We start from the raw sequence: 114679 nt of genomic DNA on the forward strand, positions 1-114679 counted from the left end.
TGGTCGCGCGCTTCCTCCTCGATATTGCTCTCTATGCTGACCGAGGCAAAACCCACCAGCAAGACCAGCGCCATGACACCGATGATGAGCATGCTCAGGGTCTCGTCGGACACCACTTGTGGCGGAACCCGGTAGGTCGGGTTCAGATCAATCTCGATGGCGCTCATGCCGGTGAAGTGCATCGCGCAGATGGCCAGCACCATGAGCAGCGTACCTCCAAGCCAGCAATACGATGTGACCGGGAACGCCATTCGGTGATAGGCGGCCGCACCCAAGGTCGCGCCAAGCAGCACAGAGACTGCGACAGTCGTCTGGTCCCACATGATTGTGCCCGGGAGCAGGTAGGCGGACATGCCGATGTAGTGCATCGCCGAGACCGTGAGACCGAAAATGGAACCGGCAACCAGCGTGTAGATGCCCTTGGGCGCAAAGCTGAGAATCGCGTTGGCCGCCAGCAAACCGACGACGGCCACAACGAGCGATACCCCTGTCGCGATCGGTTCATACCCATGTTTGATGCCCGGGTCGTAGGCGAGCATTGCAATGAAGTGGGTCGACCAGATCGTGGCGCCAGCGATCAGGCTGGTCAGCGCCAGTTGGATGAGCCGACGGGCACCGGAAGATGCCAGCAACCGTCGGCTGAGCAGCACGGACAGGCAGCTCCCGATCAGGCAGATCGTCGCGGCAAGCGCGACCAGCCAGTGGTTATGGTCTTGCGTGATGCACTCGATAAGGCGGTTCATATGGGTTCGGCAACTCAACAACGTAGACGGCGCAGGGGTCACATGAAACCGGTAAATATATTGATAGGTTAGCGCAGAATAAGGCGCTGCATTTATTTCAGATTTTGCCTATCTCACGTCGTGCTGTGCACACCGTGGCGCGCGTTGCTGTCGGCGGGCGCCTCGGTGCGGTCAAACATACCGTAGTCACGGATGACGCTGGCGATCCGCAGACGGTAGTCTGAAAACACGCCAGCCCGGCCTGCACTTTGAGCCGAGCGGTGCGCGCTCAGGGTCCGCCAGCGCTGGATCGCGTCTTCGTCTTCGAAGAAGGACAGCGACAGAATCTTTTTCGGGTCGGTCAAGCTCTGAAACCGCTCGACCGAGATGAACCCCTCGACCTCTTCGACCATTGGCCGCATCTCCGCTGCGATATCCAAATACTCATCCTTGCGGCCATCGGCGGGTTCGACTTCGAAAATAACTGCAATCACAGGGCGTCTCCATGCGGCGCGGAGGCCAGTTTCAAAAAGGTCCGATCCTCGCGCAGCAGGAACTTCTCCGATTGCGCGAAGGCATAGTTTTCCTGGCCCAGCGGGTCCTCGGCGAGCCGGGTGCGATAGTCTTCATAGGCGGCCAAGCTGGGGATGTTGTAGATCCCGTAGGCGAGCGTTGATGATCCTTCATGTGGTGCGAAATAGCCAATCAAATCCGCGCCACATCGCGGGATCGCCTGGCCCCAATTGCGGGCGTAGTGTTCGAATTGCGCTTTCTTGGTTGGGTCAATCTGGTAGCGAATGATACAGGTCAGCATAGGGCACTCCTTTGTGTTTTGCCCTTTCTAGCTGATTGATCGCCGCGAATGGTTCGATTATGGTCGAGGTATGAAAGAAGGTCCGGATATTGCACGCGTGGCCGCGCTGATCGGCGATCCCGCGCGCGCCAACATGTTGACGGCGCTGATGAGTGGCAAGGCCCTGACCGCGACAGAGTTGGCCACGGAAGCAGGTGTGACGGGGCAAACCGCGAGCTCTCATCTGGCGAAGCTTGATGCGGGCGGTCTGCTGCGCGTTCGAAAACAGGGGCGCCACAAATATGTCTCGCTGGCAAACGCCGAGGTGGCGACCGTGCTCGAAGCGCTCATGGGCTTGGCGGCGAAGGGAGGCCACTTGCGCACGCGCACGGGGCCAAAAGATGCATCGCTGCGCAAAGCCCGCGTGTGTTACAACCATCTGGCGGGCGATATGGGAACACAGCTTTTCGACAGCCTGACGCGGCGGGAGGTCCTGAGCATATCGGCGGACAAAATTGCGCTGACGGATTACGGGCGTGGGGTCATGCAGGCGTTCGGGATCGATCTGGAGGCGCTGGAGCGGGGCAGGGCACCGATGTGCAAGGAGTGCCTGGACTGGAGCGCGCGTCGGTCGCATCTTGCAGGCAGCCTCGGACGTGCGCTTTTGTCCCGTCTGGAAGAGCTGCGCTGGGTGCGTCGCGCGCCAGACAGCCGTGCCATTGTCTTTTCCCGCACCGGTGAGCAGGCCTTTCGTGCGCAGTTCGGTCTGGGGGACGGCGCCGCGCTCGGTTAGCCGGCTTGGTCGCTTCGCGCCGGGTGAGCTGAAGCAACTGTCGTTTTCGCGACCGCTGAGCCAGGCCTTCACCACGAACGGCCTTCTGCTTTTGCTGATGCGTCAGCAGGTCAGCGGCAGATGCCGCGCCCTTCAAACCCGGCGGCCTCGCGCATGGCGTAGTTGAGCGCCGCGCGATCCAATCGGTCCGCCTGGACGTAAAAGCCGCCCGTAGCGTCAGCAACGCATTGCAGATCAACGCTGCGCCCCATATCTATGATGCTGATCTTCACCCCAGGGCGCGATTGATGAAGCCGCCGCGCTTCGGCGCAGGGGTCACCGCCGCAGGAATCCAGACCATCGGATATCAGCAACATATTCGCGGGATCATCGATCGTCGCCCCCGCTTGCAGCTTGCCTCCAGCCAGCCGGATCGCGTCTGCCAGGGGGGTCCGCCCATCGGGCCGTTGTCGCGCCAATTGCTGCAAGAGCCCGCCACGCTCATTTGGCTGGAAGGTGCCGAGGTCCTGAACCGCATTGCAGTTTGGAAAGACGACCATTCCAATCGGCATGTTGCCCGGTGCGCTGGTGATAACGGTTTCCAGCAGGTTCTGAGCCACGCTCATGCGGTTCGGACCGGGAACCTCGCGCACCTCCCATTCGAGCGATTGCAGCATGTTGTTCAGACGTCGCGCGTCCGGCGAATTCTGTGCCCCGCGCCGGACCAGCGCATTATACTGCTCGTGGGTGCCATAGTACCGCTGGGACAGGGGTTCGGGCAGGGACGCGGCGATTTCCATACTGCCCGACCCATCGAGCAGGACGACCAGTTCTTCGGTCGGAATGGCCTGGAGCCCCGGGGCGCATTGCGCGACCTGTGGTGCAGGCGGCGCGGGGATGGGCGTCACCGGCTCCGGTGGCACGATTTCGGCCTTTTCAAAGGCCGGCTGACAGACGCGATCGGCGATGGCGATCTGCCGCTCGAGAAGGGCCACGCGATCGCGCAGTACCTGGGTATAGGCGAGGGCAGGCTCAGTCTGCGCCAATGTCTGCGGGGCGGGGCAGAATGCCGGGGTGAAGCCCAGATTGAGCGCACAGGCGCGCAGCATGAGCGCGATGATGGCCGCAGAGATCAGCAACAATAGCAGCCATCCCAACCCGATCAGCCATGGCCAGAATGCAACGCTCCCCGCAGCGCCCGCTGCAACCGGCGCAGCTGTTCTCGCCAAAGCCTCTTCCGGCCGGGCGAGCGATGCATCGTCGGCGGGCGAAGATGTCGGAACGACGCTTGGGCTGGGGCCGTGGGACGGCCCCTTCAGGACACCCCGCACTGGCATCTGAACGTCTGCGACCCGGGCCCAGTTGACGATGAGCGGCGCCCAGCCGTCCCCGGACCGGCGCGCAAAAACAGCTGTCTCATCCGGAACTTCCACAGCGTTGACCAGGGCCTCACCAAGCCGCTGCTCGTCCGCCTCGGCGCTGTCGACAAGCGCGCGTCCGGTCTCACGAATGTCCTCGACCAGCGCGCCGAGGCGTGCGCGCACGGCCTCAGCCTCCTCCTCGTCGAGATCTGCAAGAGCCCGGATATCACCCAGATCCGAGGCATACCAGTCGATCTGGTCGCCGAACGTCGAGCTGATGGGCTCGCCAAAAATTGCGGCGTGGTCCGCGCCAAAGCGGGCTTCGACCTCGGACCGGATCAGCTCGAAAGACCGCTGGGCTTGCGAGCCGAGCGGCTTGAGCCCTTCGGCGGTCGTGGTTGTGATCAGTTCACCGCTCATCCGTTATCCCTCTTTTCTCGCCACAGCACCGCATCTTCAATTCGCCAACACCAGCGAAAGGAGCCGGTCCACGTCCATATCCGGCTCGGCCCGATAGACCTCCAGCAGCCCCCAGGCTGTCGCGACCTGGGCGATCACCGCGGTTTGGGCCGAGGCATCCAGATCGGACGTCAGACCCTCGTAGGCCGACATCAGTGCCGTCTCGCCAACGTCGTTAGACAGCGTTTCCAGGGCCGCGCGCAGGATCAGGATGTAGGAGTCCAGTACCGTCTCTTCGGCGCCGAATTTTTCGGCGGTCTGTCGCATGCTGTCCTTGACCGCATCTCGTTCCGCGCCGCGTCGCCGCTGGTACTCCCGCGCCAGATCGTTCATCAGCCCCCGGAGACGCACCAGCTCCAGCTCGCCGGTTTTCATCGCTTCAATAAAGGCACCGGCGCTCAGAAGGGTCGATTTGGCCATTTCCTGTTGCGCCAGTTCGGCCTCTTCGCGGGCCCGTCTGAATTGCAGCTGAACCCCGCTCAGCGCGGCCTGTCGGCGCGGATCAATCTCTGACTTCAGAATGTCATCCAGCTCGGCCAGGGCGTCGCCTGACGTGCCATCTGTGACCTCCGTCAAGCGGTCCCAATTCGACCGGATCGCCTCGAAGCGGTCATCGGAGACGACATTTGTCGACAAGACGAGCCGAACGCCAAAGTAGTCGCCCGCAAGCGCCTGTCCGTTGACCGCACTGTAAAACGGGTACTCGGTGCGCTGCGCGGAATAGATCTGAACCGCCTGCGCATCAATCGCGCCCCCGCGCGTCACCAATCCGCCCGCCTGACCGTGGGCGCGCCCCACGACGTTCATCCGGAAGGGCTCGAGCATGAGCTCTTCAGCGTTTCCATAGACATCGAAGAGACCCAGCGGGTTCGGTTTGCGAATGCCGATGGGGCCCGGGGTCTTGCGGCGGCCATCGCCGTAAAGGGCGTAGTCTTCCAGAACACCCTCTTCGAAGAAAAGCCGACCGGGATAGCTGGCAGGGTTGATCTTGGCACCGCCGCGCGTCGCATATTCCCATTCGACTTCCGTGGGCAGACGCACGAAGGCCTGTCGGTCGCCGTCTGCGGGCAGGCTGTCCGGTGCATTCAGCACGAGCCACTCGCTCATCTTGCGAGCCAACTCAACCGCCTCGAACCAGGAGAGGCCCCCTTGGGCGAGGCGGTCCGCGGGCGTGGGGTCGGTGCAGTCTCCGCGCAGCGCGCGTGCCTGGCCTGTAGTCATCTCATAGCGCCCGATGAAATAGAGCGACCCGTCACTCTCCGGATCGGAGAAGGCTCCGCGCAGAAAGGCGGAAAAGAGGTAATCCGAATAGCCCGTGTCTGCGTTTGACTGGCCCAAGCGGACCCGTTGGTCTTCCAGCGGGTTTTCAAATTCGACGGGAACCAGAACCTTCTGGAAGGCCATGGCAGCCCCGCAGGGCAACGGCAGAACCAGGTCTGCGGGACCATCCGGTGAGATGGCTGCGGGATCCCAGAATTCTTGCGGCCAGGACACCTCCTGTGCCGCCAGAAATCCGGCCGACATCATCCAGACCAGGGCTGACGTGAGGAACTTCATTCGCCATCCCTCAAAACCGTTGCCGGGTCCACGCGCAGAGCGGCACGCGCGGCGAAGAGGGAGGCCACAAGCACAAAGCCGAGCACGGCGAGGACGATGGTCATCGCCTGTTGGACGGTCAGCAGCACGAGGCTCTCATCGCTCTGCAGCCCGCCACCGAACATGCTGCTGGCCACGGAACCGGCGAGCCAGAACATTGCAAAGGAGATGACCAGAGCCAGGCCCGCGGAGACCCCGGCCTGGACGATGGGAAAAAGGATCAGCCGTTCACCGGCGATGCCGATCAGGGCTAGGGTCGCCATCACGCGCATCTTGCGCATGACCTCGCCCCAGAAGCCGAACACAAGAGCCGCCGCCAAGCCAATACTGGCCACCGCGGCGGTCAATGCCAGTGCGAGGTTGAGGTTCGTGCCCAAGGCCAGCGTGGCTGCCACCGTGCGCGTGTTGGCTTCTGTCGAAATCCCGAACCGGCTCTCCAGTTTGGATTGCAAAGGAGCGAGATCTTCCAGCCGTCGTGCAAACGCCCTGATCCCTTCGAAATCGGCAACTCTCTGATCCAGCGGTTTGCCGTCGGCGATGCCGTGCTCCGGCAGGGCAAACCCATCGTAGAACGCCTCGATCTGATCGAGGGTGTCGATACCGGCCAGCACCGAGCGCCCGCTCAGCCGCTCGGATGGCACGAGCGCTGCAACCCTGTATTCGAACACGAGCTGCCGGGCGCGCTCGGACTGCGTCACGATATGGATGGACTCGCCGGAGGCTACATTGAGCTGAGTGGCCAGCTGGGCGCTCAAGGCCACCTCATCGGCTGCCAGGGCCAGTTGATCGGGAAGATAGGGATCGCCGGTGCCGCTCGGCACCACCACCGCATCGCGCATCGGACCGCCCGAGACGGCGCGCACATTCACGAAGTCAAACATGCTTCGGGTCTTCAGGGTTACAAATGCGGCTTCCGGCCACCCGGCTACTTCTTCTGCGTCTGCTGGTGAGAAGCTGGCATTTCCGCTGGTGTCGATCTGTAGATTGGCCGGGTTGCTCAGCAGCCTGCCGATCAGCGCGTCATAGACGCCGTTCTTGACCCCGAACAGCACCATCAATGGCACCAGAACACCCGTGATCACCGCCACGTTGCAGACCAGCTGGATGCGGTCTCGCATCAGGTCGCGCAGCGCTAGGAGAAAAACCAGCTTCATGCCACTGCGTCCCATGGGTCCTGAAGACGGCTCACAACAGGTCCAGCGCCATCAGATGCGGTAACACCCAGGGCCAGCCTTTTCAGCGGAAAACGGTCCAGAAGGGCGATGTCATGGGATGAAATGATCAGGCTTGTGACCTGGCCTTGTGCTGCACCCACGAGCAGCTGCATGGCCTCGAGCGCTGTTTCAGGGTCAAGTGCGGCGGTGGGTTCATCCGCGATCAGGAACGGGGGGCGGTGGGCCAGGGCGCGGGCGATGGCCACACGCTGGCGCTGACCTATGGACAGAGCCGACGGATAGAGCTCTTCAAGCCCGTCAAGGCCAAGCCGCGCGATCAGATCGGCTTGCCAGGTCGGATCGTCACGCCCACTGATGCTCTGACTGATAGCAATGTTTTCGGCAACAGTGAGAAAGGGCAGGAGCCCGCCTGTCTGCGGCACAAATCCAAAGAGCCGCCCGCGCAATGCGGTCAGCGTCTGGCGCGTGGATGAAGCCTGCCAGAGCGCAGCGATATCGTTTCGCGCGCCATCGCCAACAATGTCATAGGCGCCGCCACCGTCCGGGGCGCGCAAGAGACCAAGCAACTCGAGCAGCAGGGTTTTCCCGGTCCCGCTTGGACCGGTCAGCCCAACAGCATCGCCGCTTTGCAAACAGAGGCTCTCGACCTCCAACCGAAACGACCGATCTGCAGACTGTAGCGTGACGCTGAGCTGGGATATGTTCAGGCTGGCGCGCATCGCAAAGGTCGGTCCTGCTGCTAGGGGAGCACTTTGAAAGGCATGGCAAACACGTGCTCGCCATCCGGTGAGCCCTCGTAGAGCGAGGTCCAGACAGAAGGATCGACAAGCCACTTCTGATACTGGGCGACCTTCTGGCGGAAGGTGTCAGTGATCTGCCGGCGCAGCGGCGCGCTTTGTGTGAAGCGTTCCGGTGTCATCGACATTAGCTGGCTCTGATAGGGCAGGTCTTCCAGAAATTCGAGCGCGCCGCCCAAGTCATTGGCGCCCGCATCGATGACAATTTTGGGGTCGGCGGCCATCTGGGTGACGATCTCCCGAGCGCTGTCGAAAAAGCCCAAGGCCTCGTCGCGACTGGTGATCTTGTCCGCCTCATCCGCCAACCGCTTCACGAATTGCGCCATCGTGGCCATCTCGTTCTTGGTCATCAGCAGCCGCGGTTCAATCACCGTCTTGCGCGGGTCTTCGACGGCCTTGTCGGTGACCCACCCGCGGATCACATCGGGTGCCTGCGTGCCCTGTTTGGCGCCGAGGTAGGCGAGCTGCATCGCACGGCCCAGTTCGACGAGGTCTTCACCTGCCTCTTCGGGCGCCAAGGTCGTCGCCTCGCCAAGCGCCACGCGCACATGGTCTGTCAGTGCGGTCACCAGACGTGTCGTTACGTCTTCGAACACATCCTCGGAGCCACCGGCGATTGGAAAGTAGAAAACGGAATCGCCAAACTTGGACAGATCGCGATACTTCTCTGCCGCATAGGCGTGGTTGGCCGGGCCTCCCACCTCGGTCTCGAGGTGAAGGGTCATGACCACGATCTGGCGGCCTTCCGCATCCACCTGCAACTCGGCCGGGCCGATTTGCGAGCGGGCATTGGGATCACGGGGGTCCTTCGGCCCCGCATCCGTCACCAGGATCACATAGCGGGCGTTGATCGGGTCGCCGCCCTGATCCCAATCCGAGAGGTTGATCGCATCTTCGACACCGGCGATGCTGTCTTCGTTAAAGCCGGGAGAGCTGACCTGCGAGACCGCGGCAGAGCCGATGGCATCCAGCACGGGCGCCTGATCGCTACGCCGGGCCAGCGGGATCAGCTCCTTGGTCCGATACTCCAACCCCTCAACCGCCGTGTTGTCATCGCGAAACGCCCAGGCGCCGAAGTTGACCAATTCGCCAACCTCCGTGCCCTGTATCTGTGCGACGACGCCGGACAGGGCCTTTTGCGTGCGCGCGATATAGGGCTCCATGGACTGCGTGGTGTCGAGCACAAAGACAATGCCCACGTCAAATTCATCAGTGCTCGTTGTTGTCTGAACCGGCTGCGCCTTCTCTTCGCGCAGAGGCACCGAAGCCACTTCCATGAGCAGCACGGTGTCGTAGTTGATCGGGCTGAAATCCTGCTCGAAATCGAGGATGGGCATGATGTAGAGATCATTGCGGATATTCACGAACTCTTCGGGCTCCGCCGCGACAACACCCTTACTGCCGTCGCTGATACCCGCTGCGATTTCGGCGAGCAATTGGTCCTGAACCTGCGCCAGGGCTTCATGACCCATCAGCCAGCGCAACCGATCTTCGTTCTCGAACAGCATCTGGCGCTTGCGGCCCGCGCTGTTGCTGAAGGCGCCGACGATGTTCTGTTTCCAGGTCACCACTTCCGGTGCGCTGAGCCAGCCTTCGGGCGCGCGGCTGGCCGACGGTCCGACCTGGATCCAGTCGTCTTGCCGCGCGAACACGTAGAGCGGCTGGAACGCCGGATACTGCCGATCAACCCGGCCATCGGGCTCCGCCCGCAACGCGGCGCCCGGCTTGGTCAGGACGCGCTGGAAGGTGGTTTGCTTGCCCTCGACCAACAGTGGCTTTTGTGGCTGAGCCGCCAGTTGGCTGCCTCCAAACACAAGGCAGAACATCAGGATAAGTACACGCGTCAAGACAATCAAGCTCCTGATATTATTCACAATAGCTCTCCCGTGCCGTCTGGGCGAGTGTCTCGGTTGACTGGGACAGCCGCGCGCAGGTTTCGGACAGGAGGGGTGCCGCTGCCTCGGCGCCAGCTGAGGCCGCGCGGGCGTAGTATTCGGCCGCAAGAGTATCATCACCCTTAAAGGTCAGGCCAATACGGCTCTCGATCAGATCATCGGTCTGCGACCCGTCGTACATCTTGCCAAAGAGCAGGAGCGCGGCGGCTGTGTCCTGGCGGACCGCGCTGTCCAGTATGGTGAAGGCATCATCTGCGGAAACTGCGCTCCCGCAGGTCGATATGTCTTCCATGACGGTGTCAAAGGAGACTGCGGCGGCAGTTTGCAGGGCTTCCAGCGAGCAGGCTGATGGTTCCACCGCAGGTGCGGGCGGCGGTGGTGCGGGGGCAGGCTCGGGGTCGGTCTCGCGCAGGGCAAAGAACCAGACAGCCGCAGCGATGGCAGCGAGAAGGAGCACGCCAAGGCCAATCATCAGTGGTGTCTTACTGGATGTGTCCTCACCTTCTGTGCCGGGTGTCGGATCGATAAGAGTGTCCTGATCCGCATCGTCTTCAGGACTTCCGGTGTCGGGCCCGTCTGAGGTGTCCGGCTCGGGCGGGGTCTGTGGCGCTTTCAAAACGGGGGCCTGATCCGTTTCTGTCTCCGCCTTGACGGTCGCCAAGCCACCCAGAGCCGCTGCTTCGGGCGATGCAACGACATCGTCTGGCCAACTGGTCTGCGCCTGCACTGGCCCGACAGTGATGTCGAGGGTGGTGTACTCTTCGATCTGGTTGACGATTTCCGGACCAACGATGAGACGCGACCCACCCGCATCACTAACGACCGCGTAAGGCCCGAAGGCGAAGGTGGTCGGCTGCCAGCCGTCTGGGCCGAGGAATTGGCCAGAGAAGGCATTCTTTATCGTGACGGTCTCGGAAGCCGCGTCTATGAGGTCGTGCAGGTGCAAGACGGCGAAGCCGCCCTGGGCATTGTCCGGATCTGGGCGAATATCCAACGCCATGTCACGCAGCCTTCTGGCGCAGGCTCGTCAGGACCCGGCCAATACGGTTGTTCTGTTCGAGGTTCACGTTACTGCCCCCGGCGTCCATCGCATTTGCAACAAACATCGCCTCGAGCGCGAAGACCCAGTCCACCCATGTTTCTTCCGCCGCAGGACGCGGATGTACGGGCAGGTTGTCGGCTGACTCGTGGATCGGCCGTGCGCTGAAGACGGGCCGAGGTCCGGCCTCATGCTCGGCGGTGGGGCGATCCTTCTCGTCCATCGACAGGTACCCCAGCCCAACCACGAAGTTGTTGATCTGCTCGGCGCAGACGATGGCGGCGGGTGGTGCCTGCTTGTCCGCGGTGAGGCCAAAGTTGATTTCGACCAGCTGTTTCTTCATCAGCTCTGGCACGTTGCAGCGCCGCAACCCGTGCACGAGCTCTGCCACCAGATCCGAGGCCGAGCTCGATGTGAGACTGAAGTTGCTCAGCAGCTCTTCATGCTCCCGGAAGTCGCGCAGCTTTTCGACCCAGACATCGATTGCCTTCTCGGTCTGGAAGGATTCAACCGACATGGTTCTGATCCCGGACCGGTCCGGTGTGGCCGCGGCATCGGCCTGTGGCTCCGCCTCGACGTTGACAGCCGCCGCCGGAGCGCCGGGCCGTCGCGGGCGGCGGCTTGCCATGCCGCCGGGGCGGGGCAGGGAGGTCGCACCCGGTTGCGCCCCGATGTTGGCCGAGGCCGCTGACACCGCGGTTGAGATACGAATGTCCGGCGGGACCCGCAGAATACGGTCTTGCACCAGGTCCGGGTCGACCTCCAACTCGCGCAGGAAGGCCCCGAATCGGTGGTTCTGCAGCGCCAACTCCAGACCGTCGATGATGTCGGCCGCGGCCATGCGCTTTTCTTCGAGCCGCTTCTCCAGATCGTCGGAAACATGGTATGGGCTGAGCGTCGCCTCCATCTCGCTGGCGACCTTCTCGATCTGGGTCGTGAGCTGCCGCACCTTGCTGTCGATGGTGCAAACCTCGGTCAACGCGCCAGTGAGATAGCCGACACCACCGTCGTTCATTGTGAGCGCCGCATCCCATGCGGCGGCCGGGTCAGAGAAGTGTTTCTGCACAGGCGCAGCCGAGATGCAGCCCGTGCGCAGCTCCTCCACGCGGGATTGCTTCTCGGGCCGGATTTGCACCTCACGGTCACCGTCGTAATCAATCAGGCCGTCCACGAAGAAGTTCGGGTTGCGCAGCCAGAAGCAGTTTTGAAAAGGCTTGTCAGGCGTCCACCGGTCCACCCAGGGGTCGCGCCCCCGTCCGAATTTTTCGACCAGCGAGAACTTCATGCGGCGCTCAAACCGCAGCGCCTCTTCGCCGCCTGACGCGCTGTCGCCCAGATGCTTGTCGAACTTCGTCAGAACGAAAAAGAGGATGCAGTTGTTGGTCGCGCGTTCTTCTGGCGTGCCGCCATGTGTCTGGACGATCCAGTTTTCCACGAGGCCGGGCAGGTCGAGCGTCTCCATATTGCTATCCGGCACACAGAGCAGCATCGACGTGATTTCCTGATTTTCAACATATCGATCAAAGAGATAGGCAACCTTTCCGCGCAGAAGCAGACCGGAAATTGTGTCTTCGGGCGATGCCAGCGTCTTTGAGAGCGGCTGGTCGAAACGGTTGCGCGCGCCGGGGAAGTCAAGCAGGTCAGTCTCGCCAAACACATCCGAAGGCTGGGTTTCCATTGGAAAGACCAACTCTGCGGCCAGCGCACAGAGGATGGCACGCGGCAGGTCCACCGCTTTGCCGGCCTGCGTTTGCACTTTCAGCGTGTCGGTGCTGTTGTCGTCGAGCAGAGCATGCAGCGTGCCGACATCGATGATCGAGGTCTCGCGGGGCGTCAGCGCGGCCAGAGGGGCAAAAACGACTGATGCATTGTCGATCTTGGCAGAGGCGGCAGACAGGCGCAGGTAGAGATCGGTGAAGGCCTGATGTTCGCCCCAGAGCAGCGACAGGAACCCGGCCCGGTCTGCCAGCGACAGCTTCGGCACGAGTGCTGCGGCCTCGTCCCAGAGCGGCTTCAAAGCCGCCGCATAGGCGGTGCGCCCAAAGGCGTTGTCGATGTACTCACCGATCTCGTAAACATCGTCTTCGCTCAATGCACCGTCCGGCTGGGCCGCCTTGGCGCGGTAGGCGTTCAGCCGGTCCGACAAATCCTCTGGCTCGGGCGCGGGTTCCGACTGGTCCCCGTCCATGAAGAAGCTGTTGATGATCGTGCGCGCTATGTCGGCTTCCGATAGCAGGACGAGTTTGATCGGGAAGCCGTCGGGCGTGGGGTCCTTGCTCATCGTGAAACGTGTGACGAGGCCAGTCGATTCACCATCACCCACCGGGTTGATCTCGCTGATGTAGTCGAGCTTGCCAGCGGGATCGTTGAAATCAGCCACCAGACGGCCTTCTTCCGGGCGAGCCAGAACAGAGACGAGAAAGGATTTGCCGGCCTGGCTGGGTCCAAACACGCTCACGCTCATCCGGGTCCGGGCCGATTGGGCCAGCTTGGTCGAGCGGCGCTTGCTGCGGCGCAGGGATTTGACCAAGCCCTTCACTTCGGGACCGACAAGCTCGGCGTTCTCCGGATCCGAGATCCAGTTCAGGGCCTCCTCGGCCATCTGTCCCACTTCCACACAGCGCTCGGCCAGTTTTTCTTGTGCGCTCATCTTTTCTTACCCGTCACAGTCGAAATATTCCCGAATCCATCCAGTATTCGTCGTCAAAGCCCAGCGTGTGCAGGCGCATGACCAGATCGGACGGCTTCATGCCAACCTGCTCGCCATCTTCCGCCTCGGTGACCTCAAAGGCCTCACGCACCGCTTCGCGCCGCAGCAGCTCGACAGAATCAACCTTATCGGTGTCATCATCGAACTCCGTCTTCTCCAGCATCACCCGGATCGGGGCGGGGCGGCGTTGGGCCGAGGCGTTTGCGAAGTCGAGCCGATAGAGCGGGGTCGTCGTCCAGCGTTCGAGCGCCAGTTGGCGGCTGCCGATATGCACGGGCGAGAACATGCGGATCTCGGCGGTTTGGCCCGCGCCACGGTTGCCCTGATCAAGATCCAGTTCCGAAAACAGAATCCGGTCATCGACAATCTGGCCGTTGCTGTCCATCTCACCGATAAACCGCGCGGTGGATTTCATCTGGAAGGCCGAGGTCGTGACCTTGAAATTGGGAATGCGGTTTTCGCTGAGCGCGATCAGCATGCCGCCCACCGCAACTGTGCTCTTGGGATCGCCGATCCGTTGAGTCACCGGGTCGCGGAACGGATACCAACGCCCGCATTTGTAGGTGTGCATCGAGATGAGCCGATGTGGCGGGACCACATGCAATTCTTCGATGATGGAGCGCACAGCCGGCAGCCGCGACGGACGACCGGTCAGCAGGACAATGTCTGCCCCGAGGTGGTCAATCACCTCGCACATATTGCCGAGCACCTTCTGGAACGTCTCGCGCGAGATCGCATCGACGTCCTGCCGCGAGGTGGACAGGATGACGTCAGCCAGTCGCCAGTTTTGCGCTCCGAGGTCCTTGGCCTGTGCTTCCAGATAGCCGAGTGTCTCTTCGCTGACGATGCCTTGTTCGTCCTCCGGTTCGGTCGTGTTCTGCGCCGGTGCGTCAGGGGTCTCGCCGCCTTCATCGCCTGTCGGCGTTGGTTTGAGGCCCAAAACATCGGCCACGATGATATCGAACCGGTCGTATTCATCCGCCGTTTCGCTGTGTGCTATGATCGCCTCGGCAATGGGAACCAGCGTTTTGAGCGAGAAGATCCGCCGCGCCTGGATCGCTTGCTGGTCCTGCCCGCCGATGTCTCCGCCAAAAAGCTCGCGCAGGCGTTCGCCGATAAACCGCCCACCTGCCGCCTCGATGGAATCCTGCAGAAGGGGTAGAATGATCGAGGCGATCACCCGCTGGACAAGATCATCACCGGCCACTCGGAACCCTTCGCGGAAATTCTGCGTGGGGTGCAATACCTTGTTGGCTTCGCCGGAGTAGGTGCTGATCATCAGATCGGTCGTACCTCCCCCGATGTCGATACAGGCGAGCCGCAGCGTGGGTTCGGGCGGCGCACCCGCTTCGGGCGGCCGCGGTGTGCCTTTGAGTTTCAGGAAGGTATCAATCCGGCCATCGAACTTATGGGTGAGCTCGGTATAGAGATAGACCAGCTGCGTGCAGCTCGCCTCGTCGAATTCGACCAGAAGCTCGGGCCGCTGCGAGATGCTGGTATCAGTTTCCTTCACACCCATGGTTTGCCAGATCAGCCGCAGCGCGCCCGCCGCGCGGGACCGCATGATGGCCTGTTCCTGGATCGAGGTCGCCGTCGGCAGGCTGAGGATGATCCGGTTCAATCGGCGCGGAAGCTCGGATTGCGCCCGCCGTGATCGCGATTCCGGATCGTTGATCTGAACAAGCGCGTGGGCGATGAACTCGGCCAACATGAAGGAAAACATCGACGACCGCGAAAAGCGGGGCCGGATCGCCTGATTGACCGGTGTCCGGCCAGGTCGACGCAGGCGCTGTTTCTCCTCATAGCGGACCTGTTCGATCACATCGCCCGCCTCATTGAGATGGCGCATCGCCGCACGGACCGATTTGGGTAGGTTGTTGGGGTCGAAGTGATTGTGAAAGCGCCAGTCCTGTTGGGTTGCGGTCTCATCCCACAAGTATCGTTTGGGCGAGGAAAGGCCGGAGGCGGTTTCGGTGCCTTCTTCTCTCTGGACGAGGGCGACAGCTTCAGGCCCTACGCGCACGAAGGATGGCCACAGAAACGCGTTGCGGCGGCCTGAGCGGCTGGCATGCCGGTCATCCCCCATGCGGTGATCCACGAATTCCACCCGGCTTTCAAAGAGACCAGTATAGACGAATTCCGGCCGCGCAAGATCGCGGATTTCCAGCGGGAAGGAGCGTGCCAGATCGACCTGGCTTTGCCCCGGAAACCGCTCGATCAGGATGCCGCAGGTCCGGCTGTTGCCCACGTCAAGTACGAGATCCACGTCGACCGGTGTCACGGCGTCGCGTTCGGAGACAGTATTAGCCAGGCGCAGCTTTGGCGGTTTGCAGGCCGCCGTGATCAGGCGCAGGTACGCCAGATACCGCGCCCAATGCTCGAACTGATGCGGCAGCGAGTCTTCGGATATCTTGCGACCGGGCCGTTCCGCACGTTTGAACGCGAGAAACTCATCCTTCAGCAGGGCCGAGACCCAGAGTTGGAGGTCCACCAGGTTGCCCTGCGCATCGGGTTCGAGCCGCCGCAGGAACCAGTCCATCTTGATGGGATCGCTGACCAGCCGGAACTCCCGCGGCTTTTCTGCGTCCGACAACTCCGGCGCCACATAGGCTGCACCCGTGTTCTGGGGGATCAGCGACGTGTCGATGGCCAGCTGCACGCGGTGGGTGTGACCTGTGTCAGCGTCCGGCTCCGCAAGCTCGACCGTGCGCAGCCGCGCCCAACTGGTCGGGCCAGGGTCGTAGCTTTCGGCCCCATCTGCGCCCCGCTCCGGTTTCAGACGGAGTACAGGCACCGGCACCCATTTCTCAAGGAATGGCTCCATCGCCGCCACCGGGCGGATCGAGTATGGATCATCCTCGGGTGTTGCATCAGCTTCGATGCGGCCATCGAGCTCCTCATCGCCGGTGAAAGGAATGAGCATCCGTTCATCTTCGGTCGCCCCGTCCGCACCGGCGCCACGCTCCACGAATTTCATCGGCTTGAGATCGACAGTCTGGATCGAAAACCCGAAATCGATGATCTGGATGCCGGAAAACGGCACAAGGGTCGTCTCGTCGCGCCACGCCGCAAGCTTCTTGAGATGTGTCTGTGGATTGCTCATTCGGATAAACTCTTAAACTATTTGGTCGCTTTGCTGCGGCGCTAGGGCTGGCTAGGTTGAAGGCGAGGCAGGATCGGGAGCGCGTTGCCGGTGGCGGGTGCTCCCGGAGCAGGCGCGGCTTGCGTATTCTGAACCGTGCGCACGGACGGGCGGGCAATCTCGGCCTCGCAGCTTGATGCGACGACCGATGGAAGGGCGGGCGTCCCATCGAGGAAGGCCAGTAGGTCCTTGGTCGAAAGGGCGAAGTTGGCTGACCCCATCGCGCCTTTGAGAACGAATGTATTCACCCCGACCAAGCGGCCACAGGCATCAACGAGCGGGCCACCGGAGTTGCCCTGCGAGATTGGCGCGGAGTGGACATAGACGTCAGAGTTTGCAGCACCCACCGTGTCTTCGGCATACATCGTGCCATCGGTGATCGTCAGGGCGGGCACCGCGTCAGTGGCTCCCTGGCGCAGGGCGGTGAAGTTGGCGTCATCGATCAGTGCTTCGCCTGGGTAACCGGCGGCATAGACGCTTGTCATCCGCAGCGACGCATCGGTTTCCAGCAAGGTGAAGGAGGGCAGCTCAAGACCGGTGACCTGCAGGAGCGACAGATCCCGCCCGGTTTCGTGGAACGGGCCCGCAGATTTGATCGGCTCCGCCGACAGAACGCCGCCGGTTCCGCTGCTGACCACCGAGATGCTGTCTGCCGGTGCGGTCTCGACCACGTGGAAATTGGTTACGACCAACCCGGGGCCGACGACGAACCCGCTGCCCGTTGTGATCCCCGCGGGTGTATTTGCGACCACCATGACCGTGCTGGCCTCGATGCGTTCGGACAGGCTCATATCCTGATTGTTCGGTCCCTGAACGATCAGCCGGGCCGGGTCGGGCTGCAAGGCTGTCTGTGACTGCGAGGCCACGCGTTTGCTCTGTGCTTCCATCGGTGTTTCGGGGCGGGGCGGCAACATGCCTTCGATCATCACACCATCTGGCATCAAGAGGGTCCCGTCCGCTTCGCAAACCGCGCCGGCCAGGCCCTTTTCGAGCTCTCGAATACGCTCTTCCAAGGCGGCGTTGGTCTGCTCGGCCAATCGGACAGCCTCTGCGTCGTTCACGGCGTAGACCACGGGTTGCGCCGCGAAAATGCGGTTGCCGGGCAAGAGCAGCCATATCAGGACGCCGGAGGCAAGAAGCAGCAGAACCAGCAACGGGACCCAGGCATAGAGCGGAACACGGTCAACCGTCTGCGGGGTCGCGGTGGTCTCTGCAGTGGGTATTGGCGTGTCGGCGGTTGAGGCGGCAGCACCCGTCGCCGCGGCCCCGGCTGCTGCGGAGGTCGCTGCCACCGTCGCGGCGCCTGGAAGCCCCTTGGTGAAGCCCGGTGCATCCTCGGCCGACAAGGGCGGGGGCTGATCCAGTTTGAGGAACCGGCCCAGCGTTGCATTGTAGTGCCGCGTGCGGGACCGGGGATCTGAAATCGCATCCGGTGGCGCCATACCCCAGTTCAGAATGAGGGGGCGGCCACCGACGGCCCAGACACTATCGGCATCAAGCGTGTAAAGCGCTGCGGCGAGCAGCAAGCCCTCGTCACTGTCGTCAATCAATTCGGTCAGGCCGGCCAGCCTGCGCTCCAGAATTTCGGTCAGATCGGCGCGAGCGTCTTCGTCCAGCTGCGAGATCGGCACACCGGCGCCTGGGAAATCAGAGTACCACGCAACCGTCGAAGAGGCGACGTCATTGCCCCGGCTGACGAGGGGTTCGGCAAAGAGGCTCGACGCGGTGCGCCCCGCGCGCTGTTCAAGGAAAGCATGCAGCTTCTCGAAGGCGTCAATCGCCAGCACACCGTTCACTGACAAGCAGTTGCCCAGGTCCACCGTACTCTTCGTCACGAAATGCTCTGCCATTCTAGGGCCTTTCCGCTGTCCGGCGCAGCGCAACCTGATCGCTCCCGCCGGTGCTGGGTTGAACAAGGGCGCAGCTTGCGCGCCCTGCGCTGTCAATGTTGCAACTGGCGAGCGTTTTGAAGATTTTCAGCCCGTTGCTGCACACCAGATCGCCGGGCTTGTCGATGTCGAAATTCCCTGATGTGCTGTACGCACCGGTCAGGATGCCTTCGCAGGTGGTGCCATCGGTGGCCGTCAGCACCTCGGTACCGGAGCCACCAGAATCGAGGCAGACGCGCCATTCGTTAAAGGTGAAGATCTCGCCGGTCGCCTGCTGGGTGACATCGAATTCGGTCAGCAACTGCCAACATCCCTGAAACGCCGCCACGTCCCGGCGATTGAAGGCGGCCGGGTCCACCTGTCGGGTCTGCACAGGCGTTGCGTCTTCGGGTGCGACCGCTTCACATTGGCGACCGGCCAGCGCGGCCTCCATCTGGAAAATGGTGTTTTCGAGGTCTCGCTGGTCTGCGTAAAGCACCGCGAGCCTCTCGGCCGAGGCATGATCGGGCGCGCCTAGACAAAATGAAATGGGCTGCGACGAAAAGGGCAGGCGCACCCCGCAAGACATCAGAACGAGATAGGCGGACGCGGTGAGAAGGCAGAAGAACAATATGGGAAGAAAAGCTGTAAAAACAATCGACTTCATCTCGAGAAACACCCCCGAAAATCAGCTAACAGGACGTGCGTGACGCGGTCAACACTTTTGGCCGGAAAGTGGATGATAACTCCTGTCATCGCCGCTAGGCTCGCCTGAAGACGCGTCACGCGATGGATGACACGCGGTGTTATTTCCTTCCGGGGGGCGAGTTTGGTTAAACTGGTCGACAGATGAAATTGATTGACGCGTGGCGACGCACGAGAGTTGGAAGATTTAGATGAGAGCCGTTTCCTATGTTCATTCCGGTGCCGCAGGCGCCGGACCCCGCATCGAGATGCTGAAGAGGCATCACTTTCGGGTCACAGACATCTCGACCGACGCTTCACCGACGATGGCCGACGCCATCCTCATCGACACCGCGGGTATGGAGGCAGATCAGATCGCAGCGAATGTCTCACGATGGGCAGAGACTGGATCACCTGTGTTGGTGCGCTTCGAGCTGCAGCGCGGCAGCGCCTTCAGAGATCAAAGAGCGGGTCTGCTGGCGGCGGGTGCGGTGGATGTGGTCCGAGCCGACGCAAGCGACAACGAGGTGCTCACCCGCCTGCGCGCGATCCTTCTTCAGCGCCGTGCCCCCCGCATTCTCGTGATCGAAGATGACGAAGACATTGGTCTCTGGGTCGCCGACGAGCTGCGTCGGGCAGGCATGGAGACGGTGCATGTGGCGACACTGTCTGAGGGTCGCAGGGCGTTTGAAGAGGGTCCGCTAGATGCCTTGATCGTTGACCGTCAATTGCCAGATGGCGACGGGCTGACCTTCGTGGCCGAGTTGCATGGGGCGGGTATTCGGACGCCCGCGCTGATCTACTCGGCTCTCGATACGATATCTGATCGCATCGAGGGGCTCGAACACGCGGGTGCGGTGGATTATCTCTGCAAACCCATTCACGCCGATGAGTTGATCGTCCGGGTCCGGATCGCCCTGCGTCCGATCAACAGCGAGGAAACGCTGGTGTTTGGCCCGCTGGAAATCCTCCGCAAGGATAAGATTGTGCGCTGGCGCGGCGACCGGATCGACCTGCGGCCCAAGGAAGCGGCGATGCTGATCTATCTGGCGGAACGCCAGGGGCTGCCGATTTCTCAGCGGATGCTGTATTTCGACATCTGGGAGAAGATCTACATGGAGGAAGGGTCGAACCCGGTCTCCGCGGCCAAACACCGTCTGGTTGGCAATCTGAAGGCGTTCTTCAAGGCGCGACAGGAGCCACTCCCCGAGTTTTTGGCCGCGCAGGATGACTCCTACCTGTTCGATGTCGAACCGCTGCTGAAATTGCAGCCCAAGGCGCTGCAGGTGTGATGGCCAAGGCCGCGACAGAAGGGGCTATCCCCGGTCTTGAGAAGGTCTCGAGCCAGGGTCTGATCCGGTTGCTGATTGCTGTGCTGCTGCTGCTGATGCTTTCGGCCTCCACCATCCTGTTGATAAGTGCGCGCGCGCAGGATGGCGCACTGCTCGATGAAATCGAACAGCGGCTCTTGCTGGTCCTTGAGAAAGGCGGGCTTTCGGGGCTTGCTGTCTCAACCGCAACCTATGACCGCGCGCTTTTGCCGCCTAGCGATGTGGTGGAGTTCGCGATCTGGCGCCGCGTGGGTGACAACCGCATCCTGCTTGCAGAAACCGTACCCGGTCTATCGGACGCCTTGCCGGACAACACCGTCACGGGCATCGATCTGGCGGGACAGGCCTATGTGATCCGATGGCCTGATGTGGCGGCGGCCTCGCGCGATTGGGACGTAAGCTACAGCGACGTCGACCTCGGCATCGCCTTGCGCGCGCCGACGTCCCAGATGAAGATGGCCCGCCGGATGATCGGCGCGATATGCGGTATGGGCCTGCTCTTTCTGCTTGGTATGGTGCTGATCAACCTGAACCACCAGCGCCGCTATGCGCGGGGTCTGGTGGCGATCAACGAAACCCTGGATGCCTTCGCGCGCGGCCAGACCGACATGCGCGTCAGCGAAACGCCGGTCGCACCCGAGATCGACCGGCTGGCGGGGTTGCTCAACGGGGCCTTGTCTCGGATTGATCAACTGACCAATGGGTTGCGGTACATGTCAGCGCATCTTGCGCATGAGATCAACACGCCCCTCCAGAAGATCAGGGCCGTCACATCGCGCCTTGCTGCCCAGTCAGATCGTGACGATCGCACCGAGAGCGCGGCCGAGATTGATCGCATTCTCGAAACAGCCGGTGCCCGACAGCAAAACCTGATGCAGTTGTTCCGCTTGGAAGCCGGTGAGGTCACCAAACTGGATGATCGCATCAATCTTGGTGCCGTGCTTGAAGAGATCTACGAGGACTTCGAAGACGTCCTGAAACACAAGGAGCGGCAGGTCACGCTGGACCTGGCGGCTTATGTCGAAATCGTAGGCAACCGGCCTCTTCTCGAACTGCTCCTCACCAATCTGCTGACGAATGCCGGCAAGTATGCGGTCACGGGCAGCCATATCCGTATTGTACTGAGCAAAACAACGGAGCAGTTTTGCCTCAAGGTGTCCAACGATGGCAGCGTTTTTCCGGACGCCGTGCGCGCGGCGGCGTTTCGTCGGTTCGTACGTGCGGACGATGGCGGAGGGCCTGGTGGCGCGGGATTGGGCCTGAACCTCGTTTTTGCGATATGTCAGGCGCATGGCTTCGGCGTCGCCTTGCCAAGCGATCCGGACAAAGCCATCATAGAAGTGACAGGAAACCTCAGCCCACCGTCGGGAGCCGCCCCTTGATGCGCCGATACTCTGCTATCGCAGCTTTTCTGTGCGTGTCAGGCACCGCAACAGCTGAACCGATTAGCGATCTGAAAGCGTTCCACGCCGCATGGCTTGTCGCTCAGCTTGGCCAGGAGTTGGGTGATGCCGCAATGATCGTGGGTGGGCTGGACGTGTTGTCCCGCATCGCGCCCTCGGCTTCCGACGGCGGATCAGGAGACACTGTCGTCGCGACGGCCTGGGACCAGCAGATCGCCTCGCTTGCGGCAGAGGCCGTGTTCCTGAGCCGTGACGCCCCGTTGACATTGCCCGACGGCCGTCCGGACCGATTTCTGCCGGCGGTCATCCATACCGTGCCGCCTGGCGCGGAAGTAAGGCTCAATGCGCCCGGCGAGGGCAATCGGGCGGTGCTGGTATTGTCGGGTGCCGAAGTTCAGACAACGCTCACCGATGGCGGGGGGAAAGACATCTGTGCGACGATGGGTCCGGCACTGTTCTGCGTTGTGCCGCACGTCGGCTCCGTCACCGCGACCTTGTTCAATCGAGGGGAGGCAGGCGCGCAAGTCCTTCTGATGGGTGAGATGAATTGATCGCGACGTGTCGGATGCTCGTGCTGGTTCTGGCATTTCATCTTTTGGCTGCGGCAGCGGCCGCGGATGAGCGTCGCGCTATCCTGATTGGGGTTCAGAGCTACGACCCTTCTGTCTCTCGCGTCTTTCCGGATTTGCAGGGCCCCGAGAACGATCTTCTTCTGATGCGCGACACCTTGGATGAGATTTATGGTGGTGACATCGAGATTGTCAGCTTGGGTGGCGCCGACGATCCCGCACCAACCAGAAAGGCGATCCTGAGCCAGCTTGACGACCTCGCGGCCAGCGCGGGTCCTGGTGACGAGATTATTATCTACCTCTCGGGGCATGGTACCCAATTGCCGAGTTCCAATTTTGATGCTGACGAACCTGATGGTCTGGACGAGGTCTTTCTGGCCTCTGACACCGAACTCGTAGCGGTGCAGGGCGGCCATGGTCTGCGCAATCATATCCGCGATACCGAGATCGGTACCCGGATCGCCCGGATGGAACGCGCGGGCAGTTTTGTGTGGTTGATCGTCGACAGTTGCCATGCGGGGACGATGATGCGTGGGGTTGGCGCGGATCTCACACCGCGGATGGCCGACCTGCAGGCCTCGCTTGGCGGGCCGATCATTGACCTCAATCCGCAAGGCGCGAGGGCGGATGGACGGGGGGGCTCTACAGATGGCGGCAAGAGCCCGAGCAACCGCCTGGTGGCCTTCTATGCGGCGGCGCCCGATGCGCTGGCCTTCGAGCTTCCGATCGAGGGGGAGAAGGTCCATGGGCTGTTCACGATTAGTCTCGTTGAGGCCATGCGCGCCGCTGAAGGCTTTCGGTTCGCCGATCTCGCGCGCGAGACCTCGGCGCGGATGTGGGCCCGGGCTGGACCGCGCGCCCAGGCGATGTATCGCGGCGCGCTTGATGCGCCTCTCTTTGGACCTGAGAGCCTACCGGGCCGATCCGGTAGCTATACGCTTGGGTTTGATGGCGAGGCGCTCTTTGTCGAAGCCGGGCGGTTACAAGGGCTTATGCCCGGCGCGACTTTGATGATCGAGATGGGAACTGACGGTCAGCGTGAACCGCTGATGTACGGTGTGGTATCTGAAAGCGGGCTCGAGCGGGCCAAGTTGAACATCGTGCGGAACGCGCCGTCGATGCCGAACCGCCTTCCGGAGATTCTCACGCAAGCGGGGTTGTCGCCAGCACAATTCGAGCGCCGCTGGCTTGCCGACCGGGCGGCGTCTTTGGTGGCGCGCCTCGTTGGCGATGCATCAGAGAGGTCTTTCTCTGTCCTATTGGACCAGTCGATGGCGACCGATCTCGCGCTGAAGGTCGCGGAGGCTGTCGAGCAGACACGGGGACGGGTGCAGCTGAGTGAGACGGAAGTTGATGCGGTTCTGAGGCAAACAAGTGACCGTTTGATCTTGAGATTGCCGCCGTTCTTCAGCCACTCGGCTCTTAACGCTGCCCACCTCGGCGCCGCCGATATGGAACCCGAGGAGATAGCAGAGCGGCTCGTGCAAATCGCCGCATCCCGTTCGCTTTTGAAGCTTGCCGGGGAGGTTGCCCCAAACCAGTTGCAGACTGCGCTTGACCTAAAGGTGGCCCGCCGGCCAGCGCCAGAGGCGACCGAGGGTGTCAGGTGCAACACCCTACCTACCGGTCTGACAACGAACGTTCCCGAAGCCGCGCGCCAGATTTCGGCGGATGCGACTGGCCTGCCACGCCTCCTGCACTGCGATCAGATCTTCCTGACGCTCACGAACACGGGGACGGCCGCTTTGGACGTGTCTCCGCTCTATGTCTCCGTTGATGGTCCAATCTACTATCTGTCGGGTTACGCAGGGGGCGCGAGCGCGGGGTTGCGGCTTGCGCCGGGCGCTTCCGACATGGTCCAGTTCACAGAGAGCGTTGTGCCGAGCCAATCGGGGCGTCGAGCGGCTCTTGTCCTTCTGGCCATTCCATCAACAGCCGGCGCTGCCAAGGATTTCCGCCATCTTGCAACCGCCACACCGCGCAAGCCGAAACTGGTGCTGGCTGATCAAATGCGGAGCAGCGCAGACGTCCACCTCGGAGACCTGCGATATGCGGCCCTTGCCTGGCCCTTTGTCTCCGGTCAAGCGGATCTGCCCGGAGACGCGCAATGACAAGACGCCTGCGACCGCGGCACACGGTGCTGTTTGCAGCAGCTGCGTCAGCGTGTTGGGCCGTCCAGGGACTATCAGCCTCGGCGAACGAGATCAGAGTTGATCCAGAGACCCGACGGGCAGCGGAGGCGCTTGCGATTTGGGGGCTTGAGAACGATGCCAATCTGGCGTTGTTGGGCGGGCTGTCAGGGTTGCTGGCCGCCGGGGTGTCGCTGGACCCGGACGATCCGTGGCGGGCGCATGACTACGCGGAGACGCTCCGGCAGCGGGCTGGAACAGATGCGGGCATTCTCTCGCAGCTCTCACTGCTTATGGCACGCCCGCGCGGTGTATTGGATGGCATTTCCCGCATTGATGCGGTCTTGGAACCCGGCGAAAACCTGACGGTGACCCTGCAAATGGCCAAGGCAGAAACGGCATTGGTCGAAGCGCGGATCAAGAACGATGGCAAGGAGGCGGATATTGACCTCGTCGTCAAGTCGTTGACCGGCGAGACGCTCGCTTCGGATGTGGGGCCCGCAACCGGCATTGAGGGCACCGGCACGCTTGTTCAGTGGGTTCCACCATCCTGCGATCTCGTCGATGTGATTGTGACCAACGTCGGCGCGGTGTCCGTCCGTGTGGTGATGATGGCCCCTCCGTCGCGACAAGAAAGCTGTGATCCGACCTGACCCCGGGGTGGCGGAATGCAAAACGACCCGCCGGTGGGGCGGGCCGTGTCAGATCCGTCCTTGATGCCGGACCTTAGTTCTTTTGCAGCAGTGGCAGAACCGCGGGTGCGTTCACCGGGACCACGGTGACTGAATTGCCGAGGGCCGCCTGGATGCTGTTGTGCGAGATCGATCCGCGGATCACCTCTGCGCGGTTGCGCGCCTGTTCCGGCAGGAAGGCAGGCTGCGCGCCCTGATCATAGGTGCTCAGCGCGGCCTGGTAGTACTTTACCGCGGCCGGGACGTCCTGTTTGACGCCAAAGCCTTCGCGCAGGTGGTGCGCTGCGGTCTCGGCATAGGCATAGTCGCCAATGCTCAGCATCATCAGCGCGCCGCTGAGCGCGATTTCGGGATCGTCGGTGTCATAGCCTGCGCTGACACACATCTTTCCATAGTCGCGGATCAGCGCGGGATCGCTCACGCCCATACCGGCAATGGTCTGCGCGGCTTTGGCTGACATCGCCTCCGGGTCTCCTTCGGCCAGCGACGGAAACTCGGCCTTCATCGCCTGTGCGACCGGCCCGCAGACCTGCGTGATGGCGCCTGCGGTATCAATGCCGTAGCTGTTGAGAACCTGCGCGCCTTCACCCATCGCATAGGTGCGCATGCCGCAGAACTGCTCGCTCAAAGCGCGATCCGGGTCGGTGATGTTGCCAACCTGGATCACACCGTTGGTCGCCCCGAGCAGTTCGACCAACTCACACCGATCCGCCATCGAGGCGCTTGCCGCCTGCAGGCCGGGCTTGAGGGTCGGCAGCGTTGTTGGCGTTGTGACCGGCGCAGGCTGGACAACCTGCGGCTGCGGTGCGGGTGTAACGACCTGGCCCGCGTTCGGCTGCTGAAGAGCCTGTTGGCCGGTGTAGCCATTCTGGTTGGTGTATCCGCCGCCCTGGTTGACGAAACCACCATTGTTCTGTGCCGTATTGTTGAATTGGGGCGCATAGCCTGGATCACCACGCAGCCCTTTCAGCATGCCCTTCGTGCCGTCGCGCTGCATCGCCGCGGCGTACTGGCCGCCCTGACCTGCGTTGAACTGGTTCAAGCCGTTCAGCAGCAAGTTGCGTTCCAGATCTGTCAACTGGCCCGTGGCGGGGTAGCCCATATAGGACTGGTAATTCGAGATGCCTGCGCGCGTGCCGCGACCGATCACGCCGTCCGCCGCGCCGACCGGAAAGCCGAAGGTGTTGAGCGCGGTTTGAACCTGCCGGTTCTGCTCGCGCTGTGCCGAGGAAACGGACGGCTGATAACTGCGTTGCTTGGTGGCCTTGCGGTTGCCGCCGCAGTTCAGGGCTCCGGTGGCACACCCAATCGCCGCGCCCACGCCAATACCCAAAATGATCTTGCCAGCATCGCCTGCATCTGTGCGTGCGGCGGGCGCCAATGCGACAGCGGCCGCCAGAGCTGGAGTTGCAAATTTCTTAAACATGTCCATTCCTTCTCAAGCCTAAAACTCAACCTTTCATCGAAAGTAGCACCCTCCAGCCCCGCGCGCCCATGACAAATTTTGTTATTCTGGCGAAAGTGCTTGGAAACCGGGTGAATTTTCCAGAAATCGTCAGGAAAACGACCGGTTCAATCTCGGACCCGAGGACCCAAACGATTCGCTGCCGTATCCAACGCCTGAAAAATAGGCAATTTCTCGGAGGTCTGATTCGATTCACGTGCTGTGCCGAGAGCCTCAGGTCGGGCTCGTGGCGTGGTGCGTTGCGGTATTGGAGTCACGGACCGTCCCCCAGGCAGCAGATGCTTCGACGCTCTGGACACATCGCAAGATCGCAGTAGCGTATCGCTATGTCGATGATCATCACACACGTTCTCCCTTTGATCAGGCGGACCGTGCTTGTCACGCTTCTCAGCGTGCCAATCTCACTCGCCGCGCAGATCGTGCCGGACGCTGATCGGCCGCAGGATCGGCAAGCCGTCGCACTGGCGCAATCTGGTCGCCTGGATGAGGCCCTGGCCCTGCTGCAGAGGGTTTTGATCGATGACCGTACTCAACTGGGGTGGCACCACCCGATCACGCTCAGAACCACGGAGAACCTCGCAAACGTCCTCGACATGTCGGGCCAGCCTGCGAAGGCCGTTCCGTTTCACCGCTTCGTCTTGCAAAGCCACCGCACGGCGCGTGGTGCAGAAGATGAGGCGACGTTGCGCGCTATGAACAACCTTGGGCAAACGCTTGATACGCTTGGGCAATTCACAGAGGCGATCGCGCTGTTGGAGCAATCTGTTGCTGGAACGCTGGAGACTGCCGGACCGAATGCTCCGATGACGTTGAGCCGGATGAACAACCTCGCGGTGGCCTATGGACGATCTGGCGATGCGCCGCGGGCGCTCGACGTTCAACGCGATCTCGTCGCACGTGGCGCGCGCGTTTTGGGTGCCGACCACCCGAATGTCTTGCGGTGGTCCACCAGCCTGGCCCGGCTTCTGGATATGAACGGGTTTTATGCGCAAGCCGAAGCGATGCATCAGACCGTCATAGCCGGGCTGAGCCGTGTGCACGGAGCAGGATCGAGAGATGTCTTGCGGGCCACGCAGAATTTTGCGGGCGCCTTGATGGAGCAGAACCGTTTGCAGGACGCCGAACCTCTTTTTCGCACCACGCTTGACGGGCATGAGAGTTTGCTGGGGCCGTTGCATCCGGCGACGATGACCTCTCGGCTCCTCCTTGGAAACCTTCTCTCCCGAATGGGGCGCGGCGACGAAACACTGGCGCTTCGTACCCGCGATTTGGATCTGTTGTCGTCAGCGCTTGGGCCGGATCACCCTTATGCACTGGATGCCTTGGGCCGATATGCCACAACACTCTCTGACTTGGGCCGCCACGACCAGGCGAAGACGTTGATGGAGCGCCGGTTGCAAACCTCGATGCAGGCGTTCGGCCCCGAGGGGCAGGGCACGCTCATGGCGATGAACGATCTTGCGGTGCTGTTCCTTGAGACCGGTCAGCACGAGGCGGCCTTGCCGCTCATGCAGGCTGCGCATAGCGGATTTTTGGCGACCCTCGGGGGGAGGCATCCGTTTACGCTCAACGCCGCACTCAATCTGTCCGCGATGTTGAGCAATGTGGGACAGTCTCTAGCGGCCATTGCCCTGCTGGAAGAGACCCTGCGCACGATCAGGGCAGCGCCTGGAACACCCCCCGATATCGAAATCCGCCTTCAGGTGAACCTCGCCGCCATGGTGGAGGACGCCGGACAGCCGGGCAGGGCGGTTTCGCTGCTGTCGGCGGTCATAGATCAGGCCGAAGGGATGTATGGGGAGCAGTCGCCGCGCGTGATGGAATTCAAGTCTGCCCTCGCCAGCGCGCTGCTGGCCGATGGCGAGCCCGGTCCCGCGTTGGCCGTGGCGCGCGAGGCCTATGCATTTCAGCGTGATCGCTTGGCGGGAACGGGCCAATTGTCCGAGGAGCAGCAGCGCCTCGCGCTCGAGGCGGCGGCGCAGATTTCCTGGGTGCTCGTCAACGCGGCTTGGCAGGTGAGTACGGAGGCGTCGGAACAGGATCGCGCCGCCTTACGAGCCGAGGCCTTCGAGGCGGCACAGGTGATCGGGCATGGACCGTCGGCTTTCGCCATCGCCCGCGCCTCGGGGCAGATTGCGGGGCGGAAAACGGGCATCGCACCTCTGCTCACAGAATTGGAAAATCGCAACCGCGAGCTGCGGGCTTTCGAGGTATCTGTCAGTCGTCTGGCTGAGGAGGGTCGCCTTTCAGGTGCCGTGGCATCAGAGCGTCTGCAAGCGCTCGCCAATGTGGCGGAGTCCGCTGCTGAAAGCTTGCGGACGGCGTTTCCGGCCTTCTTCGAGTTGATCAACCCCGAGAGCGTGCCTCTGGCGCGTCTCACAGGTTCAGAATCGGCCCTGCTGCACGAGGATCAGGCGCTGATCCTGTTTCTGCCTGGAACGGGAAGCACCGTCTCCAGCCAACCGATCACCTCAGATGGGTTTGTCTGGGCGGTCACGCGCACGGGCGCCGCTTGGGCGCGAATCGAGGGCGACGAACGCGCATTGGCTGAGATGATCGCCGGGCTGCGCAACGAGGTGGACCCGGTGCAGTGGACGGTTGCGAGCCTCCGAGCACCCATCTCTCCGCAAGAGGACGTGGGGCAGGCGGTGCATGGGTTCGATCTCGACCGCGCCAATGCGCTTTATCGCGCGCTCTTCGGGAATGCCGAGATCGCCCGCCTGATTGCAGACAAGCCGCGCTGGATCATCGCTCCGCAAGGGCCACTCCTGAGCTTGCCGTTTGGGGCACTCGTCACGTCCCTGGGTCCGGAGGGCGCGCCAAAACCCGCCGAGATCAACTGGCTCGGAACGGAACGCGCTCTTTCGATACTGCCGTCTCTGCAACTGCTTGATCGTCCTGCGTCATCGTCTGAGCTCGGCGCAAGCACGATCGCGGAGGCCAATTACATAGGATTTGGCGACCCCGTCTTCTCCGGCAAACCTGGCAGGCTTCGGACCGCAGATATCTCTTTGGGGCCATCGGTTGAGCAGCGCCTCTCCGCCGTGCGCCGACTGCCGCGATTACCCGGCACTCGGGACGAAGTGCTCGCCGTTGCCGAGACGTTTCATGACACGGGGCGCGCGGTTTTTCTTGATGCAGATGCCAACGAGCGACGCTTGATGGCGTTGAATTCATCCGGGGACCTGCGCGAGGCCGGTGTCGTGCATTTTGCGACCCATGGGTTGATCGCAAATGAAATCGTCGGGCTGGCCGAACCTGCGCTCGTTCTGACGCCGCCTTCGGCGGCAATGACCGAGGACTGGGATGATGGTCTACTCACCGCCAGCGAGGTTGCGCAGCTATCGCTCGATGCCGAATGGGTCGTGCTCTCAGCGTGCAACACCGCAGCCGGGGAGGGGCCCGGGGCAGATGGGTTGTCGGGCTTGGCGCGTGCGTTTCTCTATGCTGGGGCCCGCGGGATGCTGGTCACGCATTGGGCAGTTCAGGATGATCTCGCAGCGCAGTTGACGACCCAGGTTATGTCTGCGACGGGCCGAGGGGTGCCGCGAAGTGTCGCCCTCCGCGATGCTCTGCGTGATGTTCTGGCCGACGGGGACGGGGTGGTAGAGCATCGGGCCCGTGCCCACCCGTCGATCTGGGCCGCGTTTCAGATTGTCGGCACCGATGGCTAGACGACTGGTATGCCGAGCGTGCGAGTTTGCCGCTAAAGCGCGACAACGAGCTACGTGTCAGCTCTGTGCGCTCAACTGGTATCCCGGCATCGCCACGGCCTGAACACTGGTGATCGGATCATTCCCGATCCACGTGGTGCGTTCGATCACGAGAAGGGCGCTGCCAAGAGGCGCAGCGAGGTGGCTTGCGATCTCTTTCTCCGCATTCATCGCATAGAACCGCACGTCGACCCGGCTGTAGGGTTTGTTCCGCACCAGCCATTCATTGGCACTCTCGCGGGTCAGGTCCACGTCCAGAATATCGGGGGTTGATCGTATGTCGATCCAGCGATCCTCGAGGATGTAGGGTCGGTTGTCTGCCAGATGCAGCGCCTTGACCTGCAGCATCCGGGTGGGGCGCTGCAAGCCAAAGCGGACCATAACCGGCATCGGGCTCTGCCTTAGCTCACGGCTGATCAACTGGTACTGATGCGTGCCGCCGCGGTCCTCGATCTCGCGGCGGGTGATCGGAATATCGAATGTCGCACGGGTAACGGGATCGGCCCGCACATGGGTGCCGCCCTTGCGCTTGCGTTCAACCAGACCGGCCAGCGCGAGATCCTGCATGGCCCGGTGCACGGTGGTGCGGGCACACCCAAATTCCTGGGCGATGTCCTCGTCGCGCGGCAGCTTGTCGCCCGGCGCATATGTGCGTTTGAGGATGCGGGCGCGGATTTCGTCGCGCACGTCGGTCCAGGAAAGGCGCGCATCGAGGGTCAAATCTCGGTCTCCAACTCGGCCATGGTGGTCTTGAACGCCTTGACTATCCGGTCGCGCTGGACATGGCGACCGGCCTGCACCACATGACGGCCCGCGCTCCAGACATCGCGAATGCAGGAGGGGCCGCCACCACCAAAGATCAGACTGTCGAGCAAGGCGTCGCCTGTGCGGTTGCAGAGCCATGCATTGTCGCTTTCCAGCCCAAGGAGGTCTGCCAGCGCGCCCGTCTCGATGCGCCCGCCGTCCCGGGCGCCAGCCTGTGCGCCGCCTTGTGCCGCTGCCTCAAACAGGACCCGCCCCGTCGATTTCTCGGGCGTGGCTAAAGCAGCCCGCGAGCGGTCGCGCAGCCGCTGGGAGTACTCCAGCGTCCGAAGCTCATCAAAAAGCGAGATATGAATGTTTGAATCCGAGCCAAACCCGATTCTGCCGCCCGCTTCGAGAAAGGTGGTGCCGTTGAAGATGCCATCGCCGAGGCTCGACTCGGTGATCGGGCAGAGCCCTGCAACCGCACCTGACTGTGCAAGAGCGGTTGTCTCGGCATCGGTCATCTGGGTGCAGTGGATCATGCACCAGCGCTCATCGACCGTATGATTGGCGAGCAGCCATTCGGTGGGCCGGGCGCCTCGATGCGCTTGCACCTCGTCAACCTCGGCTACCTGTTCCGCCAGATGCATGTGAATCGGGCCCGAGCCCGCCTCGTCAATCAGGGCGCGCAACCCTACTGGATCGACCGCGCGCAGAGAGTGAGGCGCCACACCCATGGTGTAATCGGCTGGCCCATTTGCCATGAGGGTTGTGGCCGCGCCATGCAAGGTCAGGAAACGGTCGATGTCATTGCCGAACCGCTGCTGTCCGCCCTGGAGCGCGCGCAGATCGCAGCCGCCGTATTGATAGTGCACCGGCAGTAGGGTCAGGCCGATCCCGGTCACGGTCGCAGCGGCGACGATCCGCTCCGACATCTCGGCAAGATTGCCATAGGGCGTCCCGCCGACGTCGTGATGCAGATAGTGGAACTCGGCCACCGCGGCGTAGCCTGCTTCGAGCATCTCCATGAAGACAAGCGCCGTGATCGCTTCCACATGCGCCGGGGTGAGTTGGTCGAGAAACCGATACATCAGGCGCCGCCAGCTCCAGAAGCTGTCGCTCGGATCGAGGCCGCGCGCCTCGGTCAACCCGGCCATCGCCCGTTGAAAGGCATGGCTGTGCAGGTTCATGGGCGCGGGCATCAAAAGATCGACCCGATGCGTGAAGGGCTGAGTGGTCGGGCCAACGGTCTCGATTCGACCGTTTTGGGGGATCACAACCTCCAAATCTGCTTGCCAGCCCTCTGGTGTAAGCGCCTGTTTTGCATGAATGATCTGCACTACAAGAACCCCGTTGACTTTTTATGTAGCGACATATTCTTATTAACCAAGATATATTGCAAGAGGGGCTGATGGCGCAGGGCCATGTGATATCCGCGGCGAAAGTGGCGACCATGGCCGGGGGTGCCGATGGCTATGGCCTGATCGAAGATGGCGCCATTGTCATCGAAGATCAGCACATCTCTTGGGTCGGTCCATGTGCTGATTTGCCCACCGACTACGCGCATCTGGATCGTCAGGATTATGAGCCCGGGCTCATCACACCCGCCTTGATCGACTGCCACACCCACATTGTTCACGGCGGAAACCGCGCCCGCGAATTCGAGATGCGGTTGAACGGGGCCAGCTATGAGGAGATCGCGCGCGCGGGCGGAGGGATTGTCTCGACCGTCGAAGCGACGCGGGCGGCCAGCGAAGCAAAGCTGCTGGCCACCGCGTTGCACCGGGTTGATGCGCTGATCGCACAGGGCGTTTCGGTGGTCGAAGTCAAATCCGGCTATGGGCTTGATCTTGATACGGAGTTGAAAATGCTGCGGGTCGCGCGCACGCTCGGCCAGCAGCGGCCGATCCGCGTCGTGACCAGTTTTCTGGGAGCGCATGCCGTGCCTGCGGGATATGACGCGGATGCCTACATCGACACGGTTTGCATTCCTGCGCTGCAGGCCGCGCATGCCGAAGGGCTGGTCGATGCCGTGGATGGGTTTTGCGAAGGCATCGCCTTTGAGACCGCGCAGATCGCGCGGGTCTTCGATACGGCGCAAGCGCTCGGGCTTCCGGTCAAACTGCATGCGGAGCAGCTGAGCCACATCGGTGGCACAGCGCTCGCGGCTGACTATGGCGCGATGTCGGCGGACCACGTGGAGTACGCGAATGAAGCGGACGCAGCGGCTTTAGCCAACGCCGGGACGGTTGCAGTCCTCTTGCCGGGCGCGTTCTACACCCTTCACGAAACGCAAGCTCCGCCGGTCGGCGCTTTTCGCAACCACGGTGTGCCAATGGCCGTTGGGACCGATTGGAACCCCGGATCCTCCCCGCTTGGTTCGCTGCTTCTGGCAATGAATATGGCCTGCACATTATTCCGTCTGACCCCGGCTGAGGCGCTCGCTGGCACCACCCACCATGCGGCCCGGGCGCTTGGTCTGACCGATTGTGGTGTCATCGCGCCTGGGATGCGCGCCGATCTGGCGATTTGGAACGTCGGCGCACCTGCTGAGCTGTCGTATGGTATCGGTCTCAACCCGCTGCATACGCGGCTGTATGGAGGTGCGGAGTGAGCCACATCCTCACACCCGGCACGGCCACATTGACCGATCTGGAAGCAATCTGGCGGTCCGACATGGCTGTCGTGCTCGACGCCTCTGCGCGCGGGCCAGTCGAGGCCTCCGCAGCTGTCATCGCCCAAGCCGCACAAGGCGACGCGCCAGTCTATGGTGTCAACACCGGTTTCGGCAAGCTGGCCTCCGTGCGCATCGCGCCCGATGACACGGAAACCCTCCAGCGCAACCTGATCCTGTCGCATTGTTGCGGAGTGGGTGAGGATCTGGAACCTGCGACGGTGCGTCTGATGATGGCGCTAAAGCTTCTGTCGCTGGGGCGTGGCGCATCCGGCGTCCGTTGGGAGATTTGTGCGCAGATCGAGGCGATGCTGGCGCAGGGTGTCCTTCCCGTCATTCCGGTGCAAGGATCGGTCGGCGCTTCGGGCGATCTGGCCCCGCTGGCACATCTGGCGGCGGTGATGATTGGTGAGGGTGAGGCGACCTTTGGCGGACAAAGGATGCCTGGAGCGGCAGCGCTGGAGAAGGCCGGCCTCACGCCTGTGACACTCGGGCCAAAAGAAGGGCTCGCGCTGATCAACGGAACCCAATTCTCAACGGCATGTGGGCTGGTGGGGCTCTTCGAAGCATGGCGCGCGGTGCGGGGCGCCATTGTCACATCCGCCCTCTCCACAGATGCGATCATGGGCTCAACCGCGCCCTTACGCCCGGGCATCCATCAGCTGCGCGGGCATCAGGGCCAAATCGATGTCGCTGCGGCCATGGCTGACCTCCTGGCGGGGAGTGAGATCCGCGAAAGCCACCGGGAGGGTGACACCCGCGTGCAGGACCCGTATTGCATCCGCTGTCAGCCACAGGTCACCGGCGCCGCGATGGACCTTTTGCGCTTTGCCGGGCAGACGCTGGAGGTCGAGGCCAATGCGGTGACCGACAACCCGCTGGTGATCGTGGAGAGCGGTGAGATCCTGTCGGGCGGTAATTTCCATGCCGAACCTGTGGCCTTCGCCGCGGATCAGATTGCGCTGGCAGTCGCCGAGATCGGGGCCATTGCGCAGCGTCGCGTGGCGCTGATGGTTGATCCGACACTGTCGTTTGATTTGCCGCCCTTCCTGACGCCCGAACCCGGTTTGAATTCCGGCCTCATGATCGCCGAGGTGACCACGGCGGCGCTGATGAGCGAGAACAAACATCTGGCCACGCCTTCTTCGACAGACAGCACACCAACCTCCGCCAATCAGGAAGACCATGTCAGCATGGCCGCCCATGGCGCGAGACGTTTGCGCAAGATGACGGCCAACCTGCACGTGATCCTTGGGGTTGAGGCGATGTGCGCTGCGCAAGGCATTGAGGAGCGCGCGCCGCTCACGACCTCCATGCCGCTTCAATCGGTGATGCGCCAACTGCGCGGGGCGGTGCCGCGCCTTGAGCAGGACCGCTATCTCGCGCCGGACATCGAGGCTGCGGCATCCTGCATTGCCGATGACAGCCTCGCCAAAGCTGCCGGTGTGGAGCTTGTCCTATGAGCCTGATCGAGGTGACGCGCGGCGACAGCCCCCTTGTGCTTGGCCTGCCGCACACCGGCACAGAGATACCCGGCGACTGTCTTGCGCGGCTGAACGACACCGGGCGCGCGATGGCCGATACCGATTGGCATGTCGAACGACTCTACGCGGATATTCTGCCCGACATCACCAGCGTGCGCACAACCATGCACCGCTATGTCATCGACGTGAACCGTGACCCATCGGGCGACAGCCTTTACCCCGGCCAGAACACCACTGATCTCTGCCCGCTGACCGACTTCGATGGCCGCCCAATCCACAAGCAGGGACACGCGCCAGATACTCAGGAGGTCGCCCGCCGTTGCCAGGCCTATCACGCGCCCTATCACGCAGCGCTTGCCGAGGAGTTGGAGCGGGTGAAGGCCATCCACGGCTACGTGGTGCTCTATGATTGCCATTCGATCCGATCCCGCATTCCGTTCCTGTTCGACGGGGTCTTGCCCGACTTCAATATCGGCACCAACGAAGGCATCACCGCGGCAGCCGAGATCGAAGCCGGGGTGTTGCGTATCTGCGAAGCGGCAGAGGGGTATCGCACGGTGCTCAACGGCCGGTTCAAGGGCGGATGGACGACGCGGCACTATGGGCGCCCGGCCGATGGGCAGCACGCCATTCAGATGGAATTGGCCCAGTCGACCTATCTCACCGAAGAAGCGCCGCCTTGGCTCTATGACGACGCCAAATCCGACAAGTTGCGCCTCCATCTCCGTGACATTCTTGAAACCCTGATCCGCTGGAGGCCCGCATGACAGATCCGCGCAAGAACATCCGTGAGGTCATCCCGCCGACCGGTACGGAGCTCAACGCCAAGAGCTGGCTGACCGAAGCGCCTCTGCGGATGCTGATGAACAACCTGCATCCGGATGTGGCCGAGAACCCGCATGAACTTGTGGTCTACGGGGGCATTGGCCGGGCGGCGCGCACATGGGACGATTTCGATCGGATCGTGGCCGGGTTGAAGGATCTCGAAGAGGATGAAACGCTCGTCGTTCAATCGGGCAAGCCGGTCGCCATCGTTCGGACGCATGTGGATGCACCCCGGGTGCTCATCGCCAATTCCAACATCGTACCGCATTGGGCCAACTGGGATCACTTCAACGATCTCGATCAGAAGGGTCTGATGATGTACGGGCAGATGACTGCCGGCTCGTGGATCTACATCGGCACGCAGGGTATTGTGCAGGGCACCTACGAGACCTTTGCCGAGGCTGGACGCCAGCATTATGGCGGTGATCTGACGGGCAAGTGGATCCTGACCGGCGGTTTGGGCGGCATGGGCGGTGCGCAGCCTCTGGCCGCGGTCTTCGCGGGCGCCTGCTGTCTCGCGGTGGAGTGCAACCCCGATAGCATCGATTTCCGGTTGCGCACGAAGTATCTCGACGAGAAGGCCGAGAGCCTCGACGAGGCGCTGGCGATGATCGAGCGCTGGACCAAGGCGGGCGAGGCCAAGTCCGTGGGTCTTCTGGGCAATGCTGCGGATGTCTTTCCGGAGCTTGTCGCGCGCGGCGTGCGCCCCGACATCGTAACCGACCAGACCAGCGCGCATGACCCGATCAACGGCTATCTGCCCCATGGCTGGAGCATGGGGGAATGGCGCGCAAAGCGCGAGACCGACCCCAAGGCGGTCGAGGCAGCGGCGCGGGCATCGATGAAGACCCATGTGGCCGCGATGGTGGATTTCTGGAATGCAGGGGTGCCGACGCTGGACTACGGCAATAACATCCGCCAGGTCGCGCTCGAGGAAGGGTTGGAGAATGCCTTTGCCTTTCCCGGGTTTGTGCCCGCCTATATCCGTCCGCTCTTTTGTCGCGGCGTGGGGCCGTTCCGATGGTGCGCGCTGTCTGGCGACCCAGAGGATATCTACAAGACCGACCAGGCGATGAAGGAGCTGTTCCCGGAGAACGCTCACCTGCATCAATGGCTCGATATGGCGCGGGAACGCATCGCGTTTCAGGGGCTGCCCGCGCGGATCTGCTGGATCGGGCTTGGTGACCGACACCGCGCCGGGTTGAAGTTCAATGACATGGTCGCATCGGGTGAGTTGAAAGCGCCCATCGTCATCGGACGCGATCACCTGGACTCAGGTTCCGTGGCCTCACCCAACCGCGAAACCGAAGCGATGCGCGATGGCTCGGATGCCGTGTCGGACTGGCCGCTGCTGAACGCTCTGGTCAACACCGCCTCGGGGGCCACATGGGTCAGCCTGCATCACGGCGGTGGCGTCGGCATGGGCTTTTCGCAGCACGCGGGCATGGTCGTCGTCGCTGATGGCACGCCCGAGGCTGCAAAGCGGTTGGAGCGGGTGCTGTGGAACGATCCTGCCTCAGGCGTCTGGCGCCACGCGGATGCGGGATACGAGGACGCGCTCGACTGCGCGCGCGAGCACGGGCTGCGTTTGCCAGGAATTCTGGGATGAGCTGTGCGGTTCGTCTGAGGTCTGAAGCCTGCACAAGGGCGTTGAGACTGATGGAGGGTAAGGGGTCTCGCAGTCATCGAAATACGTCGCTGGGAGAACCGGCGTCGGGGGAGGAAAAAATCAAGGGTACTACCAACAGAGGGAAATGAATATGAAACGTCGTCAATTTATTACCGCCGCAGCTGCCGGGGCGGGGGCTGCAAGTCTGGCCGCACCGGCCATTGCGCAGGACACGCGCGAGTGGAAGATGGTCACTGCATGGCCAAAGAACCTGCCTGGGCCGGGTGTGGCTGCGCAAACGCTGGCAGACCAGATCACGACACTGTCCGGTGGGCGAATCCAGGTCAAACTCTTCGCCGCGGGTGAACTTGTGCCCGGACGCGGTGTTTTTGATGCGGTGAGCGAGGGCACAGCCGAGCTCTACCACGCGGTTCCGGCCTATTGGGGGTCCAAGTCCAAGGGCATCCTGCTCTTTGGTTCGCAACCCTTCGGCCTGCGCGCGGATGAACAGTTCGGCTGGATGTATCACGGCGGTGGTCAGGCGCTTTACGACGAGATGTATGCCCGCTTCGGCATCAAACCGTTCCTTTGCGGCAATTCGGGTCCGCAGTGGGCGGGGTGGTTCAAGACCGAGATCAATTCGGTCGAGGACCTCAAGGGCCTCAAGTTCCGCACCACGGGCATCGCCTCGCAAATGGCCGCCAAACTGGGTATGGCCGCCGAAGCGATGGGCGGGCCCGCGATGTTCCAGGCCCTGCAAACCGGCGCGCTTGATGCGGGCGAGTTCATCGGTCCGTGGACAGATTCGGCGCTGGGATACTATCAGGTGGCCAAGAACTACTATTGGCCCGGGGTCGGGGAGCCATCGTCTGCTGAAGAGTGCGGCGTGAATGCCGATGCCTTTGGTGCACTGCCGGATGATCTCAAGGAGGTGGTGACGCAGGCCTGCCTCGGGCTCTACAACCCGGTCTGGACGGAGTACATGACCAAGCACGCGCAATCGCTGAAGACCCTGGTCGACGAGCACGATGTTCAGGTGCGGAAGTTGCCCGACGACGTGATCGCGGCCATGGGCACGGCCGCGAGCGAGATCATGGAGGAGTACCAGTCGGACGAGGATGAGTTGGTGCGTCGCATCACGCAGAGCTTCATCGACTATCGCGATCTGGTGGGCGGCTACATGTCCTATGCCGACAATGGTCAGATGAACGCCCGCGCGGGTGTCTTGGGCTACTGAGGTGTGGCCCGGTGCGCGGCCTTTCCGTGCACCGGGCAGTTTGAGGCAGGGGGCGCTCCATGCTCAGGCTCGCCGACGCGATTGACCGTATGAACCGCGGTGTGGCCAGCGTGATCCGCTGGCTGGCGCTGATCATGGTGCTGGCGCAGTTCTGCATCGTGATCGGGCGCTACGTCTTTGGCGTGAACTCCATCGCCGCGCAGGAGGGCGTGCTCTACATGCATGCGACGCTCTTCATGTTGGGGGCGGGGTTCACGCTGCTCGTGGACAAGCATGTGCGCGTCGACGTGTTTCACGCCATGGCCAGTGATGCCGTGCGACGCCGCATAGATATCTTCGGTCATGTCTTTCTGTTGATGCCATCCATGGTCGCGCTGCTCTACTGGTCGTGGCCTTCGGTGCGTAATTCCTGGAAGATCCTGGAAGGCCCGATCTCCGTAGGTGGGATCGAAGCTGTCTTCCTGCTCAAATCCCTGATCCCCGCCTTTTGCATCCTGATCCTGTTGCAGTCCCTATCGCTCCTGGTGCGACTTCTTCTGAGCAAGTCCAGCTCATGACAGAGCACATCGACCTGATCATGTTCGCGGCCCTGATGGTTACGATCCTCTCCGGATTTCCGGTCTCGTTCAGCATCGCGGGGGTGGCCGTGGGTTTTGCTTACCTTGGGTGGGTGTTGGGCGTGATGGATGTCTCGCTTCTGGGTGCTTTGGGCCAGCGGGCCTTTGGCCTGATCACCAACACGGTTCTGATCGCGATCCCCGTTTTCGTGCTGATGGGCGCCATTCTGGAAAAGAGCAAGATCGCCGAGGAGCTGCTCGACATGATGGGGCGCAGCTTTGGTCAGCTGCGCGGGGGCTTGGGCATTTCGGTCGTGCTCGTCGGTGCGCTGCTCGCGGCTTCGACGGGCATTGTCGGGGCAACGGTGGTCGCGATGGGGCTGATCGCTCTACCCACCATGCTGCGCGCGGGCTACAGCGCGCCGGTCGCCGCGGGCATTGTCTGTACCGCCGGCACGCTGGGGCAGATTATCCCACCCTCGACCCTGCTGATCATCCTTGCGGACGTGATGTCGAACGCCTTTCAACAGGCACAGTATGAGCAGGGCAAGTTTTCGGTCGAAGCCCTGTCAGTCGGTCAGTTCTTTGCCGCCGCGATCCTCCCGGGGCTGCTGCTGGTGGCGCTTTACCTCATCTACATCCTGATCCGCGGTGCCCTGCGTCCGCAGGACATGCCGCCGGCGGAGATCGGCCTCGCGCGGCCGACATCTTTAGAAATCTTGTCAGCAATCGTCCCGCCGATCCTGCTCATCTTTGCGGTGCTCGGCGCTATTCTCGGTGGGGTCGCAACGCCCACCGAAGCGGCATCCGTCGGGGCGATTGGTGCCTTGCTGATGGCGGGGCGGAAGATCGGGACCCATCCTCGCCTGATCCTGGCGGGCGCTGTCGCCCTGATCCTGCTGGCGGTGCTCGTTGGCCTTTATCCGGTCCGGCTTCAACGCAGCGATATCGGGGCGGGCGACTGGATGCTCGGCGGGTTTTACATGATGCTGGTGCTGATCGGGCTCGTCGCCATCGCGCTGGCCCTGCACGCGTCTGCGCGGGCGCGGCTGATGCAGGAGGCCCTGACATCGACCTTGACCATGACCTCGATGATCTTTGCCACGATCCTCGCTGCGGGCTTCTTTTCGTTGGTCTTCATCGGGTTGGGCGGAGAAGAGCGCGTGGCGCACCTGCTCGAAAACCTGCCCGGCGGCCCAAGCGGGGCGCTGCTTTTCGTTATGCTCTTCGTCTTCATCCTCGGCTTCTTCCTCGACTTCGTGGAAATCTCGGTGCTCGTTCTGCCGCTTGTCACGCCGACGCTGATCCTGATGGGGCACGATCCGATCTGGTTGGGCGTGCTGCTGGCGATCAATCTGCAGACCAGCTTCCTGACACCACCTTTCGGGTTCTCGCTCTTTTATCTGCGCGGGGCCGCCCCAAAGGAGGTGACGACGGGTCAGATCTACCAGGGGGTCGTGCCCTTCATCGGGTTGCAGGCCGTTGGGATATTGCTCGTCTGGTTCCTGCCGGTCCTCGCGACTTGGTTGCCAGACGTGCTGTTCTGAAACCTTTTTAGACGTCCTCGACTTCCAACCGTTGGGGTGAGGGTGATCGTTCCGGGGCTCCCGGAAAGCGCCAGCGGTCACGCCGGGCAAGAGGCATCGCGCCCCAAATACGTCCGCTAATAGCCTTATCGGAAAACTGATAAAGCGGGCCAGTTCGCGAAACGCAAGGGAAATATTATAAAAACAATAGCTTAATGTTCTTCAGCCTTCGCATGCACGCAACCGCCCAGATTGACAGATGGGCGGTGAGATCGCTCGAATGGCCGTCGAAACCATGTCCTAGTGGGGGCTACATCGGATGGGTTCTGAGGCCACGCACAGCCATCACACGCCTGAACGGGCGCGCATATGACACCAGTTGTTGTCCAAGCTGACCTTGTGCTGCTGAACGGCAAGATATGGTGCGGCTTGGCCCAGCACATTGCTTCTGCGCTTGCCCTCTGGGGTGGCAAGGTCTTGGCTGTTGGCGAGGATGCGGATCTGCGCAGTCTTATCGGCCCGAAGACACGGGTGATCGATCTTGCCGGGCGGTTCGCGACACCCGGCCTTAACGATGCGCATATGCACCTGATCCCCTACGGGACAGCGATGTCCGAGGTGGACTTGCGCCCCAAAGCGGCGCCAACCTTGGCCGACCTGCTTGATGCCGTGCGCAACCGTGCGGCGGTCACACCGAAGGGCGGTTGGGTGATCGGACGCGGGTACGACCACTTCAGGCTTGATACCGGGCGACACCCTTATCGCGAGGAGCTGGACGAGGCTGCACCGGACCATCCGGTCTATATCGTGCGCACGGATGGGCATTTGGCGGTGGCCAACTCGCGGGCCCTTGCCCTGGCTGGGATCGATGACGATACGCCGTCACCGCCGGGCGGGCTGATCGAAAAGCAGAACGGAACGCTCACCGGGCTGCTCGCCGAGACGGGACGCGAACCTGTCATGGCCGTGCTGCCGGATGCGGATGTAGAGACGCTGGTGCAGAGCATCGAGCGGGGCGCGGCCGACCTGCTGAGCCGGGGGATCACCTCCTGCATGGAGGCAGCGGTGGGCATCCGCGACGGCTGGACCGAGATGCTGGCCTATCAGGAGGCGCATCGCACCGGGCGGCTCCCCGTTCGGGTCTATGCCACGCTGATGGGCGACAAGACGCGCACCATCCTGCCGGAGTGCGCAGCGGCGGGGATGATGTCGGGCGGCGGCGATGATCGCCTGCGCATCGGACCTGTGAAGATCTTCACGGATGGCTCCGCGGGTGGGCGCACAGCGGCGATGTCGCAGCCCTATCTGGGCGGTGACGCTGATGATCTGGGCCTTTTGTGCCTGAGCGATGATGAGGTCAACGCGATGGTGATGGACGGGCACCGCAAGGGGTATCGCTTTGCCATCCATGCCATTGGCGATGCCGCGATTGAGCAGGTGCTGAACGCGCTCGAGGCGGCCCTTGCCGACACCCCCGACCCGAACCGGCGGCACCGGATCGAGCATTGCGGATGGCTGCGCCCGGACCAGATGGCGCGGATGACGGCCGCGCATATCCTGCCCGCGCCGCAGCCTGCGTTTCTGTATTACTTTGGCGATCTTTACCTGACGCTGCTGGAGCAAGAGCGTGTCGAGGCGAGCCATCCCATGCGGACGTGGATCGACGCCGGGCTGAACCCCAGCGCCAGTACCGATTGCCCCGTGGTCGAGATCGACCCCTTCGCGAATATCTACACCATGGTGACCCGCAAGACAGAGGCCGGGACGCAGATCGGCACCGCTCATGTGCTGAGCCGGGAAGAGGCGCTGCATGCCTATACACAAGCCAGCGCCTATGCCGCTCATGAAGAGAAGATCAAAGGCACCCTCGCGCCGGGCATGCTCGGCGATGTGGCTGTCTTTGACACCGATTTGTTGACCTGCAGTGAACAGGACATCCTCGCTGCCCGCTGTGATCTGACCATTCTTGGGGGCGAGGTTGTCTACACGCGGGAGGGCGCAGCCGTATGATCGGGCAGGTCGTCAACCGGCTGGTGATCTCGGTCCCGGTGCTGTTTGGCGTTCTGCTGCTGGGGTTCGGGTTGCTGATCCTGGTGCCTGGCGATCCGGCCATCGTGATGGCGGGGCCGACGGCGACACCTGAAGTGGTCGCCGCAATCCGCACGGAGATGGGGCTGGATGAGCCTGTCCTTGTGCAATTTGGCAAGTATCTCGAGCGCGTGATGCAGGGCGATCTGGGCCGCTCGCTGATTTCGAACAAGACCGTCGCCTCCGAACTCGGCACGGCCATCGTGCCAACCGCTGAGTTGATGGTAGCCTGTCTCATCTGGTCGATCCCGCTGGGCATCGCGCTGGGAACGCTTGCGGCGGTGTGGCGCGGCTCCATCGTCGACCGCGTGATCATGGCCATTTCGGTGGCGGGCGTGTCGCTGCCCATCTTCTTCATCTGCCTGATGATGATCCAGTACTTCGGCGTGCAGTGGCGGCTTTTGCCCTTCATCGGACGTGGCGGTCCGCTTTGGACGGTCGACGGGTTGCGCCACATCGCATTGCCAGCGCTGTCGCTGGGCGCGATCCTGGTGGGGCCGGTGGCGCGGATGACGCGGTCGTCGGTGCTGGAGGTGCTCAAGCTTGATCATGTGCGCACAGCGCGTGCCAAGGGCCTGAGTGAGACCCAGGTGATCCTGCGGCACGGGCTGCGCAACGCGCTCATTCCGGTGGTCACGCTGATCGGGTTACAGGCGGGCTATCTGCTGGGCGGCGCCGTCGTCACCGAGAGCATCTTTTCCTTCCCGGGTGTCGGGCGGCTGGCCGTCGGCGCGATCCTCAGCTCGGATTTTCCACTGGCGCAGGGTGCAATCCTGGTGCTGGCGCTGGGATTCATCCTGATCAACATGATTGTCGATATCCTCTATGCGCTGCTTGATCCGCGGGTGCAGTCATGAGCGTCGCCGATCCGGAAATGCTCGATGCCCCGACGCCGATGCGCCCTTGGTGGCAGTGGCTGCTGCGTGACCCGGCGGCGCTTTTGGCGGTTGCCGTTCTGGTGCTGATCGTGATCGGTGCGGTCTTTGCCCCGCTGCTCGCGCCGCACGATCCCTTCGCCAGTTCACGAAGCATCATGACGCCGCCCATTTGGGACGCGCGCGGAACATGGGAGCATCCTCTTGGCACCGACGGCCAGGGCCGTGACATGCTCAGCCGGCTCTTCTACGGCACGCGGCTGACGCTCATCATCGGGCTGGTGTCGGTGGGTCTCGGCGGCGTATTGGGCTCGTTCATGGGGCTAATGGCGGCGTTCCGGCCACGGCTCGATCCTTGGGTCATGCGCTTGGTGGACGTGATGCTGTCCTTCCCCGCGATCCTTCTTGGGCTGGCGCTGGTCGCCGTGACGGGGCCGGGGGCCGTGCCGGTGGTGATCGCGCTGGCCGTCGCCACGGTGCCCGACTGCGCGCGCATTGCCCGGTCCATCGCCGTCACCGTGATGCAGCAGGATTACATCGAGGCGGGCCGCGCGCTCGGGCTGTCCGACCTGGCTCTCTTCAGTCGATACCTGCTGCGCAATGCGATCTCGAGCATCATGATCTTCATCTCGATGCGCTTTGGGCAAATCATCCTCATCGGGGCGGCGCTGTCCTTTCTGGGCCTTGGCGCCCGTCCGCCCACGGCGGAGCTGGGGATGATGGCGGCACAAGGGCGCGATTTTCTGCTCTTTGCCCCGCATATCGCGGTGATCCCGTCGGTGCTGATCTTCGTGATCGTGCTGGCGGCCAATATTCTGGGGGACGCGCTGCGCGACGTGCTCGACCCTCGCCTCCGAAGCTGACGACGAACCAACAGGGAAAGGATAACGCCGATGAAGAGACTTCTATTGACCGCCGCGCTGATCGGGGCAGGGGCCGCTCAGGCGAGCGAGATCACCATCCTGCGCGAAGTGGACAGCAACAACTACGACCCACACAAGACGACATCGCGCGCGGCCTCGGAAGTGTTGTTCATGATGGGCGACACTCTGGTGAGCCTGGCGCCCGACATGCAGACGATCGAACCGGGCGTGGCCGAAAGCTGGGAGGTGAGCGAAGACGCCACGACCTACACCTTCAAGTTGCGCGAAGATGTCCAGTTCTGCGATGGCAAGCCGATGACAGCCGCCGACGTGGTCTATACGATCAACCGCTGGATCGATCCGGAGACGAAGTCCCCCGTCGCCTGGCGCGCGGGTGAGGTCGAGAGTGTCACCGCGATCGATGATTACACCGTGGAATACAGGCTGACAGCACCGTTTTCCGAACTGCTCTATCAGTTGACGCAAAGCTTCGGCACCATCATCGACGAGGCGAATGTCACTGCCTTGGGCGATGACTTCGGCGTCACAGGCTTCAATGGTACCGGTCCATTCTGCTGGGAGAGCTGGACGCCGCGCGATCAGATGGTGATCACCAAGCACGAGGCCTACACCTGGGGCGCGCCGTTCCATGCGAACACCGGCCCGGCGAGCATGGATAGGATCACCTGGCAGATCGTGCCGGAGGAAAACACGCGGACGGTGGGCGTGCTGACCGGGCAGAGCCAGGTCACGCAGTACATTCCGTACATCGCGCTCGAGCAGTTGAAGGCGGCCCCCAATGTCGAGGTGGTGCAGTCGGATCTGGCATTCTGGACCTATTACATGGGGTTCAAGATCGACAAGGAAACCGTCTCGGATCCGGCGGTCCGGCGTGCGGTGAACCTCGCTGTGGATCAGGCGGCGATGTCTGAAGACCTCTTCTTTGGCGTGGTCCAGCCCGCTTATTCCTATGTCAGCCAGGAAGCGCTCGACTGGAACGCCGGCCTCGATGACAAGCTTCTGAAGTTCGATCCGGCAGAGGCCAACGCGATCCTCGATGAGGCCGGTTGGGTCATGGGTGACGACGGTGTCCGCGCCAAAGATGGCGTGCGCCTGTCGCCGACCGCCTATGTGTTTGCGGGGTCCACCTGGAGCAAGATCAGCGAAGCGGTCCAAGCCTACTTGCGCGAAATCGGGGTCGATATGCAGATCCAGGCCTTTGACGCCACCGTCGCCTGGGGCAAGCTTGCCACGCAGGAATTCGACATGTACGGCATGTCGTTCCCCTACGTCTCCTCGGGTGATGCGCTGAACCTCTATTTCCGCTCGCAGAACGCGCCCAGTCCGAACCGGATGAACTGGATCGACGACAAGACCGATGAACTGTTGCTGGCGGGCGCCACCGCGACCACGGATACAGACCGTGCAGCGGCTTACGGGGAGGTGCTCGAGATGGTCCATGACGCAGCGGTCTGGCTGCCGCTTTATCACGAGCCGATGGTGATCGCGCAATCGACCGAACTCGAGACGATCGTGCCGCACAACATCTATGGCGCCGGGCTCTACAAGGGTCTGGACCTGAAGTTCAAAGAGTAGGCTGGTCGCCCGGGGCGGCGCATGTCGTCGCACTGGGTCCTCACATCCCAAAGGATCAAACATGCCCGTCACTGTGATCAGAAACGCCGCCTGGATCGTCGCCTATGATGCCGAGACCGGTCAGCACAGCTATCTCAAGGACGCGGATGTGGCCTTTGACGGCGACCGGATCGTGCAAGTGGGCGGAACCTACCAGGGCGCGCCTGAGACGGAGATTGATGGCCAGGGGCGGTTGGTCTCGCCCGGGCTTGTGAACATCCACTCACATCCCTCGTCGGAGGCGATGAACAAGGGGATGCTGGACGAGCTGGGCAGCCCGCGTCTGGGCATGTCGTCGCTCTATGAATTCATGCCGCTCTTCCGACCGGACGATGAGGGGCGACGTGCCTGTGTGGAGGTGACCTATTCCGAGCTGCTCCTGTCTGGGGTCACGACATTGGTCGACCTCTCGGTGGCCTGGGACGGCTGGGTCGAGACCTTCGCGGCCTCGGGCCTGCGCGGGATCGTCTCGCCCATGTATCGATCCGCGCGCTGGTACACCGACAATGGCCACGTGGTGAACTATGAATGGGAGGGCGACGATGGCCGCGCCGCCATGGGCGAAGCGATCGCCGTCGTGGATGAGGCCCTCGCGCATCCGTCAGGTCGGCTTTCGGGCATGATCTCGCCCAGCCAGATCGACACCTGCACGCCAGAGCTCATCGCCGACAGTTTTGCGCTGGCGCAGGATCGTGGTTTGCCGTTCCAGATTCATGCGGCTCAGTCGGTCGTGGAGTTTCACGAGATCACGCGGCGCCATGGCGTCACCCCGCTGGAATGGCTTGACGATCTGGGTGTGCTGAAGGCGGGCGCCATCATCGGGCATGGCATCTTTCTGAACGACTACGGCCATGTCTTCTGGCCGGAAGCAGATGACTTTGCGCTGCTGCAAGCCTCGGGTGCGGCGGTTGCCCATTGCCCGACCGTTTTCCAGCGCCGGGGGATCACGATGAACACGGTAGGGCGGTACATTCGGGGTGGGATTCCGGTAGGGATCGGCACCGACACCTATCCGCACAATATGCTCGAGGAGCTGCGCAACGCGCTTTATCTCTCCCGTGTCACCTCGAAGAACCCATATGATCTGCGCACTTCGGATATCTTCGATGCAGCGACCCTTGGGGGCGCGCAAATCCTCGGTCGCAATGACATCGGACGGCTGGCGGTCGGGGCCAAGGCCGATCTGTTCCTTGCCGACATCACCGATCCGGCGATGATGCCGGTGCGCGACCCGCTGCGCTCGCTGATCTACGTGGCCGCCGAGCGTGCAGTTCGTGATGTCTTCGTGGATGGGCGACATGTGGTCGTCGATGGGGTGGTGCCCGCCTTTGATCTAGAGGATGCGTTGCAGCGACTGGAGGCGGCACAGCGCCGCGCCGAAGCCGCCTTTCAGGGATTGGATTTCGCCGACCGCCCGCATGATGTCGCCTCTCCGATGGTCTACCCCGTCCGATGACCGACGCCCCCCCATTGCTCGACGTGCGCGACCTGAAAGTCGATTTCCACGTCAGCGGCACCGTGCAGCGCGCGGTGCAGGGGGTGTCGTTCTCCCTGATGCCCGGGCGGACACTCGGTGTCGTGGGCGAGAGTGGGTGCGGCAAATCGGTGACCTCGCTCGCGATCATGCGGCTCGTGCCGCAGCCACCCGGCGTCTATGCAGGGGGCGAGATCCAATTCGGGGGCCGCGATCTGCTGTCTCTTCCCGAGGCTGAGATGCGCAAGCTGCGGGGTGGACGGATCGGCATGATCTTTCAGGAACCGATGACCTCGCTCAACCCGGTCTATACCTGCGGAGCGCAGATCGAGGAAAGCCTGGCCGTGCACTCCGGGTTGGGCAAATGCGCCGCGCGAGACCGAGCCATTGAACTGCTGGATCTCGTGGGCCTGCCGTCGCCGCGCCAGCGGGTTGACGACTATCCGCATCAGCTGAGCGGGGGACAGCGGCAGCGGGTGATGATCGCCCTGGCGCTGGCCAACGACCCCGAGTTGCTGATTGCCGATGAACCCACAACCGCACTGGATGTCACGATCCAGGCGCAGATCCTCGATCTGATGGGCAGCCTGCGGGAACGCACGGGCGCGGCGGTCATGCTTGTCACCCATGATCTGGGTGTCGTCGCGCAGACCTGTGATGATGTGGTGGTGATGTACGCAGGCCGGGTGGTTGAACGCGCGCCGACGCGTGCGCTCTTTGCTGACCCCCAACATCCCTACACCATCGGGCTCATGGCTGCCGTGCCGCGAATTGACGCCGCCGCCGGGCGGTTGGCGACGATCCCGGGATCGGTTCCGCCGCCCTGGGTGTCGCTACCCGGCTGCCGCTTTGCCTCTCGCTGTCCGCTGGCCGATGCGCGCTGCGCGGCAGAAGACCCACCGCTGCGCGAGCTAGGCGACGGGCATGGGGTCGCGTGCTGGAAGGCCCCGCTGGAGGATGCGGCATGACGCTTCTGCAGGTGCGAGGTCTGACCAAGCATTTCGACGTCCGTCGTGGTGTCCTGCGGCGGGTCGTCGGTCAGGTGCAGGCCGTCAGCGACGTCAGCTTCGACGTCAAAGCGGGTGAGACGCTGGCCGTCGTCGGCGAGAGCGGTTGTGGCAAGTCCACCATCGGGCGCGCGGTGCTGCGGCTGGTGGAGCCGACTGCGGGGCAGGTGACGCTGGAGGGAGACGACGTGCTGAGCCTCGGACCGGATGCCCTGCGCGTCATGCGGCGGCGTATGCAGATCATCTTTCAGGACCCTTTCGCCTCTCTGAACCCGCGCATGACCGTCTCCGAAACGCTGACCGAGCCGTTGGTACTGCACGGGTTGGCCAAACCATCAGATGCGGGGGATCGTGTGGCTGAATTACTGGAGACCTGTGGGCTGCAATCCTGGCACGCCGGGCGCTACCCACATGAGTTTTCCGGTGGTCAGCGCCAGCGCGTGGGCATCGCCCGGGCCCTTGCCACGCGGCCGCGTTTGATCGTGTGCGATGAACCAGTCTCCGCCCTTGATGTGAGCGTGCAGGCACAGATCGTCAACCTTCTGGCCGATCTGCAGGCGCAATTCGGGATCGGTTATATCTTCATCAGCCATGATTTGGCGGTCGTCCGGCACATGGCTGATCGCGTGGCGGTGGTCTATCTGGGCAGGATCGTCGAGGAGGCGCCCGTTGCGGCGCTCTTCGCCGCGCCGCGCCACCCTTATACCCGCTCGTTGATCGCAGCAGCGCCCAAGCCGGACCCGCAGACCCGCACGCTCAGTGCGCCGGTCGAGGGGGATTTGCCCTCGGCGCTCAAACCGCCGCCCGGTTGTGCCTTTCACCCACGCTGTCCAATCGCAACTGCGCGCTGCAAGACCGAACGGCCCGCGTTGCGGATGCTTGGGGCCACGCAGGTGGCTTGCCATCTGGCAGAGGATCTCCCCGCCGTGGATCACATGGCTGGCACCAAACAGTCGGCGGCCTTGCGCACCCGTCTGGCCGTGCTGAACGCCGCGCGGGAAAAGGAACCGGCATGAACGATCAGGCTCCCCCCAAGATGAACGGTGCTGAATCCGTCGTGCGCAGCCTGCATGGGGCTGGTGTCGAGGTTTGTTTCGCCAACCCCGGCACTTCCGAGATGCAGTTTGTCGATGCGCTGGACCGCACCGGGTTGATGCATTGCGTGTTGGGCCTTTTCGAAGGTGTCACAACGGGCGCCGCGGATGGCTATGCGCGGATGGCGGGCAAACCGGCGGTGACGCTCTTGCATCTGGCACCTGGGCTCGCCAATGCGGGCGCGAACATGCACAACGCCCGCAAGGCGCGCACGCCGATGCTGAACCTCGTGGGGGATCATGCGGTACGGCACCGGGGTTACGATGCGCCGCTGACGGCGGATGTCGCAGGAGCTGCGGCGCCGTTTTCGGACTATGTCGACACCGCGCGCGATGCAGGCAGCTTCGGCGCGCAAGCGATGGCAGCGCTTGGGGCCGCGCAATCGCGCCCCGGCAAGGTGGCGACGCTGATTGCCCCGGCGGACATCGGGTGGGAGGATGGCGGTTTGGTTGCTCCGCCACCGGCGCAGGCTGAGCCTGAACCTGCGTCTGAGGAAGCCGTCATCGCAGCGATGGAGGCTCTCGGCCGCGACAGTGCCCTGCTCGTGAGTGGCACCGTGTTGGAAGACCCACAGACCGTCGCGTTGCTGCACGGGATCGCAGCGCAGACAGGCGCGCGCGTGATGGCGCCCACGTCAAATCGCCGCTTTGAGCGCGGGGCAGGGCGTGCGGGCATCGCGCGGGTGCCCTATCCGATCACGCTTGCTCTGGAGTCTTTGGCTTCGTTTCGCCACGCGGTCTTGATTGAAACCGTCCCTCCCGTGGCGTTCTTTGCCTACCCGGGCAAGCCCAGCCTGCTCCTGCCAAAAGACTGTGCCGAAACCGTCCTGGTCGCACCGGGTGGCGATGGTCCAGGTGCGATTTCCGCGCTTGCCGAGCGTTTAGGCGTTGACGCGCATGTGCCCGAGGCCAGTCTGCCGCCGGTGCCACAGGCCGGACCCATCGCGCATGCGACCCTGGCCGCGGCAATTGCCCATGCGATCCCCGAAAATGCGATCGTGGTGGATGAGAGCATCACCGCCGGGCGCGACATCTGGGCGGCCACGCAAGCTGCCGCGCCGCACAGCTGGATCTCCCTGACCGGTGGGGCCATCGGTGATGGCATCCCGCTGGCGCTAGGAGCGGCGGTCGCCTGCCCGGAGCGCCCGGTCGTGGCGCTGCAGGCTGACGGATCGGCCATGTATACCGTGCAGGGCCTATGGAGCCAGGCCCGCGAGGGCGCGAATGTGACGACCATCGTCTTTGCAAACCGCACTTATGAAATCCTCAAAACCGAGCTCTTTGCGGTCGGGGCCAACCCGGGCCGGTCCGCGCTCGACATGCTCGATCTCGACCGGCCATACCTCGATTTCGTTGCGCTGGCGCGCGGCATGGGCGTGCCCGGGCGTCAGGTTGCCTGCGTCGCAGAGCTGCAGCGCGCCATCGCAGACGCCGTCGCCGAGCCCGGCCCTTTCGTGATCGAGGCGCTGATGTGACGGGATCAGGCCCCAAACGACAACCAAACCACCCAACAGGAGAATGAACATGAAAACCACACCCACACTTACTGCGTTGGCGGCCACGTTTGCCTTCAGTAGCCCCGCTCTGGCAGATGATACGACCTACAAGGTCGCGCTGGATGGCACATTTGCGCCACACGCTATGCCATCTTTGTCCGGTGGGGTCGAAGGGTTCAATGTCGACCTCGCCAATGAGATCGGAGAACGTTTGGGCGTGACCATGGATATCGTCGCGACCCAATGGTCCGGCATCCTGCCGGGGCTTGCGGCGGGTACTTATGACTTCGTCGTGGCGCCCACCACGATCACCACCGAGCGGGCAGAGAATATCCTTTTCACCGAAGGCTATCTAAACACGGATTTCGGTTTTGTCACGAAGGCCGGGGCCGAGCCGATCACCGCGCTGGAGGACCTCGATGGCAAGGTCATCGCCGTGAACAAAGGATCGGCCTATGACAGCTGGGCGACCGATCTGGCGGAGGAGATCGGCTGGACCGTCGAAAGCTACGGCACCAATACGGATGCGGTGCAGGCCGTCATCTCGGGCCGTGCCTTTGCCAATGTCGCGGGGAACACGGTGAGCGCCTGGGCGGCCAAGCAAAGCCCGCAGATCGAGCTTGCCTATATCCACTCCACAGGGCTGGTCTGGGGCATGCCCTTCCGCACTGACGACGAAGACCTACGGGCCAAGGTCGAGACGGTCATCGAGTGCATGAAGATCGACGGTACGATCGCCGAACTGAGCGTGAAATGGTTCGGGGCCGAGCCCGCCGAAGGCTCGGCAGCCGTTACGCCATTGCCGGGCTATGGCGAGCCGGGTTTCGACGGCTTCGTTGAAAGCAGCCACACGCCCGGGTGCAGCTGAGATGACCCTTGCGCCCAAAGCCAACGGCAGCGCCGCTCCGGCGACGCTTGAGGTGCGGGCGCTTCACAAGTCCTTCGGTGCCGATCCGGTGCTGAAGGGCATTGATCTGCTGGTACAGCGCGGCGAGATGGTGTTCGTTCTCGGGCCCTCCGGCTCGGGCAAATCCACCATGTTGCGCTGTTGCAACCGGTTGGAAGAGCCCGACAGCGGCGAGGTCTTCATCGAAGGGGACCGGCTGACCGGCCCGGGCGTAGACCTCAACCGGATGCGACAGCGCATCGGGATGGTGTTTCAGTCATTCAATCTCTACCCGCATCTGTCAGCCCTGGGCAATGTGACCTTGGCGCTGCGCCGGGTCCAGAAGATGCCGCGCGCCGCTGCTGAAGAGGCCGGGCACGCAGCGCTGGCGCGCGTGGGTCTGAGCGACCGGGCAGGGCACTACCCGTCTCAGCTGTCAGGTGGCCAGCAGCAACGCGTGGCGATTGCCCGCGCGCTTGCGCTGAATCCCACGGTGATGCTCTTTGACGAGCCGACCTCGGCGCTCGACCCCGAACTCGTAGGTGATGTGCTCGACGTGATGCGAGACCTCGCAGGGCAGGGGATGACCATGCTCGTGGTCAGCCACGAGATGAAATTCGCCCGGGATGCGGCCGACCGCGTGATCTTCATGGACGGTGGTGGGATCGTGGAACAGGGCCCGCCTGAGCAGATTTTCGGGGCCCCCACACAAGAACGCACCCGGTCTTTCCTCTCGCGGGTGCACGGATAACGCGATGGACCGGTTTATCGATACCTTCTTCAATGGCGCTGTCCTTGCCCGCTACGCCCCCGATATCCTCGCAGGGGCGCTGGTCACGGTGTTGCTGTCCGTGCTGATCGTGATTGCGGGCGTGGCGGTGGGCACGGCCCTGGCCTGCGTGCGGGCGTATGAATGGCGCCCGCTGTCCTTCTTTATCGTGATCTTCGCGGATGTCTTCCGCGCTCTGCCGCCGCTGGTGCTGATCCTGCTGGCCTTCTTTGGTCTGCCGAATGTGGGCGTTGTCCTGTCTTCCTTTGCGGTGCTTTTCGTTGTGCTCTCGCTTGTGCTGGCGGCCTTTGCAGAAGAGATCGTCTGGGCCGGGATCACTGCAACTCCGAAAGGTCAATGGGAAGCGGCCCGCTCGACCGGCCTGACCTTCGACCAGGCGCTGCTGTTTGCGGTGCTGCCGCAGGCCGTGCGCATGGTCATCCCACCGCTCACCAATCGAGCGATCGCGATCACCAAGATGACCGCGCTCGGCATGGTGATCGGCGTGCCTGACATTCTCGGGCAGGCGACGACGGCGCAGAGTTTTAGCGCCAACGCCTCGCCACTGACGTTGGCCGCCATCGCCTATGTCCTTCTGTTTCTGCCCTTCGTGATCGGATCGCGCTGGCTCGAGGCGCGGTTCGCGCCGCCGGGAGGGTAACGGGATGGATGCGATCATCGAGCAGTTCTTTAACCTTGGCATTATGGCGCAGGCCTGGCCGCTGGTGATCAAGGGGCTGGGTATGACCTTGCTGATCTGTGCTGTGGTGATCCCGCTCGGTGCCATCGGTGGGCTGTTGGCGGCCCTCGGGTCGCTGTCGGGTCAGCGCGCAGTGCGCTGGCTGTCCATCGGCTTCGTAGACCTATTTCGCGCTCTGCCGCCGCTGGTGCTGCTCATCTTCATCTATGCGGGGCTTCCTTTTGCCGGGTTCGACATCTCGCCGCTTTTGGCGGTGACTGTAGGGTTCTTTCTCAACAACTCAGCGTACTTCGGCGAGATATTTCGCGCCGGGCTGTTGTCCGTGCCAAGGGGGCAGGCGGAGGCTGCGCGTTCGACCGGATTGAGTGCGACCCAAACGCTCGTTTACGTGACGCTGCCGCAAGCAACGCGCAACGTGCTGCCTGATTTGCTGTCGAACATGGTGGAAGTCGTCAAGCTGACGTCGCTGGCGTCCGTGGTCAGCCTGGGCGAGATGCTGCACGCGGCGGGGCTCGCCCGGTCGGTGACTTACAACGCCTCGCCGCTGGTGCTGGCGGCCGGCCTTTACTTGGTGCTGCTCTGGCCGCTGATCCGCATGATCAGCCGGTTCGAGCGGCGCGTGGCAACCTGAAGAGAGGAGCGCGGCATATGCGCGAGATAGTGATTGGCGGGGCGCAGATGGGCCCGATCCAGAAGGCGGACGGGCGGCAGGCGGTGGTCGCGCGGATGATCACCCTGCTGGATCAGGCCGCTGAAGCGGGATGTGATCTGGTGGTCTTTCCCGAATTGGCGCTGACCACGTTTTTCCCGCGCTGGTACATCGAGGATCCCGCTGAACTGGCGCAGTGGTACGAAGCAGAGATGCCGAATGCCGCGACTCAGCCTCTGTTCGACCGCGCGCGGCGCCACGGGATCGCGATCACCTTTGGCTATGCCGAGGCCACCCCCGACGGGCATCATTTCAACACCTCGATACTCACCGATCGTGCGGGCAACATCGTCGGCAAGTACCGCAAGGTGCATCTGCCTGGGCACAGCGACTATGACACCGAGCGTGCATTTCAGCACTTGGAGAAACGCTATTTCGAGCCAGGCGATCTGGGGTTTCCCGTCTGGCGCAATCTCGATGCCTGGATGGGCATGTGCATCTGCAACGACCGCCGCTGGCCCGAGGTCTATCGCGAGATGGGGCTGCAAGGGGTGGAGTTGATCACGCTCGGCTACAACACGCCTTCGGTAAACTCCCAGGACGCCGCTGAGGGGTTGGAGCACCGGCTCTATCATTCGGATTTGTCGATCACCGCGGGGGCTTATCAGAACGCCACATGGGTGGTTGCCGTGGCCAAGGCCGGAGATGAGGACGGGCATCCGCTCATGGCGGGCAGCATCATTGTTGACCCGAACGGGTTTGTCGTTTCCCGGGCGGAAACAGAGGGAGACGAGTTGATCGTGCACGCCTGCGACATGGATTTGTGCCAATTCGGCAAGAGCACGATCTTCGATTTTGCGCGGCATCGGCGGATCGAGCACTATGGGCGGATCACCGGTCAGACCGGGGTCGTGCACCCGGAATGACGCAGATTGATCTCGACGCGCTAACGCCCGCGATGCGGTACAAGCTTTTGACCGCAGTTGTCATTCCGCGGCCTGTGGCCTGGGTCACGACGCTGGGGCCCGACGGCGTGGTGAATGCCGCTCCCTATTCCTTCTTCAACCTCTTCGGGCAGGACCCGGCGCTGGTGATCCTCGGCCTCGAGCACCGGGCCGACGGGACGGCGAAGGACACCACCGAAAACATCCGCCGGTCGGGCGAGTTCGTCATCAACATCGCAACCCCAACCCTCTGCGCGGATATGGTGGCGACAGCCGCGGCCTATGACCGGTCTCAGTCCGAACCGGAAGCTCTGGGTTTGACCCTGATCGCCTCCACCAAGATCGCGACGCCGCGTCTGGCCGATGTGCCTGTCGCGATTGAGTGCAAGCGGCGGGATACATTGACCTATTCGCCCGAACGCGAGATCGTCGTCGGGGAAGCGGTGGCGCTGACCGCTCAGGAGGGGATGATCGATCCGCAGACCCTACGAGTGAACTGGGGGGGCGATTATCCCGTTGCACGGCTCTTTGCCGACAAATACGCGCGGCTGGAGGAGATCACGCCCCGGAGCATCCCGACGCTGACCAAAAAGGAACACGCATGACCATTCACAGACATTCGGAGGGCGTCTTCATCATCGCCGCCACCCCATTTGATGACAGCGGCGCGCTCGATCTGGAGAGCGCTGACCGGATGGTAGACTTCTATATCGACTGCGGTGTGACAGGCATGACCATCCTCGGCATCATGGGAGAGGCGCCCAAGATGATGGGGGATGAGGCGGCCACCTTTGCGCGCCATGTGCTGAAGCGGGTCGATGGTCGTGTACCCGTTGTGGTCGGTGTCTCTGCGGCGGGCTTGGATGCCATGGCGCGTCTTGCAGGCACGGTCATGGATGCGGGCGCGGGCGGCGTGATGGTGGCCCCACAGCCGGGGCAGGGCACGGAGGCCAAGCTCAAGGGCTACATGGCCCAGGTCTGCAAGGCGCTGCCGGATGTGCCCATTTGTTTTCAAGACTATCCGCAGACGACCGGCGTGCAAGTCTCGGTCGAGACCATACTCGGCCTGGCAGTGGATCATCCACAGATCGTCATGCTGAAGCATGAAGACTGGCCTGGCCTGACCAAGCTCAGCCGCGTCCGCTCGGAAACCGGTGTCGGCGCGGTGCCGCGCCTGTCGATCCTGACCGGCAATTCGGCTCTATTCCTGGCGCAGGAGATGCAGCGCGGTGCGGATGGGGCGATGACTGGCTTTGCCTACCCGGAGATGCTGGTGCAGGTTGTGGCGCGGCACAAGGCCGGGGATGTGGACGGGGCCGAGGACCTCTTCGACGCCTACCTGCCCATGGTGCGCTATGAGCAGCAGTTGGGCCTTGGGCTGGCCATCCGCAAGGAGGTGCTGCGCCGCCGTGGCGTGATCGGGTCCGCCCGTGTCCGGGCACCAGGGCCGTCGCTGACACCCCGCGATCAGGAAGAGTTGAGCCGTCTCATGACGCGGCTCGACAAACGTCTGAAGGAGCTTGGCTGATGGATCTGGGATTGAACGGCAAGCGCGCACTGGTCATGTCGTCCTCAAGAGGGCTCGGCCTTGGCATCGCGCAGGCGCTGGCGGCCGAAGGTTGTCATGTGTTGCTGACCGGCCGCTCGACGGACCGCCTTGAAGATGCGGCGAAAGAGATCACTGAGCGGGGCCCGGGGCGCGCCGACTCCGTGACGGTCGATCTGACGGACCCGGACGCTGTCCAGACGCTGTGTACCGCTGCCGACAAAACCTTGGGCGGCGTCGATATTCTGATCAACAACACGGGCGGCCCGCCCCCGGGGCAGATGGTCGATGCCGACATGACGGTGTTGGCCAAGCAGTTTGACGCCATGGTGCTGAGCGTCATGTCACTGACCGCACGGCTGATGCCCGCGATGCGCGCACGGGGTTGGGGCCGCGTGATCACCATCGGCTCGTCGGGGGTGATCCAGCCGATCCCGACCCTTGGGCTGTCGAACGCGCTGCGCTCGGCGCTCGTTGGCTGGTCGAAATCCCTCTCCGCGGACGTGGCCGCCGATGGGGTGACCGTCAACATGCTATTGCCCGGGCGCATCCATACCGAAAGGGTGGATGAACTCGACGCCAATGCCGCGGAAAAAAGCGGCAAGCCCATCGACGCGGTGCGCGCAGCCTCCCGTGCGACTATCCCTGCGGGGCGCTACGGCACCGTTGCCGAATTCGCCGCTGTCGCGACCTTCCTCGCCTCCGCCCCCGCCAGCTATGTCACCGGCAGCCTGATCCGCTGTGACGGTGGTGCCATCAGATCGGTGTGACCCATGTTTGATCTCGTTATCACAGGCGGCAAGATCGCCACCGCAACCGACACCTTCCATGCCGATATCGGCATTACGGGTGGCATCATCGCCGCGCTTGGGACCGGCCTTGAAGGCCGCGACAGGATCGATGCCAGCGGCAAGCTTGTGCTGCCCGGCGGGGTCGAGGCACATTGCCACATCGCCCAGGAGTCCGCGACGGGTGGCATGACCTCGGATGACTATCGCAGCGGCTCGATCTCCGCGGCCTTTGGCGGCAATTCCTGTTTCGTGCCCTTTGCCGCGCAGCATCGGGGCATGGGGGTGACCGAAACGCTGGACCTTTACGACAGCCGGGCGGCGGGCTCCTCGGTGATCGACTATGGCTATCACCTGATCATTGCTGATCCGACCGAAACGGCCCTGACAAAAGAGCTGCCTGCCGCCTTTGCGCGCGGTGTGACCTCCTTCAAGGTTTTCATGACCTACGATCTGATGAAGATCGACGACCGGCAGTTTCTGGACATATTGACGGTGGCGAAGACACACGGCGCATTGACGATGGTGCATGCGGAGAACTCCGGGATGATCGCCTGGATATCGGAGCGGCTGGCGCAGGCCGGTCACACCGCGCCGCGCTATCATGCGCCGAGCCACCCGGCGCTGGCGGAAGAAGAGGCGATCTACCGCGCGATTTCGCTGGCCAAACTGGTGGATGCGCCGCTTCTGATTGTGCATGTCTCGACACCCGAAGGCGCGGGGTTGGTCAGTGCGGCGCGCATGGCCGGGGCCAAGATTTTTGGCGAAACCTGCGCGCAGTACCTGTTCCTGACGCGCGATGACCTCGACCGGCCGGGCATGGAAGGGGCCAAGTTCATGTGCTCGCCTCCGCTGCGTGACGGTCCCACACAAGAGGGTCTGTGGCGGCATCTGCAGGCGGGCACCTTCAGCGTCTTTTCGTCGGACCACGCGCCCTATCGCTTTGATGAGACCGGAAAGCTGTCGAATGGGCCCAATGCGACCTTCAAGCAGATCGCCAATGGTATGCCGGGGATTGCGCTGCGCCTGCCGCTGCTGTTTTCCGAAGGGGTCAACACCGGGCGCATCACCTTGCAGCAATTCGTGGCCCTCGGTGCGACGAATGCGGCCAAGCTTTACGGGCTGGAGAAGAAGGGCAGCATTGCCATTGGCATGGACGCCGACATCGCGATCTGGGATCCGGCCGAGACGCGCAAGGTCACGGTCGCGGACCAGCACGACAACATGGACTACACGCCCTATGAGGGCTGGGAGCTGACCGGCTGGCCCGTCACGGTGCTGTCGCGCGGCACGCTGGTGGTGGAGGGCGGCACCTTTGTTGGTTCGCATGATCACGGTCAATACGTTGCACGGGCGCAGATCGACCTGACAGGCTATCCCGGGCATCGCGCGGTCGAGTTGGACCCGCGTTACAACTTCGGCGCGGAGATTGCCCCATGATGGGGCCGATCGTTGTCATCAACCCCAACAGCAATCAGGCCGTCACGGACGGGTTGGCCACGGCGCTGGCACCCTTTGCTCGAGACGGCGGGCCGGGCATCGATTGCGTGACCCTGACCGAAGGCCCCTTTGGCATCGAGAACCAGATACACTCCGACCAGGTCGTCCTGCCCCTGGTGGATCTGGTGGAAGGACGCACCGATGCCAGTGCTTTTGTTATTGCCTGCTATTCCGATCCGGGGATCGACGCCTGCCGTTCGATCTCTTCCGTGCCCGTTATGGGCATTCAGGAAAGCGGGGTCCTGACAGCCTTGGCGCGCGGGGACCGGATCGGGATCATTGGCATCTCGTCGGCCTCGGAGAAACGGCACAGGCTTTACATGCGGCGTATGGGCGTCCTTGACCGCGTGGCGGGTGAGCGCGCGCTCAACATGAGTGTGGACGAAACCGCGCGCGGTACCGGCACCTTCGACAAGCTGGTGGAGGTTGGAAGTGAGTTGCAAGCCGATGGGGCGGAGGCGCTGGTGCTCGGATGCGCGGGCATGGCGCTGCACCGCGCCCCGCTGGAGGCGCGGCTGGGTCTCCCGGTGATCGACCCGACACAGGCAGCGGTTGCCATGGCGATGGGCCTCGTGCTGGCCGGGACCCTTTGACATCCGGTCCTGACCGGGCGTGCGGCGCCGTTTTGCCCTTTTCGATCAGGGCACAAACGGACTACGATAAGCGATGTGAAGATCACCCGCCGAAATGACCTGTCGCTGCGCCTGCTCGAGGTGTTTGGTACCCTGATGCAGCATCAGACCACTGTGGCGTCGGCTGAGCACCTGGGCATCTCGCAGGCATCGGTCTCGACCGCGATCAAGCAGCTGGAGCGCCAGCTTGGCTTCGCCCTCTTCGAGCGCGACAAGAAGCGGATGGTGCCGACCAATGATGCGCGCAGCCTCTTCCAGGAGATCGAGCCGCTGTTCGAACAGCTCCGTTCCGTCGAATCCCGGGTGCGTGATCTGCGCGGAGGGTCGGTGGGCAAGCTACGCCTTATGGCGACACCACCGCTGGGCCATTCGGTCGTGCCGGGCGCTCTGTTTCGCTTTCTCAAAGATCGTCCCGGTGTGACCGTGCAATATGACGTGCGGCGCATGGAAAACGTGATCGATGCGGTCGCCATCGGAGCTGCCGACATCGGCCTGTGCCTGGGGCTCGAAGATCATCCAGGCGTCGCGGTGCAAAAGCTGCGCACAGACCGGATGGTGGCTCTGATGCGTGCCGATCATGCGCTGGCCGAGCTCACCGTGATCGGACCGCGCGATCTGGAGGGTGCGGGGCTGATCGGCCTGGACCGCGCCTCGCGTCTCGGCGCGCTAGTACAAACCGCCTTCGAGCGCGCCTGCGTCCCCTACACACCGCAGGTGGAGGTGCGATACTGTCACACAGCGGCTGTGCTGGCCCACTCGGGGTCGGGCGTGGCCATTGTCGACAGCTACACCGCCGGATTTCTGCCCAACATGGACCTTGTCATGCGCCCCTTCGATCCGCCGATATCGGTCACCGCCTGTATGCTGACCCGACCGGGCCGTCCGCAATCGACCCTGGCGGAAGCCTTCAGCGATGCCTTTGTCACAGCCATGATGCAATGAGGGCGCGTCAATCCCCAAAGATTCTTGTCACACCGAATAGGTCGCGCCGTCCACGTCGCCGATCCATCCCCACAGGGCGAGCAGGGGTTGGGCGGAGGTCACCATGCTATGGGGCTGAAAGGATTCGTGGTGCACGAAGGTTCCCGGTGGTCGGGGAACCGGTGCGTCTTTATCGACGGCCCAATGCGCGGTGCCTTTAAGCACCAGATAGAGTTCCTCTGCCGCATGAGAGTGTTTCGGATAACGAAAGTGCGAATGCTGGATCAGCAACCCAACCCGGATGGCAGATGCGGGGAACATGCCGTCTGGCCCAATCAGTTCGGTGACGGCCAGGGATTCCGACGCGCTGTCGGGCAGGTTCCCAAACCCGGCTGGTCGCCAATGCAGCGCGTGCACGCAGTCGTGCAAGGCCAGCAGCAGTTCATCCTCACTTCCCTCCAACATCTGCGGCACGCTCTCTGACGCCCTTGTCATTGCGGCGGCCAGCGCCGGTTCCGCCGCTTGGGCCGCGCTCAGCGCACCCGCGATCTCGCGGGCGATCTCGCTGTCATGGCGCGACACATACCTGGCCGCACACCGCAGGAGGGCTTTGAGGGCAGCAGCGGATGTCATCTGAAAACGTCTCGCGCCATGTCCTGCCTGCGTCACCCTGTATACCGGCTGAGCCCATCGCGAATGCGGTCCTGAACCTCCATCGTCGCCTTGCTAATCGGCTGGCCCTTGGCCGTGATCACCGCGAGATGGTTCTCGATGCGCGGTGCAAAGGGCCGCCATACAACGCCATCCTTCAGATCCACCTTGCCGTTGATTGGATCAAGTATCGCGACATAATCGCCCGAGGCGACAAGGTTGCGGGCGATCGCGAAGTAATAGGCGCTTGCATTCCGGACAATCCGGGTGTCGGTCTCTGACAACAGGGTATCAAGCTGCCGGTCGATCTGATGATCCCCGGTGACGCTGACAACGGACCGGTCCGCAAGCGATTGGGGCCGCACGGTTTTCAGCGACGCCAGCGGGTCACTCTCGTGCATGGCGCAGACGCATTCAAACTCGAAAATCTCAGTGTCGAGGCCCGCGACAGGCACAGGCAGGTCGATCAGCCCGATGTCGATATGGCGGCTGGCAACCCACGACGCGATCTGGCGCGACGAATGCACCTTGATCTCGACCCGTATGTCGGGCCGCTCCTGCTGAAACGACGCCAGAAGTGCGGGCAGGAAATTGAAGGCGAGAACGCCGTTGGTCGCGATGCTCACACCACCGGTTTGACCCGAGAGAATACCGGCCGCGCGCTGTTCCACCTGGGAAATCGCCCGCAAGCCGTGCATGACTTCCTCATGCAGCAAGGCGGCTTCGTTCGTCGGTTTGAAAAAGCCGCGTTCACGGTGGAACAGGCGAAACCCCAGCTCATCCTCGAAGTTACTGAGCGCGATGCTGACCGCCGGTTGGGTAAGGTTCAACCTGTCAGCAGCGCGCGAGACTGATCCCGCTTCGATCAGCGCATTGAAGACTTCCATGTGGCGCAGCTTTATGGGCACTCGGGTCCTGTCCTCGCTCAACATAAGGAAATCGAATACATTGATAATGCAAATTATATTGATTTAATCAACCTGGCTTCATATCGTCAACTGATACGGGGGGTGGGAACGCTCTTTTGCTATTAAACTTGGGTCCGGTCGTTTGGCCGGGGCGTGTGAGGAGCACGGGATGGCGCGGCAAACGGCCTTGAGGCCGGAGTGCAAAGACAGCTCTTACTGGCTCGACGGTCTGCCGCCGGTCGAGTCGCTTCCGACCGAGCCACTGAAAACTGTCGACGTCGCAATCATAGGCTCGGGGTATACCGGTTTGAATGCCGCAATCGAAACGGCACGCGGCGGGCGGACGACTATGGTGATGGACGCTGAAGCCCCTGGATGGGGCTGCAGCACGCGAAACGGCGGCCAGATCAGCACCAGTGTAAAACCGTCTTTGGACAAGCTTGCGGCCCGATACGGCATGGAGCGCGCGCGGGCCATTCGCAAGGAGGGGGAGGCGGCGCTTGACTGGATCGAAGAGTTTGTCTCGACCGAGGGTCTTGCCTGTGACTTTCGCCGAAATGGCCGGTACCACGCAGCCCACACGCCACAGCATTACGAAGAGATTGCCCGGAACGCCGCGTGCCTCGCCCGAGCCGAGGGGATCACCGCGCATGTCATTCCGAAATCGGACCAGCGGCAAGAGCTTGGGTCCGACAGCTATTATGGCGGTGTCGTCTTTCCGCGGCATGCCTCGATCAATCCGGCCAAGTATCACCGAGGGCTCTTGTCGCTCGCCACGGCGGGAGGCGTGCATGTTGTGGGCCATTGCGCGGTCACTGGCCTTACCCGTGACACCGGTGGGTTTCACCTGTCTACGGCCAAGGGCGCCATTCGGGCGCGCGATGTGGTTGTGGCCACCAACGGCTACACCACAAGCCTGACGCCCTGGCTGCAACGCCGGGTTATTCCGATCGGCAGCTATATGATCGCCACCGAGCCTCTGCCGGAAGCTCTGATCGATGAGCTGTTCCCGACCGACCGCATCGCCAGCGACACCTGCAAGGTCGTCTACTACTATCGGTCCTCACCAGACCGTCGCCGAGTGCTGTTCGGCGGGCGTGTTTCGGCCAGCGAGACCGATACAATGATCAGCGGCCCACGGCTGTTCGATGATATGTGCCGCATTTTCCCGCAGCTCTCCGAGAGCCGCATAACCCATTCCTGGATGGGGCGGGTGGCCTATACCTTCGATGAGCTCGCGCACACCGGCGTGCATGACGGCGTGCACTACGCGATGGGGTATTGCGGTTCCGGCGTGTCGATGGCGAGTTACCTTGGCAAACGGCTGGGCCAGAAGGTTCTTGGCCTTGCAGAGGGGGCGACGGCCTTCGATGGCCTGCAGAACCCCACACGGCCCTTCTACACCGGCAACCCCTGGTTTCTGCCCGCGACTGTGGCCTGGTACCGCAGGCGGGACCGGGTTCAAACCAGACGCGCGGCGATGGCTGCGACCTAAATCAACCGAACGGCCCCCACGCCAGGCCGCTCGGACAAAAGCACAGGCGATATGCGCGTCCGCAACGGACCGCGCCAACAGACAACACGGAGGAAGACCATGAAACGGAAAATCAGTCTCGCGCTGGCGACGGCACTTCTGGCACCAGCCGCCTATGCCGAGGAAAAAACGGTGACGATTGCGTCCTGGGGCGGCTCCTACCAGGAGGCACAAAGCAAGGCCTTGTTCGAGCCCGCGTCGGAAAAGACCGGCATTGTGGTGAAACAGGAGACCTACGGGGGCATGTCCGACGTCCGGCTGCAGGTCTCATCGGGCGCGGTGTCACTCGACATCGTCGCCAGTGGCTCGGGGTCCGCCGCGCGGGCCGGTGCGGAAGGGCTGCTTGAGCCGCTGGACTATTCGATCATCGACGTGTCGGAGTTCTATCCGACCCTGAAATCCGAGTTCTGTGTCGGCGGTGACGTTTTCTCGACCGTCTACGCCTGGAATACGGAGACGTATGGTGACGCCGGGCCGCAAAGCTGGGCGGACTTCTTCGATGTCGAGAAATTCCCGGGCAAGCGTGCCTATCGCAGCAAGGTGGCAGGCGCGCTTGAGCCCGCGATCATGGCGGATGGCGTGGCCATGGAAGACGTCTATACGGTCCTCGATTCAGAGGAAGGGATCGAGCGCGCTCTGAACAAGATCCGCGAATTGAAACCACATATCGACGTCTTCTGGTCATCCGGTGCGCAGCACGCGCAGCTGATGAAGGACGGCGAGGTCGATATGACGACCGGTTGGAACGGACGCTTTGACAATGCCGCGAAGGATGGCGCGAAGGTGACCTACAGCTTCAATCAGGCGCTGCTTGACTATGACTGCTTCGCCATTCCGAAGGGCGCGCCGAACAAGGATGTGGCCATGGCCTTCCTCGCTGAGATTTCGAAGGCCGAATATCAGGATGATCTGCCAAAGTACATCACCTATGGACCCACCAACAAAGCCGCTTATGAGACGGGCGAGATCAGTGCTGAAATGGCGGCGAGTCTGCCGTCTTCGCCTGCGAATGCCGCGCTGCAGCTGCCAGTTTCGCTGGAGTGGTACGCAAAATGGGAGACCATAGCAGATGAGATGTACCAGGAAATGCTGACCGAGTGATCGGCCCAGCCTCAATCACGTGCCGCGGGCCGATCGCTGGCCCGCGGATCACGGTGGGAGAACTGTCTTGAACACCGGGTCCAACGCCCTGCCGATCACCGTACGCCATGTCACCAAGACCTATGGCTCGGTGCACGCGCTTGATGATGTGTCACTGGATGTCAAAAGCGGGGAGTTCCTGACGCTGCTGGGGCCGTCGGGGTCGGGCAAGACAACGCTGCTGATGGTGCTCGCGGGCTTTACGAGGCCAGATGCGGGCAGCCTGAAGTTCGGCGAGACCGAGGTCATCCGCAAGGCACCGCATCTGCGCGACGTGGGTATGGTGTTCCAGAACTATGCGCTCTTTCCTCATATGACAGTGGCGGGAAATGTCGGCTACCCGCTGCGGCTGCGCAAACGTCCACAGGCGGAGATCGCCACTCGGGTCGAAGCGGCACTTGAGACGGTGCAACTCGGCGGCTACGGACCACGCCGGATCGATCAGCTGTCTGGCGGACAGAAGCAGCGCGTTGCACTCGCACGGTCGATTGTTTTTGAGCCGCGTATCCTGCTGATGGACGAGCCGCTGTCGGCGCTCGACAAGAAGCTGCGGGACCAGATGCAGATTGAATTGCGCCATCTGCATGACAAACTGGGCATGACCACCGTCTATGTGACCCATGATCAACGCGAAGCGCTGACGATGTCCGACCGGATCGCCGTGGTCAATCACGGCCGGATCATGCAACTGGCCACCCCCCAGCAACTCTATGACGCCCCGGCCAACCGCTTTGTTGCTGATTTCATTGGAGAATCCACCTTCCTGCGGGTTACGCGTGCTGGGGACAAGATCCGCTATGGCGAGATTGAGCTCAAACATCACGGGCGCGCCGAGGCCGCGAAGGACCTGCTTCTGATGGTCCGCCCGGAGCGTTTGCGGCTGGCGTCAGAGAGCGCGCCGGACAGTGCCAACCTGTTCCAGGCCACCGTGTCCAACGTGGTTTATCAGGGCGACAGTTACCTGATGTACGCGCGCTTGGCAGAGGGCCCCGAGGTCAGCCTGCGGGGCGGCATTCGCGGTGACGTCGTCTCGCAACTGCCTGCCATCGGCGACCCGGTCACCCTCTCGCTTGATGCGGCGGACACCGTTTTGATCGATGGCAGCGATGGCTGAAGCATCGTTGCATTCCCAGGTGGCCGATGATCCCGGCAACCGCGAAGGTCTGCGCCGCGATGGCGCACTGGAACGGCTGAAGCTCTTCGGTCTCAGCTCGCCAGCCTTGTTGATGGTGCTGATCGTCCTGGTGATCCCGGTTGGATGGTTGTTTTACGTCTCCTTCATCGGTGCGGATGGGGCGTTCTCTCTGGAAAACTACGAACGAATGATCGAGCGAAAGTCCTACTACCGGATTTTCGTGACCACCTTCCAGGTCAGCCTTCTGACCACCGGTCTGTGCATCCTCATTGGCTACCCGCTGGCCTATTTCATGTCGCAACTGCCAAGCCGTCTGGCCAATCTCGCGCTGATCACGGTGCTGGTGCCGTTTTGGACCTCGCTTCTGGTGCGCACCTATGCCTGGCTGGTGCTGCTGCAGAAACAGGGTCTGGTCAACCAGTGGGCGATCTCGCTTGGGCTCTGGGGCGAGCCCATCAAGATCGTGCACAACATGACCGGCACTCTGATCGGCATGGTCCACATCATGCTGCCGTTCCTGATCCTGCCCGTCTACAACGCGATGAAAGCGATTGATCACGACTATCTAAAGGCGGCTTCGAACCTGGGCGCGAGCCCGCGGACCGCCTTCTGGACGGTGTTCTTCCCGCTCTCGATGCCCGGCCTTCTGGCTGGCTCTCTCATGGTCTTTGTGCTCTGCCTAGGGTTCTTCGTGACGCCTGCCGTGCTGGGTGGCGGTAAGGTTATCATGGTTTCGATGAAGATCGTCTCCAATATTGAGCTTTTCGTGAACTGGGGCGCGGCAAGCGCGCTTGGCGTCGTGCTGCTGGTTCTGACAGTTTTCATTCTGTGGCTCGCATCGCGCTTTACCAATCTGGGCCAGATCACTGGCGGGGGCGGGCACTGATGCTGCGCTGGTTGAACGCACCCGCATCAGCGACGCAGATCACCCATGGCCAAAGGCTGTGGCTCTACATCTTTGCCGGCGTCGTCATGCTGCTGCTGGTGGCGCCGACGCTGATTGTCATTCCGATGTCCTTCTCGGATTCGCAATACCTCGAGTTCCCGCCAGAGACATGGTCGCTGCGGTGGTATCGCAACTACTTCGGATCGCCCGAGTGGATGCAGGCGACCGCAACCTCACTCAAGGCCGCGGTGCTGACGATGCTTGTGGCCACACCGGTTGGCGTCATAGCGGCCTACGGATTGCACTGTTCGCAGATCGCATCTGTGCGCGTTGCCTTCCTGCTGCTGATCACGCCAATGATGGTGCCGGTGGTGCTCGTCGCCATCGGTGCCTTTTACGTCTTCGTCAAGATGAAGCTGCTCTATTCGCTGACCGGGCTGGTACTGGCGCACAGCGTGCTGGCCTTGCCCCTCGTGCTGATCGTGACGGGGTCGGCACTGAAGAGCTACGACATGAACCAGGAACTTGCGGCCCGCAGCCTTGGCGCACCGCGCTGGAAAGCGTTCTTGACCATTACGGTGCCGCAGATCCGCTTTGCCATTGTCACCTCGGCGCTACTGGCCTTCCTGACGTCCTTTGACGAGGTCGTGGTCGCGATGTTCATATCGGGCGGGGACAACCCGACCTTGACCCGCAACATGTTCAACGCCCTGCGCGATCAGATCGATCCGACGATCGCAGCGATCTCGACCATCATGATCCTGCTGACCTCAATCATGATGATCCTCGCGCAGATCTTCGGGCGCGGGCCGACGGAGAAATAGCTTGGACACCTTCGACTATGTGATCGTTGGCGCGGGCTCCGCCGGGTCTGTTCTGGCCAATCGTCTGACGGGCTGTGGACGGTACAGCGTGCTGCTGCTGGAAGCGGGCGGGCCGGATCGCAGCCCTTGGCTGCATGTGCCTTTGGGATACGGCAAGGTCTTCCACGATGCACGGGTCAACTGGAAGTACCAGACCGAGCCGGTCCCGGCGCTGGATAACCGCTGCTCCTATTGGCCACGCGGCAAGACACTGGGCGGCTCCAGCGCAATCAATGCGATGGTCTATGTCAGGGGCCATCCGCGGGACTATGCGGAATGGAACGCCGCCGCCCCGGGGTGGGGGTGGGACGATGTGGAGCCGATCTTTCGGCGCATGGAGGATTGGGACGGCCCGCCCGATGCGGCACGGGGTGTCGGTGGGCCACTGCCTGTGCACGACGTGTCGCACGAGGTCCACCCCCTGACGCGTCTCTATCTGGAGGCTGCCGCGCAGGCCGGGATTAGCACGAACACCGACTACAATGGGGCGAAGATGTCGGGTGCCAGCTGCTATCAGATCAATACGCGCGGCGGGATGCGCGCATCGACCGCGCGAGCCTATCTGCGCCCCGCCCAAAAAAGGCCGAACCTCGCGATCAGAACCCGTGCTCATGTCACCCGCATTCGGTTCGATGACAAGCGGGCTGTCGGCGTGGACTACCTTCTGAACGGGCAGGCCAAGACCGCAGAGGCGCGGGCCGAGATCATTCTTTCCGGCGGGGCGATCAACTCACCCCAATTGCTGCAACTGTCCGGCATCGGGCCGGGGCATGTTCTGCAGGACAATGGGATACCGGTCCTGTTGGACGCCCCGCATGTGGGTCAAAACCTCCAGGACCATCTCGGCAGCGATAACTATTATCTTTCCCATGCACCGAGCCTGAACCAGCAGTTGCGCCCGCTCGCCGGCAAAATGAAAGCGGTGTTGCATTATGCCATGACCCGTCGCGGTCCCTTGTCGCTCAGTCTCAACCAGGGCGGTGGGTTTGTGCGGTTGTCCGAGGCATCGCCCGGGCCCGATCTGCAACTCTATTTCTCTCCGGTCAGCTATACCCGGGCGCCGGTGGGGGTGCGGCCGCTGATGAGTCCCGACCCCTTCAAGGCGTTCCTCATGGGGTTCAACCCCTGCAAGCCAACCAGCGTCGGCTATCTGCAAATCCGGTCACCCGACCCGATGCAGGCGCCGGAGCTGCAGCCCAACTACCTCGCGACCGATCACGACCGCGCCGTGATGCTGGCCGGGGTCAGGCTGATCCGCAAGATCGCGGAGACGCCCGCAATGCAAACCGTCATCAAAGCCGAGCATCTGCCCGGGGAAGGTGTGCAGAGCGACGAAGAGATCAGCGCCTACCTGCGGGACCACGCGTGGTCGGTCTTCCACCCCTGTTCGACTTGCAGGATGGGCAGCGACGCGCGCACCTCTGTGGTGAATGGCCGCCTTTCGGTGCATGGGCTCGCGGGGTTGCGGGTTGCCGACGCCTCGATTTTCCCAACCATTCCGACCGGAAACACCAACGCGCCCGCGATCATGGTGGGCGAGAAGGCATCTGATCTTATTCTGGAAGACGCGCGCGGCTGAAAGGGCATTTCATGAAACTCACCTCCATCGAGACCTTCACCAATGAAGCCGTAGGGTTCGTGCGCATTACTGCCGAGGATGGAGCCCAAGGCTGGGGACAGGTCTCGACCTATAACGCCGATATCACCTGTCAGGTGCTGCATCGGCAGGTGGCGCCCTGGACGTTGGGCAAGGAGACCACAGACCTTGACGACCTGCTCGATATCGTCGCCGAGCGTGAGCATAAGTTTCCCGGCTCCTATCTGCGCCGGGCCATGGCGGGACTGGACACCGCGATCTGGGACATGCGGGGGAAACAGCAGGGCAAACCGGTGGTGGAACTGCTTGGTGGTAGGCCGGGCCCGATCCGCGCCTATGCGTCCTCCATGAAGCGAGACATCACACCGATGGAAGAGGCGACCCGGCTGAAGAGGCTGCGCGACGAGAAGGGGTTTGATGCCTTCAAGGTGCGCGCGGGCTCAGAGGTCGGGCGCAATCTCGATGAATGGCCCGGTCGCACTGAAGAGATCATCCCGACCATGCGGCGCGAACTGGGTGAGGGCGCGGCTCTGCTGATCGACGCCAACAGCTGCTATTCGCCCGCGCGGGCCATCGAGGTCGGTCGCATGCTGCAGGATCACGGCTTCTCTCACTATGAAGAGCCGTGTCCCTATTGGGAACTCGAGCAAACCAAAGAGGTGACGGATGCGCTCGACATTGATGTGACCGGCGGCGAACAGGACTGCGATCTGCCGACGTGGAGGCGGATGATCGACATGCGCGCTGTGGACATCGTGCAGCCCGACATCCTGTATCTGGGCGGCATCGCCCGCACGCTGCGCGTTGTTAAGATGGCGCACGACGCAGGGCTGCCCGTCACGCCGCACTGCGCCAACCTGTCGATGGTGACGCTCTTCACCATGCATCTGCTACGGGCCATCCCGAACGCCGGAAAATACCTGGAGTTCTCCATTGAGGGGCCTGACTATTACCCCTGGCAGGAGGGTCTGTTTGTCACGTCGCCTTACGAGATTGTCGACGGGCAGGCGCGCGTCAGCGATGAGTCGGGCTGGGGTGTCGAGATCGCCCCGGAGTGGCTGGCCAGATCAAGCTATCAGCGAAGCACGCTTTCCTGAGGCCGGCTCCGCGACCGTCGCTTGAGAGCCGGTCTCGCCAGACATGACCCGCGCTGCTGGACGCAACCCTTCTGTTGGCGTATCTCAGCGCAACGACAAGCACGGACCACAGAGCGAGACCCTTCTCGAAGATGCACCTCGACCAACACGCAAAGTTTTCGGTTGCACCGATGATGGACTGGACAGACCGGCATTGCCGGCACTTGCACCGGTTGCTGAGCAAGCAGACGCTGCTCTACACCGAGATGGTGACCTCCGCCGCGCTGGTGCGGGGGGAGGCGCTGCATCTGATTGACCATGATACGTCCGACCACCCGGTTGCGCTGCAGTTGGGGGGCTCGGACCCGCAGGAGTTGGCACAGGCGGCTCTGCTAGGGCAACACGCAGGCTATTGCGAGATCAATCTCAACGTGGGCTGCCCCTCTGATCGGGTGCAATCGGGGTGCTTTGGCGCCGTTCTAATGGAGCAACCGGCCTTGGTGGCGGCTTGCGTTTCGGCCATGCGCGCGGCTGTGAGCGTCCCGGTCACGGTGAAATGCCGGATCGGCGTGGATGATCAGGATCCGCAAGTGGTCTTGCCCGAGTTTCTCGCACGGATCGTGGGCGCGGGGTGTGAGCGCGTCAGCATCCATGCGCGCAAGGCCTGGCTGCACGGGCTCAGCCCGAAGGAAAACCGCGATGTTCCGCCGCTCGATTATGATCTGGTGTTGCAGATGAAAGGTCTGTTTCCGAACCTGCACATCAGCATCAACGGAGGGATCACCTGTCTCGACCAGGCCCGTGCCCTTCTCGACGCAGGTCTCGATGGTGTCATGATCGGGCGTGCCGCTTATCACGATCCGGCCGCTATTCTCTGCCAAGCCGATCCCCTGATCTTCGGAATTGGAGAGGCCAGCGTACCGGAAGAGGCGGTTTTGCAGATGCTGCCCTATATCGACAATCACCTGTCGCAAGGGGGCAAGCTGGGTCAGATCACCCGGCATATGCTCGGGCTCTTCGCGGGTCGTCCCGGCGCGCGGGCGTGGCGGCGCATCCTGTCGGAAGGCGCCCATCGACCTGGCGCGGGCCCAGATCTGGTCCGCGAAGCATTGGCGCAGGTCGTGCCCATGGATGACATTCAAAAGGTGGGTTAGGAACATCGGCGACATCATGATCTCAACCGCCGATATGCCGCCTAGCATTCGTAGGAGCGCGCCATGCTGGTAACCGCGCCTCCGGACACAGAGACCTTCTTTGAAGACGGGTGGGCGGTGTTTGCGCCCGAACCCGCGGTTCTCGACTGGGTCACCCATGCTCATCCGCACGCGCGCGCGGCGGTGGCGGCGGATCAGAACGCGCACCTGCTGCAATGCGAGGGCACATGGTTTGTTGGCCTTGACGCGCTGCCCAATGACACCGCGGGTCGGGTTGCTCATGGCCCAACGCTCAGTGGTGCCGCCGTCGATTTCGCAACGGCTAATTGCGGGGGCTGGCCTGCGTTGCATCCCGCACAGTTGTCAGTGACATATCCCGGCTATCCTCGCCCGCGGGAGGGGGAGAGCGCCGCCGGGTTTCGCTACCGGCTGAACCGTGATGCAGCGCATTTGGACGGCCTGATCGGTGTCGGTAGCCCAAAGCGACGGTTCGTACAGGAGCCGCACGCCTTCATTCTGGGGTTGCCGATGACGGAAGCCTCAGAAACCGCGGCCCCACTGGTGATCTGGCCGGGCAGCCACCTGATCCTGCAACGGGCCTTTCAGGCGGCTTTCAAGGGGGCGTCGGGCAGCTTGTCCGATCATGATGTGACCGAGGTCTACCAGGGCGCCCGGCGAAAGGTTTTCGAGAGCTGCCCGCGCATTCTTGTGCACGCGCCAGTCGGCAGCGCAATCCTGTTGCACCGTCTGCTGTTGCACGGAGTCGGCCCTTGGGAAGACACCGCAAGCGCAGGGCCGGACGGTCGGATGATCGCCTATTTCCGGCCCGAGATGCCTGGAGGCGTCGAGGCCTGGCTCAGCGCCCGCTGAGCCGCCAGCCGCGTTGCGCGGCACGCAGCCCGGCCATGCCGCGATTTGCGCGGCCACCCCCCTTGGCAAGCCAATGCACAGCACTTATACGCGCAGCCTGATCCCCAACGGAGAGCCCGCAATGGTTGGCAGCGCAAACCTCAACATCATGATCAAAGCCGCCCGCCGCGCAGGGCGCGCGCTTGTGAAGGATTTCCGCGAGGTGGAAAACCTGCAGGTCTCCATGAAAGGCGCAGGCGACTTTGTCAGCCGTGCCGATGTGAACGCCGAGAGCATCATCAAGGAAGACCTGATGGGCGCGCGTCCGACCTATGGTTGGCTCGGCGAAGAGGGCGGGGCCGAAGACGGGCAGGACCCGACGCGCCGCTGGATCGTTGACCCTCTCGATGGCACCACGAACTTCCTGCACGGCTTGCCGCATTGGGGGATCTCCATCGCGCTTGAACACAAAGGGCAGATCGTGGCGGGCGTGGTCTTTGACCCCGCCAAGGACGAAATGTTCTTTGCCGAGAAAGGGACCGGCGCGTGGATGAACGAAAGCCGGTTGCGCGTCTCCGGGCGCAGCAAGATGATCGAAGCGCTGTTTTCCACCGGGCTGCCGTTTGGCGGGCGGTCCGATCTGCCGGACACGCTGAAGGAGATGGCGCGTGTCGCACCCGCATGTTCGGGCATCCGGCGCTGGGGCGCTGCATCGCTTGATCTCGCCTATGTGGCAGCGGGCCGCTATGACGGTTTTTGGGAGCGGCGCTTGAACGCCTGGGATATCGCCGCGGGGCTGATCATCGTGCGCGAAGCGGGCGCCCTGGTCGAGACCATCGCTCCTGACGGGGACATAGTCGAGGATGGGTCGATCATCTGCGCGAATGAGGCGCTCTTCTCGCCGCTCGCAAAGCTCGTGCGCGGCTGATCAGCTCCACGGCCCCTTCGGTCCGCGACGCCGACTGACTTTCGGGATATTGCTGGTGCCGAGCCGATACCGCGCCACTGGGTGCGGCGGGTGACCATCGGTGCGATTCCAAAAGGCGGGTCCGCCCCGCTTCATCCAGACGGGCAGGGCAAGCGCGAGCCCCGCGACAAAGCCTCCCGCATGGGCCCAATAGGCCACGCCGCCTGCATCGGGGTCAGACCCGACGCCTCCGACGAATTGCAGGGCGAACCAGACCGCCAGCATGATCCAGGCAGGGATCGGGAAGATACGGAAGAACACGATGAAGATGATCAGGATGTCGACCTTCGCCTTGGGAAAAAGCAGAAGGTAGGCGCCCATCACCCCGGCGATCGCGCCTGAGGCGCCGACCGTGGGAATGGTCGAGGCGGGGGCTGAAACATACTGCACCCAGCCTGCCGCCACACCCGCCGCGAGGTAGAACAGCAGATAGCCCATATGGCCAAGCTCGTCCTCGATATTGTCACCGAAGATGAAGAGGAACAGCATGTTCCCGGCCAGATGCATCCAGCCTCCGTGCAGAAACATCGAGGTGACCAGCGTATAGGTGCCCTGACCCGCCTCGAGCCGCGCCGGGATCAGCGCCCAGTCGAACCAGAAGCTGCTGATCAGTCGGGCATCCTGCATGATCCCCACATAGCTGAGGAAGATGCCGATGTTCGCCGCCATCAGCACATAGGTGACATAGGGGGTGCGGCCTGAAGGGTTGTGATCACGTATCGGAAACATGGCCGCACGCTGAGGGATCAGACCCAGCGCGTCAAGGGAGGGTCGGGGCGGTCCCGCGGATGCGGCTGCGTCAGGTCGACGCCCCCAACAGCGCGGCATTGCCGCCGGAGGCCGTAGTGTCAACGCAGACATGACGTTCGGCACGCACGCGGGTGATATCAGGTCTGCCCGGGATCAGGGGGATGATCGGCCCCGCCCGGGCGGCCAGCGCCTGTTCCATCGCCCGACCTGTCTCGCCATCCCCCCACCAGAGCACACCGCCATACGCTGGACCTTCGGTGAGCATCGCCGGATCGATGGAGCCCGTTGCTGTCACGGCCACGCCCCCGATGGCTTCCACGGCGTGGGCCTGAGCTGCCGCCGTCTCGGGGCCTGGCCCCGCACAGAGCAAGGCCGCGCGGGGCAGGGTGCTCAACCGGTTGGACTCGCCCGTTGGGCCCGGCAGGCTCTGCGCCGCAGCCTGCGACTGTTGTGCGCTGCGCAGGGCCGGCAGATGCTCCATCACGTTGTCCCACGCGTCCTCGTGTGTCTCGCGGTCGGGGGCAGCAAAACGGGCAAGATAGTTCGGCCCGCCCGCCTTCGGCCCGGTACCAGACAGGCCCTCGCCCCCGAAAGGCTGGCTGCCGACAATGGCCCCGATCTGATTGCGGTTCACATAGATGTTGCCCGCCTCGATCCGGTCCGAGACATGCTGAACGCGGTCGTCGATCCGTGTATGCAGGCCGAAGGTCAGCCCATAGCCGGTTGCGTTGATTGCGTCGATCACATCATCCAACTCATGCGATTTGAACGTCGCAAGGTGCAGAACCGGCCCGAATATCTCACGCTCAAGCGCGGCGATTCCGTCAACTTTGATCAAGGTGGGCGCGATGAATGTGCCCTCTGTCGGTGTGTCGAGCTCTGCCAAAACCCGCCTGTCGGCGCGCGCGTGTGCGATGTGATCAGCGATGCCTTTGCGCGCGGTCTCGTCAATGACCGGGCCGACATCTGTCGAAAGCTCCCACGGGTTGCCGAGCCGCAGCGCACGCATCGCGCCGATCAGCATCTCGGTGAAGCTCTCTGCTATGTCTTCCTGCACGTAGAGGCAGCGCAGCGCGGAACAGCGTTGCCCGGCGGACTGGAAGGCGCTTTCGATGATCGACTGCACGGCCTGTTCCGGCAATGCTGTGCTGTCGACGATCATTGCATTCAGCCCGCCTGTCTCGGCAATCAGCGGTGTCCCCGGGGCACAGTTCTCTGCCATTGACGCCCGGATGCGCAGCGCTGTCGCGGTGGAGCCAGTGAAGGCCACACCGCCCACCCGCGGGTCGGCGGTCAGGCGCGCACCGATGTCGCCGCCGCCAGGCAGCAGCTGCAAGGCGCTGCGGGGCACACCGGCTTCATGCAAGATCGAGACGGCAAGAAAGGCAGCCAGCGGCGTCTGCTCGGCGGGTTTTGCGAGCACCGCGTTACCGGCGGCCAGCGCGGCTGTAACCTGGCCACAGAAAATGGCGAACGGGAAATTCCAGGGTGAGATGCAGGTGAAAACACCTGCCGGTGGCGTGTCGGTGGCCTGGGCGGCATAGTAGCGCAAAAAGTCGACCGCTTCGCGCAGTTCGGCGATGCAGTCTGGCAGCGCTTTCCCCGCCTCTCGTGCGAGCACCGCGAAAATCTCGCCAAACCGCGCCTCCATCGTATCGGCGGCGGCCTGCAGAACCGCGCGGCGCTCGTGGAGCGGGGCAGACCACACCGCCGCATTGGCGAGCGCCGTTTCGCAATCGGCGGCGGTCGCGGTTTGCACGGTGCCGGGCGCGCCGTCCGCATCAGCGGGGTTCGCCACCTTTGTCTTGGGTTCATCCGGATCGATTTCGCCTGCAAGCAGCGGGTGCGCTTCCCAGTGATGGGTTGCGAAAGCGTCGCGGGCGGCGTTGATCGCGTCGAGCGTTTGCGCATGGCTGAGATCGAAACCCTGGGCATTGGCGCGCAGGGGGCGGAACAGCTCAGGGCCTTTGGCGATGGAGGGTGCCGGAGCGTTGGTTAGCGCATCGAACGGATCCGCCGCGACCACTTCAGGAGGCACGTCTTCATCCACGATCTGGTTCACGAAGCTGGAATTCGCGCCGTTCTCAAGCAACCGGCGCACGAGATAGGCCAACAGATCGCGGTGCGCACCGACGGGCGCATAGATGCGGCAGCGAGTGGCGTTCTGTGTCATGACGAGCGTGTGCAGCGTCTCACCCATGCCGTGCAACCGTTGGAATTCAGACGCTTCGGGGTCCTCCGCCATCTGCAGGATGGCAGCGACCGTATGCGCGTTGTGCGTCGCGAACTGCGGATAGATCCGGTCGGTCAATTGCAGCAGCCGTTTGGCGTTGCAGATGTAGGACACATCGGTCGCCGCCTTCTGGGTAAAGACCGGAAAGCCATCGACGCCGTCTACTTGCGCCGCCTTGATCTCTGTATCCCAGTAGGCCCCCTTGACCAGCCGCACCATGATCCGCCGATCATGCCGCTTGGCCATCTCGTAAAGCGCGTCGATCACTGTGCCCGCGCGCGGGCCATAGGCTTGCACGACAATGCCAAAGCCGTCCCATCCGGCCAGAGCTGGTTCCCCCATGACCCGGTCGATGACCTCGAGCGAGAGGGCGAGCCGGTCGGCCTCCTCCGCATCCACGTTCAGACCCATACCCGCCGACTTCGCGAGCAGCGCCAGTGCGCGCAGGCGTGGCACCAGATCTGTCATCACCGCCGTTTCCTGCGCCACCTCATAGCGGGGATGCAGGGCCGAGAGCTTGACCGAGATGCCGGGATTCTTGCGTATGTCTTCGGACGTGCATGCCGTTGCGATTGCAGAAATCGCGCGGGAATAGCTCAGGTGATAGCGCTTCGCATCGGCCTCCGTGCGCGCGGCCTCACCCAGCATGTCATAGGAGTAGGTGAACCCCTTTTTCTCCATATGTGCAGCACGTTCCATGGCGCTATTAATGTCCTCTCCAAGGACAAACTGGCGCCCCATCTCCTTCATCGCCCGGCTGACAGCGGTGCGGATGACCGGCTCGCCCAGCCGCTTGATGGCCGCCCGCAGATGGCGGACGGGGCCGGGTTGCTCATCATCAAGCACGCGCCCAGTGAGCATCAGTGCCCAGGTCGAGGCGTTCACGAGGCTGGACGTGGAGTGTCCCAGATGCCGCCCCCAGTCAGAGGGGGCGATCTTGTCCTCGATCAGCGCATCAATCGTATCAGCATCGGGCACCCGCAGCAGCGCCTCGGCCAGGCACATCAACGCGACACCTTCATCGGTGGAGAGCCCGTACTCCGCGAGGAAGACCTCCATCAGCCCGGGCGCGGTGGTCTGGCGGATGTCGCGCACCAATTGAGCGGCGTGATCGGTGATCTGCGCCCGCGTCTCGGGCGAAAGTGCGGTCTGCTTGATCAGGTCCGCCAGCACCTCGTCAGGATCAGCGTATTTGCCGGCGTCGATCTGGTGGCGGAGAGACTGGGACATATCAAGAGCCATAACCTGTTTCCCTAAAGCGGTTTGGCCCAGTATACTGCGAATACCAAAGTCATAATGACCAAAGGTAGCAGCTAGAGGAGGTGATATGGTCAAAATGAACCCCGATGGCGAGACGAACGCGCAGGCTGATCTTGATCGGTTTGATCGTGCGATTCTCTCTGTTCTGGCCGAAGACGGGCGCATCAGCATCACCGACCTCGCCAAGCGCATCGGCCTGTCGAAATCGCCGACGCAGGCGCGGCTACGGCGGCTGGAGCAGAGTGGTGTGATCATCGGCTATCGGGCCCTGCTGGATCCGATCCAACTCGGGCTCGATCATGTCGCTTTTGTCGAGGTCCGGCTCAGCGATACGCGCGAGGCGGCCTTGACCGCCTTTAACGCGGCCGTCGCAAAGGTGCCTGAAATCGAGCAGGCGCATATGATCGCGGGCAGCTTCGATTACCTGCTCAAGGTCCGCACCCGGGATATGTCACGCTACCGGCAGTTCTTGGGCGAGACGATCTCGTCACTGCCCCATGTCGCCGGTACCTCGACCTTCGTGGCGATGGAGGCGGTCAAGGAAACGATGCTGGCAGACCCGGCTTGACCGAACCGTCGTTTGGAGCGGATGATACAGTATGAAGTATGTATCGACCCTGCTGGCCTGTCTTGCGCTGCCCGCGTTTGCGGACTGTCCGGCCCCGATGGATGTCTCCGCCGAACTTGAGACGCTTTTTGCCGAGGCGCGGGAGGCCAAGTCTGACCAGGCCGGGCGTGCGCTCTCTGGCCAGATGTGGGAGCTGTGGCTGAAGGCGCCGGATGCAGCCGCGCAAGAGGTGCTTGACCGGGGCATGCGCAAGCGTGAGATCTATGACTTCGCAGGCGCACTGACCGATTTTGATCGCCTTGCCGAATACTGCCCGCTCTATGCCGAAGGGTTCAACCAGCGCGCCTTTGTGCACTTCCTGCGCGAGGATTATGACCGCGCCCTCTTCGATCTCGACAAAGCTCTCAGTCTGCAGCCTCGCCACGTGGGTGCGCAATCGGGCCGGGCGCTTACTCTGATGAACCTTGACCGTATCGAGGAGGCCCGCGACCAGCTCGAAGAGGCGCTGGAAAACAACCCTTGGCTCTCGGAACGTTTCCTGATGGCAGAGGGCGGCCCGCTGGCGCCGAAGGGAAAAGACATCTGACCCGTTTACACCTCAGCGGGCTCCGGTATGGTGCGCCGCGGGCCCGCGTGGTGGAATGGTAGACACAGGAGACTTAAAATCTCCAGGCAGCAATGCCGTGCCGGTTCGAGTCCGGCCGCGGGTACCACAAAACGCTCATACAAGACCTTGCTCCAAGCGCCGTCGCGGCGCGCGGTGCCGTCGACAATGGGACGTGATATGTCCACGATACATGCGGTTTGAAGCAAATCTCATCGATTTCACCCGGCTCAGATCAATGACCGCGCTACTGAGCAAACGGCTGTTAAGCGCTCCGTAACAACTGGGTTGTAGAGACGATGGCAAATTCCATCCCGCTCGCCCTTTGGACTGCAGCGCGGGTGCGCTCGACTGCATCGAAAGGAACCCGCGATGTCGATCTTGAAAAGCTCCAAACTCCGCGCAAGCTCGTTCAACAGCCTCTTTGTCAAATGTACGGTTATGGTTGTTGTCTGCGTGCTCGCGGTGGTGGCCGTTGTTGTTGTCATGAACAACAACGTGAAACGCGAATTGACCTCGGCGTCGCTGAGCGCGCGTGCTGCCGAGGTGACGGGGCTGCTCGCGATGCAGATGGGTGGATCCATCAAGTTCGGGAATACCAATGCGGTCGAGCAGATTGTTGAGGGTGTGATTGCCTCCGCCGAGCCGGATGCAGTCGGGGCCCTTGTCGTCAGCGATTCCGGCGCTGTGCTCTACAATGAAGGAAGCAGCGCCTTCGATGCGGATGCTGCCACGGCGCTGGCGCAGATGGCCCTCGATCAAGGTCAATTGGTCACGTCCGAGGATGGGCTCTCCGCTGCCATGCCAGCGACATTTGGAGATGCAAATGCAATCGCCGGTGTCGTGGTGACGAGTTGGAGTGATGCGAGCCAGCTGGCCCAGCTGCAGTCCCTGCAGAACCGTGCGCTTTTATCTGGCTTTATCGTCCTGGTGGTCGCTGTTGGCTTTGCAGGCTATTTTCTGCGCACGCAGATGTCCCGCCCGATCGTTCGACTGACCGGCGCCATGAGGGATGTTGAAGAGGCGAAGTACGATATTGAAATTCCCTTCACCGGTCGTGGTGATGAAGTCGGGCAGATGGCCCGACGCCTCGACACATTCCGCCAGGCGCTTGGCACCGCGAAGGAAGCCGAACGTGAAAGCGCCTTTAAGAGTGCCGCCTTCGAAGGCTCGACCGCCCCGATGATGATGGTAGATGAGCAACTGAATGTCATTTTCGTGAACCCGACTTGCGAGAAACTGCTCGATGAGATCATGTCAGATCTCAAGACCTCCTGGTCGGACTTGGCCGGCGGGGAGGTTCTGGGCGCGGACCTTGCGAATTTTGATGAAATCCGCGTGCATACGCGCAGGATCGAGGCTGACGGGCTGGGTGTCTTGCCACTCTCACATCGCGCCAAGATCGGTGATGCCTTGATCGAGGTGAACATCAACGCGGCCACCAATGATGCTGGCGAGACAATCGGCGCCGTAATCGAATGGTCCGACACGACCGAGGCCGCGCGGAATTCCGCGTTGCTCGAAACGATTGATGATGGTCAGCTTCGCATCGAATTTGATGCAAGCGGGCAGGTGGTTGGAACCAACCCCAATCTGGTGGCGCTTCTCGATGTCAGCGAAGAGACGATCACCAAATGCTCCTTCGCCGACATCTTTGACGGCGATGCCGCGGGTAACGTGGATGGGGCCAGTCTCAAGCGCAGTGTTCTAAGTAGTAGTTCGGACAGTGAGGCGGTCTTTGGGCGGTTCGTGATGAAGCGTGCATCTGACGGAAAGTCATTGATTGTAGAAGGGAACTTCGCCTCCGTGCCATCGCCTGATGGCCAACTTGAACGCGCGATCTTTCTTGGAACCGACGTGACAGAGAGCGCCGAGACGGTGCTGAAGAACGAAGAAGAGCGTGCCCGGACAGCCGAACAACAAAGAAGCGTCGTGGATGCGCTTGGTGTTGGTCTGCAGTCGTTGGCGGAAGGAGACCTGACATCCGAAATCTCCGACAGCTTCCCGGAAGACTATGAGAAGCTGCGCCAGGATTTCAATCTGGCAGTCCGCGCGCTGCAAGATGCCGTTGGCGCGGTCATGCACAACTCTGAGTCCATCCGTAATGAAACGTCTGAAATCACCACTGCGGCAGATGACCTATCCCGGCGGACTGAAAAACAGGCCGCTACGCTGGAGGAAACCGCTGCTGCGCTGGATGAGTTGACGAGTTCCGTCAAATCGGCGGCCGAGGGGGCGGATGAAGCATCCACGATGTCCGCCGATGCTCAGTCGAACGCGGAGAAGGGGGGAGATATCGCCCGCCAGGCGGTTGAAGCGATGGACGGCATCAAGACATCTTCGCAAGAGATTTCAAAGATCACGACGGTGATCGACGACATTGCGTTCCAGACAAATCTCCTCGCATTGAATGCTGGGGTGGAAGCGGCGCGTGCCGGCGAGGCTGGCCGAGGGTTCGCTGTGGTAGCCACCGAGGTTCGCGCTCTTGCTCAGCGCTCCTCCGACGCGGCCCGAGAGATCAACGCGCTGATTTCCAGCTCGGGCGAGCAGGTTGAGCACGGTGTTGACCTGGTCGACAAGACCGGCACGGCGTTAGCTTCCATCGTCAGTTCTGTCTCGGAGATTTCCAAGCGCGTATCGACAATCGCGACATCCGCGCGCGAGCAATCGGCAGGGCTGAACGAGATCAATACCGCGGTGAACGAACTCGATCACGTCACACAACAGAACGCGGCCATGTTTGAGGAAACAACGGCGGCCAGCCACGCCCTGACGGCGGAGGCCGACGCTCTGGCAGCAGCCGTTGCGCGCTTCAAACTGGATTTCGTACCCGCAAGCAAGACATCTGCCAAAGCGGAGCCTGCGGAAGCTAAAGCGCCATCGGTACCAGTGGCCGCCACGCAGGGCAATGCAGCGCTCAAGGTCGAACCCAGCGATGACATCGATGTCGATGCCGGATGGGAGGAATTCTAGTCCCTCCGACCACAAGCAAAGAGCTTTCGAAGCTTAAGGCTGCACCTCAGGGTGCGGCCCTAAGCTTTTCGCTTCTTCTTAGTCGGCGCGCAGACCCGAGAAGCGCGCTTGCCAAGCTGTGCTGTCTTCGTCGCTGATCTTGGCGAAGAGTACGTCCGGGACGTCAAAGGTGTGACCCGGCTGAAGCTGACGAAGGAAATCTGACGGACGATCCGGCCATTCGGTCGCATCGATATTCAGACTTTTCAGAATGGTTTGGCTGGCATCAGGCAAAAAGGGCGCCGAGAGCGCGGCAAAGAGATGTGCAAGGTTCAAACCCAGCCTAGTCTGGGCAGCCGCTTGCTCCGGATCTGTTTTGAAGGTGCTCCAGGGTGCAACCTCTTGCAGATACTCATTGCCGCAGGCCCAAATCGCCCGCAATTCCTGAGCCGATTTGCGGACTTCCATGGCCTCCATATGGGATGCGTATCGCGCGACACGCTCTTCGATTTCCGTGATGGTCGCGGTTTCTTTCGCGCCATAAGTCCCACCATCCGGCACCGCCTCACCAAACTTCGACCGGCAGAACTTGGTGATCCGACTTATGAAATTCCCCAGCACATCTGCCAGGTCCTTGTTCACCGAGTTCTGGAAGTTCTCCCAGGTGAATTCGGAATCGCTGCTTTCAGGCGCGTGACTGAGCAACCACCAGCGCCAATAGTCGGCGGGCAGAAGTTCCAAAGCCTGATCCATGAAGATCCCGCGACCCTGAGAGGTCGAGAACTGACCGCCGTCATAGTTCAAGTAGTTGAAAGACTTGAGGTGATCGACCATCTTCCATGGCTCGCCCGATCCGATCAGCGTGGCTGGAAAACTGAGCGTGTGAAACGGCACGTTGTCCTTCCCCATGAACTGGGTATAGCGCACATCGCCCGCACCCTTGTCGGTGCGCCACCAGCGCTCCCAGGCGTCATCACCAAGCCCTTGGGCCTCGGCCCATTCGCTGGCGCAAGCGATGTACTCTATGGGTGCGTCGAACCAGACGTAGAAGACCTTTCCTTCCATCCCGGGCCAGTCGTTATCGCCCTTGCGGACCGGAATCCCCCAGTCGAGGTCGCGCGTGATCCCGCGATCTCGCAGCCCCTCGCCATCATGGAGCCACTTCTTGGCAATAGATGTGGTCAGCACCGGCCAGTCGGTCTTTGAATCAATCCAGGCGTCCAGTTCATCCTTCAAGGCGGACTGGCGCAGGTACAGATGCTTGGTGTCGCGCACCTCCAAGTCGGTTGCGCCTGAGATCGCTGAGCGCGCATCAATCAAGTCGGTCGGGTCGAGCTGCTTTGTGCAATTCTCGCATTGGTCGCCACGGGCCTTGTCATATCCGCAGTTGGGGCAGGTGCCTTCGATATAGCGATCCGGTAAAAACCGCCCATCCTGCACAGAGTAGACCTGTTGCTCGACCACTTCCCGGATCAGACCGGCGTCAGCGAGCCGCCCGGCGAAATGCTGGGTCAGGGCGTGGTTTTGCGGGCTGGATGAGCGACCAAAGTGATCGAATGACAGCCGAAAACCATCAGCGATCTTGGCCTGTATCGCGTGCATCTCGGCGCAGTATTCGGCCACGGGTTTGCCCGCCTTTGCTGCGGCCAGCTCCGCCGGTGTGCCATGCTCGTCGGTCGCGCATAAGAACAACACCTCATGCCCGCGCGCCCGCTGATAGCGCGCAAAGAGATCCGCGGGAAGTTGGCTGCCCACGAGATTGCCGAGATGTTTGATCCCGTTGATGTATGGGATCGCCGATGTGATGAGGTGGCGCGCCATAAGAGGACCCCGTTCGTTCTGAATTGCTGGCTTCCTCTACCGCAGCTTTTGCGCAAGAGCCACGAGGAAATCGCGCGCAGTGACTGGTCAGTCGTCAGCCGCCGACCGGCTGCGGCGCAACAAGCGGCCAATCGTGAAAGAGGTGCGCGGAGCGTAGGTGTACCGCGTCCGGTCCGCCGGGGCGGGGCGCGCGCGCATGCGTGTCAGACCGAAAATCACGAGCAGTGCATGACCGGCCGCCATCAAGAGAAAGAGGGCATTGGGCCCGTAAAGCTCAATGAGCAGCGAGGCGCTATAGGGTGCCGCAATCGCGCCGAGTGCAAAGTAGAACATGAGGGCCGCCGAAAGCTCGACGCGTTCATCGTCTGTTGCGAAGTCATGCGCGTGGGCGGCGGCGACCGAGTAGATCGGGAACGTGGTCATCCCGAAGAGCCCCGCCGTCAGCATGATGCCAACAGTGCCCATGCCCGCCGCAAAAATGGTGATTGCCGAGCTGCCGATAGCGGCAATCGAGAGCCAGATCAGAACTCGCCGACGGTCATACTTGTCGGCCAACCAGCCCACGGGATACTGCGCCAGTGCGCCTCCCAAGACAAAGGCAGCGAGGAAGTAGGCGATCTGGTCGACGGAGAGCCCAACCTCCTGGCCATAAACCGGCCCGACCATTCGAAAGGACGAACTCGAGAGCGCGGCCACCACCACACCCGCGGCGGCCAGCGGTGATCGCTTGTGTGCGAGGCCTGGCCGCAGCCGCGGCGAGGCCGGGGTTTCGGGTTGCCGGACGGTCGTGAGTGTCAGGGGCAGCAGCGCGGCGCAGCAGACAATCGCAAGAAGGTTGTAGGAGACATAGCTCGCGGGTTCCAAAACCCCGATCAGCATCTGCGCAGCAATGGAGCCGGTCATATCAACCACGCGGTAGACGCCAAGCGTGCGCCCCCGGCTCTCGTTGGTGACCTTCGCCTGCAGCCACGCTTCGATCACCGTGTAGCACCCGGCAACGCACACGCCAGAGGCGACCCGCATCGCGGCCCAAGCATAGGGATCGACAACCAGCATGTGGCTCATCAGGCCGATGGCCCCAGCTGCAGTGAAGGCGGCGAAGGCGCGGGAATGGCCCACACTGCCCATCAGCCGCGGTGCCCACCAGCACCCGATGAAGAACCCCAGAAAATGCGCCGATCCAAGCAGGCCGATGTCCTGTTTGCTGAAGCCGAGGGCGAGGCCCGAGAGCGCATCAAGCGGGCCGACACCTCCCGAGGACAGTTGCAGGAGCAGAACGGAGAGAAACAGGGCGGCGAAGGAGATGAGCAGGCGCATTATGTGCGCAGCTCTAGCAGTTGTGAGCTGCGCGCCTCGCAGTTATTCGACAAACTTGCGTCGTTTTCAGGCCCGGCGACGGATTTCGGCGCTGATGTCCAGATCGACCGGATCGGCCACCAGTTTTGGATAGCCCGCCGCACCAAAAGCCGCGCGGCTGAGCGTGCCCGTCAGCCGGATGGTCAGCACCGAGAGGTCATCCGGTGCAGAGCCCGCGGGGCGGGTCAGGCTGGCGGTGAGCACGAGCGGGCGCGTGACCCCGCGCAAGGTCAGATCGCCTTCGATCCGCGCGCCTTCCGAGATGCGGCCATCGCGTCCCAAGACCACGCGGGTCGAGCGATAGCGCACCATCGGATGGTTGGCGGCGTCCAGCACGGATGGGCTGAGCAGGGCTTGGGTGACAAAGACCATCCCCGTCCGGGCGCCGCGGATATCTGCCGTCACGTCAGCGCTGGAGCGTGTGAGGTTGCGCGTGTCGACGCGGATATCGGCCGCGCTGACCGGGACCGTACCGCTCTGTGCCGCGCCGCTGAAGTCAAAGATGAAGGCCACGCGAGACCGCTCTTGCACAAGATCATAGCGTTCGGCCTCAGCCTCGGAACGTGTTGCAAGGCTGGCCAGCCCGGCGGCCAGCATCAGACGACGTGAGAGCATAATCGACATCGATGTGTGTCTCCTTGCGTCCCCCTCGCTCTTAGGTAGCCTTTCTGGTCGCTCTGCCAATGGTCTCACAGGGACTTGATGCACATGCCGCGCGGTGTGATCGGTGAAACACGGTTGCAGTACCGCGCGCTGCGGGTAGTGTGGCGCGGTCTTTAAAGAGAGGGGCGCGCGCAATGAAGATGAACCCGCTGGGGCGCACAGGGATCGACGTATCAGAGTTTTGTTTGGGCTCCATGACCTGGGGCACGCAGAACGACGCGGAGGAGGCGCATGCCCAGATCGACCGCGCGCTCGACGCGGGCATCAACTTCATCGACACCGCCGAGATGTACCCCGTCAACCCGGTGAGCGCCGAGACGGTTGGTCGGACCGAGCGGATCATCGGGTTGTGGTTTGAACGGGACATGCGCCGCGACGACGTGATCCTGGCCACGAAGCATTCGGGCGAGGGGCTGGCCGTGGTGCGAGACGGCGCGCCGATCTCCTCGCAGACCATTCCCGAAGCGGTAGAGGGCTCGCTGCGGCGGTTGAAGACCGACTATATCGATCTCTACCAGTTCCACTGGCCCAATCGCGGCAGCTACATGTTTCGCAAGAACTGGTCTTACGATCCCTCCAGCCAGCTGATGCTGGACACCAAAGCGCACATGGAGGATGCGCTGGGTGCGCTGCAGGATGAGGTCAAGCGCGGCACCATTCGTGCGTTTGGGCTGAGCAACGAAAGCGCCTGGGGCACCACGAAGTGGTTGGACGCGGCGGAGAGAAATGGTGGGCCGAGAGTGGCGTCGGTGCAGAACGAGTATTCGTTGCTCTGCCGTCTCTATGACACCGATATGGCCGAGATGAGCATCCAGGAGGATGTGGCGCTGCTGGCGTTTTCGCCGCTGGCGGCCGGGCTTCTGACGGGCAAGTATCAGAATGGTGTAGTGCCGCCGAAGTCGCGGATGTCGTTGAATGGCGATCTGGGGGGTCGAAAGACGGACCGTGCCTTCGACGCCGTGCAGGCCTATTTGGAGATCGCGCAGCGTCACGATCTTGATCCAACCCAGATGGCGTTGGCCTGGTGCAAGACGCGACCCTTCATGGGGTCGATCATCTTTGGGTCCACGACGATGGAGCAGATGGAGACCTGCCTCGGCGCGATTGATCTGGAGCTTGATCAGAGCGTGCTGGATGAGATTGCCGCGGTGCACCGGCAGCACCCGATGCCTTACTGACGGGCTGCACGCAGGGACGGATGCAAATCGCGCTTGCGCCCGCTCCAATTCGCGGGTCGTATCGGCCCGATGCCATGCGTGGGCCAGCCCGCAGAGCTAGCACGCAAATCGAGGGAGAGTTCTGATGCCTTTGACGATGAGCCAAGAGGTTTTCATCACCTGCGCTGTCACCGGGTCCGGTGGCACGCAGGATCGCAGCCCCCATGTACCGCGCTCACCGCAGCAGATTGCCGAGAGCGCCATCGCGGCGGCCAAGGCGGGGGCGGCCATCGTGCACTGTCATGTTCGCGACCCTGAGACTGGCGCGCCAAGCAGAAATCTTGAATATTATAAAGAGGTTACGGACCGCATTCGCGACGCGGATGTGGATGTGGTGCTCAACCTGACCGCGGGCATGGGCGGGGACATGGTCTTTGGCGACACTGAAAACCCCTTGCCGCTGCGGGACGAGGGCACTGACATGATCGGTGCGCGGGAGCGCGTGGCCCATGTCGCGGCGTGTCTGCCGGAGATCTGTACGTTGGACTGCGGTACGATGAACTTTGCCGAAGCCGATTACGTCATGACCAATACGCCCGGGATGCTGACCGCGATGGGCGGCATGATGACCGAACTGGGCGTGAAGCCCGAGATTGAAGCCTTTGACACCGGTCATTTATGGTATGCAAAACAATTGGTTGCGGACGGTGTGCTGGATGCGCCCGCGCTGGTGCAGCTTTGCATGGGGGTGCCCTGGGGGGCGCCGAATGACCTCAACACCTTCATGGCAATGGTCAACAACGTGCCGGACGGTTGGACGTTTTCGGCCTTTTCGTTGGGTCGGAACCAGATGGCCTATGTGGCTGCAGCGGTCCTCGCCGGTGGCCATGTGCGGGTCGGGCTTGAGGACAATCTGTGGCTCGACAAAGGCGTGCTGGCGGAGAACTGGCAGCTGGTCGAGCGGGCCGGCACCATCATCGAGAACATGGGCGCGCGGGTCATCACGCCGGCGGAGGTGCGCGAGAGATTGGGCCTAGTCAAACGGGCGCCGACGGGATGACATCTGACGTCGGTTTTCGGGTCGGTATCGCGTCGGTATCACGTCGGTTTTACGTCGGTGCGCGGCGTGCGCGGGTTTGGGGGTTTCTTTACCTTTGTGCCGGACTTGCAGCCTGCGCGCCGACCCCTGAGCCGGGCTTTCGCGACACCTCGGTCCCGATCTCGGCGACCACCCGGTTTTCGCCGGAAACATTTGCGGGGTCCTGGCAGGTGATCGAGGCCTATCCAACCCCGCTCTTTCCAGGGTGCGCAGACCAGCAGTGGGAGGCGGGCACCGACACCGCCACGCCACGGCTGATCGTGTACTGTGGCGAAGAGGCTGCCTTCGACACGCCAATGACGGTTGATCCGCGTGGGGTGCTGCTGCTTGCCAGTTCCGATCTGGATGTGCCGGGCCGCGCGCTTTGGGTCATGTGGATGGATGAGGATGCCGAGACAGCGGTCATCGGCACGCCCGCCGGAGAGATGGGTTGGATCGTGAATCGCGGCCCCGAGCTGCGCGCTGATCGGCGGGCCGCGGCGCGCGAGATCATGGCGTTCAACGGATACGACATCACGGAATTGCGGGAGGCGGCACCATGACAACGGCGGCAATCATCGGTGGGGGTGTGATTGGGGGCGGCTGGGCCGCGCGCTTCCTGTTGAACGGCTGCGACGTGCGGGTCTTCGACCCGGACCCGGAAGCCGCGCGCAAGATCGACGCGGTTCTGGACAATGCGCGCCAGTCCTTGCCTGGACTGCTCGATGTGGCACTGCCGGAGGAGGGGACGCTCAGCTTTCACGACACGATTGCGGAGGCCGTCACCGGGGCTGCGTGGGTGCAGGAGAGCGTGCCGGAGCGGTTGGAGATCAAGCACCAGACGTTTCTGGCCATTCAGGCCGCGTGCGATCCGCAGGCGATTGTGGGCTCGTCGACCTCGGGGTTCAAACCCTCGGAGCTTCAGCAGGGGGCGACGCGGCCCGAGCAAGTGATGGTCTGCCACCCGTTCAACCCGGTCTATCTGTTGCCGCTGGTGGAGGTGGTCACGACCGCACAGACGGCGCCCGGGCTTGCGGAGCGCGCCTGCGATCTGCTGCGCGGGCTGGGCATGTATCCTCTGCATCTGACCAAGGAGATCGATGCCCATGTGGCCGACCGTTTGCTCGAGGCGGTGTGGCGCGAGGCGCTGTGGCTGGTCAAGGACAGGATCGCCACCACCGCCGAAATCGACGATGCGATCCGCTATGGCTTTGGCATTCGCTGGGCGCAGATGGGGTTGTTCGAGACCTACCGCATCGCGGGCGGTGAGGCGGGCATGAAGCATTTCCTGGCTCAGTTCGGCCCGGCGCTGGCCTGGCCCTGGACTAAGCTGATGGATGTGCCGGAGTTCACCGAGGAGCTGGTCGATCTGATTGCGGGACAGTCAGACGACCAATCCGGGCGGTACAGCATCCGCGAGCTCGAGCGTCTGCGCGACAGCAATCTGGTGGCGATGATGCGCGCGCTGAAGGCGCAGGACTGGGGCGCGGGCGCGGTTCTGGCGGCGCAGGAGCGCGAGATGCGGCAGGGGCACACGCTCGGCCAGCGCGCCGCCGATATCGAGGATGCCGCGGCCCCGGTGCTGACGGTGCGCCGCGCGGTGCCGCTCGACTGGACCGACTACAACGGGCATATGAATGAGGCGAAATACCTCCAGGCCTTTGGCGATGCGACGGACCGCTTCATGGAGCTGATCGGCTGCGATGCGGCCTACATCGCGTCGGGGGGGAGCTATTTCACGGCCGAGACGCACATTCGGCACCTTGACGAGGTGCATGCGGGCAAGGTGATCGAGGTGCACACGCGCGTGTTGGGCGGCGGCGGCAAGAAGATGCACCTCTGGCACGAGATGCGTGCGGGAGACCGGCTGCTGGCCACGGGCGAGCATTTCCTGCTGCACGTGAGCCTTGAGACCCGCCGCGCGTCCGAGCCAAGCCCCGAGATTGACGCAGCCCTGCGCCGGTTTGTCGATGCGCAGGCCGCGCTGCCGCCACCGGACGGGGCTGGCCGGGCGGTGGCGGCACCGCGCTAGGACATGCGCGGCGCGGTGGCCTGAAAGCCCACCGAACCTGCCGGTCCCGCACATTGGTGCAGGCAGGTGGGGTGGGCTTTCAGGCCACCCCTGGTGCACGGTCTCACGCGCCGCGGAGCCGGAGAAACAGCGATTCCTCGTCGTTGTTCTTGAAGAAGGGGACGCTCGCGGGCGGCGCAGGGTCTGTCACGCGGGCTTCGATTTCGGCAAGCACGACCTCAGTGATGAAGGGCATGTCAAAGCTGCGCGCCTCGCTGAGCGGGACCCATTGCAGATGCGAGAGCTCATCGCTGGCGGCTGAGAAATCATCGGGGTCGCCCGCCAGATCCGCTGCATCGACCAGAAAGAAGCGCGCGTCGAACCGCCGGGGGCGGCCCGGCGGTGTCAGGGCGCGAAAGACGAACTGAAGCGATGCGGCGGCCGGGCGGTGACCTGTCGCGGCAAAGCTCTGCCAGTCGGGCGACGGCGGCGCTGGCCAGGCGCCGGGGGTGCCGAGCACAAGCCCGGTCTCTTCCCAGAGCTCACGGATCGCCGCCGCCGCGAGCGCAGGTGCGAGGTTTGGGCTCGCGTTCTCCGTCAGCCGATTGGCGCAGAGCGCGGGCAGGGCGTTGGCCAGCGGCACGTTCTTGTCCGCCGCATCGAGCGCGCCGCCGGGAAAGACGAATTTGTTGGGCATGAAGGCGGCTTTCGCGCCGCGCTGTCCCATTAGGATGTGCGGTGTGCTGTGCCGGTCGCGCAGCACGATCACGGTGGCCGCGTCGCGGATCGCGGTCTTGTCCAGGAGGGTGGTGTCCGACATGCTGCGCCTTTCGGTGATCGGGCGCGGCCCCCCAGCGGGTCAGGCGGCGGTGGCAAACCCGCCCATCTTGCGCGCCCATTGGTAGCCGACGATGGCCCCCTTCAGTCGCGGCAGAAGATAGAGCGACAGGCCGACACAGCCAACCGCAAAAATCGTGAACAGCGTCAGCGGCTCGGGCCGCCAGGCCACGAAAACCAGGTGCAGCAGCGGCGCCATCAGATGGCCGACGAAGAGAATCGTGAGATACGCGGGCCCGTCATCGGCGCGGTGATGATGCAGATCTTCGCGGCAGACCGGGCAGCTGTCGTTCACCTTCAGATAGGAGCGGAGCAGCGGGCCGCTGCCGCATTTGGGGCATTTGCGGCGCCAGCCCCGCAGCATGGACAGCTTGGTGTCCCGGTCGCGGGGGTCGGCGATCTCTGTCACGGTCGCGATATCCGCGGGCTCTTGGGTCGTGTCTGCCATGCCAGGCTCCTTTCGCAGGCCCCTGTCATGCGCCCAAAAAACGGCAAATGAAAGATGCGCCGCTGTCGCTGCGGCGGGATGTCGCGAAAATCTGCGCAAAATTTTGGCGACGGAAGTGCTGTGGCGCTGCGTAGAAGAGCTGTCCGGCCCCGAAACAGAGGGTCACAAAACGGACATAACACTGAGGAGTATCAGGATGAAGAATACCGTGTTTATTGCATTGATCGCAGCGACAGGTCTCGCAGTTGCCGGAGGCGCCGCGCTGGCGCGTGACAACGGCGTGCGGGCGCCGATCGACTTTGGCACGTTGGACACTGATGGCGATGGCCGCATCACACTGGAAGAGATGCGCAACAGCGGCGCCGCCCGCTTTGCGAGCGCAGATACGGACGGCGATGGCTTCCTGACGCTGGAAGAGCTGCAGGCGGCGGCGACCGGGCGGGTGCAAGAGCGCTCGGCCCGGATGTTCGACCGGCTGGATGCCAATGACGACGGCAGGCTCTCGGCTGAGGAGATGCGCCGCCCGGATCCGACCGAGCGCCGGTTCTCGCGGGTGGATGCAGATGGCGACGGTGCGATCACGCAGGAAGAGTTCGATGCCGCGCGTGAAAACGCCCGTGGGCCGCGCAAGGATCGTGGCGCATCCGACTAACCGGGCCCTTGGCCCTTGGGCGGTGCGGCTTGATCGTCGCGCCGCCGCCTTCTATCGATGCTCAGGATGGATATGTCGCCGGACGCAGACGGCCCAGGTTCCGATGACGCGCTTTTGGTGCTCTATGCCGAAGGTGACAGCACGGCTGGGCGCATGCTGAGCGCGCGGCTGTTGCCGCGGGTCTATGCCCATGCGGCGCGGATTCTGGGGGATTTGGCGGAGGCCGAGGATGTCGCGCAGGAGGCGATGCTGCGCTTGTGGCGCATGGCGCCCGACTGGCGGCCCGGCGAGGCGAAGGTGACCACCTGGCTCTACCGGGTGACGGCGAACCTCTGCACGGACCGGCTGCGCAAGCGGCGCTCCGTGGGGCTTGACGAGATTGCGGAACCTGCCGATCCGCAGCCGAGTGTCGCGGCGTATCTGCAGGACCGGGCGCGCCATGATGCGTTGCAGGCGGCCCTTGACGAACTGCCCGAGCGGCAGCGGCAAGCGGTGGTGCTGCGCCATATCGAGGGGCTGTCGAACCCCGAGATCGCGCAGATCATGGAGATTGGCCCACGCGCGGTGGAAAGCCTGACCGCGCGGGGCAAACGAGCGTTGACGGCGATCCTTGCCGGGCGGCGCGCAGAACTGGGATATGACGATGAAAAAGCCGGATAAGACAAGCGAAGACATGGCGCTCGATGCGCTCTTCGACGCGGCGCGGAAGACGGAGCCCAAGGTGCCCGATGCGCTGATGGCACAGGTTGTGGCGGATGCCGCGCGGGTGCAGCCGCGGCCCGCCGCGCGGGCGCTGCCGCCGCCCTCGCTCTGGACGCGGTTCAGCGATCTGATGGGCGGCTGGCAGGGCATGGGCGGCCTCGTTGCCGCGACCTGCGCGGGCATCTGGATCGGGTGGAGCCCGCCCTCGGCCTTGCCCGATGCGGGCGCGCTGATCCTGGGGTATGACGGAACCGAACCGCTGAGCAGTACGGCGGAGCTGACCAGCTTTGGCTGGGATGTCGAGGAGGGCTGAGAGATGACGGAGACCACCCCGCCGAAGCGGTCGGTGCCCCGCTGGATCAAGATCATGCTGGGGCTGTCGCTGGCCTTGAACCTCGCTGTCATCGGTCTCATCGGGGGCGCGGTGCTGCGCCATGGCGACGGCAAGGTGGCGGGCGCGCGCAATTCCGGGTTTGGCGCCTATGGTCTGCCTTACATGATTGCGCTGCCGCGCGAGGACAGGCGGGCGGTGGGCCGCGCGGTGCGCTCCGCGGCGGATCTGCCCGACCGGGAGGCGCGCCGTGCGCTCTATCGCGATGTGCTGAGCGCGCTGCGCGCCACGCCGTTTGATGCGACGGTGCTGTCAGCTGCGGTGTTGAGGCAGGCCGAGACAGCGGTTGCCGTTCAGAAGACCGCACAGGCGGCCTGGCTCGCGCAGGTCTCGGGCATGAGCGATGCAGAACGCAGCGCATATGCGGATGCGGTTGAAGAGGTGCTGCAGCGCGGGCCGAAGCCTAGGAAGTGATCAGGCGGCGGGCCGGTTGAGGTTGACCTGGTTGCGGCCCTGCATCTTGGCGGCATACAGCGCCTTGTCGGCTGCGTCGAGCAGCACGTTGGCGTCTTGCGGCGCGGTGCTGTCATGGGGTTTGCGGATGCCGCCGATGGTCACGCCAATGGAGACGGTGACCTTGATGGGCTCATCCGCGCCAGGCACCACAAAGCCGCGCCCGCCGATCTTGCGGCAGAGCCTGCTGGCCGCCACGCGCGCCTCTGATAGGGGCGTGGCGGGCATGACGATCAGGAACTCCTCCCCGCCAATCCGTGCGATCAGATCGACGCCGCGCAGGTTGTCGCGCAGGCGCCGGGCGGTTTCCACCAGCACCGCATCGCCCGAGGCGTGGCCGTAAAGGTCGTTGATCTGTTTGAAGTGATCCAGATCAGCCACCATCACGGCAAAGCTGCGCCCGGTCGCGGCGGAGTGCTCGGCCACCCGCGTCAGATGCGGCATCGCATAGCGGCGATTGTGCAGCCCGGTGAGCGGGTCGGAGACCGCGGCTTTCAGCCCGGTGCGCACGGTGGCGCGCAACTGGTCGGCGACGCGCTTGCGCCGCAGCATCGCTTTCACCCGCAGGGTCAGCTCGGCCACATCGAAGCCATCGGTCATGAGGTCATCGGCGCCGAGATCGAGCGCATAGGCACCGAGGCCCGGATCAGGGCGCGCCTGTACGACCAGGATGCCCGCGTGCCGCGTGATGGCCGTGGCCCGGATCGCCGCAAGCAGGCGCAGCACGTCACTGGTGCTGGTGTCCTCTTCCGCCAGTGTCAGGATGAAGACATCGGGCACCTTGCCGGGCGAGAGGTCGCGCAGCGCGGTTTCGGGCGATGTGAAGCTGAGGTTGGTGCGCAGATGCGGGCGCAGCTGCGACATCCAGTTGTGCGCGGTGTGGGCGTCGGCGCCCACCAGCACGGCCCGTCCGGGCGGCCCGAAGTCCAGAGTATCCTCGGCAAAGCCCAGGGCGCGTGAGGTGTCGTCTCGCATCTGCCATTCCGCTGCTGTGTTATGGGCGCGGATCAGGCTGCGCACCCGCGCCAGGAGGAGGGTGTCATCGATCGGCTTCAGCATCACGTCCTGCACGCCCGCCTCGAGCGCCTTGAGCCGGGTGTCCGCATTGGGTCGGCAGCCGACCACCATGATCGGGATTGCGCGGGTCTGCGGGCTGCGGTTGAGACGGCGGCAGAGCTCGGCTGCGTCGCAGTCGGGCAGGGCCATGGCCGAGATGATCAGGTCGGGGTCGTGACGCAGGGCGGCCACACAGGCCTCATCCGCGGTTGAGGCCTGGATGACTTCGTAGAAGGCCGAGGCGAGTTTGACTTTTAACACGATGCGATTGGTGGAAATCGCGTCCACAATGAGTATTTTTCCTTGCACGCCCGCCGCGTCCTCTTAGGGGTCATTTTCTGTCCGTCGACATTGCGCTGAATTTGGTTAACAAAGCGTTTCGAATGTGAGGCGATTTGTAGGCATCAGATGACATACACGCGAGAAACCGCCGAAGTGCTCGGGCTGCAGGTGCTGGGCTGGCTGGCGGCTGATGACGAGCTGTTGCCGGTCTTTCTGGGCGCGACCGGGGCCAGCGAGGCGGACGTGCGGGCGGGCGCGCGCGATCCGGTGTTTCTGGGCTCGGTGCTGGATTTCCTGATGATGGATGATGCCTGGGTGGTGAAGGCCTGTGATGCGTTGGGGGTCGCCTATGAGGCGCCGATGCAGGCGCGGCAGGCGCTGCCGGGCGGGGCGCAGGTGAACTGGACATGAGGGCGGTGCGCGGGGTCCTCTTCGACAAGGACGGCACCCTGTTTGACTTTGCGGCGACCTGGGAGGCCTGGTGTGCGGGGCTGCTGGAGCTGTTGACGAGCGATGCGGCGGAGGCGGCACGGCTGGGTCAGGCGATCGGCTATGATCATGCCGCACGGCGGTTTCTGCCGGGCAGTGTGGTTGTGGCGGGCACACCGGGAGAGATCGCCACGGCGCTCTTGCCGCATCTGTCGGAGCATACGATGCGCTCGCTGCTGCAGGTGCTGAACGCCGAGGCGGCCCAGGCGCCGCAGGTCGAAGCGGTGCCGCTCGCACCGTTTCTGCAGGGGTTGCGCCAGACGGGGTTGCGGCTGGGCGTGGCGACGAATGATGCCGAGGCGCCCGCCCGCGCGCATCTCGACCGGGCAGAGGTGTCACATCTCTTTGATTTCATCGTTGGCTTTGACAGTGGCCATGGTGGCAAGCCTGCGCCGGGCCAGTTGCTGGCTTTTGCGGCCGCCGTCGATCTGCCGGTTGAGGAGATCGTGATGGTCGGTGACAGCACCCATGATCTCAAGGCCGGGCGTGCGGCGGGGATGCGTTGCGTGGGTGTGCTGACCGGGGTGGCGGACAGGGAGGAGCTCAGCCCCCATGCGGATGTCGTTTTTGACACCATCGCCGCTTTGCCCGCGTGGATCGCGGGTCAGGCCCCGGCCTGAGGCACGATCCACGCCCGCCCGCTCAACCGCATAAAAACGACTGAATGCGTCGCGAACAAGACGGCTGTCGCGCAAGGCCTCTGCCCTTTATGGACAGAGACCTGCGAGGAGGGCCACACCATGGCTGACACGGCAACCAGACGCAGAACGCGCAGCGGCGGGCGAGCGGGTGCGGCGCATCGCCGGGGCACGGCTGTCATCGAACAGATGCCCTGGAACCCACCGGTCAACATCGACCGCCCGACCGAGCCTCTGTCGCCCGAGGGGGTGGAGGCCGTGCACGACGGTGCGATGCGCATTCTTGAAGAGATCGGTGTGGAATTCCTCAACCCCGAGGCCGTGGAGATCCTGCGCAAGGCGGGCTGCACCGTTGCCGGTGAAAACGTGCGCATGGGGCGCGATTTCGTCATGGAATGGATCGGCAAGGCGCCGTCCCAATTCACGCTCACGCCGCGCAATCCGGACCGGACGATCACCGTGGGCGGGCGCAACCTGCTCTTCGGCAATGTCTCCTCGCCGCCGAACTATTGGGACATGGAGCGCGGCACAAAGGTGCCCGGCACGCGTGAGATGTGCCAGAACCTGCTGAAGCTGACGCAATACTTCAACTGTATCCACTTCGCGGGGGGCTATCCGGTGGAGCCGGTGGATCTCCACGCAAGCGTGCGACACCTTGATGTGCTCTTCGACAAGCTCACCCTCACCGACAAGGTGATGCACGCCTATTCGCTGGGCGCCGAACGGGTCGAAGATGTGATGGAAATGGTGCGCATCGCGGGCGGTTTGTCACATGAAGAATTCGACGCAACCCCCCGAATGTACACGAATATCAACTCAACCTCGCCGCTCAAGCACGACTATCCGATGCTGGATGGCTGGATGCGGCTGGCGCGGCGCGGACAGGGGCTTGTGGTGACGCCGTTCACCCTCGCGGGTGCGATGGCGCCGGTGACCATGGCGGGTGCCGTGGCGCAGTCGCTTGCCGAGGCGCTCTGTGCGGTGGTGCTGGCGCAGATCATCCGACCCGGATGCCCCGTGGCCATCGGAACCTTCACCTCGAATGTGGACATGAAATCCGGCGCGCCCGCCTTTGGCACACCGGAATACATGCGCGCGACGCAGATGACAGGGCAACTGGCGCGGTTCTACGGGCTGCCGATGCGGTCCTCGGGCGTCTGTGCCGCGAACGTGCCCGATGGGCAGGCGATGTGGGAGACGTCGAACAGCCTCTGGGCGGCGGTGCAATCGGGCACCAACATGGTCTATCACGCCGCGGGCTGGCTCGAGGGCGGGCTGATCGCGTCCCCTGAGAAATTCATCATGGATTGCGAGGTTCTGCAGCATATTCAACGCTATATGGACCCGGTCGTGACCGCGACCGGCCCCGATGAGATCGCGCTCGATGCGATCAAATCGGTGGGCAACGCGGGGCACTTCTTTGGCATTCCGCATACGCAGGACCGTTACACCATCGCGTTCTACCAGCCGTTTCTAAGCGACTGGCGCAACTATGAAGGCTGGGAGGTGGCCGGGGCCGTCTGGACGCCGGAGCGCGCGCATCTGATGTTCAAGGAGATCATCGCCAGTTTCGAGGCACCGCCCATGGATGTGGCGATCCGCGAGGAGCTGGCCGATTTCGTCGCCAGGCGCAAAGCGGAAGGCGGGGCGCCCACCGATTTCTGAGCCATGAACTGCCTGCAATTGTAGGGATGCGGGCGCGCGTTCGGTATTTTTTAACCCACGCCCGCCATTCTCGCCCGGCGAGGATGGAAAGAGGCAGTCATGCACGGGCTAGTAAACAGGGCGATACAGCGGTTTGTCGTCGACAGTTATGGCGCTCCGCAATGGGCGGCGGTGGCGCGGCGTGCTGATCTCGGCTTTGTCGATTTCGAAGCAATGTGGACCTATGACGATGCGCTGACGCCCCGCGTTCTGGCGGCTGTCAGCGACATTCTGGACCGGCCTTATGACGAATTGATGGAGGACATCGGGAATTATCTGGTGTCGCACCCAAACCTGGAGTCGCTGCGGCGGCTTTTGCGGTTTGGCGGGGTGAATTTCCTGGATTTTCTGCACTCTCTGGACGATCTGCCGGACCGCGCGCGGCTGGCGGTGGCCGATCTGGTGCTGCCCCGGCTGGAGCTGCGCGAACGCGGGCCGCAGCAATACAGCCTGACCTGCGAAGGCGACATTCCGGGCTGTGGTTATCTCTTCACCGGCGTGCTGCGGGCGATGGCGGATGATTATGGCGCGCTGGTCTTCCTGGAGCACATGGGGGAGCAGGACGGCGTGGAAACCGTCTCGATTGCTCTTCTGGAGACCGACTATGCCGAAGGCCGCGGCTTTGAGCTGGGGGTGCAGGCGTCATGAGCGGCGGGACCTTGTGCTATAAGATGCTGAATGTGATGTGCCCGATGCATGTCATCCTGAACCGCAATGGTCAGATCAGCTTTGCCGGACCGACCGCGCAAAAGCTGCTGCCGGATCAATCACTTGTAGGTCAGAACTTCCTCGATATCTTCGAGATCAAGCGGCCCCGCGAAATCTCCTCGATCGAGGCGTTGCGCGAGAAGGCGGGCATGAAGCTGCACCTGCGGTTCCGTATGCCGCCGCATCGCGAATTGAAAGCGGTGCTGATGGAAGGCCCGGAGATCGGCCAGATGATCATCAACCTGTCCTTCGGCATTTCGGTCGTGGACGCGGTGCAGGACTATAAGCTCACATCCGCGGATTTCGCGCCGACTGATCTGACCATCGAGATGCTCTATCTGGTTGAGGCCAAATCCGCGGCGATGGAGGCCTCGAAGCAGTTGAACCGGCGGCTACAGGGCGCGCGGGTGGCGGCCGAAGAGCAGGCGCTGACTGATACGCTGACCGGCCTGCGCAACCGGCGCGGCATGGACCGCATTCTGGCGGATCTGATCGTCAACGGCGAAAACTTCGCGCTGATGCATATGGATCTCGACTACTTCAAGGCGGTGAATGACACGATGGGTCATGCCGCGGGCGATTTTGTCCTGCAGGAAGTGGCGCGCATCATGCTGAAAGAAGTGCGCAGCCACGACACCGTTGCGCGCGTCGGTGGGGACGAGTTCGTGCTGTTGCTGCGCGACGTGGAGGAGCCCGCGGTGATTGACCAGATCGCGACCCGGATTATCGACCGGGTGAGCGAGCCCATCGTGTTTGAGGGGCTGTTGTGCAACGTCTCGGGCAGTGCGGGGACGACCTTGTCGGGCAATTATGACGTGGTGACGGCGGATCAATTGCTGGGCGATGCGGATGTGGCGCTTTACGAATCAAAGCGTCTCGGGCGTCGGCGCCATACGTTCTTCTCGGAGGAGCTGCGCGCAGAGTCGGATGCTGAGAAAACACCGCTGCCCCGCGAGCAAGCTCCGCAACACTGATCTTGGTCTGGATATCGGGGAAGTGGCAGCCCGTAGGGGAATCGAACCCCTCTTTCCAGGTTGAAAACCTGGCGTCCTAACCGATAGACGAACGGGCCACTGGATCGTGAGCGGTTGATTAGGCAATCCGGGCGCGGCGCGCAAGCGGAAATTACGCCTCGGATCAAGAAAACTTGCCGCAGTCAGCCGTCGACGGCGGCAGCATCCTCAAGGCGCAGTTGCACGCTTTGTCGCCCTTGCCAGGTGTTGATGTCGAGCCGCCCGGCGAGGTGAAAATGCGCGCCGCCATGAGCTTCGAGGGCGGGGCCCAGCGGACCATCAAAGGCGCCAAAGCAGATCCCTTCAAGCGTCGGGCCCCCGGGTGCGGCGAAGCTGATCTTCAGGTGGCTTTCGCCGACGCGCTTGGCAAAGCGGATGGCCATATCGGCGAAAGCATAGCGGGGCGCAGGGGCGCCTGCGCCGAAGGGTCCCGCCTGTTCGATCATCTCGGTCAGCTCGACTGTCGCTGCCGCGGGCATCAAGAGGCCGTCGAGTTTGAGATCGGCAGCCCCGGCAAGATGCGCGCCCTGCTTTTCCAGAAGCTCACCCAAACGGGCCATCGCGGCGTCGAGCTTGTCCTCGGCGACGGTGAGCCCGGCCGCCATCTTGTGGCCGCCCCCCTTGAGCAGCAGGCCCTCGCGTGCGAGGCGCTGAATGGGCTGTCCGAGGTCGATGCCCGAGATCGAGCGGCCAGAGCCCTTGCCGATGCCGTCCTCGAGCCCGATCACGATACTGGGGCGACCCGACGCGTCTTTGAGCCGGGAGGCGACGATGCCGACAACGCCGGGGTGCCAGCCGGGCCCGGCGGCCCAGACCAGCGGGGCGTCGAGCCCTCGGCCTTCGGCTTGATCCAGCGCCGCGGCGCGCACGCTGGCCTCGATCTCCCGCCGCTCGGTGTTGAGCTGATCGAGTCGCTCGGCCAGGGCGGCGGCCTCATGCGGGTCATTGCATGCGAGCAACCGCGCGCCCAGATCTGCAGCGCCGATCCGGCCTCCCGCATTCACGCGCGGGCCCAGCAGAAAGCCTAGGTGATAGGCCGTGGGTGCGGTATCCATCCGGGCCACATCGGCAAGTGCTGCCAGGCCGACGCGCTCGCGCCGCGCCATCACCCGCAGTCCTTGGCGGACGAAGGCGCGGTTGACGCCGACCAGTGGGGCGACGTCCGCGACGGTTGCAAGGGCGACGAGATCGAGCAGGCCCATGAGGTCTGGCCCGGACTGGCCATCGGCGCGCAGCTGGCGCCCCAACTCGACCAGCAGCAAGAAGACAACACCCGTCGCGCAGAGATGCGCAAGATCGCCGCTTTCATCCTGGCGGTTTGGGTTCACCACCGCGTGGGCGGGGGGCAGGGTCTCGGCGCCGAGGTGATGGTCGAGCACCACCACATCCGCGCCTTTGGCGGCGGCAATGGGGTCATGCGACAGCGTACCGCAATCGACGCAGAGGATGAGATCATGCGCCGCCGCCAGATCGGCCATCGCCGCCTCGTTCGGCCCATAGCCCTCGTCGATCCGGTCAGGAATGTAGAGCGTGGCGCTTTGGCCCATCTGGCGCAGCCAGACCATCAGCAGGGCAGCAGAGGCGCCGCCATCCACGTCGTAATCCGCGAAAATCGCGATTTTCTCGCGCGCCCGCAAAGCGGCCATCACGCGGCTGGCGGCGGTCTCCATATCCTTCAGACTGCGCGGATCGGGCAGCAGGTCGCGCAGCGCTGGTGCGAGAAAGGCTTGCGCTTCGGCGGCGGACACGCCACGCCGCGCCAGCACCTGAGCGACAGCATCGGGCAGATCGCTTTGCTGCGCGAGGGCTTCGGCGGCGCGCGTGGTCTCGACCGGCGGGCCGACCCAGCGACGGCCCGTGAGGCTGCGCTCGACGCCGAGAAAACTCACCGCGCCATCCGGATCATCTTGCGGGGGGCCGCGCGGCGATCACGGCGCCTCGACCGGTGTGCGGTAGTTGATGCGGCGCACCGATCCGGTCTTGGAGCGCATGATCAGCGTCTCAGTGGTCATCCAGCCGGGTTCGCGCTTGACGGCGGGCAGGATGTTGCCGTCGGTCACGCCGGTGGCGGCGAAGATCACGTCTTCGGTGACCATCTCGTCGCGGCTGTAGATCTTGTCGAGATCGCTGATTCCGGCTTTGGCGGCGCGGCCCTTCTCATCATCATTGCGGAAGAGCAGGCGGCCATACATCTGCCCGCCCATGCATTTTAGCGCGGCGGCGGCCAGTACGCCTTCGGGGGCGCCGCCCGCGCCCATGTACATGTCGATGCCGGTGTTGGGCTCGGCGCAATGCATAACCCCGGCCACATCGCCATCGGTGATTAGCCGGATCGAAGCGCCAGTGGCGCGCACCTCGGCGATCATATCCTCGTGGCGCGGTCGCTCCAGAATGCAAAGCGTGACGTCCGACATGGCGCAGCCCTTGGCCTTGGCCAGCGCCTCGACACGCTCGGCGGGGCTCATCTCGAGCGTGACCACATCGCGCGGATAGCCGGGGCCAATGGCGAGCTTGTCCATATAAACGTCGGGCGCGTGCAGCATGGAGCCACGCGGGCCCATGGCGATGACGGTGAGCGCATTGGGCATATCCTTGGCCGTGAGCGTCGTGCCTTCCAGCGGGTCGAGCGCGATGTCCACGCCGGGGCCATTGCCGGTGCCGACCTCTTCGCCGATATAGAGCATCGGCGCTTCGTCCCGCTCGCCTTCGCCGATGACAACGACGCCCGCGATGTCGAGCATGTTGAGCTGTTCGCGCATGGCGTTCACCGCGGCCTGGTCGGCGGCCTTCTCGTCGCCATTGCCGACCAGCCGGGCAGAGGCGAGGGCAGCGGCCTCGGAAACGCGGGCAAGGCCCAGAGAAAGCATACGGTCCTGAAATTGAGCGCGGCCGGCCATGAAACTATTCCTTTATTGGGGGCACAATACGGGGGTAGGTGTAGCGGCAGGGCGCGCAGCGCACAACCGCGCGGCCAGAGGGTCAGACAGCTTCGATGCGCAGGGCGACCGGGTCGCCCGACAGAACACCCGTGGCCTGCATCGCGGCTAGCGCGCTGGTCACGGCATCGGGCGTGGTCTTGTGGGTGACGATGAGCACAGGGGCGGTGGTGTCCTCGTGCCCGTATTGACGCATCCGGTCGATGGAGACGCCTGCGTCACCGAGCACCGAGGCGATCTTGGCGAGCGCGCCGGGTTTGTCCTCGAGCGTCATGCGCAGGTAATACGGCGCGGGCAGATCGGCATGGGCCCGCGGCACGCTGGTGAGCGCGGCGGCGGGCTTGCCGAAGACGGGGCCGCGCAGACCGCGTGCGATATCGCAGACATCACCCATCACGGCGCTGGCGGTCGGGCCTTCACCGGCGCCCGGGCCGCGCAGTACGATCTGGCCCACCGCATCGCCTTCGAGCACCACCATGTTGGTGCCGCCCTCGAGCTGGCCCAGTGGAGAGCTGTCGGGCACCAGGCAGGGCTGCATCCGTTGTTCCAGCCCACGGCCGGTCTTTTGTGCAACGCCCAGCAGCTTGATCTTGTAGCCCATGTCGGCGGCGGCGTGGATGTCATCGATGCTGACCCGGTCGATCCCTTCGAGGGTGATGCCGTCGAAATCGATCACCGTGCCGAAGGCGAGGGACGACAGGATCGCGAGCTTGTGTGCGGCGTCGATGCCGCCTACGTCGAGCTGTGGATCAGCCTCGAGATACCCCAGACCATCGGCCTCGGCGAAGACCTCGGCATAGCTGAGGCCCGCGGATTCCATGCGCGTGAGGATGTAGTTGCATGAGCCGTTCATCACGCCCATGACGCGGGTGATCTCGTTGCCTGCGAGCCCTTCGCCCAGTGATTTGATCACCGGGATGCCACCTGCCACGGCGGCCTCGTATCGCAGTGCGCGGCCTGCGGCCTCGGCGGCTTCGGCCAGCGCGTGGCCGTGGATGGCGAGCAGGGCCTTGTTGGCGGTGACCACATCCTTGCCTGCGGCCAGGGCGGCTTCGACGGCATCTTTGGCCGGGCCCTCGTGACCGCCGATCAGTTCGACGAAGACATCGATATCCTCGCGAGTGGCGAGGGCCACGGGGTCATCTGCCCAAACGTAGCGGTCGAGCGGCAGGCCGCGATCCTTGGATTTGTTGCGTGCGGAGACCGCGGTGATGGTGATCTCGCGCCCGGTCCGTTCGGCCAGCAAGGCGGCATGCTGGCGGATGATGCGCAGAACGCCGATGCCGACTGTGCCCAGACCCGCAATCCCAAGACGAAGTGGCGCAGACATACCGGCAATTCCTTTGACCTAGAGAGCTCTTTTGCGCCGTGTAGCCGGTTCGCAGCGCCCGTGCAACGCGCTACTCGACGTCCGTGTCGAGGCGGGTCCGATCATCGCTGCTGAGCACCGATCCGCGCAGCCGGGCCGCGCGCGCCTGCAGGCCGCTGACCCGGGCCTCGAGCGTGGCCTGGGTGTCTTCCCGCTCGGTCTGGGCGTCGGCGGAGGGCGCGGGGATCGTGTCGAGCGGGACCAGATCGGGGTAGTCGGCGTCGCGCGCAACCTGATCGGTGGCATCGTCGATCTCGGGAAACTGCACGCAGGCGGCAGCGGGGATCAGCAGAAAGCAAAGGGCGGCGAGGCGCATGCGGCAGGCTCCGGTTGTCATGGGCTTTGTGCCCGAGCGGGGCAGAGCGCGCAAGAAGGCTTTGTTTTGAACGGATGTTCAGATAATCATGCGCCATGGCGCGCACAGCAGGCTCACACTCCGATATCACAGGCCCCAAGGTGCGGGCAGCGGCGCTGAAGCTATTTGCACAGCAAGGGTTTGCCGCCGTCTCAATGCGCGAGATTGCGCGCGAGGTGGGGGTGCAGGTGGGCGCGCTTTACAATTACACCACGGATAAGCAGAGCCTGCTCTACGATCTGATGCAGAGCCATCTGGAGGCGCTGCTGGATGCGTTCGAGGATGACCCGGCAGCGGATCCGCAGGCGCGGCTGCAGCATTTCGTGCAGTTCCATATCGGCTTTCACCACGACCGGCCCGATGCGGTATTCATCGCCTACATGGAGCTGCGCAACCTGACGCCCGAGAACTTCAGGCGGATCGAAGCGCTGCGGCGGCAGTATGAAGACAAGCTCGAAGCGATCCTGCGGGCAGGAGTCGAGAAGGGCGGGTTTGCCGTTGCGGATACCAAGATTGCGACGCTGGCGGTGATTGCCATGCTGACAGGGGTCAGCACGTGGTTCCGGGCAGGCGGGCGGCTGTCGCTGGACGATGTTCAGGCACAGTATTGGCAGATGGTCTGCAAGGCGGTGTCGGCCTCGGCCTGACCATCACGATGTGTGATGTATAACATGCCATATATTCGTTTTATGAATTGCGCGTGATCCTTTACATCTGAGGCATATCAAAACGGCATGACCTGAAAGGAGGCTCAGATGGCGTATACAACTTTTGAACGGACCCCTGCACGGGGGCGGACCCTGGCCCAGACAGTGCTGCTTCTGGCGGCGGGTGTGCTCTTTGGCGTGATGATCGCGCAGGTGCGCGTGCAGGGTGACGTGCAGGAGGCGGTGAACGCACCGCCGATTGCGGGCGAGAACTGGCATGGCAACGTGCGCCGCTCGACGCCCTAAGGCTCAGAGGGTGGACCACCAGTCGCTCGGTTTGGTCCGCCCGCCGCGGTTCCGGTCGAGCCAAAGCGCGAGACGACGGAGCGGCGAGAGGGCCAGACGCAGCCACAGGCGCTGTGACCAGCGGCGGAAATCGCGATTGAACGGGCAGACGCGCATGCAGATCGCGCAGTCAGAGGCCAGTTTGGCCCAGAAGCCGAAGCATTTTTCCGCATCCGACGTCCATTTTTTCACACCCTTGATGGCCGAGACATTGGCCCCGCCTACGTCCGGCGGGCCGAAGGGCAGCGCCTTGACCGGGCAGGCCTCGGCGCATTTGGTGCAGATGTCGCAAAAGGCGCGCACGCCCCGCGGTTTCGGGGTGTCATGCGCCAGCGGCAGCGAGGTGAAGATCTTGGAAAACCGCAGGCGCGGGCCGAATTCGGGCGTGATGACCATCTGGTTGCGCGCGTATTCGCCCAGGCCCGCTTGCAGCGCGTAAGGAATGACGAGTGCCGTGTCGTTCATCGAGGGCACCGCCTCGTAGCCGAGATTGCGGATGTAGGCGGCCAGTTGCATGACGGTTGCCGCCTCCTGGCTGTAGGCGCGGCCCGTGGCGGCCCCGCCGGTGGCCGCGGGGTAGGTATCGACCAGCGCCGCATCCATCTCGTGACCCAGCACGATCACCGAGGTGAGCCCCTCGGGCAGGTCATTTGGCGCATCGGAAAGATCGCGCACGTCGATGCGGCTGCTGTAATGCCAGCGCGGGTCGATGGCGGTGATACCGCAAAGATCCGCTTTAAAGAAGCGCGCCACTTTCTTGATCTCCCGCGACATTTCTGCTGGATCATCGACGGCGAGCGTGACCGGTGCCACTGGTGTGTCGGCACTGATTGCCGCCTGAAACCCTTCGCGGCGGCCCTGATCGGCGAAGCGGTCGGTCATGATGTCAGAGATCAGCCAGGAGGCATTGCGCAGGGCGAAATCGCGCTGGCCGAAGCCGTCGCCGCGGCGCGGGCTGGCCTCCATCCGGTAGGAGGCGAAGAAGGCGTCGGTTTGCGCCGTGCGCACCGACGGGTCCCAGAACGCGCGCGTGAAGATGTCGTTGCGCTGCGCGAAGGGCTCGAAAGCGTCGGTCACCTCGATCCCGGCGGCGCGGTCGAGGTCGGTCTGCGGGGCGGGCTGTGCCATGGTGTCAGCCTACGGGCTGGCAGCGATGGGTCAATTGCAAAGGTCGCAAACAGGCGCGACCCGGGGGGCGGTGACCCGGCAGGGTCGGGCCAAACGAGCTGCGCAGGAGAGCGGTATGAAGGTTGGGTTCATCGGGTTGGGCAATGTGGGCGGCAAGCTGGCAGGCTCGCTCATTCGCAACAAGATCGACGTGCAGGTCTTTGATCTGAATGTGGAACTTGTGGATGTAAGGGTGGTGCAGGGTGCGCAGCGTGGGCCAGGCCCGGCAGCGATGATGCAAGCCTGTGACGCGGTGATCACCTGTTTGCCGTCGCCTGCCGCCTCGGCGGCGGTGGTCGAGGAGATGCTGCCGCATGTGGGGAGCGGCAAGATCTGGATGGAGATGTCGACCACCGATGCCGATGAGGTGCGCCGCCTGGGCGCCCGCGTCGCCGAGCGTGGCGGTGCTGCGGTGGATTGCCCTGTCTCGGGCGGGTGCCACCGGGCCGATACGGGCAATATCTCGATCTATGCAGGCTGTGATAGGGCGACCTTCGAGCGAGTTCTGCCGATCCTTACCTGCATGGGGCGACGCGTGCTGCATGTGGGCGAGATCGGGCAGGCGAGCGTGCTGAAGGTGATGACAAACTACCTCGCCACCGCAAATCTGCTCACGCTCTGCGAGGCGCTGACGGTGATGAAGGCGGAGGGGCTCGATCTGGGCATGACCTACGAGGCGATTAAGATGTCCTCGGGCACGTCTTTCGTGCATGAGACGGAGAGCCAGTTGATCCTCTCGGGGTCGCGAGACGTGAATTTCACCATGGATCTGGTGCAGAAGGATATCGGGCTCTTCCAGAAGCTCGCGGATCAGCATGGAGTGCCGCTAGAGCTGTCGCCGAAGATCATCGAGATGATGACGGACGGGCAGGCGCGCTATGGCGACCGCGCCCAGTCCGATCGGATGATCGAGCGGCTGGAAGAGGCGACGGGCCTCGCGGTGCGCGCGCCTGGCTTCCCGCAGGAGCTGGTGGACGACGAGCCGGAAGAGCGGGGCTATGAGGTGGTGCCGACCCGCTGATTGTCATCGGTCTAAAACTATGCCGAGGTCTGGGGCGGCGCCCCAAGCGGCCTCTAGCTCAGCACGCCGTCCGCTGACAAAGTGGTCTTGCCGCTGAGATAGGGCGCGAGCACCGCCGGGAGGGTGACCGAGCCGTCCGCCTGCTGGCCGTTCTCCAGCACGGCGATCAGGCAGCGCCCGACCGCCAGGCCCGAGCCGTTCAGGGTGTGCACGAACTGCGGCTTGCCGCCCTCGGCGGGGCGGAAGCGCGCGTTCATGCGCCGGGCCTGGAAATCGCCGGTGGTCGAGACCGAGGAGATTTCGCGATACGTGTTCTGGCCCGGCAGCCACGCCTCGATGTCATAGGTGCGCCGCGCGCCAAAGCCCATGTCACCCGTACACAGCACCACGGTGCGGAAGGGGATCTCCAGCCGCTCCAGCAGGTCTTCGGCGCAGCGCAGCATGCGTTTCTGCTCCGCGTCGCTCTCGTCGGGATGGGTGATCGAGACCATCTCGACCTTCTCGAACTGGTGCTGTCGCAGCATGCCGGAAGTGTCCTTGCCCGCGCTGCCCGCCTCCGAGCGGAAGCAGAGCGTGTGCGCGGTCAGGCGGACGGGCAGGGCAGCCTCATCGAGGATGTCGTCGGCCACGGAATAGGTCAGCGAGACCTCGGAGGTGGGTACCAGCCACCAGCCATTCGTGGTCTGGTAGCTGTCCTCGCCGAATTTGGGCAGCTTGTCGGTGCCATACATCGCGTCGTCGCGCACCAGCACGGGCGTCTGCATCTCAGTGAGTCCGTTCTCATCCACATGGGTGTCGATCATGAACTGGGCGAGCGCACGGTGGATCCGGGCGACAGCGCCTTTCAGCACCACGAACCGGCTGCCGGAGATCTTCGCGGCCATCTCGAAATCCATCGAGGCCGCGACGCCGCCGATCTCGAAATGTTCCTTGGGGTCGAAGTCGAAATTGCGCGGATTGCCCCAGCGGTTCACCTCGACGTTGTCGTCTTCATCGGCGCCGTCGGGCACATCGCTCGCGGGCAGGTTGGCGATGCGGGCCAGCTGGTCGGTCAGCTGGGCGTCGAGCGCCTTGGCTTCGGCCTGCATCTCGGCCACCTCGGCCTTCTTTTCGCCAACCAGCGCGCGCAGACGCTCGAACTCCGCCTCATCGCCGGAGGCCTTGGCGGCGCCCACGTCCTTGGAGGCCTTGTTCTGTTCGGCCTGTGCGGTTTCGGCGGCACTGATCTTGGCGCGGCGGGCTTCGTCGAGCGCCAGCAGATCAGCCGACAGCGGTGCGTCCCCGCGGCGCGCGAGGGCCGCGTCGAAGGCATCGGGGTTTTCGCGGATGGCACGGATGTCATGCATGGCGGCAGTCCTTGGTCTGAGTCGTCTCGCTCTGCTGCTTATGACCGATCTTGCGCCGCTGTGTAACCGTGAGATTTCATTGGGTCGCTGCCTGTGCAGCCCGCTCCATCGCGGCCTGCCACTGGTCCATCAACCAGTCATCGACCGGAACGGCGAGCGCCTGCGGATCGTCGCCGCCCACGCGGCCCGCAACCACGGCCACAAGCGCCCAGCCTGTGCCGATGGGCACCAGCACCGGGCCGCCGGAATTGCCCGAGATGACCTCGCAGCCGAGCATGAGCACCGCCTCGGGCGCCGTGGTCAGCGTCGGGCAGTCTGGCCGACCGTTCAGCACATGGGGTCGTTTGCGGTGATAGCCGAGGATGGTCAGATCGCCGATGCGCAGGGCTGGCTGGTCGTTGAGTGGCAGGGGTGCGACCGCGCGGGGCGAGATCGGCGCCTCGAGGCGCAGCACGGCGACATCATAGCGAAACCGGGAGTTGCCCTTCGCGGTCAAATAGTTGGGATGCAGCACGGCTTCAGCCGATTGCCGGTGCGCGACAAAGCTGCCCCGGTCCCAGCCCGCAACGAAATGCCGGGTGCCGGAGGCGCAATGGGCCGCCGTCACCACCAGATCGGGCGCGATCAGGGTGCCGGTGCAGGAGGCCTTGGAGCGGTACCCGGCGGTGTTCACGAGGCCCACGGCTGTCCAGCCTTGCCGCTCCTTCAGCCCAAGCGCGGGCAGGGGATCGGCCGCAAGAGGTGCGGCACTGGCCGAGAGCAGGCCGAAGATCAGGCACAGGGCGGTGCGTAGCTGTGACATGGGCGCTCCCAAAGGCTGTCCGATCCGTCGAATGTGGGCCCTTTGCCGCCGCGCGCCAAGACCCTCCGTGCGCCCCTTGCAGGATCGTGTCCGCGGCAGCCGCGAAACCTGCACGGCCTCCCTTGCAAAGCGCCTTTTCAGCCCATAGGTTCCGCCAAACTTTGCGTCCCGTGCGATGCCGCGGCCGCGATCTACCCGGAAGGACCATTTCATGGAAGCGTTCGCGCAATTTGTGCCCCTCATTCTGATCTTTGCGATCATGTATTTTCTCCTCATCCGCCCGCAGCAGAAGAAGGTGAAAGAGCATCAGGCGATGGTGAACGCGCTGCGCCGGGGCGACCAGGTTGTCACGCAGGGTGGGATCATCGGCAAGGTCTCCAAGGTCAAGGATGGCGAGAACGAGCTGGAGCTCGAAATTGCCGACGGGATCAAGGTGCGCGTGGTGCAGTCGACCATCGCGACCGTCATGTCCAAGACCGAACCGGCGAAGTAACGACGCCTCGTAACTCTCTGAAAAGGCGTATCAATGCTGCAAATCGACCTTTGGAAACGGATCCTGATCTGGCTGACATGTGCCGTGGGTCTGTGGTTGGCGATGCCCAATGCCTTCTATACCAATGTCGAGCGGCACAATGATGCGGTGCAGGCCATCGAGCTGGGCGCCGACACGCCCGAAAACCAGGCCGAGCGCGGGCTCTGGCCCGACTGGATGCCCTCGGGGCTGGTGAACCTGGGGCTCGATCTGCGCGGCGGCGCGCATCTGCTGGCGGAGGTGCAGGTCGAGGATGTCTATGCCGCGCGGATGGATGCCGCCTGGCCGGAAATCCGCGATGCGCTGCGGCCCGAACGCAACACCGTGGGCACGATCCGCCTGCAGCCCTCGGCGGACGACGAGGTGCGGGTGCGGATCAGCGAGCCCGCCGGGATGCAGCGGGCGCTGGAGATTGTGCGCGGGCTGGCGCGCCCGGTGCAGACGCTGACCGGGGTGGGTGCCAATGACATCGACGTGCGCGCGCAGGGCGATCTGATCATCGTGTCGCTGTCTGAAGCCGAGAAGCTAGCCACGGATGAGCGCACGGTGCAGCAATCGCTCGAGATCATCCGTCGCCGGATCGATGAGGTGGGCACGCGGGAACCGACCATTCAGCGCCAAGGCGCCCAGCGGATCCTCATCCAGGTGCCGGGCATCGGCTCGGCCAGCGAGCTGAAAGAGATCATTGGCACCACCGCCCAGCTGACGTTCAATCCGGTCGTGACGCGCGGGACCAACCCAGATGCGGCCCCGGGCATCGGCAACAAGATCGTACCCTCGCTCGACGAATCCGGCGTGTTTTACACGATCGAAGCGGCGCCGGTTGTGACCGGGGAGGAACTGGTGGATGCCCAGCCCGCTTTTGACCAGAACGGACGACCTGCGGTGAATTTCCGCTTCAACACCTCGGGTGCGCGGAAATTCGGCGACTATACGGCGGAGAACATCGGCTCTCCCTTTGCCATCGTGCTGGACGATGAGGTGGTGAGCGCGCCGACGATCCAGAGCCATATTCCGGGCGGATCGGGCATCATCACCGGGCAGTTCACGGTGGAGGAATCGACTAACCTCGCGGTACTTTTGCGGGCAGGCGCCTTGCCTGCGGGGCTGGAGTTTCTGGAGGAGCGCACCATCGGCCCGGAGCTGGGGCAAGACAGCATCGACGCGGGCAAGGTCGCCACGATGGTGGCCTTTGCCGCCGTGCTGGTCTTCATGTTCCTGAGCTACGGGCTTTTTGGGCTCTTCGCCAATATCGCGCTGATCATCAACATCGGGCTGATCTTTGGCTTGCTCAGCTTGATTGGCGCCACGCTGACCCTGCCGGGGATCGCGGGCATCGTGCTGACGGTGGGGATGGCGGTGGATGCCAACGTGCTGATCTTCGAGCGGATTCGCGAAGAGCTGAAGACTTCGAAAGGACCGGCGCGGGCGATCGAGCTGGGCTATGAAAAGGCGCTGAGCGCGATCCTAGACGCCAATATCACCACCTTCATCACCGCCACGATCCTCTTTGCCATGGGCTCGGGCCCCGTGCGCGGCTTTGCGATCACGCTGGGTTTGGGTATCCTGACCTCGGTCTTCACCGCGATCTTCGTCACGCGACTGCTGGTGGTGATGTGGTTCGAACGTCGCCGCCCCAAAACAATCGAGATTTGATATGCGTCTGAGACTGGTCAAACAAGGCACGAATTTCGATTTCTTCAAGCGCTGGAAACTCTGGCTGGGCATCTCCGGACTGATGATGGTGGTGGCCTTCGCCTCCTTCATGATCCAGGGGCTGAACTTCGGCATCGACTTCCGGGGCGGCACGACGATCCGCACGGAAAGCCCGCTGCCGGTCGAGATCGGTGTCTATCGCGACGCGATTGCGGTGCTGGAGCTGGGCGATGTGTCGATCACCGAGGTGTTCGATCCGACCTTCGGCCCTGACCAGAACGTGGCGATGATCCGCATCCAGGCGCAGGAAGGGCAGGAGGCGGTGACGCCCGAGGTGATTGCCGCCGTTGAAAGCGCGCTGCAGACGGTGCGACCGGATATCAAGTTTGTCTCAGTGGAGTCGGTGGGCCCGAAAGTGTCGGGCGAGTTGATCCAGACGGCAGCCATCGCCGTGGTTTTGGCCATCGGTGCGGTGCTGGTCTACATCTGGCTAAGGTTCGAATGGCAGTTTGCGTTGGGGGCCGTCTTGGCCCTTGTGCACGATGTGATCCTGACCATTGGCGTGTTCTCCGAACTGCAGATCCGCTTTGATCTGGCGATCATCGCGGCGCTGCTGACAATCGTGGGCTATTCGCTGAACGACACGGTTGTGGTCTTTGATCGGGTGCGGGAGAACCTGCGCAAATACAAGAAACGCCCGCTGGCCGAGGTGCTGAACATCTCGATCAACGAGACGCTGAGCCGGACCTTCATGACCTCGGTGACGACCTTGCTGGCGCTGATCGCGCTCTTCGTGCTGGGCGGCGACGTGATCCGGGGGTTTGTCTTTGCGATGATCTGGGGCGTGATCGTGGGGACCTATTCGTCGATCTTCGTGGCCTCTGCCGCGCTGCTCTATCTCGGCGTCAAGCGCGACTGGTCGAAGCCCGACGCCAATTCCGGCAACCAATACGCCAATATAGATGCTTGAGCTCGTCGCCATCCCCGGCTTGATCTGGGTGTTGGCGGCGACATTCACGGCAGGGCTGGTCTACGGCTTCTCGGGCTTCGGCGCGGCGCTGGTTTACATGCCGGTGGCGACGGCGGTGGTGGCGCCGCCGCTGGCCATCGGGGCCTTCGCGGTTTCGGCGCTGGCGTCGCTGGTCACCTTGGTGCCGCGTGCCTGGAAGGAAGCGGATCGGTCCAACACCTTGCTCATGGTCGGGGCGGCCATCCTCGGCGCGCCCATTGGCATCTGGGTGCTGCGTACCGCAGACACCGAGGTGATCCGTTGGGTGCTGTCGGCGATCATTGTGACCACGCTGCTGTTTCTGATGGCGGGCTGGCGCTATCGGGCGGAGCCGACAAAGCCGGTGCGCGCGACCATCGGGGCGGCGGCGGGTGTCATGATGGGCTCGGTGGGGCTCAATGGGCCGCTGGTGATCCTTTTTCAGCTCGGTGGACAGGACAATATCACCCGAAGCCGCGCCAATACGCTGATTTTTCTCACCTTGTCGTCGCTGTCGCTGGTGCCGCTGATGGCGTTGCAGGGGGTGATCGGCTGGGAGGCCGTGCTGCTCGGTCTGGTGCTGCTCTTGCCCTACGCTTTTGGCACGCTGGTCGGGCGGACGCTGTTTGACCCCAACCGGGAGACGCTCTACCGTCGTGTCGCCTATGCCGTTGTTGCCGGGGCCGTGCTGATCGGCCTGCCGGTCTGGAACCACTAGGGAGCCGCAAATGCGCCTGAACGAGATCACCTTCACCGATGCCAAACCTGTCGAAGGTTATGGGGCGGGGTTCTTTCGGGTGGGTGGTGAGGTGTTTCACGGGCCCCTGATCGTCGGTCCCGGTGGGACGCTGAGCTGGCAGGGGTATGAGGATGCCGAGGCGCTGCTTTCGCTGAAAGACGAGGTCGATGTGCTCTTCGTCGGGACCGGCGCCGAGATCGCGCATCTGCCCGTTGATCTGCGCGCCGCGCTCGAAGAGGCGGGGCTGGGCGTGGAGGTTATGGCCTCACCCGCCGCCTGCCGGACCTACAACGTGCTCCTGAGCGAAGGCCGCCGGATTGCGCTGGCACTGATCCCCGTGTGATCGGGCTTTTGGTTGCAGCGGCAATCGGTTAACGCTGGGCCATGACCTTGACGATCCGTGATCTCTGCGTCGCCCGGGGCGGGCTGCCCGTTCTGGAAGGGCTGTCCTTTGCGCTGGCGCCGGGGCAGGCGCTGATCCTCCGGGGGCCGAACGGATCGGGCAAGACGACGCTGTTGCGCACGCTGGCGGGGCTGCAGGCACCGCTTTCGGGTGAGATCATCGCGGGTGAGGATCAGATCGCCTATGCCGCGCATTCCGACGGGCTGAAGGCGATGCTGACGGTCACGGAGAACCTCGCGTTCTGGGCGGATGTCTTTGGTCAGCGCGATATCGAGGCGGCGATTGCTGCATTCTCGCTGGACCCGTTGCGCGACCGGCTGGCGGGCACGCTTTCGGCGGGGCAGAAGCGGCGGCTCGGGCTCGCGCGGATGCTGATCACGGGCCGCCCGATCTGGATGCTGGACGAGCCCACGGTGTCGCTGGACCGGGACGCCGTAGCGCTCTTTGCCGGTGCGGTGCGAGCGCATCTGGAGACCGGAGGCTCGGCGCTGATTGCGACGCATATCGACCTTGGGCTCGAAGCGCAGGTGCTGGATGTCACGCCCTTCCGTGCAGCCACCAACACGCGCGCCGGGGCGAGCGACGAGGCGTTCCTGTGAAAGCGCTGCTGCGCCGCGATCTGACGCTGGCTTTTCGCGCAGGCGGCGGGTTCGGCCTCGGCCTTGCGTTTTTCCTGATCGTGACGGTGCTGGTGCCCTTTGGCGTGGGCCCTCAGTCGGAACTGCTCTCGCGCATCGCGCCAGGCATTCTGTGGCTGGGCGCGCTTCTGGCCTGCCTGCTGTCGCTCGACCGGCTGTTGGCGCTCGATTGGGAGGATGGCACGCTGGACCTGCTCGCCACCTCGCCGCTGCCGCTGGAGGCCGCGCTCAGCATCAAGGCACTGGCGCATTGGATCACCACCGGGTTGCCGCTGGTGCTTGCCGCACCGGTGTTCGGTGTGCTGCTGAGC

At 63.3% G+C, this 114679-nt stretch carries 102 protein-coding genes and 2 tRNA genes (2 of these 104 cut by a window edge); 70 read left to right on the plus strand and 34 right to left on the minus strand.

Features of this window, described 5'->3' with window-relative positions:
* From ACVC7O_RS09205 to ACVC7O_RS09215, 3 genes are all read right to left on the minus strand, one after another.
* A protein-coding gene (locus ACVC7O_RS09205; RefSeq protein WP_458325790.1) for a putative bifunctional diguanylate cyclase/phosphodiesterase crosses the window boundary here: on the minus strand, positions 1-743 show its start. The gene continues 1306 nt to the left of window position 1, outside the view; the window shows 743 of its 2049 coding nt (coding positions 1-743); its start codon is at positions 741-743; its stop codon lies beyond the left edge, outside the window.
* Positions 744-856: 113 nt separating this feature from the next.
* Entirely contained in the window at positions 857-1216 is a 360-nt protein-coding gene (locus ACVC7O_RS09210; RefSeq protein WP_458325791.1) for an antibiotic biosynthesis monooxygenase family protein, read from the minus strand.
* Positions 1213-1536 carry an NIPSNAP family protein gene (locus tag ACVC7O_RS09215; protein WP_458325792.1) on the minus strand — a complete coding sequence of 108 codons (324 nt, stop codon included), beginning with the start codon at positions 1534-1536 and terminating at the stop codon, positions 1213-1215. Before ACVC7O_RS09215 ends, ACVC7O_RS09210 begins: the two co-directional genes overlap by 4 nt.
* Positions 1537-1606: 70 nt before the next feature.
* Between ACVC7O_RS09215 and ACVC7O_RS09220 the strand changes: the two genes are divergently transcribed.
* A complete protein-coding gene (locus tag ACVC7O_RS09220) occupies positions 1607-2308 on the plus strand; it encodes a helix-turn-helix domain-containing protein (RefSeq protein WP_458325793.1) in 702 nt (233 codons plus the stop codon).
* 110 nt (positions 2309-2418) lie between these two features.
* Here ACVC7O_RS09220 and ACVC7O_RS09225 read toward each other — a convergent pair whose 3' ends face one another.
* From ACVC7O_RS09225 to ACVC7O_RS09270, 10 genes are read right to left on the minus strand one after another with little or no spacing between them, the layout of a single operon-like run.
* Positions 2419-4068, minus strand: coding sequence for a hypothetical protein (locus ACVC7O_RS09225; RefSeq protein ID WP_458325794.1), 1650 nt, complete (start codon positions 4066-4068; stop codon positions 2419-2421).
* Between the two features lie 36 nt (positions 4069-4104).
* Positions 4105-5664, minus strand: coding sequence for a formylglycine-generating enzyme family protein (locus ACVC7O_RS09230; RefSeq protein WP_458325795.1), 1560 nt, complete (start codon positions 5662-5664; stop codon positions 4105-4107).
* Entirely contained in the window at positions 5661-6857 is a 1197-nt protein-coding gene (locus ACVC7O_RS09235; RefSeq protein ID WP_458325796.1) for an ABC transporter permease, read from the minus strand. The genes ACVC7O_RS09230 and ACVC7O_RS09235 overlap by 4 nt, the downstream gene beginning before the upstream one ends.
* The gene (locus ACVC7O_RS09240; protein WP_458325797.1) at positions 6854-7597 is read right to left on the minus strand and encodes an ABC transporter ATP-binding protein; all 744 of its coding nucleotides are present in this window, start codon (positions 7595-7597) and stop codon (positions 6854-6856) included. Before ACVC7O_RS09240 ends, ACVC7O_RS09235 begins: the two co-directional genes overlap by 4 nt.
* A gap of 20 nt (positions 7598-7617) precedes the next feature.
* Positions 7618-9522, minus strand: coding sequence for a VWA domain-containing protein (locus ACVC7O_RS09245; RefSeq protein WP_458325798.1), 1905 nt, complete (start codon positions 9520-9522; stop codon positions 7618-7620).
* Positions 9523-9541: 19 nt separating this feature from the next.
* Entirely contained in the window at positions 9542-10570 is a 1029-nt protein-coding gene (locus ACVC7O_RS09250) for a hypothetical protein (protein ID WP_458325799.1), read from the minus strand.
* A gap of 1 nt (position 10571) precedes the next feature.
* The gene (locus ACVC7O_RS09255; RefSeq protein WP_458325800.1) at positions 10572-13259 is read right to left on the minus strand and encodes a virulence factor SrfC family protein; all 2688 of its coding nucleotides are present in this window, start codon (positions 13257-13259) and stop codon (positions 10572-10574) included.
* 13 nt (positions 13260-13272) lie between these two features.
* Entirely contained in the window at positions 13273-16422 is a 3150-nt protein-coding gene (locus ACVC7O_RS09260; protein ID WP_458325801.1) for a virulence factor SrfB, read from the minus strand.
* A 41-nt stretch (positions 16423-16463) separates the two neighbouring features.
* The gene (locus ACVC7O_RS09265; RefSeq protein ID WP_458325802.1) at positions 16464-18311 is read right to left on the minus strand and encodes a S1 family peptidase; all 1848 of its coding nucleotides are present in this window, start codon (positions 18309-18311) and stop codon (positions 16464-16466) included.
* Between the two features lies 1 nt (position 18312).
* Positions 18313-18783 (minus strand): hypothetical protein, encoded by a 471-nt coding sequence (locus tag ACVC7O_RS09270; RefSeq protein ID WP_458325803.1) that lies wholly within the window; start codon positions 18781-18783, stop codon positions 18313-18315.
* A 442-nt stretch (positions 18784-19225) separates the two neighbouring features.
* Here ACVC7O_RS09270 and ACVC7O_RS09275 point away from each other — a divergent pair, with 442 nt between their 5' ends.
* Genes ACVC7O_RS09275 through ACVC7O_RS09295 form a run of 5 tightly spaced genes read left to right on the plus strand, consistent with a single transcriptional unit; the run spans position 19226 to position 25098 of the window.
* Positions 19226-20305 carry a response regulator transcription factor gene (locus ACVC7O_RS09275; RefSeq protein ID WP_458325804.1) on the plus strand — a complete coding sequence of 360 codons (1080 nt, stop codon included), beginning with the start codon at positions 19226-19228 and terminating at the stop codon, positions 20303-20305.
* Positions 20305-21726, plus strand: a complete 1422-nt coding sequence (locus ACVC7O_RS09280) for a sensor histidine kinase (protein WP_458325805.1) — start codon at positions 20305-20307, stop codon at positions 21724-21726. The genes ACVC7O_RS09275 and ACVC7O_RS09280 overlap by 1 nt, the downstream gene beginning before the upstream one ends.
* Positions 21726-22298, plus strand: coding sequence for a hypothetical protein (locus tag ACVC7O_RS09285; RefSeq protein WP_458325806.1), 573 nt, complete (start codon positions 21726-21728; stop codon positions 22296-22298). The genes ACVC7O_RS09280 and ACVC7O_RS09285 overlap by 1 nt, the downstream gene beginning before the upstream one ends.
* A complete protein-coding gene (locus ACVC7O_RS09290; protein WP_458325807.1) occupies positions 22295-24427 on the plus strand; it encodes a caspase family protein in 2133 nt (710 codons plus the stop codon). The genes ACVC7O_RS09285 and ACVC7O_RS09290 overlap by 4 nt, the downstream gene beginning before the upstream one ends.
* Positions 24424-25098 (plus strand): hypothetical protein, encoded by a 675-nt coding sequence (locus ACVC7O_RS09295; RefSeq protein ID WP_458325808.1) that lies wholly within the window; start codon positions 24424-24426, stop codon positions 25096-25098. Before ACVC7O_RS09290 ends, ACVC7O_RS09295 begins: the two co-directional genes overlap by 4 nt.
* Positions 25099-25171: 73 nt before the next feature.
* Here ACVC7O_RS09295 and ACVC7O_RS09300 read toward each other — a convergent pair whose 3' ends face one another.
* On the minus strand, positions 25172-26563 hold the full coding sequence (locus ACVC7O_RS09300; protein WP_458325809.1) for a peptidoglycan-binding domain-containing protein: 1392 nt from the start codon (positions 26561-26563) through the stop codon (positions 25172-25174).
* A 410-nt stretch (positions 26564-26973) separates the two neighbouring features.
* On the opposite strand from ACVC7O_RS09300, the gene ACVC7O_RS09305 reads away from it, so the two are divergent.
* Positions 26974-30276: a tetratricopeptide repeat protein gene (locus tag ACVC7O_RS09305; protein WP_458325810.1), complete on the plus strand. Its 3303-nt coding sequence runs from the start codon at positions 26974-26976 to the stop codon at positions 30274-30276.
* A gap of 57 nt (positions 30277-30333) precedes the next feature.
* On the opposite strand, the gene ACVC7O_RS09310 is transcribed toward ACVC7O_RS09305, so the two are convergent.
* Together ACVC7O_RS09310 and ACVC7O_RS09315 are read right to left on the minus strand one after the other, a co-directional pair.
* Positions 30334-31035, minus strand: a complete 702-nt coding sequence (locus ACVC7O_RS09310) for a GntR family transcriptional regulator (RefSeq protein WP_458325811.1) — start codon at positions 31033-31035, stop codon at positions 30334-30336.
* Positions 31032-32399, minus strand: a complete 1368-nt coding sequence (locus ACVC7O_RS09315) for a formimidoylglutamate deiminase (RefSeq protein ID WP_458325812.1) — start codon at positions 32397-32399, stop codon at positions 31032-31034. The genes ACVC7O_RS09310 and ACVC7O_RS09315 overlap by 4 nt, the downstream gene beginning before the upstream one ends.
* 113 nt (positions 32400-32512) lie before the next feature.
* Between ACVC7O_RS09315 and hutI the strand changes: the two genes are divergently transcribed.
* The 26 genes from hutI to ACVC7O_RS09445 all read left to right on the plus strand — a co-directional run bounded on the left by hutI (position 32513) and on the right by ACVC7O_RS09445 (position 60859).
* Positions 32513-33673: an imidazolonepropionase gene (gene hutI / locus ACVC7O_RS09320; protein ID WP_458326063.1), complete on the plus strand. Its 1161-nt coding sequence runs from the start codon at positions 32513-32515 to the stop codon at positions 33671-33673.
* Entirely contained in the window at positions 33670-35196 is a 1527-nt protein-coding gene (gene hutH, locus ACVC7O_RS09325; protein WP_458325813.1) for a histidine ammonia-lyase, read from the plus strand. Before hutI ends, hutH begins: the two co-directional genes overlap by 4 nt.
* 2 nt (positions 35197-35198) lie before the next feature.
* The gene (gene hutG / locus ACVC7O_RS09330; RefSeq protein ID WP_458326064.1) at positions 35199-35984 is read left to right on the plus strand and encodes an N-formylglutamate deformylase; all 786 of its coding nucleotides are present in this window, start codon (positions 35199-35201) and stop codon (positions 35982-35984) included.
* Positions 35981-37651: a urocanate hydratase gene (gene hutU, locus ACVC7O_RS09335; RefSeq protein ID WP_458325814.1), complete on the plus strand. Its 1671-nt coding sequence runs from the start codon at positions 35981-35983 to the stop codon at positions 37649-37651. Before hutG ends, hutU begins: the two co-directional genes overlap by 4 nt.
* Before the next feature lie 151 nt (positions 37652-37802).
* A complete protein-coding gene (locus ACVC7O_RS09340; RefSeq protein WP_458325815.1) occupies positions 37803-38888 on the plus strand; it encodes a TRAP transporter substrate-binding protein in 1086 nt (361 codons plus the stop codon).
* A 59-nt stretch (positions 38889-38947) separates the two neighbouring features.
* Positions 38948-39445 carry a TRAP transporter small permease subunit gene (locus ACVC7O_RS09345; protein WP_458325816.1) on the plus strand — a complete coding sequence of 166 codons (498 nt, stop codon included), beginning with the start codon at positions 38948-38950 and terminating at the stop codon, positions 39443-39445.
* Entirely contained in the window at positions 39442-40992 is a 1551-nt protein-coding gene (locus ACVC7O_RS09350) for a TRAP transporter large permease (protein WP_458325817.1), read from the plus strand. Before ACVC7O_RS09345 ends, ACVC7O_RS09350 begins: the two co-directional genes overlap by 4 nt.
* A gap of 348 nt (positions 40993-41340) precedes the next feature.
* Positions 41341-42981 carry an amidohydrolase gene (locus ACVC7O_RS09355; RefSeq protein ID WP_458325818.1) on the plus strand — a complete coding sequence of 547 codons (1641 nt, stop codon included), beginning with the start codon at positions 41341-41343 and terminating at the stop codon, positions 42979-42981.
* Positions 42978-43916: an ABC transporter permease gene (locus tag ACVC7O_RS09360; protein ID WP_458325819.1), complete on the plus strand. Its 939-nt coding sequence runs from the start codon at positions 42978-42980 to the stop codon at positions 43914-43916. The genes ACVC7O_RS09355 and ACVC7O_RS09360 overlap by 4 nt, the downstream gene beginning before the upstream one ends.
* On the plus strand, positions 43913-44797 hold the full coding sequence (locus tag ACVC7O_RS09365; protein ID WP_458325820.1) for an ABC transporter permease: 885 nt from the start codon (positions 43913-43915) through the stop codon (positions 44795-44797). Before ACVC7O_RS09360 ends, ACVC7O_RS09365 begins: the two co-directional genes overlap by 4 nt.
* Positions 44798-44827: 30 nt before the next feature.
* A complete protein-coding gene (locus ACVC7O_RS09370; protein ID WP_458325821.1) occupies positions 44828-46393 on the plus strand; it encodes an ABC transporter substrate-binding protein in 1566 nt (521 codons plus the stop codon).
* A gap of 61 nt (positions 46394-46454) precedes the next feature.
* Entirely contained in the window at positions 46455-47888 is a 1434-nt protein-coding gene (locus ACVC7O_RS09375) for an amidohydrolase family protein (RefSeq protein WP_458325822.1), read from the plus strand.
* On the plus strand, positions 47885-48874 hold the full coding sequence (locus tag ACVC7O_RS09380) for an ABC transporter ATP-binding protein (protein ID WP_458325823.1): 990 nt from the start codon (positions 47885-47887) through the stop codon (positions 48872-48874). Before ACVC7O_RS09375 ends, ACVC7O_RS09380 begins: the two co-directional genes overlap by 4 nt.
* Positions 48871-49929 carry an ABC transporter ATP-binding protein gene (locus ACVC7O_RS09385; protein ID WP_458325824.1) on the plus strand — a complete coding sequence of 353 codons (1059 nt, stop codon included), beginning with the start codon at positions 48871-48873 and terminating at the stop codon, positions 49927-49929. Before ACVC7O_RS09380 ends, ACVC7O_RS09385 begins: the two co-directional genes overlap by 4 nt.
* Complete coding sequence (locus ACVC7O_RS09390; protein ID WP_458325825.1) at positions 49926-51482, plus strand: acetolactate synthase large subunit; 1557 nt, start codon at positions 49926-49928, stop codon at positions 51480-51482. The genes ACVC7O_RS09385 and ACVC7O_RS09390 overlap by 4 nt, the downstream gene beginning before the upstream one ends.
* Before the next feature lie 49 nt (positions 51483-51531).
* Positions 51532-52371 carry a transporter substrate-binding domain-containing protein gene (locus tag ACVC7O_RS09395; RefSeq protein WP_458325826.1) on the plus strand — a complete coding sequence of 280 codons (840 nt, stop codon included), beginning with the start codon at positions 51532-51534 and terminating at the stop codon, positions 52369-52371.
* Between the two features lies 1 nt (position 52372).
* Positions 52373-53140 (plus strand): amino acid ABC transporter ATP-binding protein, encoded by a 768-nt coding sequence (locus ACVC7O_RS09400; RefSeq protein WP_458325827.1) that lies wholly within the window; start codon positions 52373-52375, stop codon positions 53138-53140.
* A 4-nt stretch (positions 53141-53144) separates the two neighbouring features.
* A complete protein-coding gene (locus ACVC7O_RS09405; protein WP_458325828.1) occupies positions 53145-53819 on the plus strand; it encodes an amino acid ABC transporter permease in 675 nt (224 codons plus the stop codon).
* 4 nt (positions 53820-53823) lie between these two features.
* Entirely contained in the window at positions 53824-54489 is a 666-nt protein-coding gene (locus ACVC7O_RS09410) for an amino acid ABC transporter permease (RefSeq protein WP_458325829.1), read from the plus strand.
* A gap of 17 nt (positions 54490-54506) precedes the next feature.
* Positions 54507-55433, plus strand: coding sequence for an N-carbamoyl-D-amino-acid hydrolase (locus tag ACVC7O_RS09415; RefSeq protein WP_458325830.1), 927 nt, complete (start codon positions 54507-54509; stop codon positions 55431-55433).
* A complete protein-coding gene (locus ACVC7O_RS09420) occupies positions 55430-56056 on the plus strand; it encodes a flavin reductase family protein (protein ID WP_458325831.1) in 627 nt (208 codons plus the stop codon). The genes ACVC7O_RS09415 and ACVC7O_RS09420 overlap by 4 nt, the downstream gene beginning before the upstream one ends.
* Positions 56053-56979, plus strand: coding sequence for a dihydrodipicolinate synthase family protein (locus ACVC7O_RS09425; protein ID WP_458325832.1), 927 nt, complete (start codon positions 56053-56055; stop codon positions 56977-56979). Before ACVC7O_RS09420 ends, ACVC7O_RS09425 begins: the two co-directional genes overlap by 4 nt.
* The gene (locus tag ACVC7O_RS09430) at positions 56979-57767 is read left to right on the plus strand and encodes an SDR family oxidoreductase (protein WP_458325833.1); all 789 of its coding nucleotides are present in this window, start codon (positions 56979-56981) and stop codon (positions 57765-57767) included. The genes ACVC7O_RS09425 and ACVC7O_RS09430 overlap by 1 nt, the downstream gene beginning before the upstream one ends.
* A 3-nt stretch (positions 57768-57770) precedes the next feature.
* A complete protein-coding gene (hydA, locus tag ACVC7O_RS09435) occupies positions 57771-59225 on the plus strand; it encodes a dihydropyrimidinase (protein ID WP_458325834.1) in 1455 nt (484 codons plus the stop codon).
* On the plus strand, positions 59222-59878 hold the full coding sequence (locus tag ACVC7O_RS09440; RefSeq protein WP_458325835.1) for an aspartate/glutamate racemase family protein: 657 nt from the start codon (positions 59222-59224) through the stop codon (positions 59876-59878). Before hydA ends, ACVC7O_RS09440 begins: the two co-directional genes overlap by 4 nt.
* A gap of 75 nt (positions 59879-59953) precedes the next feature.
* Positions 59954-60859: a LysR substrate-binding domain-containing protein gene (locus ACVC7O_RS09445; protein WP_458325836.1), complete on the plus strand. Its 906-nt coding sequence runs from the start codon at positions 59954-59956 to the stop codon at positions 60857-60859.
* Positions 60860-60886: 27 nt separating this feature from the next.
* On the opposite strand, the gene ACVC7O_RS09450 is transcribed toward ACVC7O_RS09445, so the two are convergent.
* Together ACVC7O_RS09450 and ACVC7O_RS09455 are read right to left on the minus strand one after the other, a co-directional pair.
* On the minus strand, positions 60887-61471 hold the full coding sequence (locus tag ACVC7O_RS09450; protein ID WP_458325837.1) for a dimethylsulfonioproprionate lyase family protein: 585 nt from the start codon (positions 61469-61471) through the stop codon (positions 60887-60889).
* A 32-nt stretch (positions 61472-61503) separates the two neighbouring features.
* The gene (locus tag ACVC7O_RS09455; RefSeq protein WP_458325838.1) at positions 61504-62376 is read right to left on the minus strand and encodes a LysR family transcriptional regulator; all 873 of its coding nucleotides are present in this window, start codon (positions 62374-62376) and stop codon (positions 61504-61506) included.
* A gap of 190 nt (positions 62377-62566) precedes the next feature.
* Between ACVC7O_RS09455 and ACVC7O_RS09460 the strand changes: the two genes are divergently transcribed.
* From ACVC7O_RS09460 to ACVC7O_RS09505, 10 genes are all read left to right on the plus strand, one after another.
* Positions 62567-63892 carry an NAD(P)/FAD-dependent oxidoreductase gene (locus ACVC7O_RS09460; protein WP_458325839.1) on the plus strand — a complete coding sequence of 442 codons (1326 nt, stop codon included), beginning with the start codon at positions 62567-62569 and terminating at the stop codon, positions 63890-63892.
* A gap of 99 nt (positions 63893-63991) precedes the next feature.
* Positions 63992-65032, plus strand: coding sequence for an ABC transporter substrate-binding protein (locus ACVC7O_RS09465; RefSeq protein ID WP_458325840.1), 1041 nt, complete (start codon positions 63992-63994; stop codon positions 65030-65032).
* A gap of 67 nt (positions 65033-65099) precedes the next feature.
* Complete coding sequence (locus ACVC7O_RS09470) at positions 65100-66185, plus strand: ABC transporter ATP-binding protein (RefSeq protein WP_458325841.1); 1086 nt, start codon at positions 65100-65102, stop codon at positions 66183-66185.
* Positions 66178-67092, plus strand: coding sequence for an ABC transporter permease (locus ACVC7O_RS09475; protein WP_458325842.1), 915 nt, complete (start codon positions 66178-66180; stop codon positions 67090-67092). The genes ACVC7O_RS09470 and ACVC7O_RS09475 overlap by 8 nt, the downstream gene beginning before the upstream one ends.
* Entirely contained in the window at positions 67092-67916 is an 825-nt protein-coding gene (locus ACVC7O_RS09480) for an ABC transporter permease (protein WP_458325843.1), read from the plus strand. Before ACVC7O_RS09475 ends, ACVC7O_RS09480 begins: the two co-directional genes overlap by 1 nt.
* A 1-nt stretch (position 67917) precedes the next feature.
* Complete coding sequence (locus ACVC7O_RS09485) at positions 67918-69534, plus strand: GMC family oxidoreductase (RefSeq protein WP_458325844.1); 1617 nt, start codon at positions 67918-67920, stop codon at positions 69532-69534.
* 11 nt (positions 69535-69545) lie between these two features.
* Complete coding sequence (locus tag ACVC7O_RS09490) at positions 69546-70649, plus strand: mandelate racemase/muconate lactonizing enzyme family protein (protein ID WP_458325845.1); 1104 nt, start codon at positions 69546-69548, stop codon at positions 70647-70649.
* Between the two features lie 131 nt (positions 70650-70780).
* Positions 70781-71782, plus strand: a complete 1002-nt coding sequence (gene dusA, locus ACVC7O_RS09495) for a tRNA dihydrouridine(20/20a) synthase DusA (protein ID WP_458325846.1) — start codon at positions 70781-70783, stop codon at positions 71780-71782.
* A gap of 63 nt (positions 71783-71845) precedes the next feature.
* Positions 71846-72652 (plus strand): hypothetical protein, encoded by an 807-nt coding sequence (locus ACVC7O_RS09500; RefSeq protein ID WP_458325847.1) that lies wholly within the window; start codon positions 71846-71848, stop codon positions 72650-72652.
* A gap of 121 nt (positions 72653-72773) precedes the next feature.
* Entirely contained in the window at positions 72774-73559 is a 786-nt protein-coding gene (locus ACVC7O_RS09505; RefSeq protein WP_458325848.1) for an inositol monophosphatase family protein, read from the plus strand.
* Here ACVC7O_RS09505 and ACVC7O_RS09510 read toward each other — a convergent pair whose 3' ends face one another.
* On the minus strand, positions 73560-74327 hold the full coding sequence (locus ACVC7O_RS09510; RefSeq protein ID WP_458325849.1) for a rhomboid family intramembrane serine protease: 768 nt from the start codon (positions 74325-74327) through the stop codon (positions 73560-73562).
* Between the two features lie 70 nt (positions 74328-74397).
* Positions 74398-77811 (minus strand): bifunctional proline dehydrogenase/L-glutamate gamma-semialdehyde dehydrogenase PutA, encoded by a 3414-nt coding sequence (gene putA, locus ACVC7O_RS09515; RefSeq protein WP_458325850.1) that lies wholly within the window; start codon positions 77809-77811, stop codon positions 74398-74400.
* A gap of 97 nt (positions 77812-77908) precedes the next feature.
* Between putA and ACVC7O_RS09520 the strand changes: the two genes are divergently transcribed.
* The 4 genes from ACVC7O_RS09520 (at position 77909) to ACVC7O_RS09535 (ending at position 81986) form a co-directional block, all read left to right on the plus strand.
* Positions 77909-78409: an Lrp/AsnC family transcriptional regulator gene (locus ACVC7O_RS09520; protein ID WP_458325851.1), complete on the plus strand. Its 501-nt coding sequence runs from the start codon at positions 77909-77911 to the stop codon at positions 78407-78409.
* Positions 78410-78440: 31 nt separating this feature from the next.
* Positions 78441-78995 (plus strand): tetratricopeptide repeat protein, encoded by a 555-nt coding sequence (locus ACVC7O_RS09525; protein ID WP_458325852.1) that lies wholly within the window; start codon positions 78441-78443, stop codon positions 78993-78995.
* 41 nt (positions 78996-79036) lie between these two features.
* Positions 79037-79122: transfer RNA gene (locus ACVC7O_RS09530), tRNA-Leu, on the plus strand.
* A 263-nt stretch (positions 79123-79385) separates the two neighbouring features.
* Positions 79386-81986 (plus strand): methyl-accepting chemotaxis protein, encoded by a 2601-nt coding sequence (locus tag ACVC7O_RS09535; RefSeq protein WP_458325853.1) that lies wholly within the window; start codon positions 79386-79388, stop codon positions 81984-81986.
* Positions 81987-82064: 78 nt separating this feature from the next.
* Here ACVC7O_RS09535 and metG read toward each other — a convergent pair whose 3' ends face one another.
* From metG to ACVC7O_RS09550, 3 genes are all read right to left on the minus strand, one after another.
* Positions 82065-83786 (minus strand): methionine--tRNA ligase, encoded by a 1722-nt coding sequence (gene metG / locus ACVC7O_RS09540; RefSeq protein ID WP_458325854.1) that lies wholly within the window; start codon positions 83784-83786, stop codon positions 82065-82067.
* An 87-nt stretch (positions 83787-83873) separates the two neighbouring features.
* On the minus strand, positions 83874-85103 hold the full coding sequence (locus ACVC7O_RS09545) for an MFS transporter (RefSeq protein ID WP_458325855.1): 1230 nt from the start codon (positions 85101-85103) through the stop codon (positions 83874-83876).
* Positions 85104-85169: 66 nt separating this feature from the next.
* Positions 85170-85766 (minus strand): YceI family protein, encoded by a 597-nt coding sequence (locus ACVC7O_RS09550; RefSeq protein ID WP_458325856.1) that lies wholly within the window; start codon positions 85764-85766, stop codon positions 85170-85172.
* A 173-nt stretch (positions 85767-85939) separates the two neighbouring features.
* Between ACVC7O_RS09550 and ACVC7O_RS09555 the strand changes: the two genes are divergently transcribed.
* The 4 genes from ACVC7O_RS09555 to ACVC7O_RS09570 all read left to right on the plus strand — a co-directional run bounded on the left by ACVC7O_RS09555 (position 85940) and on the right by ACVC7O_RS09570 (position 90072).
* Entirely contained in the window at positions 85940-86983 is a 1044-nt protein-coding gene (locus tag ACVC7O_RS09555) for an aldo/keto reductase (RefSeq protein WP_458325857.1), read from the plus strand.
* Positions 86984-87107: 124 nt separating this feature from the next.
* Complete coding sequence (locus ACVC7O_RS09560) at positions 87108-88022, plus strand: 3-keto-5-aminohexanoate cleavage protein (protein WP_458325858.1); 915 nt, start codon at positions 87108-87110, stop codon at positions 88020-88022.
* The gene (locus ACVC7O_RS09565; protein WP_458325859.1) at positions 88019-88603 is read left to right on the plus strand and encodes a lipocalin family protein; all 585 of its coding nucleotides are present in this window, start codon (positions 88019-88021) and stop codon (positions 88601-88603) included. Before ACVC7O_RS09560 ends, ACVC7O_RS09565 begins: the two co-directional genes overlap by 4 nt.
* Entirely contained in the window at positions 88600-90072 is a 1473-nt protein-coding gene (locus tag ACVC7O_RS09570) for a carnitine 3-dehydrogenase (RefSeq protein ID WP_458325860.1), read from the plus strand. Before ACVC7O_RS09565 ends, ACVC7O_RS09570 begins: the two co-directional genes overlap by 4 nt.
* Positions 90073-90175: 103 nt before the next feature.
* On the opposite strand, the gene ACVC7O_RS09575 is transcribed toward ACVC7O_RS09570, so the two are convergent.
* On the minus strand, positions 90176-90871 hold the full coding sequence (locus ACVC7O_RS09575; protein WP_458325861.1) for an NUDIX hydrolase: 696 nt from the start codon (positions 90869-90871) through the stop codon (positions 90176-90178).
* A gap of 39 nt (positions 90872-90910) precedes the next feature.
* Positions 90911-91336: a DUF983 domain-containing protein gene (locus ACVC7O_RS09580; protein ID WP_458325862.1), complete on the minus strand. Its 426-nt coding sequence runs from the start codon at positions 91334-91336 to the stop codon at positions 90911-90913.
* A 196-nt stretch (positions 91337-91532) separates the two neighbouring features.
* Here ACVC7O_RS09580 and ACVC7O_RS09585 point away from each other — a divergent pair, with 196 nt between their 5' ends.
* From ACVC7O_RS09585 to ACVC7O_RS09600, 4 genes are all read left to right on the plus strand, one after another.
* Complete coding sequence (locus ACVC7O_RS09585; RefSeq protein ID WP_458325863.1) at positions 91533-91988, plus strand: EF-hand domain-containing protein; 456 nt, start codon at positions 91533-91535, stop codon at positions 91986-91988.
* Positions 91989-92054: 66 nt separating this feature from the next.
* Entirely contained in the window at positions 92055-92648 is a 594-nt protein-coding gene (locus tag ACVC7O_RS09590) for an RNA polymerase sigma factor (protein WP_458325864.1), read from the plus strand.
* On the plus strand, positions 92632-93003 hold the full coding sequence (locus ACVC7O_RS09595; protein ID WP_458325865.1) for a hypothetical protein: 372 nt from the start codon (positions 92632-92634) through the stop codon (positions 93001-93003). Before ACVC7O_RS09590 ends, ACVC7O_RS09595 begins: the two co-directional genes overlap by 17 nt.
* Before the next feature lie 3 nt (positions 93004-93006).
* Positions 93007-93495 carry a periplasmic heavy metal sensor gene (locus ACVC7O_RS09600; RefSeq protein ID WP_458325866.1) on the plus strand — a complete coding sequence of 163 codons (489 nt, stop codon included), beginning with the start codon at positions 93007-93009 and terminating at the stop codon, positions 93493-93495.
* On the opposite strand, the gene ACVC7O_RS09605 is transcribed toward ACVC7O_RS09600, so the two are convergent.
* Entirely contained in the window at positions 93496-94899 is a 1404-nt protein-coding gene (locus ACVC7O_RS09605; protein WP_458325867.1) for a diguanylate cyclase, read from the minus strand. It abuts the gene before it with no gap.
* A 99-nt stretch (positions 94900-94998) separates the two neighbouring features.
* Between ACVC7O_RS09605 and ACVC7O_RS09610 the strand changes: the two genes are divergently transcribed.
* The 5 genes from ACVC7O_RS09610 (at position 94999) to ACVC7O_RS09630 (ending at position 99385) form a co-directional block, all read left to right on the plus strand.
* Positions 94999-95283 carry a DUF3572 domain-containing protein gene (locus tag ACVC7O_RS09610; RefSeq protein WP_458325868.1) on the plus strand — a complete coding sequence of 95 codons (285 nt, stop codon included), beginning with the start codon at positions 94999-95001 and terminating at the stop codon, positions 95281-95283.
* Positions 95280-95981 carry an HAD family hydrolase gene (locus ACVC7O_RS09615; protein WP_458325869.1) on the plus strand — a complete coding sequence of 234 codons (702 nt, stop codon included), beginning with the start codon at positions 95280-95282 and terminating at the stop codon, positions 95979-95981. The genes ACVC7O_RS09610 and ACVC7O_RS09615 overlap by 4 nt, the downstream gene beginning before the upstream one ends.
* Positions 95982-96101: 120 nt before the next feature.
* Entirely contained in the window at positions 96102-97664 is a 1563-nt protein-coding gene (locus ACVC7O_RS09620; RefSeq protein WP_458325870.1) for a trimethylamine methyltransferase family protein, read from the plus strand.
* 99 nt (positions 97665-97763) lie between these two features.
* The gene (locus ACVC7O_RS09625) at positions 97764-98351 is read left to right on the plus strand and encodes a heme NO-binding domain-containing protein (protein ID WP_458325871.1); all 588 of its coding nucleotides are present in this window, start codon (positions 97764-97766) and stop codon (positions 98349-98351) included.
* Entirely contained in the window at positions 98348-99385 is a 1038-nt protein-coding gene (locus ACVC7O_RS09630) for a diguanylate cyclase domain-containing protein (protein WP_458325872.1), read from the plus strand. Before ACVC7O_RS09625 ends, ACVC7O_RS09630 begins: the two co-directional genes overlap by 4 nt.
* A 23-nt stretch (positions 99386-99408) precedes the next feature.
* Here ACVC7O_RS09630 and ACVC7O_RS09635 read toward each other — a convergent pair.
* From ACVC7O_RS09635 to ACVC7O_RS09655, 5 genes are all read right to left on the minus strand, one after another.
* Positions 99409-99483 (minus strand) — tRNA-Glu (locus tag ACVC7O_RS09635).
* Between the two features lie 84 nt (positions 99484-99567).
* Complete coding sequence (recJ, locus tag ACVC7O_RS09640; RefSeq protein WP_458325873.1) at positions 99568-101313, minus strand: single-stranded-DNA-specific exonuclease RecJ; 1746 nt, start codon at positions 101311-101313, stop codon at positions 99568-99570.
* Positions 101314-101352: 39 nt separating this feature from the next.
* A complete protein-coding gene (gene glpX, locus ACVC7O_RS09645) occupies positions 101353-102321 on the minus strand; it encodes a class II fructose-bisphosphatase (protein ID WP_299674366.1) in 969 nt (322 codons plus the stop codon).
* A gap of 82 nt (positions 102322-102403) precedes the next feature.
* Positions 102404-103690, minus strand: coding sequence for a homoserine dehydrogenase (locus tag ACVC7O_RS09650; RefSeq protein WP_458325874.1), 1287 nt, complete (start codon positions 103688-103690; stop codon positions 102404-102406).
* Between the two features lie 70 nt (positions 103691-103760).
* Complete coding sequence (locus tag ACVC7O_RS09655; RefSeq protein ID WP_458325875.1) at positions 103761-104066, minus strand: hypothetical protein; 306 nt, start codon at positions 104064-104066, stop codon at positions 103761-103763.
* Between the two features lie 74 nt (positions 104067-104140).
* Between ACVC7O_RS09655 and ACVC7O_RS09660 the strand changes: the two genes are divergently transcribed.
* Both ACVC7O_RS09660 and ACVC7O_RS09665 read left to right on the plus strand, forming a co-directional pair.
* Complete coding sequence (locus tag ACVC7O_RS09660) at positions 104141-104731, plus strand: TetR/AcrR family transcriptional regulator (protein WP_458325876.1); 591 nt, start codon at positions 104141-104143, stop codon at positions 104729-104731.
* A 108-nt stretch (positions 104732-104839) separates the two neighbouring features.
* Complete coding sequence (locus tag ACVC7O_RS09665) at positions 104840-105037, plus strand: hypothetical protein (protein WP_458325877.1); 198 nt, start codon at positions 104840-104842, stop codon at positions 105035-105037.
* Positions 105038-105040: 3 nt separating this feature from the next.
* Here the strand turns inward: ACVC7O_RS09665 and ACVC7O_RS09670 are convergent, their stop codons facing one another.
* Positions 105041-106204, minus strand: a complete 1164-nt coding sequence (locus tag ACVC7O_RS09670; protein ID WP_458325878.1) for a 4Fe-4S double cluster binding domain-containing protein — start codon at positions 106202-106204, stop codon at positions 105041-105043.
* A 115-nt stretch (positions 106205-106319) separates the two neighbouring features.
* Here ACVC7O_RS09670 and ACVC7O_RS09675 point away from each other — a divergent pair, with 115 nt between their 5' ends.
* Positions 106320-107264 (plus strand): NAD(P)-dependent oxidoreductase, encoded by a 945-nt coding sequence (locus tag ACVC7O_RS09675; protein ID WP_458325879.1) that lies wholly within the window; start codon positions 106320-106322, stop codon positions 107262-107264.
* A gap of 53 nt (positions 107265-107317) precedes the next feature.
* Here ACVC7O_RS09675 and serS read toward each other — a convergent pair whose 3' ends face one another.
* Together serS and ACVC7O_RS09685 are read right to left on the minus strand one after the other, a co-directional pair.
* A complete protein-coding gene (serS, locus tag ACVC7O_RS09680; RefSeq protein WP_458325880.1) occupies positions 107318-108610 on the minus strand; it encodes a serine--tRNA ligase in 1293 nt (430 codons plus the stop codon).
* Positions 108611-108686: 76 nt separating this feature from the next.
* On the minus strand, positions 108687-109412 hold the full coding sequence (locus ACVC7O_RS09685) for a trypsin-like serine peptidase (RefSeq protein ID WP_458325881.1): 726 nt from the start codon (positions 109410-109412) through the stop codon (positions 108687-108689).
* A 211-nt stretch (positions 109413-109623) separates the two neighbouring features.
* Here ACVC7O_RS09685 and yajC point away from each other — a divergent pair, with 211 nt between their 5' ends.
* The 7 genes in view from yajC to ccmB are tightly spaced (at most 41 nt apart) and all read left to right on the plus strand, a layout consistent with a single transcriptional unit that may run on beyond the window.
* Positions 109624-109905 carry a preprotein translocase subunit YajC gene (yajC, locus tag ACVC7O_RS09690; RefSeq protein WP_458325882.1) on the plus strand — a complete coding sequence of 94 codons (282 nt, stop codon included), beginning with the start codon at positions 109624-109626 and terminating at the stop codon, positions 109903-109905.
* Between the two features lie 33 nt (positions 109906-109938).
* On the plus strand, positions 109939-111600 hold the full coding sequence (gene secD / locus ACVC7O_RS09695; RefSeq protein ID WP_458325883.1) for a protein translocase subunit SecD: 1662 nt from the start codon (positions 109939-109941) through the stop codon (positions 111598-111600).
* Between the two features lies 1 nt (position 111601).
* Positions 111602-112570: a protein translocase subunit SecF gene (secF, locus tag ACVC7O_RS09700; RefSeq protein WP_458325884.1), complete on the plus strand. Its 969-nt coding sequence runs from the start codon at positions 111602-111604 to the stop codon at positions 112568-112570.
* The gene (locus tag ACVC7O_RS09705) at positions 112563-113306 is read left to right on the plus strand and encodes a sulfite exporter TauE/SafE family protein (RefSeq protein WP_458325885.1); all 744 of its coding nucleotides are present in this window, start codon (positions 112563-112565) and stop codon (positions 113304-113306) included. Before secF ends, ACVC7O_RS09705 begins: the two co-directional genes overlap by 8 nt.
* A gap of 10 nt (positions 113307-113316) precedes the next feature.
* The gene (locus ACVC7O_RS09710) at positions 113317-113670 is read left to right on the plus strand and encodes an Mth938-like domain-containing protein (RefSeq protein ID WP_458325886.1); all 354 of its coding nucleotides are present in this window, start codon (positions 113317-113319) and stop codon (positions 113668-113670) included.
* 41 nt (positions 113671-113711) lie between these two features.
* The gene (gene ccmA / locus ACVC7O_RS09715; protein WP_458325887.1) at positions 113712-114329 is read left to right on the plus strand and encodes a heme ABC exporter ATP-binding protein CcmA; all 618 of its coding nucleotides are present in this window, start codon (positions 113712-113714) and stop codon (positions 114327-114329) included.
* Positions 114326-114679 carry the 5' portion of a heme exporter protein CcmB gene (ccmB, locus tag ACVC7O_RS09720; RefSeq protein WP_458325888.1) on the plus strand. 303 nt of this gene lie beyond the right edge of the window, so the window shows 354 of its 657 coding nt (coding positions 1-354); its start codon is at positions 114326-114328; its stop codon lies off the right edge, out of view. Before ccmA ends, ccmB begins: the two co-directional genes overlap by 4 nt.

This window comes from Roseobacter cerffii (assembly GCF_054226325.1).

What these genes read in the sequence shown, in the direction of transcription:
- ACVC7O_RS09340 (WP_458325815.1), top strand. Translation starts at nt 37,803, where the DNA reads ATGAAACGTCGTCAATTTATTACCGCCGCAGCTGCCGGGGCGGGGGCT.
- ACVC7O_RS09565 (WP_458325859.1), top strand. Translation starts at nt 88,019, where the DNA reads ATGACATCTGACGTCGGTTTTCGGGTCGGTATCGCGTCGGTATCACGT.
- ACVC7O_RS09230 (WP_458325795.1), bottom strand. Translation starts at nt 5,664, where the DNA reads ATGAAGTTCCTCACGTCAGCCCTGGTCTGGATGATGTCGGCCGGATTT.
- ACVC7O_RS09520 (WP_458325851.1), top strand. Translation starts at nt 77,909, where the DNA reads ATGGTCAAAATGAACCCCGATGGCGAGACGAACGCGCAGGCTGATCTT.
- hutI (WP_458326063.1), top strand. Translation starts at nt 32,513, where the DNA reads ATGGCCGGGGGTGCCGATGGCTATGGCCTGATCGAAGATGGCGCCATT.
- secF (WP_458325884.1), top strand. Translation starts at nt 111,602, where the DNA reads ATGCGTCTGAGACTGGTCAAACAAGGCACGAATTTCGATTTCTTCAAG.
- ACVC7O_RS09255 (WP_458325800.1), bottom strand. Translation starts at nt 13,259, where the DNA reads ATGAGCGCACAAGAAAAACTGGCCGAGCGCTGTGTGGAAGTGGGACAG.
- ACVC7O_RS09660 (WP_458325876.1), top strand. Translation starts at nt 104,141, where the DNA reads ATGGCGCGCACAGCAGGCTCACACTCCGATATCACAGGCCCCAAGGTG.
- ACVC7O_RS09595 (WP_458325865.1), top strand. Translation starts at nt 92,632, where the DNA reads ATGAAAAAGCCGGATAAGACAAGCGAAGACATGGCGCTCGATGCGCTC.
- ACVC7O_RS09535 (WP_458325853.1), top strand. Translation starts at nt 79,386, where the DNA reads ATGTCGATCTTGAAAAGCTCCAAACTCCGCGCAAGCTCGTTCAACAGC.
- ACVC7O_RS09465 (WP_458325840.1), top strand. Translation starts at nt 63,992, where the DNA reads ATGAAACGGAAAATCAGTCTCGCGCTGGCGACGGCACTTCTGGCACCA.
- ACVC7O_RS09455 (WP_458325838.1), bottom strand. Translation starts at nt 62,376, where the DNA reads ATGGAAGTCTTCAATGCGCTGATCGAAGCGGGATCAGTCTCGCGCGCT.
- ACVC7O_RS09460 (WP_458325839.1), top strand. Translation starts at nt 62,567, where the DNA reads ATGGCGCGGCAAACGGCCTTGAGGCCGGAGTGCAAAGACAGCTCTTAC.
- ACVC7O_RS09280 (WP_458325805.1), top strand. Translation starts at nt 20,305, where the DNA reads ATGGCCAAGGCCGCGACAGAAGGGGCTATCCCCGGTCTTGAGAAGGTC.
- ACVC7O_RS09350 (WP_458325817.1), top strand. Translation starts at nt 39,442, where the DNA reads ATGACAGAGCACATCGACCTGATCATGTTCGCGGCCCTGATGGTTACG.
- ACVC7O_RS09295 (WP_458325808.1), top strand. Translation starts at nt 24,424, where the DNA reads ATGACAAGACGCCTGCGACCGCGGCACACGGTGCTGTTTGCAGCAGCT.
- ACVC7O_RS09360 (WP_458325819.1), top strand. Translation starts at nt 42,978, where the DNA reads ATGATCGGGCAGGTCGTCAACCGGCTGGTGATCTCGGTCCCGGTGCTG.
- ACVC7O_RS09590 (WP_458325864.1), top strand. Translation starts at nt 92,055, where the DNA reads ATGGATATGTCGCCGGACGCAGACGGCCCAGGTTCCGATGACGCGCTT.
- ACVC7O_RS09545 (WP_458325855.1), bottom strand. Translation starts at nt 85,103, where the DNA reads ATGCGCCTGCTCATCTCCTTCGCCGCCCTGTTTCTCTCCGTTCTGCTC.
- ACVC7O_RS09415 (WP_458325830.1), top strand. Translation starts at nt 54,507, where the DNA reads ATGCGCGAGATAGTGATTGGCGGGGCGCAGATGGGCCCGATCCAGAAG.
- ACVC7O_RS09580 (WP_458325862.1), bottom strand. Translation starts at nt 91,336, where the DNA reads ATGGCAGACACGACCCAAGAGCCCGCGGATATCGCGACCGTGACAGAG.
- ACVC7O_RS09705 (WP_458325885.1), top strand. Translation starts at nt 112,563, where the DNA reads ATGCTTGAGCTCGTCGCCATCCCCGGCTTGATCTGGGTGTTGGCGGCG.
- dusA (WP_458325846.1), top strand. Translation starts at nt 70,781, where the DNA reads ATGCACCTCGACCAACACGCAAAGTTTTCGGTTGCACCGATGATGGAC.
- ACVC7O_RS09215 (WP_458325792.1), bottom strand. Translation starts at nt 1,536, where the DNA reads ATGCTGACCTGTATCATTCGCTACCAGATTGACCCAACCAAGAAAGCG.
- ACVC7O_RS09665 (WP_458325877.1), top strand. Translation starts at nt 104,840, where the DNA reads ATGGCGTATACAACTTTTGAACGGACCCCTGCACGGGGGCGGACCCTG.
- ACVC7O_RS09410 (WP_458325829.1), top strand. Translation starts at nt 53,824, where the DNA reads ATGGATGCGATCATCGAGCAGTTCTTTAACCTTGGCATTATGGCGCAG.
- ACVC7O_RS09420 (WP_458325831.1), top strand. Translation starts at nt 55,430, where the DNA reads ATGACGCAGATTGATCTCGACGCGCTAACGCCCGCGATGCGGTACAAG.
- ACVC7O_RS09405 (WP_458325828.1), top strand. Translation starts at nt 53,145, where the DNA reads ATGGACCGGTTTATCGATACCTTCTTCAATGGCGCTGTCCTTGCCCGC.
- ACVC7O_RS09365 (WP_458325820.1), top strand. Translation starts at nt 43,913, where the DNA reads ATGAGCGTCGCCGATCCGGAAATGCTCGATGCCCCGACGCCGATGCGC.
- ACVC7O_RS09710 (WP_458325886.1), top strand. Translation starts at nt 113,317, where the DNA reads ATGCGCCTGAACGAGATCACCTTCACCGATGCCAAACCTGTCGAAGGT.
- ACVC7O_RS09425 (WP_458325832.1), top strand. Translation starts at nt 56,053, where the DNA reads ATGACCATTCACAGACATTCGGAGGGCGTCTTCATCATCGCCGCCACC.
- ACVC7O_RS09510 (WP_458325849.1), bottom strand. Translation starts at nt 74,327, where the DNA reads ATGTTTCCGATACGTGATCACAACCCTTCAGGCCGCACCCCCTATGTC.
- ACVC7O_RS09505 (WP_458325848.1), top strand. Translation starts at nt 72,774, where the DNA reads ATGGTTGGCAGCGCAAACCTCAACATCATGATCAAAGCCGCCCGCCGC.
- ACVC7O_RS09625 (WP_458325871.1), top strand. Translation starts at nt 97,764, where the DNA reads ATGCACGGGCTAGTAAACAGGGCGATACAGCGGTTTGTCGTCGACAGT.
- ACVC7O_RS09615 (WP_458325869.1), top strand. Translation starts at nt 95,280, where the DNA reads ATGAGGGCGGTGCGCGGGGTCCTCTTCGACAAGGACGGCACCCTGTTT.
- ACVC7O_RS09650 (WP_458325874.1), bottom strand. Translation starts at nt 103,690, where the DNA reads ATGTCTGCGCCACTTCGTCTTGGGATTGCGGGTCTGGGCACAGTCGGC.
- ACVC7O_RS09670 (WP_458325878.1), bottom strand. Translation starts at nt 106,204, where the DNA reads ATGGCACAGCCCGCCCCGCAGACCGACCTCGACCGCGCCGCCGGGATC.
- ACVC7O_RS09440 (WP_458325835.1), top strand. Translation starts at nt 59,222, where the DNA reads ATGATGGGGCCGATCGTTGTCATCAACCCCAACAGCAATCAGGCCGTC.
- ACVC7O_RS09300 (WP_458325809.1), bottom strand. Translation starts at nt 26,563, where the DNA reads ATGTTTAAGAAATTTGCAACTCCAGCTCTGGCGGCCGCTGTCGCATTG.
- ACVC7O_RS09380 (WP_458325823.1), top strand. Translation starts at nt 47,885, where the DNA reads ATGACCGACGCCCCCCCATTGCTCGACGTGCGCGACCTGAAAGTCGAT.
- secD (WP_458325883.1), top strand. Translation starts at nt 109,939, where the DNA reads ATGCTGCAAATCGACCTTTGGAAACGGATCCTGATCTGGCTGACATGT.
- ACVC7O_RS09260 (WP_458325801.1), bottom strand. Translation starts at nt 16,422, where the DNA reads ATGAGCAATCCACAGACACATCTCAAGAAGCTTGCGGCGTGGCGCGAC.
- ACVC7O_RS09585 (WP_458325863.1), top strand. Translation starts at nt 91,533, where the DNA reads ATGAAGAATACCGTGTTTATTGCATTGATCGCAGCGACAGGTCTCGCA.
- ACVC7O_RS09675 (WP_458325879.1), top strand. Translation starts at nt 106,320, where the DNA reads ATGAAGGTTGGGTTCATCGGGTTGGGCAATGTGGGCGGCAAGCTGGCA.
- ACVC7O_RS09610 (WP_458325868.1), top strand. Translation starts at nt 94,999, where the DNA reads ATGACATACACGCGAGAAACCGCCGAAGTGCTCGGGCTGCAGGTGCTG.
- metG (WP_458325854.1), bottom strand. Translation starts at nt 83,786, where the DNA reads ATGGCGCGCCACCTCATCACATCGGCGATCCCATACATCAACGGGATC.
- ACVC7O_RS09285 (WP_458325806.1), top strand. Translation starts at nt 21,726, where the DNA reads ATGCGCCGATACTCTGCTATCGCAGCTTTTCTGTGCGTGTCAGGCACC.
- glpX (WP_299674366.1), bottom strand. Translation starts at nt 102,321, where the DNA reads ATGGCCGGCCGCGCTCAATTTCAGGACCGTATGCTTTCTCTGGGCCTT.
- ACVC7O_RS09370 (WP_458325821.1), top strand. Translation starts at nt 44,828, where the DNA reads ATGAAGAGACTTCTATTGACCGCCGCGCTGATCGGGGCAGGGGCCGCT.
- ACVC7O_RS09220 (WP_458325793.1), top strand. Translation starts at nt 1,607, where the DNA reads ATGAAAGAAGGTCCGGATATTGCACGCGTGGCCGCGCTGATCGGCGAT.
- ACVC7O_RS09600 (WP_458325866.1), top strand. Translation starts at nt 93,007, where the DNA reads ATGACGGAGACCACCCCGCCGAAGCGGTCGGTGCCCCGCTGGATCAAG.
- ACVC7O_RS09400 (WP_458325827.1), top strand. Translation starts at nt 52,373, where the DNA reads ATGACCCTTGCGCCCAAAGCCAACGGCAGCGCCGCTCCGGCGACGCTT.
- ACVC7O_RS09385 (WP_458325824.1), top strand. Translation starts at nt 48,871, where the DNA reads ATGACGCTTCTGCAGGTGCGAGGTCTGACCAAGCATTTCGACGTCCGT.
- hydA (WP_458325834.1), top strand. Translation starts at nt 57,771, where the DNA reads ATGTTTGATCTCGTTATCACAGGCGGCAAGATCGCCACCGCAACCGAC.
- ACVC7O_RS09655 (WP_458325875.1), bottom strand. Translation starts at nt 104,066, where the DNA reads ATGACAACCGGAGCCTGCCGCATGCGCCTCGCCGCCCTTTGCTTTCTG.
- ACVC7O_RS09450 (WP_458325837.1), bottom strand. Translation starts at nt 61,471, where the DNA reads ATGACATCCGCTGCTGCCCTCAAAGCCCTCCTGCGGTGTGCGGCCAGG.
- ACVC7O_RS09490 (WP_458325845.1), top strand. Translation starts at nt 69,546, where the DNA reads ATGAAACTCACCTCCATCGAGACCTTCACCAATGAAGCCGTAGGGTTC.
- ACVC7O_RS09345 (WP_458325816.1), top strand. Translation starts at nt 38,948, where the DNA reads ATGCTCAGGCTCGCCGACGCGATTGACCGTATGAACCGCGGTGTGGCC.
- ccmA (WP_458325887.1), top strand. Translation starts at nt 113,712, where the DNA reads ATGACCTTGACGATCCGTGATCTCTGCGTCGCCCGGGGCGGGCTGCCC.
- ACVC7O_RS09550 (WP_458325856.1), bottom strand. Translation starts at nt 85,766, where the DNA reads ATGTCGATTATGCTCTCACGTCGTCTGATGCTGGCCGCCGGGCTGGCC.
- ACVC7O_RS09270 (WP_458325803.1), bottom strand. Translation starts at nt 18,783, where the DNA reads ATGGAGGCCGCGCTGGCCGGTCGCCAATGTGAAGCGGTCGCACCCGAA.
- ACVC7O_RS09620 (WP_458325870.1), top strand. Translation starts at nt 96,102, where the DNA reads ATGGCTGACACGGCAACCAGACGCAGAACGCGCAGCGGCGGGCGAGCG.
- ACVC7O_RS09395 (WP_458325826.1), top strand. Translation starts at nt 51,532, where the DNA reads ATGAAAACCACACCCACACTTACTGCGTTGGCGGCCACGTTTGCCTTC.
- ACVC7O_RS09555 (WP_458325857.1), top strand. Translation starts at nt 85,940, where the DNA reads ATGAAGATGAACCCGCTGGGGCGCACAGGGATCGACGTATCAGAGTTT.
- ACVC7O_RS09480 (WP_458325843.1), top strand. Translation starts at nt 67,092, where the DNA reads ATGCTGCGCTGGTTGAACGCACCCGCATCAGCGACGCAGATCACCCAT.
- serS (WP_458325880.1), bottom strand. Translation starts at nt 108,610, where the DNA reads ATGCATGACATCCGTGCCATCCGCGAAAACCCCGATGCCTTCGACGCG.
- ACVC7O_RS09570 (WP_458325860.1), top strand. Translation starts at nt 88,600, where the DNA reads ATGACAACGGCGGCAATCATCGGTGGGGGTGTGATTGGGGGCGGCTGG.
- ACVC7O_RS09630 (WP_458325872.1), top strand. Translation starts at nt 98,348, where the DNA reads ATGAGCGGCGGGACCTTGTGCTATAAGATGCTGAATGTGATGTGCCCG.
- ACVC7O_RS09560 (WP_458325858.1), top strand. Translation starts at nt 87,108, where the DNA reads ATGCCTTTGACGATGAGCCAAGAGGTTTTCATCACCTGCGCTGTCACC.
- ACVC7O_RS09500 (WP_458325847.1), top strand. Translation starts at nt 71,846, where the DNA reads ATGCTGGTAACCGCGCCTCCGGACACAGAGACCTTCTTTGAAGACGGG.
- ACVC7O_RS09250 (WP_458325799.1), bottom strand. Translation starts at nt 10,570, where the DNA reads ATGGCGTTGGATATTCGCCCAGATCCGGACAATGCCCAGGGCGGCTTC.
- putA (WP_458325850.1), bottom strand. Translation starts at nt 77,811, where the DNA reads ATGTCCCAGTCTCTCCGCCACCAGATCGACGCCGGCAAATACGCTGAT.
- ACVC7O_RS09685 (WP_458325881.1), bottom strand. Translation starts at nt 109,412, where the DNA reads ATGTCACAGCTACGCACCGCCCTGTGCCTGATCTTCGGCCTGCTCTCG.
- ACVC7O_RS09430 (WP_458325833.1), top strand. Translation starts at nt 56,979, where the DNA reads ATGGATCTGGGATTGAACGGCAAGCGCGCACTGGTCATGTCGTCCTCA.
- ACVC7O_RS09475 (WP_458325842.1), top strand. Translation starts at nt 66,178, where the DNA reads ATGGCTGAAGCATCGTTGCATTCCCAGGTGGCCGATGATCCCGGCAAC.
- ACVC7O_RS09355 (WP_458325818.1), top strand. Translation starts at nt 41,341, where the DNA reads ATGACACCAGTTGTTGTCCAAGCTGACCTTGTGCTGCTGAACGGCAAG.
- ACVC7O_RS09235 (WP_458325796.1), bottom strand. Translation starts at nt 6,857, where the DNA reads ATGAAGCTGGTTTTTCTCCTAGCGCTGCGCGACCTGATGCGAGACCGC.
- ACVC7O_RS09525 (WP_458325852.1), top strand. Translation starts at nt 78,441, where the DNA reads ATGAAGTATGTATCGACCCTGCTGGCCTGTCTTGCGCTGCCCGCGTTT.
- ACVC7O_RS09375 (WP_458325822.1), top strand. Translation starts at nt 46,455, where the DNA reads ATGCCCGTCACTGTGATCAGAAACGCCGCCTGGATCGTCGCCTATGAT.
- ACVC7O_RS09265 (WP_458325802.1), bottom strand. Translation starts at nt 18,311, where the DNA reads ATGGCAGAGCATTTCGTGACGAAGAGTACGGTGGACCTGGGCAACTGC.
- ACVC7O_RS09390 (WP_458325825.1), top strand. Translation starts at nt 49,926, where the DNA reads ATGAACGATCAGGCTCCCCCCAAGATGAACGGTGCTGAATCCGTCGTG.
- hutU (WP_458325814.1), top strand. Translation starts at nt 35,981, where the DNA reads ATGACAGATCCGCGCAAGAACATCCGTGAGGTCATCCCGCCGACCGGT.
- yajC (WP_458325882.1), top strand. Translation starts at nt 109,624, where the DNA reads ATGGAAGCGTTCGCGCAATTTGTGCCCCTCATTCTGATCTTTGCGATC.
- ACVC7O_RS09575 (WP_458325861.1), bottom strand. Translation starts at nt 90,871, where the DNA reads ATGTCGGACACCACCCTCCTGGACAAGACCGCGATCCGCGACGCGGCC.
- ACVC7O_RS09240 (WP_458325797.1), bottom strand. Translation starts at nt 7,597, where the DNA reads ATGCGCGCCAGCCTGAACATATCCCAGCTCAGCGTCACGCTACAGTCT.
- ACVC7O_RS09275 (WP_458325804.1), top strand. Translation starts at nt 19,226, where the DNA reads ATGAGAGCCGTTTCCTATGTTCATTCCGGTGCCGCAGGCGCCGGACCC.
- ACVC7O_RS09225 (WP_458325794.1), bottom strand. Translation starts at nt 4,068, where the DNA reads ATGAGCGGTGAACTGATCACAACCACGACCGCCGAAGGGCTCAAGCCG.